We start from the raw sequence: 109,427 nt of genomic DNA, 5'->3' as shown, positions 1-109,427 counted from the left end.
TGGGGGGGTATGGAGAGGCGGCGGCCGGCGCAGCGCAATGCTGAGCCTTGGGGTCGGGGCAGCCGAACGGCGGCTTGCCTGCAACGGTTGTCTCGTTCGTCGCATGCTACGATTCGAGGAAGTATTGACTGGAATCTATATACTGGAAAACTTCAGACAAGTTAAAATATTGGTCGAAATATTATGAAAACGATTTTCATTAGAAATCGAAATTTCGAACGAAGGTCCATTAAATCGTTTAATTCAGTAGGCAATCACGCATAAGTAAGTAAAATTAGCTATTTTTCTGTGTATAAATACTTGAGAGGCGGGCGCCTGTGATACTCTCGGGCTCTGTGGTGCACCTGCGCTCGGGAGGCGTGGCGCCGGATTGCAGAGCGCCCGATGGCAGGGATCAGGCCAGGTCTTTCATGCCTTGTGCCATGCTCGCCAGGGCTTCACGCCGCGGCAGGCTGCGCAAGTGCTCGAACATGCCGCGATAGTGCGCATGGGGAATGTAGGTGGGCCCCTCGCGCAGGTTGTCGAGCGTGAGGCGGGCGACTTCCGCGGCGGGCTGCAGGTTGGTTATACCGTTTAGGTTTGCCGTCGCCTCGCTTTCGGTGGCGCCGGGGCATAGCGTAAGAACGTCTATGCCCGTGCCCTGCAGTTCCCCCCACAGGCCTTCGCCAAGCGAGACGACAAGCGCTTTCGAGGCCGAATAGGCGGTCGAATAGGGGCAGCCGATCAGCCCCTCGACCGAGGCCGTGAACACGATGCCGCCGCGGCCCCGCGCTTTCAGGCGAGGGATGAAGCCGTGGGCAAGCTGCATGGGCGCGTGGCAGTTGACGGTGAGCATCCTGGCCATGGCCGAGGCGTCCTTGGTCTCGAACGCACCCTTGATGTTGAAACCGGCATTGCTGATCACGAGGCCGATGTCGGTCCCTTCGGTTTCGGTCAGCAGGCGGGCCGGGGCATCGGGATCGGACAGATCGGCGCCGATCACCCGGGTGCGCACGCCGCACGAACTCAGCAGCCGCTGTGCAAGGGCTTCAAGCCGGTCGGTGCGCCGGGCGACCAGCACCAGATCGAAGCCTCGTGCCGCCAGCTCCTCTGCAAATGCCAGCCCGATTCCCGACGAGGCACCGGTCACGAGAGCGACCGGGCCGTAGGTGTTGCGAAATTCCTCGGGTTTCATGGCTCTCTCCGGACCGGCTCTGACGGCGATGGGAGAAAGGAAGCGCTGCCTTTGGCGATTGTCCAGACGAATGTCGGCAAGATCGCCGGGGCGCTTGGCTCAGGCCATGCCCAGGAACAGCCCCGCCAGCGCCGCGCTCATCAGGTTGGAGAGGCTGCCGGCGGCCAGTGCACGGATGCCCAGCCTTGCGATCGTCGGGCGCTGGTTGGGTGCGAGGCCGCCGGTCACGGCCATCTGGATCGCGATCGAGGAGAAGTTGGCGAAACCGCACAGCGCGAACGTGACGACGGCCACGGTGCGCTGCGACAGCATCGAATCCTTGCCCAGTTCGATGAACGAGACGAATTCGTTGAGCACGATCTTGGTGCCGAACAGGCCGCCCGCGTGCATCGCCTCTGTCCAGTCGGGCGCGGCGAGCAGGTAGAAGATCGGTGCGAAGACGTAGCCCAGTAGCGACTGGAACGTCACGTCCTGGAACCCGAACAGTCCTGCCGCCCAGCCGACGATGCCGTTGGCGAGCGCGATCAGGGCGACGAAAGCCAGGACCATGGCGCCGACAGCCACGGCCAGCTTGACGCCGGTCTGCGCGCCTTGCGAGGCTGCCATGATGAGGTTGGCGGGTTTTTCCTCGTCGTGTTCGACGGGTTCGGGCTCTTCGACGTGGACGCCGGGCTGGTGTGTCACGTCCTCGCGGTTGAGCGCGGCGGCGGCCATGCCGGCGGGGGGTGAGGAGCCTTCGTGGACGTTGCTTTCGTCCGGGTGGGGCCCGCGCGGGTCGGGCATGATCATCTTGGCCATGAAGATGCCGCCGGGCGCCGACATGAAGGCGGCGGCGACGAGATAGTCGATGCGGATGCCCATGCTCGCATAGGCGGCCAGGATCGTGCCGGCGACACCGGCCAGACCGACCGTCATCACGCAGAACAGCTGCGAGGGATTGAGGCTGGCCAGGTAGGGCCGGATCACCAGCGGGCTCTCGCTCTGGCCAACGAAGATGTTGGAGGCCGCGCACAGGCTTTCCACCTTGCTGATCCCGGTCACCTTCTCCAGCGCGCCGCCGATCCAGTGGATCACCAGCGGCATGATCTTCAGGTAGTAGAGGATCGAGATCAGCGAGGCGAAGAAGATGATGACCGGCAGCGCCGAAATCGCGAAGCTGGTGCCGCCGATCTCGGCCGAGGCGATCGGGCCGAACAGGAAGTCGATCCCGGCATGAGCATAGCCGAGCAGGCTCTCCACGCCCGAGGCCGCCCCACGCAGGACGCGGTTGCCGAAGGGAACGTAGAGGACGAGAGCGGCAAGGCCCGCCTGCAGCGCGAAGGCCGCGCCCACCACCCGCAGGCGGATCGCCTTGCGGTCGGTGGAAAGCAGGAAGGCTGCCGCCATGATGAGAACGATGCCGAGCAGGCTGTAGGCGACATGCATCGAGGCGCGGATCTTTCGTGAAATGCGAGAGGAATCGGAGGAACCTATCGAGGCGGGTGCAAGACGGCTAGTGCATTTGTCTCGGGCCGGTTAGAGCATGGTCATGAATCAGGCTTCAGCTCCCGCACCCGTCATTTCCCGCTCGCTGTTCGTCTTCTCGCTGCTCTATGGGGGGCTGGTCGTGCTGGCTGGCGTGCTGGGCACCAAGCTCGCGTCGCTCGGCCACTGGCCGATGCTGGGCGATCTCGCCGTCGAGTCCGGGATATTCGCGTTCCTGCTTCTGGTCGTACTGTCGAGCGCGGTTGCCGAGCTGCACGGAAAGAACGCGGCAAACCGGTTGGTGCGTTTCGGCTTCATCCCGCTGATCGTCTCGATGCTGCTGCTGACTTTCGTGATCCGCGTGGTTCCGCCCGCGCCGTTCTGGAACGATCAGGAGGCATTCGCCCGCCTGCTGGGGCAGGGCGCGCGGATGCAGTTCGCCGGTCTGGTCTCCTACGGCGTCTCGCAGACGCTCAACGTCTACCTGTTCTCGAAACTGGCGGGAGAGAAGCTGGGGGACGAACGTAGCGGCCTGCTACTGTTGCGCGCATGGGTCGCCAGCCTGTTGTCTCAGGTTGTCGATACGGTGCTGTTCATCACCATATCCTTCGTCGGGCAGGACCTGCCGATCGTCTCGATCATGGAAGGTCAGATCATTTCCAAGCTCGTGCTTTCCACGATCATGGTTCCGCCGTTCATCTGGTTCTTCGTGAAGCTCGGACGGCGGCTCGACGCCTAGGACGGATCGACATTCAGAAGATGGCGAGCCGAAAATGGTGTTTTTACGGGATCCGGAGCGCAGCGTACTTTTAGTACGTGAGCACCGGAAGCGCGGAAAAGCGCCATTTGCAGGCCGTCAGGGCTGAATGTCGATCCGTCCTAGGCCATCCTCTGGCGAGGACGCGCTATGCAGGCGCGCCCCCCGCCTTCACGAAGTTGCCTTCGGCCCATCGACACTGAAGGTCTGCATGGCAGCCGCGGCATGGGGATCCGTGCCGATGCCGCCGGTCATCGGACCGACGGTGCAGGTGGCCGGATCGAATGGCCCCGCCGCGTACATCATCTGCGCGTGTCCGTCCGGTGCGCTGGAGCGGAAGCGCAGCACGGCCTCCATGCCCTTGCCGTCATCGGCCACGGCGCGGGCATCGAAGTCCTCGAAATCGAACCCCGTGCTGCCCGGCGGCAGCGCGGCGCTGATGCGCAGGATCAGGTTCTGCAGGAACGTGGAATCCCTCGTCCGGCAGATGTCGCCGGGCTCGGTGCGATAGAGATCGGCCTTCCGGATCAGGTAGCTTGTCGGTGGCGCCGAGGGCGGGCTGTCCGCCTGTTTGCCGCACCCTGCGAGCATCAATGCCGCCACCGCGATCCGCCACTTCATATCCCCGCTCCTTCGAAATCCGGTTGTCGTCCGGGGCGCTTCGGCCTGCGCCCCCGGGTTCCGCCTGGGTATGGACTTGTGCCGGGCCCCGGGGGAAGTCGGAAAAACTCCCCGAAAACCTCTTCAAATCCGCGCCGAGGGGTCTAAAGCGCAGAGCATGCCGAATCCGCACGATCCCGCTCTTCTCGCCAAGGCCGAAACTCTCGTCGATGCGCTGCCCTACATGCAGCGATACGCGGGCAGCACTTTCGTGGTGAAGTACGGCGGCCACGCGATGGGCGATCCCGAACTGGCGCATGATTTTGCCGAGGACGTCGTGCTGCTGAAAGCGGTCGGCATCAACCCGGTCGTGGTCCACGGCGGCGGGCCGCAGATCGGGGCCATGCTCAAGAAGGCCGGGATCGAAAGCCAGTTCGTCGACGGGCTGCGCGTCACCGACAAGGCGACGGCGGAAGTGGCCGAGATGGTCCTGTCCGGCGCGATCAACAAGGAGATCGTCGGCTGGATTGCCAAGGCTGGCGGCAAGGCCATGGGCATTTCGGGCAAGGACGGCGGCATGGTCACTGCCCGCAAGGTCCAGCGCACCAAGAAAGACCCGGACAGCCTGATCGAGCAGGTCGTCGACCTCGGCTTCGTCGGCGAGCCCGACAAGATCGATACCTCGGTGATCGAAACCATTTCGGCCGCCGGCATGATCCCGGTGATCGCCCCCATCGCGCCGGGCGCGGATGGAGAGACCTACAACGTCAATGCCGATACCATGGCCGGCGCCATCGCCGCGGCGCTTGGCGCGGCGCGCCTGTTTCTGCTGACCGACGTTCACGGGGTGCTCGACAAGCAGGGCAACCTGCTGACCGATCTCAGGCCTGCCGACATCGGGCGGCTCAGGCAGGACGGCACGATCTCGGGTGGCATGATCCCCAAGCTGGATACCTGCATCCACGCGGTCGAGGCCGGGTGCGAGGCGGCCGTTGTGCTTGACGGACGGGTATCGCATGCCATGTTGCTGGAAATATTCACGCAGGAAGGCGCCGGCACGTTGATCCGCGCAGGCCAGACATCCATGTGAGAGGACCCACGAGCTGAAAGGTATCTCAAGTCACATGCGCATCAATGCTGCCATCAGGGCCATGCTCGCGACCACGCTTTCCGGCAGCGTGCTGCTGCTTGCGGCATGTGACCAGAATCCGCCGGCTCCTGAAATGACCGGCGAAGCGAGCGGGGAGGCGACCGAAGCGGTTGTGTCCGAACCCGCGCCGCTGCCCACGGTCGATGCCTCGGCGGCGGCCAGCGCCGGGATCGCCGCGGGGCTGGACATGGCTGCGCTGGTCGAGCGCCGCGATCCCGAACGGTTGCTGCGCTACTACACCAATGCCCTGCGCGTCGGCGACTGGATTGATGCGGCCAGGGCCTGGAGCCTCGATGCACAGATGACGCCGGAAAAGCTGCAGGCCGAATTCGGCGGCCAGGCCAGCCCGAAGATCGCGGTGGGCAAGGGCGATACCGAAGGCGCGGCGGGCTCGCTCTATTACGAGGCGCCGATCGTGGTCGACTTCGCGGATGGCCGCCCGTCGAAGCGTGGCACCATCGTCCTGCGGCGCGTCAACGACGTGCCCGGCGCCAGCGAGGAACAGCTCAACTGGCGGATCGAGCGAACCTCCACGCTCATCCCGCAATAGTCTTCGTCGAAGCCTGTCGGCCGACTGTGGAGCGCACCCTTGCCGGGGCGGCGCCTGCTCGGCTATCAGCGCGGCCAACATCGGCCTGAGGTCGGCCGCCATCAGGAAAGGAGCAGGTCTTGCTGTTCGCCACCCTCTACGAGATCGTCCAGTACCTGATCAACATCATCGTCTTCGTGGTGATCGTGCAGTTCGTGCTGGGCCTGCTCATCGCATTCAACGTGGTCAACATGCACAACCAGTTCGTGGCGGCGGTCTGGCATGCGCTGAATGCCATTCTCGATCCGATGCTGCGGCCGATCCGGCGTATGATGCCCAATACCGGTGCGATCGACTTTTCGCCGATGGTGCTGATCATCGGACTGACGATCCTGGGCATCATCCTGCGCAATCTGGCGATAGCCTTCTACTGATGGTGGACACGATGACGAAAGCAGACATCATCGACGGCAAGGCCTTCGCGCAGGATCTGCGCGCGCGCGTTGCCGAAGTGGCTGCGGATTTCGAGGCCATGGCCGGGCGCAAGGCCGGGCTGGCCGTGGTGCTGGTGGGCGAGGACCCGGCAAGCCAGGTCTATGTGCGCAACAAGGGCAAGCAGACCGTTGCCTGCGGCATGGAAAGCTTCGAGCACAAGCTGCCCGCCGATACCAACGAGGCAGACCTGCTGGCGCTGGTCGAGCGGCTCAATGCTGATCCGGCGGTCGACGGCATTCTCGTCCAGCTTCCGCTGCCGTCGCACATGAACGAGCAGAAGGTGATCGCGACGATCGACCCGGACAAGGACGTCGACGGCTTCCATGTCGTCAATGTCGGGCGCCTCGCGACGGGTCTGCCGGGCTTCGTGCCCTGCACGCCGCTGGGCTGCGTGATGCTGCTCAAGGACAAGCTGGGTTCGCTGTCGGGCCTCGATGCCGTGGTGATCGGTCGCTCGAACATCGTCGGCAAGCCGATGGCGCAGCTTCTCATTGCCGAAAGCTGCACGGTGACCGTGGCGCACAGCCGCACCAAGGACCTGCCCGCCGTCGTGCGCCGCGCCGACATCGTGGTGGCCGCGGTCGGCCGGCCCGAGATGGTCAAGGGCGACTGGCTCAAGCCGGGCGCGACCGTGATCGACGTCGGCATCAACCGCGTGCCCGCTGCCGAGGAAGGCAAGACGAAGCTGGTGGGCGATGTCGATTTTGCGTCCGCGGCCGAGGTCGCCGGTGCGATTACCCCGGTGCCCGGTGGTGTCGGGCCGATGACCATCGCGGTTCTGCTGCGCAACACCGTCGTCGCCGCGCACCGCAATGCCGGGATCGCGCTGGAGGAGGGCGCGCTTTGAAGCGTCTGGGGGCGGTCCTGCTGATGGCTGCTGCCGCAGCGTCGCTTGCCGCGCCGGCGGACGCGGAAAGGCGTGGTCGCCGTCCGGGTGTCGGCACGGCCAATCCCAGCGCCCTGATCGCCGCCGAAATCGCCTTTGCCCGCGAGGCGAAGGAAAAGGGGCAGTGGACGGCCTTTCGCGACTACGCGGACGATGAAGCCGTCATGTTCGCGCCCGGTCCTGTCATGGCCAGGGAATGGCTCAGGGGCCGCAAGGACCCGCCCGTCTCGGTGGAGTGGGAGCCGTACCAGGTCTGGATGAGCTGCGACGGCACGCTCGGCGTGACCAAGGGGGCGTGGCAGCGGCCGGACGGCACGTTCGGGTACTTCACCACGATCTGGCGCCAGCAGAAGAAAGGCGACTACCGCTGGGTGCTCGATCAGGGGGATGCACTGAGCGAGCCGCTGGAGCAGCCCGACATGCTTTCCGCCTCGGTTGCCGATTGCCCCGCGCGGGGTGCGGGCCCGCGTCCGGAAAAGCCCGAGGCGAACAGGGAAAGGCGCCGCGAGGCAGGCATGGACGGTGGCGGCCGGTCCGACGACGACACCCTGAACTGGACCTACCATGTGGAGGCGAACAACGCGCGCACGCTTTCGGTGTCGCTGCGCAAGGGTGGCGAAATGACCGAAGTGTTGTCGCTGTCGGTCGCCGGACAGGCAGAATAGCGGCGCGATGCTCAGTCTCTATCTTTCCGCATTCATCACCCTGTTCGTGGTGATCGACCCGCCGGGATGCGCGCCGATCTACGCCGGGCTTTCGGCAGAGGCGAGCCGGCGCCAGGCCGTCATCATGGCCGCGCGAGCCTGTGTGATCGCGGCCATGATCCTCGTGGTCTTCGCGTTGTTCGGCAAGCAGTTGCTCGGTGCGCTGCATGTCGAACTGGATGCCTTCCGCATTGCCGGCGGCATCATGCTGTTCATGATCGCCGTCGAGATGGTCTTCGAGAAGCGCACCCAGCGCCGCGAGGAACGCGCCGAGAAGATCATCGCGCAGCACGCGGAAACGCCGGAAGTGGAGGATGTCTCGATCTTCCCGATGGCCATGCCGATGCTGGCCGGCCCCGGTTCGATCGCAACGATCATGCTCTTGATGAGCCGCGCCCGCGGCTTCGAGCAGACCGTTGTTGTGCTGGCGGCGATGCTGTCGGTCATGGTGCTGAGCTTCCTCGCCCTGGCAGCGGCCGGGCCGCTGATGAAAGTGCTGGGCGACAAGGTCGAGGCGGTCATCACCCGGCTGCTGGGCGTGCTGCTGGCCGCGCTCGCAGCGCAATACGTCATCGATGGCGTGAAGGCATCGTTGCTGGGCTAGGTCCTGACGCGATGCGATCAGGAAAAGGCCCTTTCCCGGAATGAACCCGGGAAAGGGCAGGCGTCAGCCGCCCATGCGGGCGCGTCTTGCGAAACGGGTGACCGGAGCGGCTTTGGGACAGGCGCGGTTGGCGCCGCTCCGGCCATGCGGCGGGGATATGGCCGCAATGGGATATTCCTGTTCGGTGCCGGGCGGTCAGTCCCTCGGGATGACCCAGCGGATCATTCCCGAATAGCTGCCGGCCACTCTCTCTCCGGCCTCGTTGGTCGCGGCTTCGAAGCGGGCGCGCTTCGTCACGTTGCGGCAGGTGGCGTCGTCGAGCCCGGCATAGCCGCTCGACTTGATGATGGTGCAGTCGGTCACCCGGCCGCTGGCGTCGATGGCGAGGCGGAAGCCGACGGCACCGGTGTGTCCGGCGCGAATGTCGCGCGTGGGATAATCGTCGGTCGTGACCCACTGCGCCATGTCGCCTCGCGGTTTTGCCGATTGCGGTGCGAAACGGGCTGGCGGTTCGGCAGGGGCAACCGGCGGGATGAAGGTGAAGTCCGTCAGGTCTCCGGCCGACAGCGATTGCTGCCGCTGGGCGATCTCGATCGGCGGTGTGCTCGGTGTCGGGATCGGGGGCACCGGTGTGTCGATGAAGGTATCCTTCGCCACGGGCTGTTCCGGCTGGACCGTGGGCTCCTCGCTCGGCTGCGGCACTGGCGGAAGCGGGATGTTCACGCCTACGGGCGGCGCCGGTCGCTCTTCCTTGATGAAGTGGACGGCGAACCCGTTGATGAGCGCCAGGGCAAGTCCGGCCTGTATCAGCGCAACGGTGCCGCCGGTCAGCACCTTGCGGCCGTTGCCGGTATTCCCATCGATATAAGACATGGGCATCCTCTCCACTGTTGGCCGTTTCCCTGCGGTTTGCCGCAGGCCCAGCTCGGTTCATGGCAGGAAGCGTAACACAATCATTTTGGTTGGGAATAAATTTTTACTAAGGAAAACAAGGATATGGACGGACATGGTTATAATAACCATGCTTAATTTCGTGATGACTCGTGGAATTGCGCCGGACGCGTTCCGGCGGCTGAATCAATGCTGAATGCAAATTCAGCGTGCCGCGGCGAGGGCTTTCTGCCGGCGGCGCTGTACGGAACTGCCCAGACCGATCGCTTCACGATACTTGGCGACGGTCCTGCGCGCGAGTTCGAAGCCCTTGCCCTTGAGCAGTTCGACCAGCGCGTCGTCCGACAGGATCGCCTTGGGGTCCTCGGCATCGATGAGCTGCTTGATCGCTGCCTTGACGGCTTCGGCGGAAGCACCGCCTTCGCCGCTGGCCGATGCCACGCCTGAGCTGAAGAAATATTTCAGCTCGTAGGTGCCGCGCGGACAATTGAGGAACTTGTTCGAGGTGACGCGGCTGACCGTCGATTCGTGCATGCCGATCGCTTCGGCCACGGCGCGCAGCGTCAGCGGCTTCAGATGCGAGACGCCGTGGCGGAAGAAGCCGTCCTGTTGCTTTACCAGCTCGGTTGCGACCTTGAGGATGGTCTTCTGCCGCTGGTCGAGAGCCTTGATCAGCCAGTTGGCGTCCGCGAGCTTTTCCGAGAGCCACGCGCGCGAGGCCTTGTCGTCGCACGTGCCCTTGACCTCGACATAGTAGCCGCGGTTGACGATCAGGCGCGGCAGTGTGGCCTGGTTGAGGGTGATGTCCCAGCCCCCGTCGGCGCGCGGCGTCACCAGGATGTCGGGGGTCACCGCGCCGCTCGGCTCGCCGCCGTAGCGCAGGCCGGGCTTGGGATCGTATCCGCGCAGTTCGGAAAGCATGTCGGCGAAGTCTTCGTCGTCGACGCCGCACATGCGCTTGAGCCGCGCAAGATCGCCGCGACCGATCAGGTCGAGATTGTCGATCAGCTTCGCCATGCAAGGGTCATAGCGGTCGGCCTCTTTCGCCTGCAGGGCGATGCATTCGGACAGGGTGCGCGCGCCAACCCCCGTGGGTTCGAGCGACTGGACTACGGCAAGGCCCTGTTCCACCTCGTCGACCTCGATGCCCAGATCCTCTGCCAGTTCGTCCAGCGTGGCCGGGAGATAGCCGGATTCGTCGAGCTGGCCGATGATGTAGCGGGCAATCCCGGCGATCCGGATGTCGCCGGTCACCGCGCCGACCTGTGCATCCAGGTGCTCTGCCAGCGTTTCGCTGCCGCCGGGGCGTTCGTCGATTCCCGGACCTTCCTCGCCGCCGCCCCCGCGCAGGTCGGAGCCCCAGGCCGCATCGTCGGTCGCGCGCTGGCCATCGCCGGTGTCGCGTTCGATGTCGAGCGCATTGCGATCGATGTCGAGCGGCCGGTCGTCGGAGGCACGGCCCTCGCCGATCAGCTGGTCGACGGGGGAGCCTTCCAGCGTGGTGCGGCGGGCCTCTTCAGGCATGTCCGCCGTTTCGGCCACTGTCTCGGGGGGCTTTGCATCGACGTCCAGCAGCGGATTGGCTTCGAGCGATTCACCGATGAAGGCTTCGATCTCGAGGTTGGACAGCGCCAGCAGCTTGATCGCCTGCTGGAGCTGCGGCGTCATGACCAGCGACTGGCTTTGCCTGAGATCTAGGCGAGGCCCGAGCGCCATCGGTCAGTCCGTCCGTCCGCACCGGCCCTTCGGCGGGAAGGGCAGGCCGCCGTGCCGGGCGCAGGCCGGGTACGCGGCTTGCGCAGGGCCCGATGCACCGGAATGAAGCCCCCCCCTCGCGAGAATCACAACGTGAAGCCCTCGCCGAGATAGAGGCGGCGTACGTTCTCGTCGGCGACAAGCGCTTCGGGGCCACCGGAAAAGAGCACCTGGCCACCGTAGATGATGCAGGCGCGGTCGACGATGTCGAGCGTTTCGCGCACGTTGTGATCGGTGATCAGCACGCCGATGCCGCGGTTCTTGAGGTCGCGCACGAGGTCGCGAATGTCGGCGATGGACAGCGGGTCGATGCCGGCGAACGGCTCGTCGAGCAGCATGATCGAAGGTTTAGCGGCCAGCGCGCGCGCGATTTCGCAGCGGCGGCGTTCACCGCCCGAAAGGGCCATCGCCGGACTGGAGCGCAGGCGCGTAAGCCCGAATTCGTCGAGCAGCCGTTCCAGCTCGCCCTGGCGCACCTGCGTGTCCGGTTCGTTGAGTTCGAGGACCGCGTTGATGTTCTGCTCGACGGTCATGCCCCGGAAGATCGAGGTCTCCTGCGGCAGGTAGCCCAGCCCCAGGATCGCGCGGCGGTACATCGGCAGGCGGGTGACATCGATGCCGTCCATCAGGATACGGCCCGAGTCCGGGCGCACCAGGCCCATGATCGAATAGAAGCAGGTTGTCTTGCCGGCGCCGTTGGGGCCCAGCAGGCCCAGCACTTCGCCCTTGGCCACCGACAGCGAGATGTCGGTGAGCACGGCGCGCTTGTCATAGCTCTTGGCGATCGAAATGACTTCGAGTCCGCCACGTTCGGCAACCAGCGAGGCACCCGCGACCGCGTCGCTTCGTTCCTGCATGAGATCAGTCGTTCCCGTCATCCCTGTGAGGTTTACGCAGCCGGCGGGGCGACGGCAAGCCGGCAATCCGTCTGGCCGGGTAATTTGGCAGGTTTCGTGCATGAGTCGGGCGCAAGAGGTGTTAATCTCTTCTTCGCACTTGCAGAAAATCGAACCCAGCTTGATCGAATCGCATTTAGGTGGTTTAGTTCCGCCCTGTCGGACGAGGGAGAGTCGCCTGATGAGCAACAATACCAACCATGGCACGATGCGTCGGGGCGCGGTACTGGATGGCATGAAGACGGACTGGCGCCGAAAGATGAGCGATCACATCGCTTACGCGCTGCTGGTCTATACGGCCTTGCAGATCTTCGTAACCATTGGCGCGCTCAAGGCCCACGGCGGATCGTTGCTCCCCTATCTTGCCCTCGTGATCCTCGTCATTGCCATCATTCCGGCCTGTCGCCGTTTCGAATCGCGCTGGAACCGGCTTACCGACGATCAGGCCCACGATCCCGGGCTCGCCCCCTACTACAAGCGCGACCGGCTGTTCCTGTGGGGGCTTGCGATCGGGTTGCCGTTTGCGCTGACGGCCCTGTTCAAGGGGCTCGCGCTCGCCTTTACCTGATTTTCGGGGAAGGTCGTTCGGCGCAACGGTCGAAGACCAATCCTTGCAACTGGCATTTGCCCTTCGTGCATGTGGCGATTAGGGCATTCCGATTGCATGCCCGGGTCTTGCGGGGCGTGGTGATCAGGGAGTTGCGTTTCACATGCTCAGTCCGGAACAGGCCAGCGATCGCGCGCAGGACCTGATCGAGCGCGCGCGCCGCGTGGGCGCCGATGCGGCCGATGCCGTCTATGGGGCCAATTCGTCCGAAGGTATCCAGATCCGGCTCGGCAAGCTGGAGGACGTGGAGCGTTCCGAAAGCGAGCACATGGCGCTGCGCGTCTTCGCCGGGCGCCGTTCGGCGAGCATCGGCTCTTCCGACCTTTCGCCGCAGGCGCTCGACGAGCTGGCGGCGCGAGCCATCGACATGGCGCGCGCCGCGCCCGAGGACGCCTATGCCGGCCTTGCCCCGCAGGAGCTTCTGGTCAGCGGCCACTGGCCCGTTCTCGATCTCGTCGATGCCTCCGAACCCAGCCCGCAGACGCTGCGGGCCATGGCCGAGGAAGCGGAAGACGCCGCGCGCGCCATCGCTGGCGTCACCAATTCGGATGGCTCGTCGGCCAGTGCCGGTACGGGCGTTTTCGCGCTTGCCACCAGCCACGGTTTCGCGGGCGGCTATGGCTCGACCAGCCACTCGCTGAGCGTGTCGATCGTGGGCGGCGAGGGATCGGACAAGCAGCGCGACAGCGCATGGCGATCGGCCCATCACAAGGCGGACCTGCCGCCGGCGGCGGAGATCGGTACGCTTGCCGGTGAACGCGCGGTGGCCCGCATCGGTTCGGGCCGGATGAAGAGCGGCGCCATGCCGGTGGTGTTCGACCCGCGCGTTGCCGGTACGCTGCTGGGCCACCTGATCGGTGCCATGTCCGGCAGCGCAATCGCCCGTCGGTCGAGCTTCCTGCTCGACAAGCTGGAAGATCAGATCTTCGCGCCGGGCATCGCCATCGTCGAGGAGCCGCACAGGCCGCGCGGCCTGCGTTCGCGTCCGTTCGACGGCGAGGGTCTTCCCACCGTCGCGCGCAATCTGGTCGAGGATGGGCGCATCACCGGCTGGCTGCTTGATTCGGCTTCGGCCCGCCAGCTCGGCATGCAGCCTACCGGTCACGCCGCGCGTAGCGGCGGCGGCGCGCCCAGTGTCTCGGTCGGCAACGTGCACCTGGCCGCGGGTGCCCTGTCGCCCGCCGAACTGATGGCCGACATCAAGGATGGCGTCTACGTGACCGAACTCATCGGGCAAGGCGTCAACGGCGTGACCGGAGACTACAGCCGGGGCGCGACGGGCTTACGCATCGTCGACGGCGAACTGGCGGGACCGATTTCCGAATTCACCGTGGCGGGCAACCTGCTGTCCATGTTCGCGCAGCTTACCCCGGCGAACGATCTGGAATGGTATCGCGCGATCAATGTCCCGACCGTCCGCGTCGATGGGATGACCATCGCGGGCGACTGAGCCGTTCGTGCGCTCGCGCTTAGCTGCCTTTGCGGTGGGCGTATCCCTCGGCCATCAGCCGGCGCAGTTCTGGGCGATTGGTGGTCTGCAGGTGGCGCCCGGATTCGACCTCGATGTAGTCGCCCATGGGCAGCGTTTCGGCTGAGACGCAGTTGGCTTTCATCAGGCGCAATGCCAGCGGATCGCGCGCGGCGAGCTGTTCGGCCAGCGCGCGCGTTCGCGCGTGCAGGACGTCGGGCTCGTAGAGACGGTTGACCAGCCCCACGGCAAGCGCGTCCCTGCCGTCGAAGCGGTCCGGGAAGAACAGCAGTTCGCGCGCCTTGGCGCCGCCGACGAGGCGGGCGAGGTTCCATGCCAGCCCCATGTCGCCCGAGACGCCGACGTTGAGGAACGCCGTTGAGAACCGTGCCCGGGCCGTGGCGAAGCGCAGGTCGCAGGCGGTGGCCCAGCCCATGCCGGCACCGGCGCATCCACCGTCGATCGCGGCGATGGTTACCTGCGGCATCGTGTGGAGCAGGGTCGAGGCATGATAGATCGCACCCATGTCGCCGGGGGTTGCGGTGCCCGGCTCTGTGGGCGGGGCGTTCTCTTCGGGCGATGCCGCGATGTCGGCACCGACGCAGAAGTCGTCCCCGGCACCGCGCAGCACCAGCACGCGGGCATCGCTCCCGGCGATCCGCGACACGGCCTCGTGAAATGCGAAGCACATGGCCACCGTCACGCCGTTGCGGCGTTCCGGGCGGTTGAGCGTGACCTGCGCGATCGCCCCCTGCCGCTCGACGAGGACGGTGGGCCCTCCGCTCATTGCGGGTTGGACCAGACCGGCGCGCGTTTTTCGAACAGCGCCTTGCCGCCTTCGCGCGCATCGGGCCCGGTGAACATGGCGCACACTTCGGGCAGGGCGAACATCTCCCGGTTGGAGGCTTCCATGCCCAGGTCGTAGTAGGACTGCATCACGGCCTTGGTGGCGATGATCGAGGCTGGTGAGCAGGCGGCGATCTCATCTGCCCAGCGCCGGGCGCAGGCCATGAGTTCGGCATCCGGCACGACTTCCGCGACCATGCCCCATTCCTGCGCCTGCGCGGCGGGCACCTTGCGCGCGGTCAGCAGCATGGCGTGGGCGCGCTTGGGGCCGAGTTCCTGCACGATGCGCTGGATACCGCCGCCGAGCGCGGCAAGGCCCACTTTCGGTTCGGTCAGCCCGAAGCTGGCGCTTTCGGCCGCGACGATCACGTCGCAGGCGAGCGCTGCCTCGAACCCGCCGCCCAGGGCAAAGCCATTGACGGCGGCGATCACCGGCTTGCGGCGGTTGAAACGCCAGACGAGCCCGGCAAATCCCGTCTCGGGCACCGGCATGCCCTTGTAGGCGCGCGGATCGTCCTTGTCGGAGGGCGTGCGCAGGTCGGCGCCGGCGGAAAAGGCCTTGTCGCCCGCTCCGGTCAGGATCGCCACCCACAATTGCGGATCGGCCTCGAAATGGTCGAACACCTCGCCCAGTTCGAAGTTCGCCTCGCCGTGAAGGGCGTTGCGCATCTCCGGACGGTCGATCGTCACGGTCATCACGTGGCCGTCGATCTCCACCTTGCAGAACCGGGTTTCCATGCGCGTTTCTCCTCTCGTTGTTCTGCTGCCTGTTGAAACCTGTGCGGGCAGGGATCAAGATCGGCGGGCCATGAGACAAGTGTCTACCATCCTTTCCTTCGAGACTCCGGGGCGTGGCTTCACCGATATCACACGAGCGATGGCAGATTGGCTCGGCGGGACGGGCCTGGCGGAAGGTTTGCTGACGCTGCTGTGCCGGCATACCTCGGCATCTCTGCTGATTCAGGAGAACGCGGCCAGGGAAGTGCGGACGGACCTTGCCGCATGGCTGAACCGCCTGGCGCCCGAGGGCGGGCACTATGCGCACGACGATGAAGGGCCCGACGACATGCCCGCCCATCTCAAGGCGACGCTGACGGGCGTGAACCTGCAGATCCCGGTGATCGGCGGACGGATGGCGCTGGGCACCTGGCAGGGGATTTACCTTGCCGAGCACCGGGCAATGCCGCACCGTCGGCAGATCGCTGTCCACCTGATCGGCGAATAGAACCGGGACACGGCTGTAACCGCTGGCGATCCCGGAACGAACGACACGGGAATGAAGGAGCGGATATGACTTTGGCAACCGCGGCATTTGATCCGGGTTTCGACATCGCGGCGCGCGAGGCGCATGTCGTGGGCGACCGGCCGCGCATCGATGCGGTCGCGCAGGACGACATAGACGAAGCCTCGCGCGAGCTGGTCCACGCGGTTCGCGCCGGCGCGGGCGCGCCGCGGATAGACGAGGTGCCCGAATACATGTGCACCGTGCTCAAGCATCCCGACCTCTTCCGCTGCCAGATGCAAATGGGCACGGTGCTGTTCAGCGGCCGCATCCCCGCGCGCGAGCGCGAACTGGCGGTGCTGCGGATCGGCTGGCTGTGCCGTGCGCCGTATGAATGGGGCCAGCACGTCAACATCGCCTATCGTGTCGGGCTGGACAACGATACCATCGCGCGCACCCGCATCGGCGCGACGGCGCCCGGCTGGACCACGCATGAAGCGGCGATCCTGCGCGGGGTGGAGGAATTGCTGGAGGACAAGGTGCTTTCGGATGCGACCTGGACTGTGCTCGCGCAGAGCTGGGATGAGGCGCAGCTCATCGAATTTCCGATGATGGTCGGCCAGTACGTCGCCACCGCCTATGTGCAGAATACGCTGCGCATCCGGCTGGAAGGCGGCAATCCGGGGCTGACCCACGAATGAGCGGGGCGGCGGTCCCGGCAGTGCGTTCCGGAGGGGGCGAAGTGGTCAGGCGCCACCGCCTCTCCACGCGCCTGTGGCACTGGATCAATGCCGGGACCCTGCTCGTCATGCTGATGAGCGGCTTGATGATCTTCAACGCGCACCCACGCCTCTACTGGGGTGAATACGGGGCGAATTACGACGCACCCTGGCTGAAGATCAGCTCGGCGCGGGCGGCGGGCAAGGAGTTCGGCTATCTGCAGATCGGCAATGCCCGGATCGAAACGACCGGTGTGCTCGGGCTCTGGGAGGATCAGGACGGGCGCATGCAGCGCCGCGCGGTCCCCTACTGGGCGACGATCCCCTCGCGCTACAGTCTTGCCGGTGCGCGTATCTGGCATCTGGCCTTTGCCTGGGTGCTGGCGGTGGGGCTGCTGCTCTATCTGCTGTGGTCGCTGGTCAACCGGCATATTCAGCGCGACATCCACATTACCCGTGCCGAATGGCGGCCGTCGCATATCTGGCACGACATCGAGGCGCACGCGCGCCTGCGTTTCCCCACCGGGCCGGCGGCGCTGAAGTACAACGTTCTGCAGAAGCTGGCCTATGCCGGCGTGCTGTTCGGCCTGCTGCCGCTGATGATCCTGACCGGGCTGGCGATGTCTCCAGGCACCGACGCATGGTTTCCGCTGGCGGCGGAAGTGTTCGGCGGCCGCCAGTCCGCGCGTTCGGTGCATTTCATCTGCGCCTTTCTGCTGGTGCTGTTCTTTCTCGTCCACATGGCGATGGTCGTGCTGGCCGGGCCCTTGAACGAGGTGCGTTCGATGATCACCGGCCGTTATCGATTGCCCGCTGAAAAGCCGGCACCCGCAGGACAGATGCCGGAGCAAGCCGTATGAGCCGCCTGATCCTCTCGCGCCGCACCCTGATTCGCGTCGGGGCCGCCGGGGCGGGCAGCCTTCTGCTGTCCGGCTGCGACAGGCTGTTCGAGAATCCCGCCTTCCGCCATACCCTGGAAGGCGCCGAAGACCTGCATATGGCCACCCAGCGCGCACTCGGCCGCAATGCCCTGGCGCGCGAGTTCACCGAGGCGGACATGTCGCCCGTGTTTCGCGCCAATGGCAGCCGCGAAGTGGCCGATCCCGTCTATCGCCGGCATCTGGCGCAGGGCTTTGCGCAATGGGCATTGCGGGTGGAGGGGCTGGTGGAAAAGCCGCTGACGCTGCCGCTCGATACGCTCAGGTCCATGCCCCAGCGCACCCAGATCACCCGGCACGACTGCGTCGAGGGCTGGAGCGCGATCGGCCAGTGGACGGGCCCTCGCCTCGGGCCGCTGCTCGATCTCGCCGGGCTCAAGCCTCAGGCGAAGTACGTCGTGTTCCACTGCGCCGATCTCTATCACGGGCGGCCCTATTATGAATCGATCGATCTGGTGGATGCCTTTCACCCGCAGACGATCCTTGCCTGGGCCATGAACGGCAAGCCGCTGGAACAGGCCCACGGCGCTCCGCTGCGCCTGCGGGTCGAGCGCCAGCTCGGCTACAAGCACGCCAAGTTCGTTACCCGCATCGAGGCAGTGGCCTCTCTCGACGGCATTTACGGCGGGAAGGGCGGCTACTGGGAGGATAACGGCGCCTATGCGTGGTACGCCGGGATCTAGCGTGACGGGACCGCGGGAGAGGATGACGCCCCGCCACCCGTCTCGAATTTGATCTGGGACAAGGAAATGATCCACCTCGCCTCGCTATGAGAACAATGTTCTCGGAGCCGTCAACGAATCAGGCCCGGGATGCAGAGTCTGAGAGGATCGAACAATGGGCAGCGCGTTTTGGGATGGACTGGTAGCGGGCTACCAGTGGCAATTGTCGCTTTACACGGCGCTTGGAATCATGGCCGTGACCTTGGTGGGAAAGCTGCTGGTGCGGCTGGTGCCCACGTTCCGCGAGGCCAATCGTCTCAATCATGAGACCTACCGCCAGAAAATGGAGAACCCGCGCTATGCGGCGAACCAGCGCTGGAACCGCAAGTGGGGCCTCTTTTTCTGGGTGGCAATCTTCGCGGGCGTGCTGCCGTTCTGCCTGACGACCGCCCCTCAGCCGGTCTGGCAGGTTCTGCTCGACTGCTTCGTCATCCTGATGGTCTATGATTTCTTCTACTATCTGGTGCACCGCTTCCTGTTCCACGATGCCGGCTTCCTGGGCGGCCCGCTGATCTGGGTCCACGCCGTGCACCATCGCCAGCACAACCCGTGCCGCGAGGACTCGAGCTATATCCACCCGCTCGAAGTCGCGATGGGGCTGGGGCTCTATGTTGCCTGCATCTTCGTGCTGTCGCGCTTCATGGGAGACTTCCACGTCGTCACCATCGTCGTGACCTGGGTCGCCTTCTCGCAGATCAACCTGCACAACCACGACCTGTGGACGGTGGACCGCTTCCCCTTCAGGTACCTCAACACGATGTCGGTGATGCACCACAACCACCATGCGCGCTTCACCGGCGGCAACTTCGCGACGATCTCGCTGCTCTACGACTGGATGTTTGGCACGCTGGACTATGGCGAAGGCTACAAGGGCGCCGAGTACAAGCCCAAGGCGAAGAAGGTGCCCGGAGGCGCCAGCGCAGTCTGAACGATCTGTCACGCGGGAAATGGAGAATCCGGGGCCGTCTGGCCCCGGATTTTTTTGTGCGCGAGGGAGCCGATCAGGCCAGCTTGATGTGCAGGTTCGCCAGTCCGCGAATGATGTAGCTCGGCTCGTATTCGATCGTGCGTGTGCCGGCCGGGCCGTGATGTGCCTCGTCGAGCGTGATCGACGTGGTGTGATCGAGGAAGCGCTCGAGGATCACGGCCACTTCCGCGCGGGCGAGCGGCGCGCCGGCACACGTATGAGCGCCGCGCCCGAAGGCGAGGTGTTCCTTGATCCTGGGGCGGCCGATGCGGAAGGTGCCCGGATCGTCCCATCGGCGCGGATCGCGGTTCGCGGCAGAGAGCGAAACGACCACCCGCTTGCCCGCCGGGATCTCGACGTCGCCGATCCGGGTCTTGCACGAGGCAATGCGGAAGGTGGCCTTGGTCGATCCTTCAAGGCGCAGCACTTCCTCCAGGAACGGACCGATCAGCGTGCGATCTTCGCGAAGCTGCTGCTGCAGCACCTGGTCTTCCGCCAGCCGACGCATCGAGTTGCCGATCAGCTTGGCGCTGGTGTCCTGCCCGGCGGCGAACAGGAACATGGCCGACTTCACGACTTCCATGGCGTCGGGCGTCGATCCGTCGGGATATTTCGCCAGTGCCATCTCGGTCATCACGTCGTCTCGCGGCTGCGCGCGCCGTTCGGCCACATAGCGGGTGAAATACCCGGCCATGACCATCAGTGGATGGATGACGTCGTCGCTGCCCGGGGCATCCATGTTGCCCGGCGGCGGGGCGGCGTCGATGACTTCGCGGAACGCCTCGCGATCCTCCGCCGGAACGCCGAGCAGGTCGGCGATGACCATGGTGACGAAGGGTGTGGCCACCTTGTTGACCAGCTCGCAGCCGCCTGCCGCCACGACCTTGCGCACCATGTCCTCGGCATAGGCGCGCATGAACGCCTCGTTGGCCTTGAGGCGTGAAGGCGTGAACAGCGGGTTGAGCAGCGACCGGGCCGCGGCATGGCGGTCCCCGTCGTAGGAGACCATGAGTTCCATGGGACTGCTGGGCACGCTGGCCAGCTGAGCGGCGATGTCGTCCCCTTCCACCTCGAAGGGCAGCGCCACCAGCGGATCGGGGTTCAGCCAGGACGAGAAGTCGCGGGTATTGAGCAGGACCTCGAGCGCCTCCGCAAAGCCGGTGACGACAACCACGTCGCGGCTGCGCATCTGGTAGACCGGCCCGTGGGCGCGGATGGACTCGAAGTAGTCGTAGGGATCGAGAAGCACTGAATGGTCGGTGAAATAATCCTTTTCGACGAGTTGTGCGGCACTTGCCATTTCTGCTCTCCCATCCTGCGCGCCATTGTTCCAGCTGACGCATCAATGATACATTGTGTATCATAAGTGGATCGCGCAGGAGCGTCAAGCAAGGACCGCTCTTTACGTGGACGCAAACCTGCCCCACATGCAGGGGCCATGAGCACTGCCCCCCAGACTACGCCCGCCATTTCGATCCGCGATCTCGTCAAGCGCTATGCGCCAGCCGGCACCGACGAGGGCAAGCTGGCGCTCAAGGGCGTGTCCTTCGATGTGCCCGAAGGCGGCATTTTCGGCCTGCTTGGGCCCAATGGCGCGGGCAAGTCCACGTTGATCAACATTCTTGCGGGCCTTGTGCGCAAGACCTCGGGCACGGCGGAGATCTGGGGTTTCGACATCGATCGCAACCAGCGCAACGCCAAGCGCTCGATCGGTATCGTCCCGCAGGAAATCGTCTTCGATCCCTTTTTCACCCCGTTCGAGGTGCTCGAGAACCAGGCCGGGCTCTATGGCATTGCCAGGCATCTGCGCCGGTCCGAAGAACTGCTTCGCGCCGTGCATCTGGAGGACAAGCGCAACGCCTATGCGCGCACGCTGTCGGGCGGCATGAAGCGGCGCCTGCTGATCGCCAAGGCTCTGGTGCACCAGCCCCCTGTGCTGGTGCTTGACGAACCCACCGCGGGCGTCGACGTGGAATTGCGTCGCCAGCTCTGGGAACTGGTTACGGAGATGAACCGCGAAGGCGTGACGATCGTGCTTACCACGCACTACCTCGAAGAGGCCGAGGAACTGTGCGACCGCATCGCCATCATCAACCACGGTGAGGTGATCGCCAACAAGCCGACCCGTGAACTGGTCGGCATGGCGCGCGAGAAGATCCTGGTCCTGACGTTCGATCGCGACGTGGCGGAGCTGCCCGACTACCCCGGTGTCATCAAGTGCGAGAAAACGGGCGAGCGTACTGTCGAAGTCACGTACGACAAGGATCGCAGCAATGCCGGTGAGATCCTCTCCGCGGTTCAGGCGCAAGGGTTCGCCATCGTCGATGTGACGACGCGCGAAGCCGATCTCGAGGACGTTTTCGTTACTCTCACAAGCCAGGCGCGCGCGGCTGCCTGAGCGGTCATGTGGCGATGGCAAGGGGCCGTCGTACACTGGCGGCAGAATGTAAGCGTTTGCACATCAATCCGATTCGCGCGGGAAAATCCGGGATTGCGTTCGAATTGTCTTTCGGTGCCGTTAGCCGCAGTTGCTGACGCGCGGTAAACAGCGCCTCGTATCCGAAGGTCGTGCAGCATCCCGCCGTGCGAAGCCGCTGCGGTGCACAAATCTGCAAGTTTTACCGAAAGTTCTACGCACGTTCCTCGTCGATTTTCCACACGTTGTGCTTTTCGCGCCTAATGTCCTTGCCGCAATTTTTGCAAGTACCAATATAATTGGCTCCATCCCATCGGACGTTGGAGCGAATAGGGGTGTGTCTGTTGGCTATACACAGGGGGAAGAAGTTAGCCACGTTGTCAACCTCTATATGCTGGATTCTGTTTGACCGGATCAAACCATTCAGGGGGGTGGCCACATCGGTGGCAGTATTGATGGTTTCCAGTACTTTCCGTATTTTATAGGTAGTTTTGTGGCACTGCAACATAACGGTGGCATCATCGCAAATTCTTGCAGAGACCGTCATACCTCGGCAATGAAGCGCGATGGAATCGCATGCAAACCACGCCAGAACTTTCGATGTCGTCGTGATCGGGTCGGGGGCGGCGGGCCTGACCGCTGCTCTTGCACTGGCAAAGGACCTCAAGGTGGCCGTGCTCGCGAAAGGCAATCTGGCCGGTGGATCGACCGCGTCGGCGCAGGGCGGGATCGCCGCGGTGCTCGACGAAGGCGATACGTTCGAAGAGCACGTGCGCGATACCATGATTGCCGGGGCCGGTCTTAACCGGCGCGATACGGTCGAATTCGTGATCGAGCGCGCCCCGCGTGCGATCGGGCGTCTCATCGACCTGGGCGTCCCGTTCAACATGGATGGCAACGCGCTCCATCTGACGCGCGAGGGTGGCCACTCCCATCGCCGCATCGTCCATGTCAACGACGCCACCGGCTGGGCGGTCCAGCAAGCACTCCTGCGGGCGGCGGAGGCCAATCCGAACATCACGCTGCTGCCCGGCCGTTCGTGCATCGATTTCATCACCGGCCGGCACGAGGTGCGTTATTCCGCGTCGGGCCGTGTCTGGGGCGTCTATGCGCTCAATGAAGAGACGGGCCATGTCGAGGCCTTCACCGCCCGCGCCACGGTGCTGGCGACCGGCGGGGCGGGGCGTGTCTATCAGTTCAGCACGGCGCCGCGCGGGGCTACTGGCGATGGCATCTCCATGGCCTGGCGTGCGGGCGCACGCGTTTCCAACATGGAGATGATGCAGTTCCACCCGACCTGCCTGTACAACCTCGAGGTCAAGAACTTCCTGATTACCGAGGCGGTGCGCGGCGAGGGTGGCCATCTCAAGCACCCGGATACCGGCCATCGCTTCATGCCGGACTACGACGAGCGCGCCGAACTCGCGCCGCGCGACATCGTTGCCCGCGCGATCGACGAGCAGATCAAGCGCTACGGTCTCGATTACGTCCATCTCGATATTAGCCACAAGCCGGCCGAATTCGTGATGGAGCATTTCCCGACCATCTACGAGAAGCTGCTGACGCTGGGCATCGACATGACCCGGGAACCGATCCCGGTGGTTCCGGCGCAGCACTATACCTGCGGCGGGGTGCTGATCGATCTCGATGGCCGGACCGACCTGCCCGGGCTCTATGCCGCCGGGGAATGCACTGAGAGCGGTCTTCACGGGGCCAATCGCCTGGCGTCCAACTCGCTGCTCGAATGCTTCGTGTTCGGCGATGCCGCGGCCAGCGACATTCTCGCGCGATGGGACAGCTTCGATGTTCCGCCGCCGGTCATGCCCTGGGACGAAAGCCGGGTGACCGATTCCGACGAGGAAGTGGTCATCAAGCAGAACTGGACGGAGATCCGCCGCTTCATGTGGAACTACGTGGGCATCGTGCGCACCACCAAGCGGCTCGAGCGCGCGATGCACCGCATCCAGCTGCTCAACACCGAGATCGAGGAATACTATCGCCACTTCCGCGTTTCGACCGACCTGATCGAGCTGCGCAACCTGCTGCAGTCGGCCGAGCTGATCGTGCAGTCCGCGCTCAAGCGGCACGAGAGCCGGGGCCTGCACTATACGCTCGATTATCCCGAAACCGACGAGACGCCAGTGGACACCGTTCTGGTTCCCTGACCCGCATCGCTCCCGCGAAGCCGGGCCGCGCCTGCTCGACAGCGCCCCATGCCTGACGCACTCTTCCGCCATAGACGGGAGAGGACTGCATCATGACCAAGACGGCATTCGTGACGGGTTCGTCGCAAGGCATCGGCGCTGCGACGGCGCGGACGCTGGCGGCGGAGGGTTACCGCGTCATTGTCCATTACGGCGGCAATCGCGACAAGGCCGAGGCGGTCGTGCGCGACATCGAGATGGCTGGCGGTGCCGCGCAGCTGGTCGGCGGCGATCTGTCCGACCGGCAGACCCCGGCCCGGCTCGCGGCCGAAGTCGCGGCGCTGTGCCCGGACGGGCTGCAGGCGCTCGTGCTTAACGCCGCAGTCATGCCGCCCTCGGACATCGCGACCTGCGACGAGGAGACATTCGACCGTATCTTCACGGTCAACCTGCGTGCGCCCTTCTTCCTGCTGCAGGCGCTCTCGCCCACGCTGGTTGAGGGGGCGAGCGTGGTCTTCGTCTCCTCGCTCACGGCGCGGCGGGTGACGGGCGGGGTCGCCGGCTATGCGACGATGAAGGGCGGCGTCGAGACGCTGGTGCGCCGCGCTGCGCACGAGTTCGGCCCGCGCTGGATCCGCGTCAACGCCGTGGCGCCGGGAACGACGGCCACCGGGCCGATCGCCGCCTGGGCCGAGACGCCGCAGGGCTTCGAGATGACCACGCGCGATCAGGCGCTCAAGCGCATTGCCCAGCCCGACGACATTGCCGGGCCCATCGCCTTCCTGTGCAGCGATGCCGCGCGCTGGATTACCGGCACGGTGATCCCCGTCGATGGCGGGGCGCTGCTGTGACGCGGCGGCAAGGGCGGTCTGGCCACCGACATGCCCTTGGAAACCGTCGATGCCGTCCTCGCGCTCAATCTGCGTTCGACGATCCTTGCCGCATCGGAGTTCGCGCGGCTGACCTCGCAGCGAGGCCGGGCGGGTGGTCTTCATCTCCTCGGGCATGGCCACGCACCCGGCGCCGGGCGTGTCGATCGGCGCGGCGGCGAAGGCCGGGGCAGAGGCGTTCATGCGCAGTCTGGCGCAGGAGTTGGGCCCGCGCGGGATAACCTGCAACTCTGTCGCGCCGGGCTGTACGCGCACCGAAATGATCGCCGGGCAGTCCTGGCCCGATCAGGTCGTGCCCTGGACGGCGCTGCGTCGCCTCGGCGAGCCGGAGGACATTGCCGATGTCGTTGGCTTCCTCGCCTCGCACGAGGCGCGCTGGCTGACCGGACTGACGATTGCGGCGAACGGCGGTCTCGTCACCACCGCCGCCAATATCCTCGCGCGGGCGAAATAGGCCTCAGCCGCCGACGCCCAGTGCGCGGCCGATGAAGATCAGCGCCATCGCGCCCAGGATCGAGGCGAGGCAGCCGGCCTGGCTGAATTCGCGCTGGCCGCGGCTGGTGATGAGGCCGGCGGCGAGCGAGCCGCCGATGCCGAGCAGGATCGTCGCGACCCAGCCCATGTCGACGTCGCCGGGATAGAAATAGCGCGCCAGCACGCCGATGATCAGGCCGCTGATGATGGCGCCGATGATGTTGAACATGGGGGCTTGTCCCTTGCCACGGAATGGAATGTTCGGTCGGGCCCGATTGGGGCCCGCATTCCTACGGTTGCATGTCAGAGGCGGTTTTGCATCCCCGCTTCGTCAAGCGGCATAGCGCGCTCGACGGATGCTTGTCCCGGATGGTCCGCAAGATGGCTGCGTCGCTGCCTGTAGTGTCGTCGGGTAGGGGGATCGCCCAACATTTAGGTGTCCGGGTGCTTGACAGCGGGCGAAAGTGGACTCGGCTCGTCGCAAGCACGATTCGACTCGTCGGCAATTTATGTGGAAAAATTTTTGCGCGCATTGCCGATTTTGACTCTTGCACCGGCAACGGGGTCAGGACTTTCCACGCGTCGCGCAGTGCCGGGTGCCTTCGGTCGCTTCCCGTTAACTGCGACTTCACCCTCTTGCGCCCGTTTCCAGAAAGCGCACTATGGGTTGTGGCGCGTCGCTCGTCGGGCCTCAACACCTAGGAAAGTCACATGGATCATGCATCGCGTGTGACCGTGTCCCCGGGGTGGGCAAAGGTCTTGCGGGGCGGCGTGGCAAGGGTTGGGCGGGAACTTCATCGTTCTCTTTTTGTACCGGTTGTGCTAGACGGGAAGCTTGCCTCCCGCCGACTCGCGCCGGTCGCTGGACCACTGCCTTAGGCTGTGACGCCGCCTCGGGGCGGTTTGATGACATTTTTGAGGGCTGCGGGGGCGACAAGTGGATTTCAGAAACGGAAACGAGGGTCATGTGGCCAGCCACGATGTGAGCCACGACGACGGGGAGCAGACCGAGATGGGCGTACTCGACACTCCGCGCGAAGCCGCCACGAAACAGAAGGAGACGGGCGAGAGCCCGGCAATCGTCATGGACAAGACCGATACCGCGACCGCAGATCTGGTTGAGGCGCCGGCGCCGAAGAAGGCTGCCAAGGCCGCCGGGAAAAGCGATTCCAAGGTCATCCACGATCGCCGCTTCAACGTCGTCACCGACGAGAGCCGCAACGCGCTCCTGACCGATTTCGGCAAGGAAACGCTCGACGACCGTTATCTGCTGCCCGGCGAGAAGTATCAGGACATCTTCGCGCGCGTCGCGGATGCCTATGCCGACGATGCCGAGCACGCCCAGCGGCTCTACGACTACATCTCGAAGCTGTGGTTCATGCCGGCAACGCCCGTGCTTTCGAACGGTGGCACCGGACGCGGCCTGCCGATCTCGTGCTACCTCAACTCGGTCGACGACAGCCTCGAAGGCATCGTCGCGACCTGGAACGAGAACGTCTGGCTGGCCTCGCGCGGCGGCGGCATCGGCACGTACTGGGGCTCGGTGCGCGGCATCGGCGAGCCGGTTGGCCTCAACGGCAAGACGAGCGGCATCATTCCCTTCGTGCGCGTGATGGACAGCCTCACGCTGGCGATTTCGCAGGGCTCGCTGCGTCGCGGCTCGGCTGCCTGCTACATCGACGTCTCGCACCCGGAAATCGAAGAGTTCCTCGAGATCCGCAAGCCCTCGGGCGACTTCAACCGCAAGGCACTCAACCTGCACCACGGCGTACTGCTCACCGACGAGTTCATGGAAGCCGTGCGCGACGGTGCCGAGTTCGAACTGCGCAGCCCGAAAGATGGTTCGGTGCGCAATACGGTCGATGCGCGCTCGCTGTTCCAGAAGCTGGTGGAGATCCGCCTGCAGACGGGTGAGCCCTACATCGTCTTCTCCGATACCGTGAACCGCATGATGCCCAAGCATCACCGCGATCTCGGCCTCAAGGTCTCGACCTCGAACCTGTGCTCGGAAATTACCCTGCCGACCGGCCGCGACCACCTTGGCAACGATCGCACGGCGGTGTGTTGCCTCTCCTCGCTCAACCTCGAAACCTGGGAAGAGTGGAAGGGCGAGAAGCGCTTCATCGAGGACGTGCTGCGCTTCCTCGACAACGTGCTGCAGGACTACATCGACCGCGCGCCCGACGAGATGGCCCGCGCCAAGTATTCGGCTATGCGCGAGCGTTCGGTCGGCATGGGCGTGATGGGTTTCCACTCGTACCTGCAGAAGAAGGGCATCGCTTTCGAGAGCGCGATGGCCAAGGCGCTCAACCTGCAGATCTTCCAGTACATCAACCAGAAGGCCAACGAGGCCTCGATGATGCTGGCGAACGAGCGCGGGCCCTGCCCCGACGCGGCCGACCAGGGCGTGATGGAGCGTTTCAGCTGCAAGATGGCGATCGCGCCCACGGCCTCGATTTCGATCATCTGCGGCGGCACCAGCGCCTGCATCGAGCCGATCCCGGCCAACATCTATACCCACAAGACACTTTCGGGCTCCTTCGTGGTGAAGAACCCCTACCTGCAGAAGCTGCTGGCCTCGAAGTCCAAGGATTCCACCAATGTGTGGAACACGATCCTTGAGAACGGCGGCTCGGTCCAGCACCTCGATTTCCTCTCGCCGGAGGAAAAGGCGGTTTACAAGACGAGCTTCGAGATCGACCAGCGCTGGCTGCTCGAATTCGCCGCCGACCGCACGCCCTACATCGACCAGGCGCAGTCGCTGAACCTGTTCATCCCCGCCGATGTCGACAAGTGGGACCTGATGATGCTGCACTTCCAGGCGTGGGAAAAGGGCATCAAGTCGCTCTACTACCTGCGCTCCAAGTCGGTGCAGCGCGCGGGCTTCGCCGGCGGCGTGGAGGCGGACAACACTTCCGAAGCGCCCAAGTTCGAGATCGGCGAGAGCACCGACTACGACGAATGTCTCGCTTGCCAGTAAGGCGGTTGGTCAGGCGATGAAGGCGGCCTCCGGGGGAACCTCGGAGGCCGCATCGTTTGTGGGAAGCGGGCGCTTCACGCCCGCCGCCACAAGCGGGAAATCAGCTTTCCGAATAGCGATAGCGGATCGTGTAACCGATGTGGTCGGAAAGCATCGATCCGTCGGCTTCGGTTCCGAAAGGAATGTCGGCGCCGACGGGGGTCAGGCGGACCCTCTCGCCGGCAATGGCGAATTGCATGTCGCGCGCGCGCCGGACGATCGTTCCGGCATCGGCGGCGGGCAGCACCGGCTGCCGCTCGCCGGTCATGTAGGTGCGCAGAGCGTCGTCCTGCGGGGCGCCTGCAAGGCGGGCCATGGCGGTCTGCAGTACGGCGGTCCGGCCGGGACGTTGACCGCGGTTGAAATCCCCCGCGACGATCAGCGGCATGTCCTTGCCCCGGTTCGCGGTGATGAAGCCCGCCAGGAAATCGGCCTCGCGCCGATAGGCGTCGAAGGTCCGGGCCACCGGCGCTTTCGAGGCGCCGCGGCTGTTGAAATGGGTGGTCGCGACCATGACCTTGCGGTTGTCGGGAAGCTGCAGGGTCACCAGCACAACGCCCTTGGCGGCCAGGCAGTCGTATCCGGCGCAGGCGCCTTCGGGGAATGCGGCCCTGCGCACGTCGAGCACGGGCAGGTCCGAAAGGACCATCAGGCCGCTGTCGATCGGCGTGCCTGCGGTTTCGCCCAGCATCCAGTTGCGTTCCACGCCCTCTGGCGCCGTTCCCGTGCGCAGGTAGGGGCCCTCGACGATGAAGGGATAGCCCGCGCGCGTGCCGATCGCCTTGGCCTCGCGGCTGAAGGCTTCCTGCAGCACGACGACGTGCGGGGCGCAGCGCTCGGCGCGCATTCCGGCCAGGCGCGTCGCGATCAAGCGCAGCGCGCCCGGTCCCTTCTTCGCGAGGGGCCAGGGCAGGCCGGCGACATTGTAGGTCATCACCGAAAGGTCGCCCCGATCGCACGCCGACGGCGTCTTGCCCGGACCGAAGGACAGTGCCGGCGCCGTGTCGGGCGTGGGGAGCGGATCGGCGAACGACGTGCCCGCGACCAGCGCCACGGCGCCGAGCAGGAAGCGGAAGCGGTAGAGGCGCGGGCGGATCACGGGGCGACACTGATGCGGCTGGCGACCACGGTGTTCGATGCGCGGTCTATCGACCACAGCAGCGCGGGTTCGCGCGGGTCGAAATCTATCGCCTGCCCATGCGTGACGACCGGAATCGTTGCCTTGTGGACCAGAACCGAGCCGGCATCGGGAAGGTCGAGCACGTAGAGTTCGGGAAGGTCGTGGCCGCTGACGTAGAGATGTCCGTCCGCGCCCCAGCTTGCGCCCGATGCGCTCCTGGGGGCGAAGCGCGCGAGCACGTCGTCCGGGAAGGCCCAGCCGCGCACGATGCGGAATTCCTCGTCGAGCCGGGCAAACAGCGTGTAGCGGTGATCGCGTCCCGGTTCGCCGCCCTTGCCGTCGTAGTTGGCTAAGACCGCCCACCAGTGCCCGTCATGCCGGTCGAGGACCGTCAGCGAGCCGGGCATCATGCCCAGGCTGACCGAGCGCAGGTGATGCAGCGTTTCGGGAGCGAAGATCTCGATGGTGCTGAGTTGCGGCACGCCGGGGTAGTTCGACGCGGCGCAGACCAGTTCGGCCTGGGCGATCGTGCAGCTGTTGATGTGCGGGTAGCGCGCCGGGTCCCCGTGCCATTCGGCAACCTTGCGTCCGTCGGCGATCCGGTATCGGGCAATGGCCGTATTATCGATGGCATAGACATGCGTGCCATCGGAGGCGACGCCCTGCCGCGCTTCCGGCGCGGCGATCTGGTGGACGACCGGTGCCGGTTGCGGATCCTGCGCTGCAACCGGCGCGGCGGCAAGCACGGCCGCGACAAGCGCCGGTATCGCCCTTACCCAACCACGGGCACCCTCGCCCCCGCGCGGTGCTTCGAAACGTTTCGACGCCATTTTGCCCCTTCCGCGAAACTTGGGGGCGCCCCTACGCGCGGGTCGTTACAGCGTTTGGTCAGTTTGGTGACCGCTCTGTCATAGAGCCGGCCATGCCAGCGGGCGCATTCGTCAGGAAGGGTTCGTCTCGATCAGGCGGCGTATGGTTTCGGGCAAGGTCAGGTCGCCGACGGGCTTTTCAATGACCTGTGCGTAACCGGCTGCATAGGCTGCGTTTTCGAGTTCGGGGGAGGGGTATCCCGTGACCAGCAGCGCCTGCCCCTGCCAGCCGCGTTCGCGCAACTGGTTCAGCAGTTCGACACCGTCCAGATCGGCAAGGCGATAGTCGGCCACGAGGCAGGTTGCGCTGTCCGCCTGGGGGTCGTCCAGCATCGATCTCGCCGAGCTGTAAGCGCGGACGTCCCAACCCCGGCCATGAAGGAGCAACAGCAACGAGCGCCGGACTGCAACATTATCTTCGACAACGATAATTCGCGGCTTTGCATCCGGCGAAGGCAAGTGGGTCATGTATCATCTTGGGCCTGCCGGCGAACCATTTCGCCGGTCTTGCCAAGTTGCACGGTTCCGTACGAACCGCATTACGTAATTGCCCGGTGAGGGCTTACCCCAGTCCGGCCGCGAAGGCGATGCGCAGGGCTTCCGAAAAGCTGCGCACGTCGAGCTTGGTCATGACGTTGGCGCGATAGACCTCGACCGTGCGGGGCGAGATGCCCAGATCGTAGGCAATGGTCTTGTTCGGAAATCCCTTGGCAAGGCCGTCGAGCACTTCCCTTTCGCGCGCGGTCAGAGCGGCGAGGCGCACTTCGGCCTGCTCGGTCAGCCTGGCGGCTTCTGCACGCCCTTCGAGCTTTTCGAGCGCGCGTTCCAGCGCGCCGATGAGCTGCTCCTTCTCGACCGGCTTCTCGATGAAATCGACCGCCCCGGCCTTCATGGCCCGCACGGCAAGGTTGACGTCCCCGTGCCCGGTGAGGATCACCACAGGCAGCAGCGCACCATGCGCCGCTATCTCGGCCTGAACCTCGAGCCCGTCCATGTCCGGCATGCGCACGTCCAGCAGGACGGCGCCTTCCTCGACATCCTTTATATTCTTGAGGAAGGCGACGCCGGATTCCCAGGTTTCCACCTGGTACCCGGCGACCTTGAGCATGAAGCTGGTCGACTTGCGGATCGCCTCTTCATCGTCGATGATATGGACAAGCTTGGCCGCCAACTTTCTATCCTTTGGCCTTGATCAGTGTGAAATGGAACTGCGCCCCGCCATCCGGCCCCGGTTCCATCCAGATCCGCCCGCCATTGGCTTCGACGATGGTCCGGCAGATCGACAGGCCGAGGCCCATGCCCTCCGCCTTGGTCGTGGTGAATGCGGTGAAGAGCTGATCGCGCAGGTCGGGCGCGATGCCGGGGCCGGTATCGGCCACGGTGACGCGCACCATCTCGTCGGTCTCGCTGCGCGTGGTCACGACGAGGCGGCGCGTGGTGGATTGGGCCATGGCTTCGACGGCGTTGCGCATCAGGTTGAGCAGGACCTGCTGGATCTGGATGCGATCGATGAGCACCGGCGAGGCCAGGGGATCGAGGTCGAAAGTCACGTCGATGTTCTGCTGGCGTGCATCGAGCGTGGCGAACCCGCCGGTCTCGCTGACAAGCGAGGGCAGCGATTCGATCGTCTTCTCGCTCTCGCCACGGGCAACGAAGGCTCGCAGCCTCCGGACGATCTGGCCCGCGCGCAAGGCCTCGTTGTAGGTCGCGGCTAGGGCATCCACGACCATGTCGCTGGTCTCGGGGTCGAGCGTGCCACTGGTCATGAGCGTGCGGACGCCCTCGACGTAGTTGGCGATCGCCGTGAGCGGCTGGTTGAGTTCATGCGCGAGCGTGGAGGCCATGGTGCCCATGGCGCTCACCCGGGTCACGTGGATCAGCTCGTCCCGCAGCTCTTCGAGCTGGTGCTGGGTACGCTGCCGTTCGGTCAGATCCCGAATGAAGCCCGTGAAGACGCGCTGTTTCTCGCCATGGGCTTCACCCACGGAGAGTTCCATCGGGAAAGTCGTCCCGTCCCGCCGCTCGCCGAGCACCACGCGCCCGATGCCGATGATGCGCCGGTCGTCGGTCTGCAGATAGCGGGCAATATAGCCATCGTGCCGCTCGCGGTCCGGCGACGGCATGAGCATGCTCACGTTCCTGCCGGCGACTTCCGTTTCGGTATAGCCGAACAGCTTTTCCGCGGCAGCGCTGAACGAGATGATCCGGCCCTGTTCGTCGATCACGATCATCGCGTCGGGCACGGTCGAGAGGATCGAGCGCAAGTGATTGGCGCTCGCCTTCAGCGCCTCTTCGGTCGCATGCTGCTCGGTGATGTCCCGCAGGAGGTGCGCATAGCCGACGATCGCGCCATCATCGCCGTGCAGGGCCGTGATCGAGACATGGGCGAGGAACTCGGTCGCGTCGGACCGTATCCGCCAGGCCGCTTCCTCCATCCGGTCGTGCGTACGGGCCGCGGTGAGATCGTGCACCGGCTTGTCGGCCTCGATCGCATCCTCGGGATAGACGCATGCCCCGTCCAGGCCGATGGCGTTTTCCGCCGCCAGTCCCAGCAGATCGGCGGCGCCCCGGTTCCAGACGACGATCCTGTTGTCGGGGCCCACGACATAGAACGCGCAATCGGACACCTCGCGAAAAGCACGCGCAAGCAGGTCCAGGGTCCGCTTCGACGTTGCGGATGTATCGTGCGTAAGCGAGGTCATGACTGCTGGCAGTTGAACCGATTGACCGGAGCCGGTCCCGCCAGTCTTTGTTAAAACGTCATGCAAGTCAATAGCATAACAGTGCCGCCAGCGTGCCGATGGCCGAGGACGAGGGCAAGGCCGAGGGTGAGCACCACGTCAGCGGCCGCACGGGGGGCATCGGTCTCGGCCAGGCCTTGGGAAGAGCTTGTCGGGCAGGCGGCATCGGATGAGGGGCCGTCCCGACCGGGCCGCTGTCTTGTGCCATTGCCGACTCCGGTCCGCGTCGGTGAGACGTTGTGCCGCTCCGGGCACTCCCCGATAAAGCGCAGGAATATCGATGGTTGCCTATCGCAACGAGGAAACATCGCCGCTGCATGGCCGCCTTGCCTGTCGGAAGGCCTTTCGTGTTGTCTCGCTCCCGACGGGCCTCGGGCGTCGAAGGGCGCCTGGCAGGGGCCGGTCCGGCGTGAAAGCGCTTCCCCGGCAGGGTCAATCGGCATGCCCCTTGAGGCGGAAGTGCGGCTCGAACGAGGCGATGAGATCGAGCCAGTCCTCCATCAGCCGGGTCATGAGAAAGCGGGTGCGCACGGTTTCGCGTGCCGCCTTGCCCATCGTCTTGCGGAGGGCGGGGTCCTTCAGGACACGGACGATCTGTTCCGCCGCGTCCTCTACGCTATCGACGAGGATGCCGTTCACGTCGTCCTCGATCTGGTGCTTGATACCGCCGACGTTGCCGCCGATGACGACCGCGCCCTTCCACATCGCCTCGGTCACGGTCAAACCGAAGCCTTCCTTGAGCGACTTTTGCATGACGACGGCGGCGCGCCGCTGCAGGGCGTTGACCAGCGCGGAGTCCTGGACGGACAGGACGCGGATCCGCTCTTCCCGGCAGCCGCACAGGGCCTCGAAAATATCCTGCCCTTCCGGATCGTCGGTCGCGATATTGCCGACCAGCACCAGCGTCGCGTCCACTTCCTTGCTGGCGATGCGAAAGGCATCGATCACGCCCTGCGGGTCCTTCCACTTGTCGAAACGCGAGATCTGCACGACCAGCGGGAGGTCCGTGGGAATGTCGTAGTGGCTCAGCCGTTCGTCGATTTCCTTGTCGGTCAGTTCCTTGTTGGTCGTCGAGAAGGGATTGATGGCCGGCATGATGAACCGCTGCGGCGTCGACAGGTTCTGCGCATATTCCGGCAGGGACAGGACCACCGCGTCATACTGTTCGATGAAGCCGGAAAGATAGGACAGGAGTTCGGGGTCGGGATGCGAGAGATCGACGTGGCAGCGCCAGATCCAGGGGGCCTTCTTGCGAAAGTGGTTGATCAGCGGCAGCGGCTGGGGATCGTGCACGATGATGACATCGTGGTCGATGTGCATGCGCGCGGCGTTTTCGAAGACGACTTCCTCGTAGATGTCCTGCTTCAGGTCGTTGAAGTGGATCTCCCCGCCTTGCAGGGCGTTATGCATCTTCTTGGTAATGCTGAAGAAATCGGGTCGTCCCTGCAATACCCGCCAGCCCGTGCGGATGCCTGCGCCATTCATCAGCAACGTCAGCGAGGAGAGGATCTCGGCCACGCCGCCGCCGTAGTAGGTGGAATTCACGTTGATGATGTGCAGGTCGCTGAGCCGTTGAGCCTTGGCCTGGATGCGCTGCGCCGCTTCACTTCCGATCAGGGGAAGGTAGTCCTGGATCGTCGGCAGGCGAAGGCCGTTCGGGGTGTGTGACTGCATATCCACGGGTGCATTTCTCCGTTCGGCTTGCGGCAGTCCGGAAAGGACTATCCTATCGAAAGACTGGCGTGAACCTCCAGGGCAACGCCCGGTGCCGTGGCATTGTTTCGCCGGAAGGTCGTTGCGGCAGCGCAACTTGCGCGCGGATGAGAGCGTCCGGGCGTTTCGGCATGACATTGCGGGATGGCTGTTGGTCAGTTGGCGCGGAATAGATTATAGGAGGATTCCCAATACGGTACGCCGGGGGATTGCGGTAGGCCGTTGCACGATAGCGCCGATCAGGACCGGGACCGAGGTATGCAACGCGACAGTGCGGACACGGCAGGCTTGGTGATCGACCCGCTCGGTCTGCAAGCTCTGATCGAACGGCTTGCCAGTATGGGGTTCCGCGTCGTGGGGCCGGCCTTGCGCGACGATGCGGTCGTCTATGACGATATAACCGGCATCGGGGACCTGCCCCAGGGCTGGACGGACCGTCAGGAGCCGGGGCGCTACAGGCTCGAACGGCGGCAGGACGACGCTCTATTCGGCTATGCCGTTGGTCCGCATTCGTGGAAGAAGTTCCTGTTTCCGCCGGTCGAGACGCTGTGGAGTGCGCGGTGGGACGACAAAGGCGGCATGGCGATTTCGCCGCCCGAAACGTCGCAGGACAAATTCGCCTTCATCGGCGTTCGCGGCTGCGAGCTTCATGCCATGGCGATTCAGGACCGCGTCCTTGCCGAAGGCGACCATGCCAATGCGACATATGCCGCACGGCGGCAGGAGGCTTTCATCGTCGCGGTCAATTGCGGGCAGGCGGGCGGCACCTGCTTCTGCGTGTCGATGGAAACCGGCCCGAAAGTTGAAAGCGGCTTCGATCTGGCTCTGACCGAATTGCTCGACGGTGGCGAGCACCGCTTCCTTGTTGAGATCGGCAGCGACGCAGGCGCGCAAGTGATGGAGGAGGTGCCTTCCGCGCCTGCTTCCGCGGTGCAGATCGAGGCAGCCGCCGCGGTCGTGGAACGCACCGCCGGGCAGATGGGGCGCAGTCTCGATACCAACGGCATCAAGGAACTGCTGCAGGGCAACCTCGAACATCCGCGCTGGGACGAGGTGGCGGAGCGCTGCCTCACTTGCGCGAACTGCACTATGGTCTGCCCTACCTGTTTCTGCACCACGGTGGAGGATCATAGCGACCTCACCAACCAGAGCGCCGAGCGCGTGCGCAAGTGGGATTCCTGCTTCACGATGGACTTTTCCTATGTCCACGGCGGCAGCGTCCGATCCTCGACGCGCTCGCGCTATCGCCAGTGGATGACGCACAAGCTGGCCAACTGGATCGACCAGTTCGGCACCTCGGGCTGCGTCGGCTGCGGGCGCTGCGTGACATGGTGCCCGGTAGGGATCGACATTACCGAGGAAGCGGCGGCCATCAGGGCGACTCCCGGCGGGAAAGGAGAGGCGTGACCATGGAAACCATGGACCAGCTTATGGCGAAGCATCCCTTCTTCGCGGGGCTTGCTCCGGAATATCTTGAGCTGCTGGCTGGTTGCGCGCGCAACTACCGCTTCGACGCGGGCGAATATCTCATCCGCGAAGGCGATCCCGCCGATACCTTCTACCTGATCCGGCACGGGCGGGTCACGCTGGAGATCGCCGCGCCGGGAAGCGCGCCGGTGGTCATCTCGACGCTGGGCGAAAGCGAGATCGTCGGCGCATCGTGGATCGTGCCGCCCTACCGCGCCGAGTTCGATGCGCGCGCCATGGACCTTACCCGCGCCATCGGTATCGACGCGAAATGCCTGCGCGGGAAATGCGATGCCGATCACCATCTGGGCTACGAGATGATGCAGCGCTTCCTGCCGATCATCGTCAAGCGGCTCCATGCGACGCGCCTGCAGATACTGGACGTCTACGGATCGAAATGATGCAGGCCGTCATGCCCCCGCGCGATCCCATGGTGCCCGACGTCTATCGCGTCAGCCGCGCGCAGAGCGAACTGGCCGGTGTCGTCACGCTGGAAGTGGAGCCGGTGTCCGGCAACCGCCCGGCAGGGCTCCCGGGCCAGTTCAACATGCTCTATGCCATGGGGATCGGCGAAGTGGCGATCAGCATCAGCGGGGAAACGCCGCGCGGCTTCGTCCATACGATCCGCGCGGTCGGCGCCGTCAGCGGCGCGCTTGCGGGCATGGAAGAAGGCGCGGTGCTGGGCCTGCGCGGGCCCTACGGCACGGGCTGGCCGGTGGCCGAGGCGGAAGGCTCGGACGTCGTGTTCGTCGCCGGCGGGCTCGGTCTCGCGCCGCTGCGCCCGGCCATCGAGGCGGTGCTGGCGGCGCGCGAGCGCTATGGCCGGGTGACGATCCTCGCCGGATGCCGCAGCCCGCGCGAAATCCTCTTTCGCCACCAGCTCGAACACTGGCGGCAGCGGCTGGACGTGGAAGTGCAGGTCACCGTCGATCATGCCGATACCGAGTGGCGCGGGAATGTCGGCGTCGTCCCCTCGCTGATCCGCCGGGCGGCCTTTGATCCGGACGATACTTATGCCTTCATCTGCGGGCCCGAAGTGATGATGCGCTTTTCCGCCACGGCCCTGCAGGAAGCGAACCTGCCCGCCGAACGCACGTTCCTTTCGATGGAGCGCAACATGAAATGCGCCATCGGCCTGTGCGGCCATTGCCAGTTCGGCCCCTCGTTCATCTGCAAGGACGGCCCGGTGATGGCGCTGGACCGCATCGCCGGCATCCTTGCCATGCGGGAGATCTGAGCATGCCCTCGCTGCAGCGCCCCCGCCTCGCCGTCTGGAAATTCGCCTCGTGCGACGGCTGCCAGCTCTCGATCCTCGATTGCGAGGACGAACTGCTGGCGCTGGCCGGTGCGGTCGAGATCGCCAACTTCCCCGAAGCCTCCAGCGCGATTTCCGAGGGTCCCTACGACCTCTCGCTGGTGGAGGGCTCGATCACGACCCCGCACGATGCCCGGCGCATCCAGGACGTGCGCGAACAGTCGAAGTTCCTCGTCACCATCGGGGCCTGTGCGACGGCGGGCGGCATCCAGGCGCTGCGCAATTTCGCCGACGTCGATGAGTTCGTCTCCACCGTCTATGCCTCGCCCCGCTATATCGAGACGCTGGCGACATCGACGCCGATCTCGGACCATGTCGCGGTCGACTACGAACTCCACGGCTGCCCGATCAACAAGATGCAGCTGCTCGAAGTGATCTCGGCCTATCTTGCCGGACGCAAGCCCGCGATTGCCGCGCACAGCGTCTGCGTCGAGTGCAAGCAGCGCGGCAATGTCTGCGTCATGGTTCAGGGCACGCCGTGCCTCGGCCCCGTGACCCATGCCGGGTGCGGCGCGCTCTGCCCGGCCTACCGGCGCGGCTGCTATGGATGCTACGGGCCGATGGAAACGCCCAACATGAAGTCACTGGCCGGCGAATGGCAGGCTCTGGGCGCGCAGCCGCGCGACATCCAGCGGGCCCTGCGCACGTTCAATGCCTGGGCCGAACCGTTCCGCGAGGAAAGCGAAGCGCATGACGACTAAGACGATCAAGGTCGATTACCTCGCCCGCGTCGAGGGCGAGGGCGCGCTCGATCTGCATATCGAGGACGGCGCGGTGAAGGCGGCGAACCTGCGCATCTTCGAACCGCCGCGCTTCTTCGAGGCGTTCCTGCGCGGGCGTGGCTACATGGAGCTGCCCGACATCGTCGCGCGCATCTGCGGGATCTGCCCGGTTGCCTACCAGATGGGCGCGGTGCAGGCGGTGGAACGGGCTTTCGGTATCGAGGTCGGCGGCCAGCTTCGCACGCTGCGGCGGCTGCTCTATTGCGGCGAATGGATCGAAAGCCACGCGCTGCACGTGGTCATGCTGCATGCCCCCGATTTCCTCGGCTATCCCGACGCGATCCGCATGGCCGAAAAGCACGGCGACGTCGTGCGCAGCGGGCTCGCGGTCAAGAAGGCGGGCAATGCGCTGATGTGCCTGCTGGGCGGACGCGAGATTCACCCGGTCAATGTCCGGCCGGGCGGGTTCTACCGCTTGCCCACGAAGGCCGAACTTGCGCCCATGGGCGAGGAACTGAAGCGCGCGCGCGATCAGGCCTTCGATCTGGTACGCTGGACTTCCACCCTGCCGATCCCCGATTTCGAGCAGGACTACGAATTCGTCGCCATGCGGCACGAGAGCGAATATCCGATCACCGGCGGCAGGCTGGTCTCCAGCCGCGGGATCGACATCGACATTGGCGATTTCGAAAACGAATTCGAGGAACGCCACGTCCCCCATTCCACCGCGCTTCATGCCATGGTGAAGCAGCGCGGGGCCTATCTGGTCGGGCCGCTGGCGCGCTATGCGCTCAATTCGCAGCTCTTGCCCGAGACGATCCAGTCGCTTGCGCGCGAGGCGGGGCTGGGGCCGGTCTGCAACAATCCCTTCCGCAGCATCGTCGTGCGCGCGCTCGAAGTCGCCTTTGCCTGCGAAGAGGCCGTGCGGCTCATTGGCGAGTACGAACTGCCCGAGGCAGCGACCGTGCCCTTCGAACCGCGCGCCGGCACCGGCTTCGGCTGCACCGAGGCGCCGCGCGGCATCTGCTGGCACCGCTACGATTTCGAGGAGGACGGCACCATCCGCGCCGCGCGCATCGTGCCGCCGACATCGCAGAACCAGCCCAGCATCGAGGCCGATCTGGCAGCTGTCGCCGGATCGCTGGTCGAGGCCGACGATGACGTGATCCGCGACCGCTGCGAACAGACCATCCGCAATTACGATCCGTGCATTTCCTGCTCGGCCCACTTCCTCAAGCTCTCGGTGCATCGCTCGTGAGCGGGCCGCCGTGCGTGCTGGTGCTGTGCCTCGGCAATCCCGACCGGGGCGATGACGGTGTCGGCGCCGCCGTTGCCGCGCTGCTGGAAGAGCACCTGCCGCCGGGCGTCACGCTGATGGCGCGCAGCGGCGACATGCTGGCGCTGATAGAGGACTGGGCCCAATTCGACGCCATCGTGTGCGTCGATGCCGCAGCGCCGATGGGCGAGCCCGGCCGCATTCACCGCATCGACCTCGCCCACGAAGAGCTGCCGCGCGACATGGCTTTCCTGTCGAGCCACGCCTTCGGGCTGGGCGAGGCGGTTGCGTTGGCCCGTACGCTCGATCTCGCGCCGAGGGACATCGTCGTCTACGCGATCGAGGGGGCCTGCTTCGACGGCGGGGCGCCGCTGTCGGCGCAAGTTGCTGCCGCCGCCGCGCCCGCAGCGGAGAGGGTGAGGGCCGAAGCGGCCAGACTTCAGGAGCAAGAAAACCATGCATGAAACGGGCATTGTCCGCGATCTCGTCCGCCATCTCGAAACGCTCGCAGGCGATGCCAATGCCAAGGCCATATCGCGCGTCGATGTCTGGCTGGGCGCGCTCAGCCAGTTCTCGCCCGAGCATTTCCGCGAGCACTACGTCGACGAGGCCAAGGGCACGATTGCCGAAGGCGCGGAGCTGGATATCGTCGCATCCGACGACGCCACCGATCCCAATGCCCTCCACGTCATGATCCGCGGCGCCACGATGGAAGTGCCCGAGACGGAGGACTGAGCCGCCATGGAGCCCGGCACCGGCCTGCTTGCCGATGACGCGCAGCGCCAGCGTGTCAGGCTGACCATCGCCGGGGCCGTGCAGGGCGTGGGCTTCCGTCCGTTCGCCTACCGGCTGGCAGTGAGCGAGGGGCTGGGCGGTTTCGTGCGCAACACAGGTTCGGGCGTTGCCCTCGAGGTCGAGGGGGAGGGAGAGGCGGTTGAGCGTTTCCTCGCACGGCTGGAACGCGAAGTCCGGCCTCCGGCTGTCATTGACAGGATCGCGCCGGAGACGATTGCCCTGACCGGGCAGCGGGATTTCTCCATCGCACCGAGCAGCACCGGCGAGGCGCCCGGCGTCGTCGTCCAGCCCGATCTCGCCATGTGCGAGGATTGCCGGGCGGAGATGAACGATCCCGCGAACCGGCGCTATCGCTACCCCTTCACGAGTTGCATGCATTGCGGCCCGCGCTTCAGCATTATCGAGGCCGTGCCCTATGACCGCGCGCGCACGGCCATGCGCCATTTCGCGATGTGCAATGCCTGCCGAGCGGAATATCACGATCCCGCCTCGCGCCGCTTCCATGCTGAGATCAACGCCTGCCCCGATTGCGGACCGCGCCTGACGCTCCGGTCTGCCGATGGCGCAACGCTGGCCGAGCAGGGAGCGGCGCTCGAACAGGCCGCACAGGCGCTGCGCGATGGACAGATACTGGCGCTGAAAGGGCTGGGCGGATTCCAGCTCCTCGTTGATGCGCGAAACGAGGCGGCAGTAACCCGGTTACGGCAGCGCAAGCACCGGCCGGCCAAGCCCTTTGCGGTCATGGCGGGATCGATCGCCCAAGCCCATGCCCTCGCGTATGTTTCCAGGGCGGAGCGCCAATGGCTGGAATCCCCCGTCGCGCCCATCGTCCTGCTGCACTCCCGCACGGACGCGTCCCCGTCGCTGGCTCCGAATGTCGCGTCTGCCAATCCGAACATCGGCCTGATGCTGCCCTATACGCCGCTCCATCACCTGCTCATGGACATGCTCGGCTTCCCCGTCGTTGCGACCAGCGGCAACCGCAGCGGAGAACCACTTGCCGCGAACGACGAGGAGGCCCTGTCGCGCCTCTCTGGCATCGCCGATCTTTTCCTCACCCATGACCGCCCGATCCTGCATCCGGTCGACGATTCCGTGCTGCGCGTGATCGCGGGTAAGGCCACGGTCCTGCGCAGCGCCCGGGGCTTCGCACCGCTCGTACTCACCGACCCGCACCAGACCGCGCCGGTTCTGGCCCTCGGCGGTCATATGAAGAGCAGCGTGGCCGTGGGGCAGGCCGAGACGATCGTGCTCGGTCCGCATGTGGGCGACCTCGACAGCGTCGAGACGCGTGCCGCTTTTTCCAGCTCCATCGCGAGCATGACGGCGCTTTACGGGCTTGAACCCGCGCGCGTCGCCTGTGATGCGCATCCGGGCTATCACAGCACCCATGTGGCGCAGGCCATGGGGCGGGACGTGTGCAAGGCCCCGCATCACCTCGCCCACGTGCTGAGCGCCATGATCGACAACGATCTGTCCGGCCCGGTGCTGGGCGTGGCCTGGGACGGGACCGGCCATGGCTCGGACGGCACGATCTGGGGCGGCGAGTTCCTGGCTCTCGGCGAGGACACGTATCGCCGCGCGGCGCATCTGTTGCCGTTCCGTTTGCCCGGGGGCGATGCGGCCATCCGCGAACCGCGCCGCGCCGCTCTGGGCGCGCTCCATGCGCTTTACGGCGATGCCTTGTGGGACATGGAGTGCGAACCCCTTGCCGCTTTCACTGGGCAGGAGCGCGGCGTTCTTCGTACCATGCTGGAACGCGGGACCAACGCGCCGCTGACATCGAGTGCCGGACGGCTGTTCGATGCCGTCGCGTCGATACTCGGCCTGTGCCAGCGTGCCTCGTTCGAAGGCGAAGCGGCGATGGCGGTGGAATTCGCTTCCGACAGGGCCTCGGCCGCCTTTGCGCTGCCGCCGCCTCTGGTCAGCGAGGAGGAAGGCGTTCTCCGGATCGACTGGCGTTCGATGCTCGGGACGCTGATGGAGGCTTTGCAAGCCGGCACCGACGCGGACGATCTCGCCGCCGGATTTCACGACTGGTTGGTCTGCGCCATCGTCGATGTTTCGCGGCGGATCGGGATCGAGCGGGTTGTGCTGACCGGCGGTTGTTTCCAGAATGCCCGCCTGACCGAACAGGCGGAGGCGCAGTTGCGGGCGGCGGGTTTCCAGCCCTTCCGCCATCTGCGGGTGCCGACGGGTGACGGCGGGCTCGCCGTGGGGCAGGCCGCCTTTGCCGCCCGGATGCTGACCGAGGAGAAACGCTGATGTGCCTTGCCGTCCCCGGCGAACTCCTGAGCATCGAGGGTGACGACCCGCTCACCCGCGAAGGGCGCATTGCCTTTGCCGGCATCGTCAAGCGCGCGAACCTTGCCTATGTGCCCGAGGCCCGGGTGGGCGACTATGTACTCGTCCACGCCGGGTTCGCCATTTCGGTGATCGACGAGGAAAAGGCGCGCGCGACGCTGGCCCTGCTCGCGGAAATCGAGTTCGGGGACGAGGCATGAAGCACGTCGACGAGTATCGCGATGCCGCCGCGGCGCGGGCCTGTGCCGAGGCCATCGCGGCCATCGTGACGCGGCCATGGTCGATCATGGAGATCTGCGGGGGGCAGACCCATGCCATCGTCCGCCACGGCATAGACCGGATGCTGCCAGAGGGTATCACGCTGCTGCACGGGCCGGGCTGCCCCGTCTGCGTGACGCCGCCGGGCATGATCGATGCCGCGATCGCCATGGCCGAAAGGCCGGAAGTGATCTTCTGCTCCTTCGGCGACATGCTGCGCGTGCCGGGCGACAACGGAAGCCTGTTCTCGGCCCGGGGGCGCGGCGCGGATGTGCGCATGGTCTATTCGCCGCTCGATGCCCTGGCGATCGCGCGCGAGAACCCGGAGCGCGAAGTGGTGTTCTTCGCCATCGGTTTCGAGACGACGGCGCCCGCCACGGCCATGGCCGTGCTGCAGGCCGCGCGCGAGGGGCTGGGCAACTTCTCGCTGCTGGTCAGCCATGTGCTGGTGCCGCCGGCGATGGATGCCTTGCTCGCCGATCCGGCCTGCGACGTTCACGGTTTCCTTGCCGCCGGGCATGTCTGCACGATCACCGGATACCGCGACTACCTGCCCATCGCGGCCCGCCATCACATCCCCATCGTCGTCACCGGCTTCGAGCCGCTCGACCTGCTGCAGGGCCTTTACCTGTGCATCCGCCAGCTCGAGGAAGGGCGCGCCGAGGTCGAGAACCAGTACGACCGCCTCGTCCGGCCCGAGGGCAATCCGGCCGCGCGCGCGGCTGTGGACCGGGTCTTCACGGTGCAGGCGCAGGACTGGCGCGGGATGGGGCCGATTACGCAGAGCGGGCTCGGGCTCTCCCCCGAATATGCCCGTTTCGATGCACTGGGCCGCTTTTCCGAAATCGCCGTGGGCCGCGAGCGTCCCGGCCTGTGCATCAGCGGCGAAGTGCTGCGCGGCGCGCGCAAGCCCGGCGATTGCCCCGCCTTCGGCAAGGCCTGCACGCCCGAACACCCGCTGGGCGCGACCATGGTATCCTCCGAAGGGGCCTGCGCGGCCTACTATCGCTACCGCCGCTCCCCGGCGCAAACAGGCAAGGCCGCATGAGCGACAGCCCGACTTTCTCCCTGAACTGCCCTCTGCCCGAAACCGACCGCGATCACGTCGAGATGGGCCACGGCAGCGGCGGGCTCCTGACCCATCGCCTGATCGAGGACATCTTCCGGCCTGCTTTCGCCGAGGCTCCCGAGGATCTGGAACATGACGGCGCCTGTATCGAGATCGGCGGGGCGCGGATCGCGTTCACGACCGACAGTTACGTCGTGCGGCCGCTGTTCTTCGAAGGCGGTGATATCGGCACGCTCGCCGTCAACGGCACGGTCAACGATCTGGCGATGTGCGGCGCGCGCCCGATCGCGCTCAGTGCCGGTTTCGTGATCGAGGAAGGCTTTCCCACCAGCGATCTTGCTCGCATCGCCCAGTCCATGCGCGAGGCCGCGCAGGCGGCGGGCGTGCGCCTCGTCACCGGCGACACCAAGGTGGTGGAGCGCGGCAAGGGGGACGGCCTCTACATCAACAGCTCCGGGATCGGAGAGGTCATGACGCCGCAGCTTGTCTCGCCCCGGCGGGTGCGCCCGGGCGATGCCATTGTCCTGAGCGGCGACATCGGCCGCCACGGCATGGCCGTGATGGCGGCGCGCGAGGGGCTCGGCTTCGAACCGCCGATCGCCAGCGACTGCGCCCCGCTCGCCGCCTGTGTGGCGAAGCTGGTGGAACAGGGCATAGACCTCCACTGCCTGCGCGACCTCACGCGCGGCGGACTGGCAACCGCCCTCGTCGAGATCGCGCAGACGGCGGGCGTGGCCATGCGTCTGGAACAGGCGGCCATCCCGGTGTCCGAGCCGGTACGCGGGGCCTGCGAGATACTCGGGCTCGATCCGCTCTATGTCGCCAACGAAGGCCGCTTCGCCGCGCTAGTTCCGGCGCAGGAGGCGGAACGCACGCTGGCCGTCCTGCGTGAGTTTGACGCAGCCGCCGCGATCATCGGCACCGTTGCCGAGGGCGCGGGTAGCGTTGCGTTGCAGACGCTCGGCGGCAGCTACGCGCTTGATCTCATGGCCGGTGAGCAACTGCCGCGCATATGCTGAGCGCTGTGAATGCTGGGCTGCGTGGACAAATGGGGGCGGGTTCCCATGGCAGCTATCCGCGATTCTTGCGCTAGAGTGGTCGTTCAGGACACACCGACAAAGCTGTCATCGCGCATATGGCAAATACGCGCCCAAGGTCGCCGTTCTCTAACTCTGCAACATCCCAAAACCGCCCATCCGTGCACGTCACAGTGATTGTGCCGCTAGCATTTACAGGTGACGCAATACTACAATCCGAGTTAGAAGCCCGGTTCTTCATCGATTGGTCGGAGGAACATGATTGCGACCGTCTGAACGTTTGAAGCTGATTGAGGCTGTTGCGGTGGAACTCCAGAAACGATGGACGTTCGTCGAAATCGACCATTACTTCGACGCATGCCAAGTCGATCATCGCGCACACCCCCACGGCAACTATGGAAGCAAGCGCGTCTACGCACAATCGGTTCTATCGTCAGTGTCCAACAATCGCATTCAGACGATCGCTGCTGATCTCGGCATCATCCAGGATGGTGCGACGGTGGGGCCGGTGGAACAGCCACAGAACTGGCGGGACACCAAGCGTTTCCGGCTTTTCATCTCGCACATTTCGGCAGACAAGCTAATCGCCACACGTCTTAAAGATGCACTCGCTATCCATGAGATAGCTGGTTTCGTAGCTCACGAGGATATCCAGCCTACCTTGGCGTGGCAGGATGAAATTGAGCGAGGGCTGCGCACGATGGACGCGATGGTAGCGGTGCACACCAAGGGTTTCAGCGCCTCGTTCTGGACGCAACAAGAGATCGGCTTTGCGCTAGGACGTGGTGTGAAGGTGATCTCGTTCAAATACGGTGAGGATCCCACAGGTTTTATTGGCAAGCATCAAGCTCTACCTCGGTTGCGGAGATCTGCGGAAGAAATCGCGGCCGAGATTGATCGGCTCTTAGCTGCCGACCCTCGGACGGCTGGCAGGCTCAAAGAAGCGAAATCCGCGAAGTCTTTTGCAAGCTTTGATCTTGATGAGGATGTGCCATTCTAGCGCCATCTTCCAGACGATCGTGCCAAGCGTAGTTACTCGCGGGCGACAACATTAGACAGGAGGACGTCTCCAAGAGGCCGGATTGAGGGCGGGTGTCTTGGTCAGCGAGTCCCGAACCAGCCTGTTCGCAACCGGCCAAAGACGATAGCCGGACAAGGAAGCGGGCCCCCCGCCTGCGCGGGGGCGACGGGAGGTTTGTGGCGAGAGTGGCTGGCGTTCCAGTCGGTTACCGCCTGGCGCATGATCACTTTTGAATGAACTGTTCGTCATTGCGAGCGAAGCGAAGCAATCCAGGGCGGGGTCACGACGCTCTGGATTGCCGCGGCCCTGCGGGCCTCGCAATGACGATTCAGGGTAGAACGGTCACTGTCTATCGCCTCACGATGCCTTTTCCGCCTCGGCAATGCTGCCGATGGTCCGCACGAAGCTGTCCGGGTTGAGCGAGATCGTGTCGATCCCTTCTTCGACGAGGAAGGCGGCGAACTCGGGGTAGTTGCTGGGGGCCTGGCCGCAGATGCCGATCTTGATGCCGCCTGCGTGGGCCTTTTCGATGGCCTGCGCGATCATGCGTTCGACCGCCTCGTTCCGCTCGTCGAACAGGCCGGCGAGAATGTCGGAATCGCGGTCGATGCCGAGGGTTAGCTGGGTGAGGTCGTTCGAGCCGATCGAGAAACCGTCGAAGCGCTTGGCGAATTCCTCGCCGAGGACGACGTTCGCCGGGATCTCGCACATCATGTAGATCTGCAACCCGTTCTCGCCGCGTTTCAACCCGTATTCGGCCATGGTTTCGAGCACGCGGTCGGCTTCGGCGGTGGTGCGGCAGAAGGGCACCATGATCACCACGTTGGTAAAGCCCAGTTCCTCGCGCACGCGTTTCAGCGCGCGGCATTCGAGCGCGAAGCCTTCGCGGTAGCGTTCGTCGTAATAGCGCGAGGCGCCGCGGAACCCGATCATCGGGTTTTCCTCTTCGGGCTCGAAGGCGCTGCCGCCGATGAGGTGGGCATATTCGTTGGTCTTGAAGTCGCTGAGGCGCACGATGGCGGGGTGCGGATGATAGGGCGTCGCCAGCTTGGCGATGCCGCGCGCCAGCGTCTCGACGAAGAAGTCCGCGGGCGAGGCATAGCCCTGCGCCAGATCGCGGATCACCTTGCGCTCTTCCGGGTCGATCCGCTCGGGGTGGAGCAGCGCCATCGGGTGGACCTTGATCAGGTTGTTGATGATGAATTCCATGCGGGCGAGCCCCACGCCCTTGGCGGGCAGGCGCCACCACTGGAACGCGGCGGAGGGATCGGCGATGTTCACCATCACGCCGGTGCGGGTCTCGGGCAGCGTGTCGAGATTGATCTCCTCGCTCTCGAAATCGAGCAGCCCGTCGTAGATCAGCCCGGTCTCGCTGCCCGCGCAGGACAGGGTGATGTCCTCCCCGTCTTTCAGCACCTCGGTCGCCGTGCCGGTGCCGACGACGGCGGGCACGCCCAGTTCGCGGCTGACGATGGCGGCGTGGCTGGTGTTGCCGCCGTGATCGGTGACGATCCCGGCCGCGCGCTTCATCACCGGCACCCAGTCGGGGTCGGTATTGCCGGTGACGAGGATCGCGCCGTCGACGAAATTGCCGATGTCGGCCACGTCGCGGATCACGCAGGCCCGGCCCGAGGCAATCGCGCTGCCGATCGCCGCGCCGGTAAGGATCGGGGTTCCCTTTTCCTTCAGGCGGTAAGTGCGGAAGCTGGTGCGGCTGCTGCCAGACTGCACCGTCTCCGGGCGCGCCTGCACCAGATAGAGCAGGCCGGTCTCGCCGTCCTTGGCCCATTCGAGATCCATCGGGCGGCCATAGTGCTGCTCGACGATCACGGCCCAGCGGCCGAGTTCGAGGACATCGTCATCGGGCAGGACGAAGGCGCGCTGTTCGGCCTGCGTGGTCTCGACAAGCTGGGTGCGCTTGGAGCCGCCCTCGGCATAGATCATCTTGGTCGCCTTGGCGCCGCAGGCCTTTTCGATGATCGGCTGCGTGCTCCTGTCATCCAGCAGCGGCTTGAAGACGACGTACTTGTCGGGATCGACCATGCCCTGCACGACCGTTTCGCCGAGGCCCCATGCGGCGCTGATCACGGCGACATCGGGAAAGCCGGTTTCGGTATCGAGCGTGAAGATCACGCCCGATCCGGCAAGGTCGGAGCGGACCATCTGCTGGATGCCGATCGACAGCGCGACCTCGAAATGGTCGAAGCCCTTGGCCTCGCGGTAGCTGATCGCGCGGTCGGTGAAGAGCGAGGCGAAGCAGCGCGTGCAAGCATCGAGCAGGGCGCGGTGACCGCGCACGTTGAGGAAGGTTTCCTGCTGGCCGGCGAAGCTGGCGTCGGGCAGGTCCTCGGCGGTCGCGCTGCTGCGTACGGCCACAGCCGGGTCCTGCACGCCGAGGCGCTGCGAGAGCGTGTCGTAGGCGGCGCGGATCTCGTTCGCGAGGGCATCGTGGATCCGGCTTGCCAGAATGCGCTCGCGCACGGCGCTTCCGGCTTCCTGCAGAGTGGCCTCGCCGGCCTTGTAGCGGCGGATGTCCTCGCGGATATCGGGCTCGATGCCGTTTTCGGCGATGAAGTTGCGGTAGGCGGCGGAGGTGGTCGCAAAGCCGGTGGGAACGCGCACGCCCTTGCTGCCCAGTTCGCGGACCATTTCGCCCAGCGATGCATTCTTGCCGCCGACGATCGGAACGTCGGCGATGGCGATGTCTTCGAACCAGAGAACGGAAGGGGAAGTCTTGGTCATGGGTTTCGTCCGTATTTGCCGTCAGGCTGGGGGGAGAGAAGGAGCGAACGCGGTCTGGAAAGGGGGCTTGCCGTTGGCAGCGGCACGATGGGATTATGCAGTCTTTGCAGTCAGATAGGCAACCACGTCCTGCAGGCTGGAAAGTTGGGCATAGTCGGCCTCGGGAATGTCGGCCCCGGTGGCTTTGTGCAGACCGGTGATGAAGTTGAGGAAATCCATCGAATCGAGATCGAGCGCCTCGCGCAGTTCCTCGTCGTCTTCGAGCATGTCGAAGTCCGCTTCGGGGGCAATGCCGCCGAGGATGTCGATCGCGAGCTTGCGGATTTCATCTTTGGTCACAGCGTCTCTGGTTCCTGCAGCAATTGTTCGATGGTGGAGAGCAAGAGGCCCCCGGTGTGGCCGTCGCTGGCCCGGTGATCGGCGGCCAGTGTCACGTCGACGAGCGGGCGCGCCGCGACCTTGCCATCGACGATCCAAGGCCGCTCGCGGATGCGGCCGAAGCCGACGATCGCGACTTGCGGCGGATAGATGATGGCCGCGACATTGTCGGCGCCGCGCTCGCCCAGGCTGGTGATGGTGACGGTGGCGTCCATCAGTTCCGAACTGCGGAGGCCCCCGCTGCGCGCTCGCGCGACCAGATCGCGCAGTTTGTCCATCAGGTCGGGCAGGGCGAGCGTGTCCGCATCGTGGATTGCAGGCGAGACCAGCCCGCCGCCGCGCAGCGAAATGGCCCAGCCGATGTGCACGCCCGCGCCGGGCTGGAAGGCATCGTCCTGCCAGAAGCCGTTGAGCTGCGGATGCTTGCGCAGGGCCAGCGCGGTCGCCTTGATCAGGGGCACGGCGGCCAGCATGCGCTCGGTCGGCGGGCGGGCTTCGTTGAAGCGGGCAAGCCAGTCGAGCGTGGGGCCCATGTCGACCGTGCTGGACAGGTAGTAGTGCGGGATCTCCCGCTTGGAACGCGCCATGGCAAGGGCAATGCCGCGGCGCATCTCGACCGGGTCGAAGCCGCGCTTGCGGGCGGCTTTGGCCGCGGGGGCGGGCTTCGCCGCGCTCGCACGGGCAAGTTCGACATCGGCAAGTGAGACCGAGCCGTCGACGCCCGTTCCGGTCAATGTCTCGGGATCAATGCCGATCTGCGCGGCAAGGCGCCGCGCGGCGGGAGAGACCTTGGTGCGGCCGGTGCGCGTGATGGTGAAGGTCGGTTCGGGCGCCGCTTTGGCTGCAGCCGGGGCAGGTTCCGGCTTGGTGGCTGGCAGTAACGGTGCAGCCTTTCCGCCCTCGGCTTCGAGCCGCGCGAGCAGGCCGCCCACGGGCACGGTCTCGCCTTCATGGGCGCAGATTTCGGAGACAGTGGCGTCCTCGAATATCTCGACGTCGATGGCGCCCTTGTGCGTTTCGACCACGGCGATGATGTCACCACTGCGCACCTTGCTACCGGGCTTCACCAGCCATTCGACCAGCGTGCCGCGCTCCATGTCGGCGCCCAGCGACGGCATGGTGAAATCGCTCATTGCGGCTTCGCCAGCCTGCGCGCGGCGGTGACAATGTCGGCCACTTGCGGCAGAGCCTCTGCTTCAAGGTGCGCCGCGTAGGGAACCGGAACCTCGCGCGTGCACACGCGCCGGACCGGGGCATCGAGCTCGAAGAACAGTTCGTCGGCCAGCCGCGCGGCGATCTCCGCGGAGAGCGAGCCGCTGCGCCAGCCTTCATCGACGATGACGCAGCGCCGCGTCCGCATGACCGATGCGAAGATCGTCGCATCGTCGAGCGGGCGCAGCACGCGCAAGTCGACCACTTCGGCCGCGATGCCGTCCCTGGCCAGTTCTTCGGCGGCTTCCAGCGCCTTGGGCAGCGAGCCTCCGTAGGTCAGGATCGTCACGTCCTTGCCGTCCCGGCGCACCTTGGCCGAGGAGATGTCGACCGCATCCACCGCCGGATCGAGATCGCCTTCCTCGTTGTAGAGCATGACGTGTTCGAAGATCAGCACCGGGTTCGGATCGGCGAGCGCGGCGGCCAGCATGTGCCGCGCGTCCTCGACCGTGCCGGGGGCGAGCACCTTGATCCCGGGGATGTGCGCGTACCAGCCTTCGAGGCTGTGCGAATGCTGCGCGGCAAGCTGGCGGCCGCCGCCGGTTGCCATGCGGATCACCACCGGCACGGCGAACTGCCCGCCCGACATGTGCGGGATGCTGGCGGCATTGTTGACGATCTGGTCGAGCGCCAGCAGGCTGAAATTGCAGGTCATGATCTCGACGATCGGACGCATGCCGCCGATCGCCGCGCCGATCCCGGCCCCGGCGATGACGCTTTCGGCCAGCGGCGTGTCGCGGATCCGTTCGAGTCCGAATTCTTCCAGCAGGCCCTTGGTCACGGCGTAGCAGCCGCCGTAGCGGCCGACGTCCTCGCCCATCACGAAGCAGTTGGGATCGGCGTTGAGCGCATCGCGGATCGCCTGTTTGCAGGCCTCGCGATAGGTCATGCGGGTGGGGGCCGGATCGCTCATTGTGGCACCTCGTCCATCGTCACGAAGCGTTCGAGATCCTCCACGCTTTCCCATGTTCCGGCCTCGGCGAAGGCGACCGCTTTTTCGATCTCCTCATCCACCTGCGCCTCGATCGCCGCCAGTTCCTCGGCCGTCATCAGGTGCGCGTCGGTGAGCCATTGCTGCATGTGGGAGAGGGGATCGCGCTCCTTCCACTGCTCGATTTCCTCGCGCGTGCGGTATTGCTGGGAATCGAACATCGAATGGGCGCGGAAACGGTAGGTTCGGCATTCGAGGAAATAGGGGCCCTTGCCCGCCCGGATCGCCTCGGCGGCGCGCTGCGCGGCGATCTCCACGGCGACCGGGTTCATGCCGTCGACCTGTTCGCCCTCGATCCCGTAGGCCTTGGCCTTGTGAAAGATCTCGGTATCGGCCTCGGCCACTTCGAGCGGGACGCCCATGGCATAGAGATTGTTCTCGCACACGAAGAGCACGGGCAGCTTCCACAAGGCGGCAAGGTTCATGCTCTCGTGAAATTCGCCTTCGCCCGCCGCGCCCTCGCCGAAGAAGCAGGTGGTGATCGCGCCGGGGCGCAGGCTCTTGTCGGCGAGCGCCGTGCCCACGGCCAGCGGCAGCCCGCCGCCGACAATGGCGTTGCCGCCGAGGAACCGGGTCGCGCGGTCGAACAAGTGCATCGAACCGCCTCGGCCCCGGCTGCAGCCTTCCACCTTGCCGAACATCTCGGCCATGATGGGCTCCATCGCGATCCCGCGCGCCAGGGCATGGCCATGCTCGCGGTAGGTGGCAACGACGGCGTCCTCGGGTTGCAGTGCCTGCATCACGCCCACGGCCACGGCCTCCTCGCCATCGTAGAGATGGAGAAAGCCCCTGATCTTTTCGGCCTGATAGAGCTGCGCGCATTTCGATTCGAAACGCCGGATGCGCAGCATCTCGCGGAACAGACGCTGCCCGTGTTCCTTTCCGATCTTGAGCTTTCCGGTCATTTCTCGTCGCTCTCCAGAGTCGAGATGTCGCCTTCGGGCAGGCCGAGTTCGCGGGCCTTGAGCAGGCGGCGCATGATCTTGCCCGAGCGGGTCTTGGGCAGGTTCTCGCGGAAGTCGATTTCCTTGGGCGCGACCGCCGCGCCCAGTTTCTTGCGGGCATGGCCGATCAGCTCGCGGCGCATGGCCTCGCTGGCTTCATGGCCGGGGCGCAGCGTGACGAAGGCCTTGACCATTTCGCCGAGCGTCGGGTCGGGCTTGCCGATCACGGCAGCCTCGGCGACGGCCGGATGCTCGATCAGCGCGCTTTCGACTTCGAAGGGGCCGATCAGGTGGCCGGCAGACTTGATGACGTCGTCCGCCCTGCCGACGAACCAGAAGTACCCGTCGCTGTCGCGCTGCGCGAGGTCGCCGGTGAGATACCAGTCCCCGGCGAAGCTTTTGCGGTAGCGTTCCTCCTCGTGCAGGTAGCCGCGCATCATCGAGGGCCAGCCGCGCCGCAGCGCCAGTTCGCCCTCGACCATCGGTTCGTCGATCACTTCGACATCACCGCTGTCCAGTTTGCGCACGATGGCCGCCTCTATGCCCGGCATCGGCCGGCCCATCGAGCCCGGCCTGATGTCGAGCGCGGCATAATTGGCAATCATGATGCCGCCGGTCTCGGTCTGCCACCAGTTGTCGTGGAAGGGCATGCCGAAGGCTTCCTGCCCCCAGACCACGGCTTCCGGGTTCAGCGGCTCGCCGACGCTGGCCATGAAGCGCAGCGCGGACAAGTCGCGCCCTTTCGCCACATCGGTTCCTATCCGCATCATCATGCGGATCGCGGTCGGCGCGGTGTACCAGACCGACACTTTCTCTTGCTCGAGAATGTCGAACCAGGTTTCGGCATCGAATTCGGCTTCGGCGACAATGCTGGTGACGCCGTTGGTAAGCGGGGCGATGATCCCATAGCTGGTGCCCGTCACCCACCCGGGATCGGCAGTGCACCAGAACACGTCGTCCTCGTGCAGGTCGAGTGCGTAACGTCCGGTGACGTGATGCGCGACGACCGCCTGATGGACGTGGATCGCGCCCTTGGGCCGGCCGGTGGTTCCGCTGGTGAAGTGCAGCAGCGCCATGTCCTCGGGATCGGTCGGGCGTATCGTGAATTGGGGAGAGGCTGCCTCGACGGTACGGTCCCAGCGGTGGAGTCCGTCTCCCTCAACCTCGCCTTCGCCCACCAGCAGGACATGGGCAAGGCCCGGCACCTGATCGCGGATGCCCGCCACCTTGCGCTTGTAGAGCCGGGGCGTGGTGACCAGCACGCGCCCGTCACCGAGCTGCATGCGCACCGCGATCGGCTCGGGACCGAAGGCCGAAAACAGCGGCGAGGCCACACACCCGGCCTTCAGCGCGCCGAGCATGGCGATGTAGAGTTCGGGCAGCCGCCCCATCATGACGTAGACGCGCTCGCCGGGTTCGACACCCAGGCACTTCAGCGCATTGGCGAAGCGGCTCGTTTCCTCCGAGAGTTCGCGATAGGTGATGTCGCGCCGCTCGCCCGCCTTGCCCAGCCAGCGCAAGGCGGCCTTGTCGCCCTTCGCTCCGGAGGCATGGCGGTCCACCGCTTCGTATGCGATGTTGAGGCCCTGGCCATCGGGCAACCCGTCGAGCAGCGCTCTTGCCTTGTCCCACGAAAAGGCGGCGCATTCGCTCTCGTAGTCGAACAGGTTGGGGCGCGGGCGCAGGGCCTCGCGATCCTTCCGGATCGGCGGATAGACGGAAGGGCGGGAATCGCTCAGGGCCTCTTCGCTCATCCTTCTCCCTCTCTCGCGGCAGTGCGTGACGAAACGCGTCGACATGGCAGCGGTTGCAGGACCGCACCGTCTTCTGCGGACGGCTAGGCCGGTTTCCGACTCCGTCCATTGCGGCGAGTCAATGAAGAGCCTAGCGGCGCCGCAAAACCCGCCGAATAAGGAATGTACCGGAGGCCGCGGCGCTTAGCGTGCAGCAGACGTCCGGGCGCGGCGCTGATCGAGGGCGCGTGAGATCATCAGCTCTTCCATCAGGTTTTCCCAGGTGATGTACCCCAGGCAGCGGCCATGGTCGTCGACGACGCCGACGGCGGGCGCGCCTTCGGTCAGGAGCGACACGATGTCGTCCATGAGCGTCCAGCGGCTGACGGCGGCGATGTCCCGGCGCATGACGTCGGCGATCGGGCTTTCCGGCCCCTTGGTCACGAGTGCCTGCACGATCCCGTCGCGTGTGAGCAGCCCTTCGAGACGGCCCTGGTCGTCGACCACCGGAAATTCGCGCTGCTCGGTGTGGATCAGCGCATTCGCGGCCTCGCGCACGGGATCGTTGGCCTGCAGCGAAACGAAGCTCGAAATCATCGATGCGCTGGCGGGCTTGCCGCTGGTGATGCCGTGCAATTGCGCGATGCCGTTCTCGGAGCCGGCGGCGAGATAGATGAACACCGCCACCAGAACGAGGATCATGTTCCCGCCGAACAGGCCCGCAAGCCCGAGCAGGAATGCCGCGGCCTGGCCGATTTGCGCGGCGACGCGCGTGCCGCGGGTATGTCCGAGCGTGGCGGCAAGCCCGGCCCGCAGGACGCGGCCACCGTCGAGCGGGAAGGCCGGGATCAGGTTGAAGACGAACAGCACCAGATTGGCGAAGGCCAGCTGCACGATCAGTCCGTGGAGCGTGAAGTCCTGCGCGACGGCTTCGGGAGCCGGCAGTCCGCCCAGTGCCAGGATCAGCACAAGCGCGATGACCAGCGTGACTGCGGGACCCGCTATGGCGATGACGAATTCGGCCTGCGGCTCCTCCGGAATCCGCTCCATGCGTGAAACGCCGCCGATCGGCAGTAGAACCACTTCCGGCGTGCGCACACCGAACCGGCGGGCGGCGAAAATGTGCCCGAACTCGTGCAGGACCACGCAAAGGAACAGCAGCGCGAAGAAGGTGAGCGTATGGAGCGCGGCTGTCGGTCCCGACGCGGCCCATCCCGCCACCCCGATCCAGGCGAACAGGATGAGGAAGGTGTAGTGGATGCGAATGACCGTGCCCGCGATCGTCCCGATCGGGAACGACCAGCGGCGCCCCATGGCGGTCGGCGCATGCCTTGTGATGTTGCTGGAAAGCGGCGGCATTTCGCCATGCTGCCGCGTCCCGCCGGCTCCGGGTGTTCCTGTCGATCTGGTCATGGCAGGAGGATTAAGCGCGAACCGCCCGGCGGCAAGTCCGGAATGATCGGTATCGCGCCATCCCTCAGACCGATTTCTTGATGCGTTCGTAGGCCTGCTTCAGTTCGTCGCCGAGAACCTCGATCGCGGAGCGGATGCCTTCGCCGCTCTTCGCCAGTTCCGCCTTCCGGGCGAATTCGTGCCACTTGTCTTCCAGTTCGGCCCATTGGTCCTGGGCATCCTTGGAAGCCAGATGGGCCTGAACCCTCGCCTCGTCCCGAAAACGCTCGACGTCGGCTTTCAGCTCGTCCCAGTCCGTCATGGTCATTGTCTTTCCTCGTCGTCTGTCTGGTCGGTAGTTCGTCGGCCGGGTCAATCGGCCTTGCGCGGCGCGCCGGGCAGGCGCAGCACGAACACGCTGCCTCTGGCGGGCGTGCTCCTGAACGAGAAACGCCCGCCCAGCTGCGCGGTGAAGCGCTTGGCCTGCATCAATCCCAGGCCGATGTCCCTTTCCGGTCTCGTCGTGTAGAACGGGCACATGGCCTGTTCGCGCCCCTGGCGTCGCATGCCGATGCCGTCGTCGGCCACCGCGATGAGCGCGTCCCCCCGCGAGGGTCTGGCATCGATCGTCAGGGTGCCGCCGTCAGGCATTGCCTCGATGGCATTGTCGACCAGATGGAGCAGTACCGCCTCGCATTCTTCAGGGGCGGCGAGGATCGGCGGAACGCCTTGCCATGTCCTGATGCTCAGCGAGATGTTGTCCGGGAGAAAGGGCCTGACGCGCGTGGAGAGGTGGTCCAGTGCCTCGCGCAGGTCGATCACGGTTCGTGCGTGGGCTTCCTGCTCGGCGAGGAGTTGCGAAGCAAGCTGCTGGGAGACCGCTGCAGCCTCTCGCATGCCTTTCCAGATCGAGGATGCCCTGGCTTCGCGGGGCCGGTTTTCCAGCAGGTGGAAGCCGGTTGCAATGGCCGAGAGAACGTTGCGCAGCTCATGTATGGTCGCGGTCTGGTCAAACAGGGGGGCGTGCGGCTGCATGGATGCATGCGCCGGCAGAGACGTGCCTCGTATTGTGCTTGGCGTCGGGTTGTCGTCGATCATCCGGGCGTGAATCATGGCCGCGGCTCCACCTGCTCTCCAGCGCGAGAATGGGCCGTAAGTGCTGCTGCGGCACTCCGGTATTGTACGAGGTTGGAGGCGGGCCGGAGAGGGGAGGCCGGGCAGAGGTAATCGCATTGACCGCCCTAAGTGCCGATTTTCATGGCCTTTGCACTGCTCCGCGACAGCCCCATCCGGTACTTTGCGGATAGCGGCCCCGTCCCGGCATGATCGATAGGGGTGCCATGAATTTGATCCAGTTCATGGACAGGGAACTCATGACCCGCCGGCTGCATGTCCAGATGGTAATTGCAGCATCGCCGTTGCGGCGGCCGGAGGGGTGTGGGGACGCGTTCACGGGCCTGGATCGCGGAAGCCCCCCCAGCCTCTTTTGAAGGATGTCCGAATCATGGATGCTTGTGCACAGTGCGCCGTCCGCGAAAGCGCGATCTGCCATTCGCTGACCGATGACAAGATTGCCGAGCTCAGCCGGCATGGCCATCGCCGCAGCGTCCGCCGCGGCCAGACCCTGGTCTGGGAAGGCGATGAATCGTTGCTCGTCGGCAACGTCATAGAAGGCGTTCTCAAGCTGTCCGCCTCGACTTGGGACGGCCGCGACCAGACGCTCGGCATCGCCTATCCCAGCGACTTCATCGGCAGGCCCTTCGGCACGAAGAGCCGGCAATCGGTGGTCGCCCTGACCGATGCCGAAGTCTGCACGTTCACGCGCTCGGACTTCGATGCCGTCGCGCAGAACAATCCGCCGCTCGAGCACAAGCTGCTGCAGCGCACGCTGATGGATCTGGATCATGCGCGCCAGTGGATGTTCCTGCTCGGCCAGAAAAGTGCGGTGGAGCGCGTGGCGACCTTCCTGCTCGACATGGCGGACCGCCTCGGCGCACCGGCCGACGAAGACGGCGTGATCGCGTTCGACCTGCCGTTTGGACGGCAGGAGATGGCCGAGGTGCTCGGCCTGACCATCGAGACGGTGAGCCGCCAGATCACCAAGCTGCGCACCAGCGGGCTGATCGATGCGCCGTCCCGCCGCACCGTCGTGATTCTCGACCGCGACGGACTGGAGGAAGCCGCCGGCTACTGACCGGCGCACCTTCACGCCTTGCGCGGGCGCTCACCGAGGAAGGCCCCGGAGGGTCTTTCCCAAGTCTCTGCGATGTCTGGAAAACTGGAGCGGGCGAAGGGATTCGAACCCTCGACCCCAACCTTGGCAAGGTTGTGCTCTACCCCTGAGCTACGCCCGCTCTGGCGTTTCGGAAGCCTGCTGCGAGAGCGGCAGGTCCGGGGTGGAGGCGCGCCACTAGCAGGGGGTTTCGGATGCGGCAAGAGGGGAATCGCAAATTTTTTACCGGCAGGTCCACAACGGCGCCATGGTGATGGCTCGCGCGCGCTTTAACCCTTCACAAATGGCCGCATAAATCCGATCTAGGGGGCCAGCCGCAAGGAAATGGGAGCAAGTACCTTGGCCAGCATGGGTCTCAATCTCGACGAACAGAAGGCAGTCGACAGGTTCCGCAAGGAGGTTGCCGAACCTTCGATGACCCAGTTGGTCATCCTCGATTTCTGGGCGGAATGGTGCGGGCCGTGCAAGGCGCTGGCGCCCGTGCTGGAGAAGGTCGCCGCCGAATATGCGGACAAGGGCGTGGTCCTGGCCAAGATCAACGTCGACGAGGAACAGTTCATCGCCTCGCAGTTTCAGGTGCGCTCGATCCCCACGGTCTATGCGATCTTCCAGGGGCAGCCGGTGGCCGACCTGACGAACGCGCGCAGCGAATCGCAGTTGAAGCAGACGCTGGACCAGCTGCTGGAGAAGCTGCCAGTCCAGCCCGGCGGTGCCGCGCCCAAGGCGGATATCGCCCCGCTGGTCGCCATGGGCGAGGAAGCGCTGGCCGCGAACGACGGGGAGCGCGCCGCGAGCATCTTCATGCAGATCCTGGAGATGGAGCCCGACAATGCCGAAGTGCTGTCCGGCCTGATTCGCGGTTTCGTCGTCGCCGGGCGGCTGGAGGAAGCCGAGCAGGTGCTGGGCAGTCTCGATCCGGCGGTGGCCGCCGATCCGCATCTCGAACGCGCTCGTACCGCGCTCGAACTGGCGAAGGACAAGCCGGAAGACAGCGAACTGGCCGCGTTGCGCACTGCCGCCGAAGAGCGTCCGGGCGACATGGATGCCCAGCTCGCATTCGCCAATGCCGCTTTCGCCGCCGGTGAGCGCGACGAGGCCGCCGACACGCTGCTGCGCATGGTTGCCGCCGATCGCGCGTGGAACGAAGGCGCGGCGCGTGCCAAGCTGCTGCAGATTTTCGAGGCGATCGGCCTGGAGGACCCGTGGGTCGCGGCGACGCGCCGCAAGCTTTCGACTGTCCTGTTCGGCTGACGCGTGCCGCGCATTACCATCTTTCCCCTGTCGGGTGCGGTCCTCTACCCCGGGCTGCAGCTTCCCCTGCACATCTTCGAGCCGCGCTACCGGGCGATGATCAGCGATGCGCTCGCGCGCGACCGGCGGATCGGCATGATCCAGCCGCAGAGTCCTCTGGAAGGCGCGCCGCTGTTTTCGGTGGGCTGCGTGGGGCGCATCGACGATGTCGAGGCGCTGGATGATGGCTGCTTCAACATCGTGCTCGAAGGCGAGCAGCGCTTCCGCATCCTGCGCGAGCTCGATGTGACTACGCCTTTCCGTCAGGTCGATGCCGAGCTGATCGCGGATGACGAGCACGAGGTACTCGCGCCGATCGAGCGTGCCGGTTTCGAACGTGAAGCACGCCGCTTCGCCGATGCGCAGGGCTATGCGCTCGACTGGGATCAGGTCGGGCGGCTCGATGACGTGGCGTTGATCAACGGCGTCTCACAGATCGCGCCGTTCGATCCCGCCGCCAAGCAGGCGCTGCTGGAAGCCTCGGGGCTTTCCGCACGCTGCGAGTTGCTGATCCAGCTCATGCAGTTCTTCGGCCGCGCCGGTGACGGCGACGAGGACGGGGTGACGCTGCAGTAAGCTGACGCACCGGCGCCTCGCTTCCGGGGCTCTATCTCGTCTCGGTGCTCAAAGCGGCTGGCCGCAGGCCTGTGCCGGCAGGGCGAAACGCGGGTCGGTGAGGAAGTCGCGGTCGGTCAGCGTGTCCAGAAAGACGGCCAGCGCATCGAGGTCGGCCTCGGGGAGCGTCGCGAAGTCATCGTGTGCCCGGATGGCATCCGCAACCGACTCGGCCGAGCCATCGTGCAGATAGGGTGCCGTTACACCGAGGTTGCGCAGGCCCGGCGTGCGGAACTTGTGGTCGTCCGCGCTGTTTCCGGTGACTTCGGAGAGTCCGGCATCGTTCCCCGAGGCCCCGTGTGCTGGCACGATCCGGTGATAGGCCGTGTCGGTCAGGTCGGGGCCGGCATGGCAGGACGCGCACGTGTTTCGGAAGATCGTCAGGCCGGTGCGGGCGTTCGGAGAAATGACCTCGGCGTCTCCGCCAACGAACCTGTCGTAGGGCGCATTGCGCGAGACGAGCGAGCGTTCGAATGCGGCGATCGCTCTGGCCACGTTGTCGTAGCTGATCCGGCCGTCGCCTTCCGGGAAGGCCTGGCGGAACATGCGGACATAACAGGCATCGTGGCCGAGTCGGGCTGGGATGTCCGCTTCGTGGCCCTTCATGCCCATCTCCACCGGATGTTCGCCGAAGACAGGAACCGCAATCTGCGCTTCCAGGCTGGTGAGGGCGGGGTCGGCCCAGGTCAGGCGCGCAAACCGGCCGACATTGGCGAGGCCGGGCACATTGCGCCGTCCCGGATCGTCCAGTGCGCCGGGATGCGTGCGGTTGCCGTCGGCGAATCCATGCTTCTGTTCATGGCAGGTCGCGCAGGACATGGTGCCGTTGATCGACAGGTCCGCCTCGTAGAACAGCCGCCGGCCCAGTTCGATCCGGGAGGCAACGGCGGGGTCGCTCTCGCGGCTTCCGGCTGCGGTGGATATTCCGCAGATCGCGGCGGCGAGCCCGGCAAGCGCCGGAAACAGGCGCTTCATGTGCGGGTCACGGCACGCGAACCGCGAGCAGCGGCATCCGCGGCGAGGCGTTCGCGGAGATCTGCAGCAGGTAGCTGCCGGGGGTCAGGGAAAACGCCACGACCTTGCGGATGCCCGTGCATTCGGGGCCATGGCCGTGGGCGGTCGAGACAAGCGCCTCGCCGTCGCGAAGCAGGTCTATCCAGGCGGCCGATCCCAGCGCGATGCGGTAAGTCCCCGCCGTCTTGATCTCGAGCGCATAGAGGCCACCGAAGCTGACCGAGCCGCCCGGCTTTTCGGGCCGGCGTGCGTAACGCACCGCCGGGGTGGAAGCGAGCACGGCGTCGATGGCCTGGCCGGGTTCGAGCTGCGCGTCCGCGAGGTGGGCAGGATCGGTCGCGGCGTTCATCGCGGTGCGCTGTGACCATCCGGCGTAGGGCGCCGGCAGGACCGCCGCTTCGGCCGGACAAGCCGGTTGGGGCTGGCTTTCCTGTGCCATCGCGCTTGTCGCACCGGGCTGCAAGGCAAGAGCGGCAAGAGCGATGCCGAATGGAGTTCGCACGAAGGGCCCCTTTTCTGTCTCGACCATATCCATATTTCGTACGATACTATATTCCATAAAATATAGTGATTCGCCAGTCCCGGCGAGGCACGTTTCCAGGGGAAAGCTCATGCGTCATTCCGCCGCCCTTGCGGCCAGTTTTTCGTGTCTTCTTGCAATGCCGGCCACCGCGTGGGCCGATGCCCCCGTGGAGGGCGGGGGAGAGAGCGATGCGTTCACGCTCGGGCAGATCATCGTGGCCGCGCCGTCGCCCCAGGCGCCGACGATCAGTTCATCGACACTCGATGCGGAGGCGATCCGGCAATTCGAGCGCTACACGCTGGACGATGCGGTGAACCTGATGCCCGGTGTCTCGTCGTCCAACAGCGGCGGTTCGCGTAACGAGCGGCTGATCTTCGTGCGAGGGTTCGACCGCTATCAGGTGCCGCTCTCGATCGATGGCATCCGTGTCTACCTGCCGGCCGACGGGCGGCTCGACTATGGCCGCTTCCTGACCGGGGACATCGCGCAGGTACAGGTCGCCAAGGGCTATGCCTCGTTGCTCGACGGCCCCGGCGCCATGGGCGGTGCCGTCAATCTGGTGACGCGAAAGCCCGCGAAGGCCCTGGAAGCGGAAGCGCGTGGCACGCTGAACCTGGATCGCGACGCCGATTATGCCGGATACAATGTTTTCGCGCTGCTCGGTACGCGGCAGGACATGTGGTATGCGCAGGCGAGCTACACGCGCAATTTCCAGGATCACTGGGACCTGCCCGGGGATTATTCTCCCGTCGAGGGTTCGGCTGAGGATGGCGGCGAGCGCGGCCTGTCGCGCAGCACCGACTGGCGCCTCAACGCCAAGGTCGGCTTTACGCCCAACGATACCGACGAATATTCGCTGAGCTATACGCGGCAGGAAGGATCGAAGAACGCGCCGCTCCACGTGACCGATCCGGTTTCGAGCCAGCGCAACTGGACCTGGCCTTACTGGAACATCGACAGCATCTATTTCCTGTCGACCACCGCGCTCGGTGATCGCGCCACGCTGCGTACCCGTGTCTATCGCAACGGCTTCGACAATCTCCTGAGTGCGTACGACGATGCGACGCAGACGACCCAGAGCCTGCGCCGGGCCTTCAACAGCTGGTACGCCGACACGGCCTGGGGCGGATCGGCGCAGCTGGACGTGACCATCTCCGAGGCGGACCAGCTGAGCCTTGCCGCCCACTACCGGCGAGACAAGCACGTCGAGTGGCAGCAGAGCTTTCCTGCCGGCACGACCGAGCCCCGGCAGAGCAGCATCGAGGAAACCTACAGCATCGCCGCCGAAAACCGGCTGACGCTGATGCCGGACTGGACCTTCGTTGCCGGTGTCAGCTTCGACTGGCGCGACCTGAAGCGCGCGGAGGACTACGCCAGCGATGCGCTGATCGAATACCCGCTGCACAATGCCAGCGCGGTCAATGCGCAGGGCCGGCTGTCGTGGACGCCGGACGCGCAGACCGCGCTGCACGCCAGCATTTCTTCGCGCGCACGCTTTCCCACGCTGTTCGAGCGTTTCAGTTCGCGCTTCGGCGGCGCGGTCTCCAATCCCAACCTCAAGGCGGAGCGCGCCACCAACTTCGAGATCGGCGCCGCGCGCACGTTCGGCCCGGTCCACGCCGAGGTTTCGGTGTTCTATTCGAAACTCGACGATGCGATCGTCTCGTTCCCCTTCATCTACGAGGGGCAGTCGGTCAGCCAGAGCCGCAATCTGGGTAGCGGGGAATACTATGGCGCCGAAGTTTCCATCACCGCCCGGCTCGACGACATGATCAGCCTGGGCGGCAATTACACCTACACGCATCGTGACCTGACCGATCCCTCCGACAGCGCCTTCAGGCCGACGGGCGTGCCGGCGCACAAGGGCTTCGTCTGGGTCGACTGGGCGCCGGTCAGCGGCCTGCACATCCTTCCGAACGCGGACTTTGCATCCAATCGCTGGACCGTGAATACGGCAGGCACCTCGTACTACCGAACGGGCGATTACGTCCTGGCTAACCTGACGGTGTCCTATGCGCTGGCCGAAGGCATCGAGATCGGGGCCGGCGCGCGCAACCTGTTCGACGAGTACTACGTCCTGACCAACGGGTTCCCGCAACCGGGCCGGAGCTATTTCCTGAGCCTCGGATACCGCTACTGAGCCTTCGATATGCTGCCCGGCGCAACCGGGCCGGGCAGCATATCGCGTGGCCAAAGCCGGGAACGGCATGGCTGGGGGCGTACGTTCGGGTTATTCTCTTGTTCTGAAACGATGATTCGGGAGGGGCGATACGCGCTTCGACAAGTTGCGGCGGCCTGCTTCCCAGTCCTTCGATCGAGCGTCGGGAAAACAGCTTTGACTTGTTGCGTTTGGTTTCTTGTCGAACGTCCGGCGCTTTCGTTGAAGCGAATTCTGCGCCCGGGCGGAATGTATTCGGGAGACCGTGTTGTCCATGCCGAACCCGATGTGATCAGGCTGCCTGCAGATCAGGGCATCCGATTGTGATTTGGCGAGAGCGACGGCGATGTACCACGTGTACAGGTTCGATTTGAATAAAATGGCTTCGGGCATCCGATGCTCATTATTGCTTTACACTATTTGTATATGCCGCTTTCGATCAAAGGAGGGCGGCGATGGACGAACGCGATTACGAACGCTTGATCGTGGACAAGGGGATTGAGTGCTTTGTTGGCGAACGTCGATACGAGGTCTTTCTTTACGACCTCTCGTCGGGCGGTTGCATGATCGAGGCCCCTCGCGCGCTGCTCAGGGTTGGCATGGCCATTCATCTGAGGCTGGACGAGCCCATCGAGGCGAGTGGACAGGTCGTCTGGATGGTCGGGGGCAATGCAGGCGTCCGTTTCAGTCAGTTACTCCATGAGGCGGTAGTCAGGCATCTGGGCTTCACGCCGAGTGACCTGCCGTTTGAAGAGATGGTGCCAAGCGACAGGTTCGGCCGCCCGCTTCCGGCGTTGCCGCCGTTCTGAGGCGACTGTTCTCTTATATCGTCATTCATCGCTCGGTTGGTGTTGGCGGGATCGGGGCTGTTGGACTTCATCCAACGCAGTCGCGGGTTTGATCGACGTTTGACGAGATAAACTCTGTCTATTGCCGACCAACCCGGATCACTCACTCCATTTCATGTTCCCGGAGCCAGGTGGCAAGTTTCACCGGATCGCTGATCCGGATGTGGCGGTAGCCCGTTGCGATGAAACCGTGTCGCGTCAGTTGCCGCAGTGCCTTGGCAAGCGTTACTGTCGATATCCCGAGCATCCCGGCAAACTCCTCCTGGAGGAAATCGAGCCGATCGCTACCGTCGGCAGCCTGATGCATACGGATGATCAGCCTGCCCAGCCGCACTTCGGGAGCCAGGGTGCGCATGTCGTCGAGCAGCGCCAGCGACACTGACAGGCGGAAAGACGCGACAACGTAAAAGGCGCGGGCAATGGCGGCATTGCCGAGCAACCGATTGAAGGCTGCGCTTTCCAGATGATCGATGACGGTTTCGCCAATCGCCACTGCCCGATGCTGCCGGGACTGGTCATGCAGCAGCGCGGCATCGCCATAGTTCTGACCGGTGTGTATCAGTCCGGAAAAGACCTCGAGGCCATCGCTGCGCGGGTTGATGAGCTTGACCCGGCCGGTGATGACGATGCCGATGGTCTGGTCTCGATCGCCGCGTTCGTGGATGATTTCCCCATCTCGATATTTACGGCGAATGGCCAGCGATTCGACGAGTGACCATTCAGCCGGAGCCAGGAGTTCGGTCAGTCTTGGAACACTCGAAACGGACACTTTTCAGGCCTCAATTCTTAAATTCTTCATATTCTGAATGCCGTTGGTGAAATATCCACGGAGCATATCCCAGCCAATACTGAAAGGGATTGCTAGGCTACCGCACACAAGTTGCAAGGCCTCGAGCCATTCGGGTCGCACGAATGGCAATTCGTTCATGGCAACCGACAGATCGGGCCATTCAGGCTTGTCGGGGCGTCACAATGACACGGCGCCCCGACATTCCGCCATCCGGAGTTCGCTTTGCCTGTGCCATTCCGGTCGGTCGTTGTTCGATTGGATCCCATCAACGTACGGCAAGTTTCGGCGCGCCGATCTGGGCTGTTGAACGACGGCTATGCTGGCGGATGTCGCACTTGGCTGAAAACGGGTCTGGCTCAGGAAGGCCTCAAACCCCTGCCCGAAACGCCCCGGACAGGATCCCAGTCAGCTCCAAAGGCGAACGGTCTTTCGCCGCCAACGAGCGGTCTTCCTTGTCAAAGCATCTTCAGGGAAATGGTGCCGCAGAAGGGACTCGAACCCCCGACCCCAACATTACGAATGTCGTGCTCTACCAGCTGAGCTACTGCGGCGTGCCAGGCGTTGTCCGGGTGTATCCGGAGCGTCGGCAGGGGGCGCCTTTACCGAGGCGCGGGGGCTCGTGCAAGGGGCTTTGCAGAACGCATGTGCCGTTGTGGCTTGTGCACGGGCGCCTCGTGGGTGTGTTGCTGGACAAGTGTCTAATAACATGACGAGGGGAAAGATGCCGGAATCCGTTGCCGGGCCACCGCCCGCCTTCATGCAGATCCGCTATGAAATGGCGGCGTCCGCCGTGGCGCGGATCGTCCTGGCGCGGCCGGAAAAGCGCAACGCGCAGGGTACGCGCATGACCTACGAGATCGACGCGGCGATGCGGCTTGTCTGCGATGACGAGGCGGTCAGCGTGGTCGTGATTGCGGCCGACGATGCCCGGTTCCGCGACAACACCGGTTCGGACATGGGGGTGCCCGGCGTGGAGTTCTTCGCCCATCCTTTCGAGCTGGGCGTGCGGCGCGCCAAGCAGATGCTGTTCACCGGCGGCTGGCTTTCGGCGCAGGTGGCCGCGGCGGCGGGCATGGTCAACGAGGTTGTCCCGCGCGCGCAGCTTCAGGAGCGGGCGCTGGAACTTGCGAGGGAGATCGCGCGGACCGACCGTTTCGCGCTCAAGCTAATGAAAGCCTCGGTCAACGCCGCGCCGGTACGAGCGGAGAGGACAGGTCCTATCACTACCTGGAGGCGGATTCCCGGCGACTGCCCGACGGCTTCGAGAGTTTCGGCGACTACGGCTGGGTCGATGCCGACGGCTATCTCTACATCGCGGACCGGCGCACGGATCTTGTCATTTCGGGGGGACGGAACCTCTATCCGGCCGAGATCGAGGCCGCGCTGCTTGCCCATCCCGACGTGGCGGAGGCCATCGTCATCGGGCTGCCCGACGATGACCTGGGCGCGCGGGTCCATGCGATCGTGCGCGCTGGAGGAGGCGGTGAAGCCTGATGCCGGGGGACTGCTGGACTTCGTGCGAGGGAGGCTGGTTGCCTACAAGGTGCCGCGCAGTATCGAGTTCATCGATAGCGCCTTGCGGGACGAGGCTGGAAAGGCGCGGCGCGACGCGCTCAGGGCCGAGCGCGTCGCGGCGGCGGGCGATACCGCCTGACGGCCTGTGGAAGCCGCGCCGGAGCCTGAGACCCCGGCGCACCGTCCCGGATCAGGATACGAATTCGACGCCGGGCAGGTCAGGGCTCTTGCGCCACTTGGTCAGCATGTCGAGGAACGAGTCCCAGCCGGCGACATAGCCCTTGAAGAGAGCCCACTTTGGGTTCTTCTCGCCTTCGTTGTTGAAGTAGCTGGGCGTGCAGTCGTTCTGGAACTCGGACATGTCGACCTCGTTCTCGCGGCAGTGCTGGACGTAGGTCTCGACGCCTTCCCGGGTCGCGGCGACGGTCTGTGCGCCGCGGCGACCGGCTTCACCGATCATGAAGGCGATGTGCTCGGCCTGGCGGCCGAACTGCTCGGTCGTGCTCGAGTTCGTCGCACCCTGGATGTAGCCCATGTAGAACATGCCGGGGAACTTGTCGGTGATGACGCCGTGCATGGTGCTGGGGCCTTCGCTCCAGTGGTCGTAGATCGATTCGCCGCCTTCGCCCGTGACAGTGTCGATGCCCCAGCGGCGCTTGAGGTCCGAGGTCACCTCGAAGCCCGAGGCGAAGACCATCAGGTCGACTTCGTATTCCACCCCATCGGCAACGAAGCCCTTCTCGGTCATGCCCTCCACGCCCTGCGTCGGCGAGACGTCGATCAGCTTGACGTTCGGGCGGTTGAAGGTGGGATAGAACTCGTTGTTCGAAAGCGGCCGCTTGCACATGAAGCGGAACCACGGCTTGAGGATCTCGGCGGTCTTCTTGTCCTCCACCAGCGCGTCGACGCGGCGGCGCAGGCGTTCCATCACCTGGAAGTCGATCACTTCGCGTCGTGCCATCATCTCCTCGATGGAGATCTGCGGGAAGCCTTCGGCTTCCAGCTCGATGTTGAGGTTGCGGTTGACCTCGGTCCAGATGTCGCAGATGAGATCGGGCTCGCCGGGATTGAACACCACTTGCGCGCCGCGGTGGAAGTTCGCCATGCGCTCCTGCTGCCAGCCGGGCTTGAGCGAGGCGGCCCAGTCAGGGTCCGTCGGCGGATTGGGGCGCTCGTCGATGTTCGAAGGCGTGCGCTGCAGGACGTAGAGCTGCTTGGCGTACTTGCCGAGGAACGGCACCGCCTGCACCGAGGTGGCGCCGGTGCCGACGATGGCGACACGCTTGTCGGCCAGCTTGTCGAGCACGGGGTTGTCCCAGGACCCGCCGGAATAGTCGTGTTCCCAGCGGCTGGTGTGGAACATCTTGCCCTTGTATTCATGAATGCCGGGGATGCCGGGCAGCTTGGGCATGTTCATCACGCCGCCAGCCATGATCACGAAGCGGGCCTTGATGTCGTCGCCCCGGTTGGTCTTCACGTGCCAGCGCTTGATCGTTTCGTCCCAGACGATGCTTTCGACCAGGGTATGAAACAGCGCCTTGTCGGCAAGGTCGAAGTCCTCGGCCATCTTCTGGCAGTAGGCCTGGATTTCCCAGCCGTCGGAGAACTTCTTTGAGGGCATGAAGCCCGTTTCCTCGAGCAGCGGCAGGTAGCAGTAGGCATCGTTGTCGCACTGCACGCCGGGATAGCGGTTCCAGTACCACACGCCGCCGAAGCCGCCCGCGTGGTCGATGTTGCGCACGTTGGAGATGCCCTGCTTGTGCAGATGATAACCGGCGAGGATGCCCGAGAAACCTGCCCCGAGGATGGCCACGTCGATCTCCTCGTCGAGCGCATCGCGCGGAGCGATGGGGGTGAAGGGGTCGTGGGCATAGTTGTCGGAAAGATCGTCGGTCGGGCGCACGTACTGCTCGCCGCCCTCGCGGCGCAGGCGCTTGTCGCGCTCGGCGCGGTACTTCGCCTTGAGGGCCGGAATATCGAGTTCTGCGGCCGGCGGCACGTTGGTCTTCTGGCAGGTCATGTCCGTTCCCACTTCTCCGGTTGGCAGCTCTTTCAGAATGGCCGCCATGTTTGCGCTGTGATCTAGACTTGCGCGATTAATTGTCAACAGTGTTGTTCATTATAGCAAGGTCATCGGCCCTCGCGCGCCATCGCGAAACTGTAGCCGATGTGGTCGACATGGCCGTGAAGCCCGAAGTCGAGGACCTGCGGATTGTCCGCCCCCTTGTCGTGGAAGCCCTCGCAGGCAGCGGCGACATCCTCGATGGTCCACGAGGGGCGGTAGACGCCCTTGGTCTCCGCAATGAACATGCGCGAGATGCGTCCGGCGATCGAGGCGATCATCTCGCCGGAGACCGGGCAGGCCTCGTGCGCCAGCCAGGCGACGACGGGGGCAACAAGCTCGGGGTCCATCGGCGGGTACTGCGAAATGTCGATGCCTTCGGCCATGCGCGTCACGGCACTGGGTACGATGACATTGGACTTGACGTTGAATTCTTCGCCCTCGAGCGCGGCGACGCTGTTGAGGCCGATCATGCCCGCCTTCGACATGCCGTAGTTCACGCAGCGGTTGTTGCCATAGACGCCGCCGATCGAGCTGGTCAGCACGATGCGCCCGAAGTTCGCGTCGCACATGGGGCCGAACGCGGCCTGAACGACATGGAAGGCGCCCATCAGGTGGACGTCGACGACGGACTTGAAGTCGTCGTAGCTGATCTCGCGGATGGTGCCGTAGCGAACGTTGCCGGCGTTGTGGATCAGTGAGTCGATCCGCCCCCAGGTGTCGAACGCGCTCTGGATGATCGCCTTGCCGCCTTCGGGGGTGGCCACCGAATCGCCGTTGGCGATCGCCTCGCCGCCTGCCGCGACGATTTCATCGACCACAGTCTGCGCCACGCTTGTATCCGGTCGGTCGCCGTTGATCGCGCCGCCGAGGTCGTTGACGATGACCTTGCATCCGCGGGAGGCGAGCAGCAGGGCATAGGCGCGGCCAAGACCGCGGCCGGCCCCGGTCACGACCGCGACGCGGCCGTCGAAGCGCATTTCGGGGGTGGGCATGCTCAGGTCATCCTCTTGGGTGGGCGGCGGGCTAGATGCCCGGAAACGGCGACTTGCGCGGCGCCGCACCTGTCCGCCATGAAGGGTGTGGGATTGTTATCGGTGCACCCGACGAATATCCGCACGCACGCACCCTTGGCAATGGCCGATGCCGACCGATTGGCACGCCCCGGCGATGGGCGAAGGGGCGCCGTCGGCCACGTTGCGTGGGGCGGCAGCGGGCGATAGGACTTGGCTAAAGACTCGGCGCGAGGCCGGGGGAGAAGGATGTATACATGCTGAAACCTGCTGGCCGAAACCGCGACACCGTAGCCGCCAAAGCCGCCGAAGGCTGGACACTCGACCGGGCGACGTCGTCGAGCCGGCTGAACGGTGCAAACGGTCTTCGCACCGGTGCCGACGGGCGCATCTATGTGGCGCAGGTTGCGGGCAGCAAGGTCAGTGCCATCGATGTCGATACCGGCGCGATCGAGACGATCAGTCCGATGGGCGGCGGCATCGTCGGTCCGGACGATCTCGCCTTCGACAGCGCGGGCAATCTCTACTGCACCGAAATCACCGAGGGGCGCGTCTCGATGATGACGCCCAAGGGCGAGTACAAGGTTATCGAGGGCGACATGCCGGTGGCCAATCCGATCACCTGCTATCAGGACCGCATCATTGCCGGCGAGCTGCGCATGGGGGCGCGGATCATGGAACTGGACAAGAACGGCGGGGCGCCGCGCGTCATCGTCAAGGGGCTGCCAATGGTCAACGCCTTCGAAGTCGGTCCCGACGGCAAGCTCTATTTCCCGGCTCAGGGCGCCAACGAAATCTGGCGCGTCAGCCTCGACGGGGGCGAGCCCGAAGTGGTCGCCAAGGATCTCGGCGTGCCGGACTCGGTCAAGTTCCACCCCGATGGTTACATCGTCTCGACCCAGGTCTATTCGGGGCAGGTGCTCAAGATCGACCCGCGCACCGGCGAAAAGGAAGTGCTCGCGGACATCGGTCCGGGCCTCGACAACGTCGCTTTCGTCGGTGGCCGTACCTTCGTTTCGCATATTACCGGCTCGATCCACGAGATCACCGCGCCGGGCGTGGCGAAACCGCTGGTCGACAAGGGCCTGCAATGGCCGATCGGCCTTGCGGTCGGCGCTGACGGCACGCTCTTCGTGGCGGACGGCGGGTTTACCTACACACTGGCGCCGGGCGGTGAACTGCAGCTCGCGGGCATGCTCTTCTCGCCCGGTTTCCCCGGCTGGGTGCGTGACGTCACGGCTGCGGGGGCCGGTGAGTGGGTCGTGACGACGGCTAACGGCGATGTCGCGCGTTTCCGTCCGGCCGCGCAGGAAAGCGAAGTGCTGGCCAGTGGCCTTGACCTGCCCATGGGCGTGGATGGCCTTCCCGGCGGCGGCTTTGCGGTCGCCGAGTTCGGGACCGGTAAGGTTCTGATGGTCGTCGATGGCCGCAAGGAGGAGCTGGCGAGCGGTCTCGACCGGCCGGTCGGCGTTGCCGTCGCGGGTGACGGCACTGTCTATGTGGCCGAGAGCGGCGCGGGCCGCGTGGTCAAGCTGGCCGGCGGGCGCAAGAAGACGGTGCTCGACGGTCTCGCCCGTCCCGAAGGCATCGCGATTGTCGGCGGCACGCTTTACGTCGCCGATCCCGGTGCCGGCGAAGTCGTTGTTAGCGACTTGTCGGGCGGTGCGCGCGAGGTTGCTGCCAGAGACCTGCCGATCGGCGCGCCCGGCGGAGCGAAGCCAGTGCAGCTGGGCGGTGTGGGCGACATGTGCGGGCCGATGAACACCTTCACCGGCATCGCTGCTGCGAGCGACGGGACCGTCTATCTTTCGGCCGATGCCGAAGGCAGCGTTCTGGCACTGCGACGGGCCTGACATGGCGACATCGACGCTCAGCGCGCGAGAGGAGTGGCGCGCCCATGCCATGGTGCCGGTCGCGGCGGGGCTCGGCTATGCCACCAGCGTGATCCACATCTATGGCATCGGCCCCTATTTCGGGCCGATCGCGCAGGAGTTCGGCTGGAGCCGGACCGAAGTCACCTTCGGCCTTACCATAGCGACGCTGGTGCAGGCGGTGGGCGGCGTGTTCATCGGCCTTGCCGTGGACCGGTTCGGCCCGCGCCGGTTCGGCGTTGTCGGGCTGCTGATGATCGGTGCGGCCTTTGCCTTGCTGGGCACGGCCGACGGTTCGCTGGTGCAGTGGTATCTGCTGTGGTCGCTCATCGCGCTCGCGGCGCTGCCGGTGCAGGCTTCGGTCTGGACCAGCGCGGTGGCCTCGCTCTTCCATGTCTCGCGGGGGATGGCCTTTGCCGTAACGTTGTGCGGCGCCTCGATCGCGGCCGGCGTCTTCCCGCTGGTGGCGACTTACGCCATTTCCGAGTTTGGCTGGCGGGCGGCCTTTTCGGCCCATGCCGGGGTCTGGCTGCTGGCGGCGTTTCCCGTGATCTTCCTGTTCTTCCATGGCCGGTTCGACCGGGGGCGCAAGGCGCCGCAGAAGGAAGAGGGCAGCAAGGGCGGCATGGGCGACATGCCGGGGGTGAGCCTTTCCGAAGGCCTGCGCTCCAGCATCTACCACCGGCTCTTCGTCGCCAGCCTGCTCTTCACCTTCACGATCATTGCCATCGTCGTGCATTTCACCGCGATCCTCGGCGATCAGGGGGCGGACCCGCTGACGGCGGCGGCGATCGCATCCTTCGTCGGCTGGTTCTCGCTGGCGGGCCGGCTTGGTACCGGGCTGCTGCTCGATCGCTTCCCGGCCTCGCTGGTCGGCGCGGCGGTGTTCATGCTGCCGGTCGCGGGGTGCCTGCTGCTGCTGTTCTTCGGAACCACTTATGTCGGGATGGTGATGGCATCCGCGCTGATCGGGCTCACGCTCGGTGCGGAGATCGACGTCGTGGTCTTCCTGCTGACCCGCCACTTCGGCCTCAAGAACTTCGGCGGGCTCTATGGCGGCGTGCTGGCGGCGCTGTCGGTCGGTACGGCGGTGGGCCCGCTCGCGGCAGCCCGCATCTTCGACGTCACCGGCAGCTACACGGGTTTCCTGTGGCTGGCGCTGGCCTCCATGACCGGCAGCAGCCTTGCCATCGGCACCCTGCCGCGCCGCAATGAGGCCTTTGCCGGGCACTGAACGGGACTGGCCGGAACCGCTCGGGCGATTTGCGCGAATGTGCCAATAATGAGATAACGAACGCAAATCGGCACAAACTTCAAGACCACGAGGATCGCATGGGTGAGATAGGCAAGATCGTGCAGGCGCCGGATGAACTGGTGGCTCCGGTCAACGTACCGGCCGAGGCCTACGTGTCCCCGGAATATGCCAGGGCAGAGCGCGACAAGCTGTGGCGCAAGGTCTGGCTGCAGGCCGGGCGGCTCGAGGACATCCCCGAGGTCGGCAACTACATCACGTACGACATCATCGACGATTCGGTGATCGTGGTGCGCTCGTCGGAAACCGAAATCCGCGCCTTCCACAATGTCTGTCCGCACCGCGGCCGCAAGCTGGTGGATACGCCCAAGGGCATGCGCAACGCGCGCGGTTCGCGCCCCAACTTTATCTGCGGCTATCACGGCTGGACCTTCGATCTGGAAGGGACCAACACCTACATCGAGCATCAGGAAGACTGGCAGGGGCACTTGTGCGGCGGACTGGCCGATCTCGGCAAGGCTCAGGTCGATACCTGGGGCGGCTGGATCTGGATCAACCTCGATCCCGAGTGCATGCCGCTCGCCGAATACCTCCATCCCGCAGCGACCATGCTCGATCCCTATGGCCTTGAAAACATGCGTCCGCGCTGGCGCAAGTGGGTGGTGTTCGAATGCAACTGGAAGGTCGCGATGGAGGCCTTCTGCGAGACCTACCACGTCTCCACCACGCACCCCGAATTCATGGAATTCGGCCAGTTCCGCGGCTGGGCGCGCAATCAGGGCCTGCACTCCAACATCGGCTACGATGCGCCCAAGGGGCAGGAAGAGGATTCGGGCAAGCTGCGCCTCGGCGCGGGTGAGGATCCGCGCCTGACCACGGCGGAGATGCAGAACTTCACCTGGGAAAACGCCAATACCAACACCACGCGCACGCTGGTGGACGTGGCCAACCGTCTGAAGGACGAACTGCCCGAAGGCACGCCGGCCGCCAAAGTCTCGGCCTACTGGATCACCACCGCGCGCAAGGAAGATGCCGAGCGCGGCGTCGTTTGGCCGACGGTGGATCCGCAGCACACCGCGCAGGCCGGAACCGCCTGGCAGATCTTCCCCAACTTCCAGATCGGTCACGCCGTCAACAACATGCTGTGCTATCAGGCGCGGCCCTACGGCACCGATCCCGACAAGTGCATCTTCGAGGCGGCTGTCTATGAGCTGTGGCCCGAAGGCGAGGCGCCCGAGACCGAGTGGGAATACACCCAGCCGCACGAATGGCCGCCGGTGCTACAGCAGGACTTCGACAACATGGCTGCCGTCCAGCAGGGCATGAAGAACGTGGGCTATCGCGGTGCGCAGCCCAATCCCTACATGGAGCGTTCGGTGGCGTCGCTGCACATGAACCTTGCGAAGTTCATGGGCACGGGAGCCCCCAAGACCTATTGATCGGATACTGCCGGGGCGAGGGGATCTGCTCCTTGCCCAGGCCTGCCCCGCGAAAGCGGGCAACAGGTGTGGTCGGGACCGAAAACGGACAGGGACCAGAAGAGAGAGGGGCCGATTCATGCAATTCCCGCTCGTTCACGTCAGCTGGGCGATTGCCGACAATGCCGACAGGCCTGCCTGCGATGTCTTCTTCCAGGACGTGTTCGGCGCCGAGCCGGTCTATGAGATCCTCGTGACGCCCGAGACCGAGAAGATGGGGCTCGACCGCGAGGAAACGCTGATGATGATCGGCGATACCATGGTCATTCCCATAGCCCCTGCCGGACGCGGTGCGCAGGAAGGCGCGCCCACCGGCGACATGCTGCGCCGTTCCGCCGCGCCGATGCGCTGGCTGGGCCTCGCGCTCAAGGTCAGGGATCTTGCCGAGGCCGATGCGTGGTTCGCGGCACGCGGGTTCAAGCGCCATTACGATCCGGGCATGGAAGCGCACTATTTCCTCGTCCCGCGCGGACAGGCGATGGGTGTCCGGCTCGAAATCGTGAAGCAGGACATGCCCAACGAGCCGCGCACCAGACCGGACTGGTCGATCGCCAGGTGGCGCGATTCGCATCCGCTCGGGATCGAGGGGCTGCAGGCGGTCGGCGTCAGCGCGCCGTCGCTGGCCGAGGCTCGCGAGCTGTTCGGTGGCAAGCTGGAATGGCCCGAAATCGGATCGCGAGACACCGCTACCGACGGGTGGTGCGGCGCGACCTGCGCAGCCTTTGCCATGGGGGATACGGTGCTCGAGGCGCTTGTCGGCAATGGCGACGCCGGCGGCGCGGCAATGAGCGGGAAATGCCCGGTCTCCGCGCATGCCCGCGATGTGAAGGGCATCTATCACCTCGTCTTCAAGGTAAAGGATGCCGCGTCCGCGGTTTCCTATCTGCGCGGCAAGGGGCTGACCGTGATCGGCAATTCGGCCGACCGCTTCGCCATCCATCCCGAGCAGGCGCACGGACGGCTGATCTGGTTTACCGAGACGACGCCGGAGGGATATCCCGAAGTGGGATCGAAGCTGGACGCCCTGGCCGCGTTCTAGTGCGGGGCCCGATCGCTGCCGCGCTCGTCGGCGCTCAGGAAGAACAGGCTTCCGATGTCGGCCCGAAAGCGTTTCAGGCGGAGCGTTGTCAGCAGCGATTCGACATTCGCCAGCACGCCGATGCCCAGCACGGCGAGAAACAGTCCGCGCGAGTAGCCAATCGCATAGAGCCAGACGACAAAGGCTCCGGAGCCGAATGCGGCGGTCTTCGACGTATAGAGATGATAGGCGGGAAGTCCGCCGAACTTCGCAAGACATGTGGCCGCCGCCGCGGCATAGCTGGCCAGGAACACGATGATCCACGGCAGCTCGGGCCGCAGTGTGTTCGCCTCGAAGAGGTAGAGCCCGAGCAGCCCGGCGAGCACCGTGCATGCGTCGGCAATGGTGTCCATCCTCGCCCCGTTCTCGGAAACCTGGCCGAGCCGGCGGGCAATCGGGCCATCGATGAGATCGCTGACCAGGCTGATGATGATGAGAATGAAGAAGGCGTCGCGATGTCCTGCCAGCGCCATCCCCGCCGCGACGGGCGCGGCGGCAAGCCGGTAGATGGTCAACAGATCCGCGAACCTGGGAATGGGTACACCTTCGCCATTTCGGCGCCTACGCCACGGGTAGGAGGGATCTACGCAGGCCACCTGTTCCCCGGCAAGCGAAAACGGCCTGCAGGCGGCGGAGGGGTGTTCCGGCGTTACCTGGCCTCGCCGATCAGTTTCAGCGCTTCGGGTGAGGTCCAGTCGTTGCCGCCGGTAAAGCGCCAGACTTCCTTCCCCTCGCTGTCGAACAGCACGGTCACGGGCAGGTTCCCGCCGTACTGGAAGCCGAGGTCGCCCTTTTCGTCGATCCAGGGCTGGATGTTGTCGAGCTTGCGGCGGCGCAGGATCTCGACGACCTTGTCGGGCTGGCCCATGTCCTGCGAGATCGGCAGGACGGTGACGCCAAGGTCCTTTTCCTGACCGATCAGGGTATCGAGCGTGGGCATCTCGGCAATGCACGGCGCGCACCATGTGGCCCACAGGTTGATCAGCAGGGGCTTGCCCCTGAGCGAGGAGAGGTCGAGCGTTTCGCCGGTATCGTCGACCAGCGTGATGTCCGGCAGCCGATCGCCCTTGTGCGAGCGGTCGAGCTTCTCGGCCGGTTTCTCCGCCACGGCACCGTTGCTCTCCGGAGCGGCCTGCGAAGCCTGCGGTTGCGTGTCCCCGCTGCTTTGCTTATCGCAGCCGCCGGCCAGCAGGGCGGCTGCCCCGGCGATGGAACACAGGACAAGCGACTTGAGCGATTTGGAAGACGGCAAGACGGGCGGCTCCAACCAGATGTGGGGCGGACGGTTCGCGGAAGGACCGTCGGCGATCATGCGCGAGATAAACGCCTCGATTCCCTTCGACAAGGCGCTGTGGCGGCAGGATATCGCGGCGAGCAAGGCACACGTCGCGATGCTGGGGGCCTGCGGCGTCGTTTCGGATTCCGACGCGGTGACGATCCGCGATGGTCTCGACAAGGTCGCCGCCGAATACGAGGCCAATGGCGTGCCCGAGGACTGGGACCTCGAGGACATCCACATGACCACCGAATCGCGCCTGGCCGAGCTGATCGGCCCGGCGGCGGGGCGCTTGCACACCGCGCGCTCGCGCAACGATCAGGTGGCGACCGATTTTCGCCTCTGGGTGCGCGATGCCATGGATCAGGCCGATGCCGGGCTGCGGGCGCTGCAAGTGGCGCTGGTCACGCGCGCGGGCGAACACGCCGACAGCATCATGCCGGGTTTCACGCACCTGCAGACCGCGCAGCCGGTCACGCTCGGCCATCACCTGATGGCCTACTACGAGATGATCGCGCGCGACCGCTCGCGTTTTGCCGATGCGCGCAAGCGCATGAACCGCAGCCCGCTCGGTTCGGCGGCGCTTGCCGGCACCGGCTTCCCCATCGACCGTACGATGACCGCGCAGGCGCTCGGCTTCGACGCGCCGACCGACAACAGCCTCGATTCGGTCTCCGACCGCGACTTTGCGCTCGATTATCTGATGGCCGCCAGCCAGTGCTCGTTGCACCTCTCGCGCCTGGCAGAGGAATTCATCATCTGGGCGAGCCAGCCCTTCGGCTTCGTCGCGCTGCCCGATGCGCTCTCCACCGGCAGCTCGATCATGCCGCAGAAGAAGAACCCGGACGCCGCCGAGCTGGTGCGCGGCCATGCCGGGCGCATCTCCGGCTGCCTCACCGCGCTGATGATGACGATGAAGGGCCTGCCGCTCGCCTATTCGAAGGACATGCAGGACGACAAACCGCCGGTCTTCGAAGCCGCCAGCCTGCTGGCGCTGTCGATCGCGGCGATGACGGGCATGGTCGCCGACACGAAGTTCCGCACCGACCGCATGCGCGGGGCTGCCGAACTGGGCTTCGCCACCGCCACTGACCTTGCCGACTGGCTGGTGCGCGAGGGCGACATTCCCTTCCGCGAGGCGCATCACATCACCGGCGCTGCGGTGAAGCTTGCCGAGACGCGCGGCGTGGCGCTCGACCAGTTGCCGCTGGATGATCTCAAGGCCATCGACAGCCGTATCGACGAGCGCGTATTCAAGGCGCTCTCGGTCGAGGCTTCGGTCGCTGCGCGCAAGAGCCACGGCGGCACCGCGCCCGAGCAGGTGCGCCTGCGCGTGGCCGAAGCACGCGCCGCGCTCGGCCTGGAGTAACGGAAATGCGCAAGGTTCTCGCTTTCGTCCTGCTTGCCGCGCTCGCAGCCTGCGGGCAGCGTTCGGGGCTGGGCGTGAAACCGGGCAAGGAGCTTCCCCCGGCGCCCTACGGCCGCGCCGAAAGGCCCAATGCGTCGGAGTTGCTCGAACCCCCGACCACGGCGATTCCCGAACGCAGCGTGGAATTGCGCACCCGCTCCGAAGAGCGGGAGGACGATCCCTTCGATCTGCCGCCGCCCGAAGCGCCCCAGCCCGATTAAGTCTTACAGGACACCCATGGACCATTTCGAACTCAGGAACGGCGAGCTTCATGCCGAGGATGTGTCGCTGGCTGCCATTGCCCGCGACGTCGGTACGCCCGTCTACGTCTATTCGCGCGCCACGCTCACCCGCCATGCGAAAGTGTTCCGCGAGGCGCTGTCGGCGCTGCCGAAGGTACACATCGCCTTTGCCGTGAAGTCCAACCCCAACCTTGCCGTGCTGCGCCTGCTGGCCAGTCAGGGCTATGGTGCGGACGTCGTCTCGGAAGGTGAGATGAACCGTGCGCTGGCTGCCGGCATTCCGGCGGAGGACGTGGTCTTCTCCGGCGTCGGCAAGACCCATGCGGAACTGACGGCGGCGGTGCGCGCCGGGATCGGCCAGTTCAACCTCGAAAGCGAGGAAGAGGGCGTCGAACTGGCGGAAATCGCGGCCTCGCTCGGCAAGACCGCGACGTGCGCGCTGCGCGTCAATCCCAATGTCGATGCCAAGACGCACGCCAAGATCTCGACCGGCAAGGCAGAGAACAAGTTCGGTGTCGCCTATGATCTTGCCGCCGACATCTACGAACGCCTTTCGGCGCTGCCGGGGCTGCATATGCGCGGGCTGGCTGTCCACATCGGCAGCCAGATCAGTGATCTGGAACCCTCGCGGCAGGCCTTCGGCAAGATGGGCGTGCTGATGGCGGCGATCCGCGAACGCGGTCTGAGCGTCACGCACATGGACCTCGGCGGCGGTCTCGGCGTGCCTTACAAGGCGGGCGAACAGCTTCCCACGCCAGCCGATTACGGCGCGATGGTGGCCGAAGCGACGAAGGGCTGGGACGTCACGCTGATGTTCGAGCCGGGCCGCGTCATTACCGGCAATTCCGGCGTGCTCGTCACCGAGGTGGTGCGCGTCAAGCAGGGCGTGGGCCATCCCTGGGTAGTGGTCGATGCGGCGATGAACGACCTGGCGCGGCCCGCGATGTACGATGCCTGGCACGATTTCGCGGCGGTGAAGCCGACTGGGGAGACCATGGTCGCCAACATTGTCGGTCCGATCTGCGAAAGCTCCGACACCTTCGCCATGGCGCGCGAGATCGATGCGGTGAAGGCCGGCGACCTTGCCGCGTTCCGCACTGCCGGCGCCTATGGCGCGACGATGGCCAACACCTACAACTCGCGCGCGCTGGTGCCCGAGGTGATGGTGGATGGCGACAGATGGGCGGTTGTCGCCAACCGCATCGAGCCGGCCGCGATCCTGGCCGCCGAGCAGGTGCCGGAGTGGCTTGATTGACGTCGGGGTGCTAGCCTGACGCCATGATCGAAACGCTGCCCCTCTTCCACCGCATCGCCGGCCAGCCGGTCGTGGTGCTGGGCATGGGGGAAGCGGCCGGGGCCAAGCGGCGTCTGGTGGAACGGGCGGGCGGGATCGTCGTCGACGACTTGCAGGAAGGCATCGACAAGGGGGCACGGTTGGCTTTCATCGCCCACGAGGACGATGTCGCCGCCGAAGCGGATGCGATCCGTGCACGCTGCGCCGGGCTTCTCGTCAATGCCACCGACCGGCCCGCGCTGTGCGATTTCACGGTGCCGTCCATTCTCGACCGCTCGCCGGTTCTTGTCGCCATCGGTACCGGGGGCGCATCGGCGGGACTGGCCAAGCAGCTCCGGCTGCGGCTCGAGCGGATCCTGCCGCAATCGCTGGGCGCGCTGGCTGCGTCGCTCGGCAAGGCACGCGGTGCCCTGCGCTTGCGCTTCCCCGACGCCGGAGATCGCCGCCGCGCGCTCGACGGTGCGCTGGGGGACGGGGGGGCGCTCGATGTCCTGATCGAAGGGGGCGAGGATCGTGTGGACGCATGGCTCGCCGGTGCGGCGGCCCCCGCGGCGGACAGGGTCGAAATCGTCCTGCGCAGCGGCGATCCGGAGGATCTGACCTTGCGCGAGGCGCGTTTGCTGGGATCGGCCGATGTCATTGCCTTCGAGGCGGGTGTTCCGGTGCAAGTCCTCGACCAAGCGCGGGCCGATGCCCAACGCATGGCCATCGCAGGGAGCGCCGTTCCGGCGACCGGCATCGGCCTGACGGTGGTGCTGCGGGCGCCTACTTGAGATTGCGTTGCTTCGGAAGGTTTCGATGCCGCCGAACCATGCCGTGATCTTTTCGCAATGCCGCGTGCGGCTCTGGTATTGTCCATCGTGTTCTTGTTCTTGGAAGACGTTTCCGCGAACAGCCATGGCTTTTCCCGCCATTACAATCTTTTAATTAATAACATGATCTTCGTTAATGCAGGTTTCATCCCTATAAGGGCAGTTCGTGTACTGTGATTGGGGGCGTGACCGTGTCCGAAAACGAACCGTTTATTCTGCCCGGGATCGATCGTGCTGCATTGCCGGACCTCGATGTTCTGACCGGGGTATTTGGAAGCTGGGCCGACTGGTCGCGTATCGATGCCGAAGACGACAACCATGCAGAACTCATGACGTGCCTGTTTCCCTTTGCTGCGATTGATTGATGTTGCCCCAATGCAGACAGGAAGCGCGCAGGACCCGCTGAGCGGGGATCAGGACCAATGGAAGAAGGGGCAGGCGGCTCTTGCGGAAAGGCTCGCCGGCTGGCGGGCCGAGCCCGAGGTCGCCTCGGTTCTGGCCGGGGTTGAGCGTTTCGGAGCGGGCCGCGTGCTGGAACATTGCGGGTCGCTGGCGGACCTGTTCAGCCCGGGAAGTCCGCGTGCGCATGCATTCGCGAGCGGGTTCGTGGCTGTCGGGGTAGGCGGGCTCGGTGACTATCCGCTTGGCCAGTTGCCGCTGATGCATGGCAAGCGCGATGCCGTTCCCACGCTGGTGCTGGCGAGTGCCGGCCGCGCGAGCCTGGCGCTCGCTGCCTATGACGGGGTTGCGCTGGAAGGTCTGACCGCGCCCAAGACCGCGAAATTCGCACCGCAGGAGACCTGGATTCACGTCCTTTCCGGTTCGGGCGAGGCGGACCTTGTCCTTCGCCGCGACGGAGAGGGCGGGCGGGCGGTCCTGCGATCGGGCCGGCTCGATCTGATGCCCGGAATGGCCTACTACCGCTATGGCCTGCGAGAGGCCCTGCACGTGCGGCGCGTTACGGGCAGTCTCGTGCTGTTGCGCCTGCAGCGCCAGCTCGTCGATCCCGAGCCGACGCGGGAGTACAGCCTGCCCGACGGCGCTCTCGTGCATCAGGCAGCGGCACGCCTCAAGGATTCGCGCCGTGAGCTGGCGATGGCGCTGCTCGGCCGGATGGGGCGCAAGGATGCAGTGACGCAAATGGCGCGGATCGCATCGGGAGAAGCCGACCCGGAAGCGGGAGAGGGGTTTCGCTGGCAAGCGCTGCGCGAGGTTCTCGCGCTCGACTCCGCTGCCGGGTTCCAGTTGCTTGCGCGGATTTCTGCGCGCGAGGACGATCCGCTGGCGAAGCCGGCGGCGTCGCTGCAGGCCTCGCTGCTGGAGGCCTGGCCGAACCTGGGGAAGGCCGTTGAATGGCCACGGTGATTGCCGTACGCGATCCGACGCCGGCCTCGCTGGAGGAATGCGTCGAGGCGCTTGTGACCTGGGGGTTCGACCCCGGCGAGGAGGAAAGCCTCTCGCATGCGGCGAACTGGCTGAAGCGGCTGGGCAATGACCCGCACTTCCTGGGCGATGCCCTCGTCGACATGATGGCCGGGCTGGGCGGGGATGCGATGGATCTCCCCGCGACCCAGGGCGCGGGCATCAATCACATCGTGCTGGTCCCGCCAGAGCGCGGCAATTTCACGATCAGTGCCCATATCTGGCCCTCCCTTGCGGACCATGCCTTGCGCGCGAGCGCGCCGGAGGCGCTGGGCTATGGCATCGTGCGCGATCACAATTACGACTTTCTCGACCTGGGATACTTCGGGCCGGGCTGCGAAATCGACGATTACGAATGCGATCCTGAAACGATGGCGGGCTGGCAGGGTGAGCCGGTCATGCTGACCCCACTCGGCCGTTCGCGGATGGAGACCGGGAGCATCGTGCATTACCGCGCCGGCCGCGATTTCCGCTGCCTGCATCCGCCCGAATCGCTTTCCGTGACACTGACGCTTTCGCACGCGCATCCATCTCATTGCTGGCGCGATCATTATGTTCTGGAGCGCCGGAGAGGGCGTGCCGGGGCATTCCGCATTGCCCGGGTGCTCGGGCACGGGCCGAGCGAGACCTTTCTGCGGATCGCCGTGGCCCTTGGCGGTGAGGAGGCGCAGGATCTCGCCCGGCGCCTGGGCACGAGCCATCCGAGCGATCGCATGCGCATCGCCGCCTGGCGCGCACTGGCGAGTTCCGCACGGGATCGCGAGGCGCGCGATGCGGTCTGGCGCGAGGCGGAGGGCGCCGGCAACCGGGTTGTCGCGATGGTCGCCAGGCGGCAGCGGAGCTAGAACATCCCTCCCGCCAGCGCATCGATGGCGCCTTGCAGGATGACCGCCGCAGCAGCCGAATCGATGCGCGTGGCGCGTTTCGCGCGGCTCATGTCCTGTTCGATCAGCCCGCGCTCGGCGCCGGTGGTGGACCAGCGTTCGTCCCACAGCAGGATCGGCAGGCCGAGCGCGGCGAGATTGCGGGCATAGGCGCGGCTCGACTGGGCGCGCGGGCCTTCCGAGCCGTCCATGTTGAGCGGCAGGCCGATGACGATGCCCTTGACCGAACGCTCGCGAATCAGCGCTTCGAGCACGGCCTTGTCGGCCCCGAACTTGCCGCGTTTCAGCGTCTTGCCGGGCGAGGCGAAACGCCAGCCGGCATCGCAGAATGCCGTGCCGATCGTCTGGGTGCCGAGGTCGAGGCCGAGCAGCGCGCCGGCATCGGGCAGCGCGTCGCGGAATTCGAGCGCGCCGGTGGTGATCACGGCGCCCATCTCAGCGGTGCGCCTCGTGCCATGCCGCGGTACGTCTGGCGAAATCGGATCGCAGGTTGGCCCAGAACAGCGTCAGGTCGTAGACGTGGTAGTTGTTGCCTGGCAGCACGAAGGCGGCGAGATCGAGCTTGGGCGGCGGGCCGATGTGCAGGAAGTGATCCTGCTCGCAGGCCGCAGGCACGACCTTCTCGACAAGTTCCCCGCCGCCGTTCTTGAAATCGGGCACGAGCGTCCCGGTATTCGGCGCGGCATCCGAGGACCCGTCGCGCGTGCCGGTCAGCGGATTGGTGCACAGGAAGTCGCTGCCGCGCACCGGCTGTCCGTCGAGGCCCGTCTGGCGGTCGTAGGCTTTCATCAGCATGCTCGTGTCGGCAGGATCGGCAACCGTCAGCCAGCTCATGACGCATCCCGATTCCGCGGCCGTTTCGCAGGCGGGCAGGCCCATCGCCGGCAGGTCGTGCCGGGCCGAGACCTGCCAGCCGACCACATAGGCGGCGGCGATCCGCCCGGCGAGCGGGGTTCCGGCCACGCGGTCGCGCATCAGCCGGCGCAGCAGCAGGGCCCCCTGGCTGTGACCGGCCAGAACGATCGGCTGGTCCTGCGGGACGTTGCGGATGAAGACGTCGAAAGCGGCGAGAACGTCGCGGTAGGCAAGGTCGATTGCCTTGCCGGCCTCCGGCCTGTCGGTGAAGAATGCGCCGATGGCGGCCTGACGGTATCGCGGCGCCCAGACGGCATCGGCCGCGTTGAACGGGCTGGCCATCGTCTGGACGTAGATCCGTGCACGTTCGCGCGACGCCGCATCGTCGAGGCTGGCGTTCCAGTCGTCCTTTTCCATGTAGCTGGTGGGATGGATGAAGAAGACGGAGACCTTTGCCGCGCCGGTCCGGCCTTGCGCGTGGGCCGGCAGCCATTGGGCGGGATCGTCTTTCTTCTTCATGCCCGGCCGGGCGATCCACATCTTCGGATCGTCGTAGGCACCGGCGGCCAGTGCCGGGCGCTCGCGGAACGGACCATCGGGCACGAAGGCCATTTCCGTCAGGTCTTCGGCGTAGAAGATCAGCGCCAGCCTGGCGAGGATGAAGAGCACGACGCACACGGCGACGACGTAGAGGAACTTGCGGGCCATGCACCGCGTCTCGCCCGAGCCGGCGCCCGGGTCAAGCGCGGGGGCTTACGCGCGGGGCATCATGGCTTCAGCGCGATGCCGCCTCGCTCTTCGCGTAGGCCTCGGCAACGGCGGGGTCGATCTGCGGCCGCAGGCTCTTGAGGGCGCGGCCGGGACGCAGGGCGTCCCACCAGGTCAGCGGGTTCCAGGTCTGGGTCCCGTCGAGCGAGAAGGTGACGAACTCGGCGCGCCCGCCGATGTTGGACAACGGTACCGGACCGCCCAGGCCGCCGCCGGGGCGGCCCATGAAGTCGGTATCGAACGGCGCCCGGCTGTCGGCCGAGCGGTCGCGGTCGTCGCCCATGAGGAAGACGTGGCCTTCGGGGACCGTGATCTCGGGGTAGTTGTCGAGCTGCTGGTCGATGTAGTCGATCACGTCGTAGGTCGCGCCGTTGGGGAGCGTTTCACGATAGGTCGGCAGTTCGTAGACATCGTGCCCGTTGGGCAGGCGCGTGCGGTACTGTTCGAAGCCGTCGTAGCAGTGGCCCGGTAATTGCCCGTCGCACTGGAGGGAATCGTCCGCCGCGATCTGCACCGCCGGCTCGACCTCGCGCCTGATGAACTTGCCGTCGAGCCGGATGCGCCCGTCGATGACGGCAATCCGGTCGCCCGGCAGCGCAACGACGCGCTTGATCAGGTCTTCCTTGCGGTTGCCCGGCACGACGATGACGATGTCGCCGTATTGCGGGGTCTGCCCCAGCAGGCGCCAGGTGCTGCGCGGCAGCAGGTGAAAGCTCAGCGAGGACCAGTTCCAGCCATAGGGGTATTTGGAAACCACCAGCCGGTCGCCCACCAGCAGGCTGGGCATCATCGAGATCGAGGGGATGTAGAACGGCTTGGCGACGAAGGAGTGAAACGCCAGCACGCCCAGCAGCATCAGCGTCAGCCCGCGCAGCTCGTGCCACCAGTTGACCTTTTCGGAGTGCCTCTTCCGGGCCTTGGTATCGGGAACGGTGGAGGCGGTGGAATCGGTCATGATGGGAGGCAACTCGGGTCCTGTTCGGCGGGAAGGGGGCGAGCTTCGATGACGACGAAGGCCTGCGCCCATGGATGATCGTCTGTTAGCGTAAGGTGAACCACGGCTTCATGACCGTCGGGCGTCAGCACGTCGAGCCGCGCGCGCGCGCCGCCGGTCAGGGCCAGGGTGGGCGCACCCGAACTGGCGTTCACCACGCCGATGTCCTTCATGAACACCCCGGCCCTGAAGCCCGTGCCAACGGCCTTCGAAAAGGCCTCCTTGGCCGCGAAGCGCTTGGCCAGCGTACCCGCCTTCGTGAACGGCCGCCGGCCCGCCTTGGCCCGCTCGACGTCCGTGAAGACGCGATTCTCGAAGCGTTCGCCGAAACGGTCGAGCGAATTCTGGATCCGGTCTATGTTGCATAGGTCGGAGCCCATTCCGATGATCACGACGGTCTCCCCGGATCGTCGCCCCGATGAGGGGCGGGATGACGGTTGTGGTTCGATCTCACCGCACTTCGTCCATCAGTGCGCGCATTTTCCTCACGCTGGCTTCCAGCCCGCAGAAGATCGCCTCGCCGATCAGGTAGTGCCCGATGTTGAGTTCCGCCAGCTGGGGGATGGCCGCGATCGGCTGCACGTTCTCGTAGGTGAGGCCGTGTCCGGCGTGCGGTTCGATCCCGTTCTTGGCCGCGAGCGCGGCCATGTCGGCAATGCGCTTCAGTTCCACGGCAACGTCGGCGCCGGTGGCATGGGCATATTCGCCGGTGTGGAGTTCGACCACCGCCGCCCCCAGCTTCATGGCCGCTTCGATCTGGCGCGGTTCCGGGGCGATGAACAGGCTTACGCGGATGCCTGCGTCGGTCAGGCGCGCGACGATCGGCGCGAGCTGGTTGTGCAGCCCTGCCGCGTCGAGCCCGCCTTCGGTCGTGCGTTCCTCGCGCTTTTCCGGAACGATGCAGGCCGCGTGCGGTTTGTGCCGCAGCGCGATTTCCAGCATCTCGTCGGTCGCGGCCATTTCCAGGTTGATTGGCAGCCCGGTGGCGTCCGCTACACGCTGCAGGTCGGCATCGACGATATGGCGCCGGTCCTCGCGCAAGTGCACGGTGATGCCGTCACCGCCCGCCTGGGCCACGATCTGTGCGGCGCGCGCGGGATCGGGGTGCTCGCCGCCGCGTGCATTGCGAATCGTCGCGACGTGATCGATGTTGACGCCGAGGCGCAGCCTGGCGGGATTGAGGACGTTGGTCACGGTCCCGGGTCTCCTCAGGGCTGCGCGCGGCTGCCGGGTTTCACGGCCGGGGTTCCGGCCAGTTCGGGCGGCAGCTCTTCCGGATCGTAAGTCGGGAAGTTGATCGCCACCAGCGGGAAATAGGGGACGCCAAGATCGACGGTGCCGGCCGAACGGTCGACCAGCGAGGCTGCCGCGATCACCTTGCCGCCGGCTTCCTCGATCGCCTTGATCGCCTCGCGCGAGGATTTTCCGGTGGTGACCACGTCCTCGACCATCAGGACCTTGTCGCCCGGTTCGAGCGCGAAGCCGCGGCGCAGTTCGAACGTACCGGTCGGGCGTTCGACGAACATCGCGTCGACCTGCAGCGCGCGGCCCATCTCCTGGCCGATGATGACACCGCCCATCGCCGGCGAGACGACCTTGTCGATCTGCTTGCGGATGTCGTGCGGCAGTGTCGCCGCGAGCGCCACGGCCAGCCGCGCGGCGCGGTCCGGGTTCATCAGGACGCGGGCGCATTGCAGGTAGTGCGCGCTGTGCCTGCCGGAGGAAAGCAGGAAGTGTCCTTCCAGCAAAGCCTTGCTGGCACGGAACTCGGCGAGGACCTCTTCTTCGGTCATTTCGGACAATACCCCTGGTGCGATTTGCATTGATCTGGCGCATGTTTGACGCGCCTTCGGTCAAAAATTCCCCTAGAGGCGCTTGAGACACGCGGCAAGCGCGCGTATAGGCGCGGGCGGAAGGGGGGCTTTCGCCTCCGCATCAGGGGTGCGTGCAGGCGGGGCGACTCGGTTGCGCGTGATAAGGAAAACGGAAGCGCAACAACGATGAAATTCGGCAAAAACGCCAGCGCCGTTAGCCAGTCCGTAAAGGCTGCCGGTCTTTCTCTCGCCAGTGTCCTTGCCGTCGCGGCCATGCCCGCCATCGCGCAGGATGCCGCCGCTTCCGCCGTCGAGACTGCGGCAGCCGGCAGCTACACGCCGATGAAGCCGACCGAGGGCGTGGGCATGCCCGTTCCCGAAGGTCTCGGCCTTCAGACCCAGTATTCGAAGCTGGGCGAATACGGCGCGTGGATCCACAACGACGTGCTGCTGCCGATCATCACCGTCATCACGCTGCTGGTGCTGGTGCTGCTGATCGTCGTCATGGTGCGCTACAATCGTCGCGCCAATCCGGTTCCTTCCAAGACCAGCCACAACACGCTGATCGAAGTGATCTGGACACTCGTCCCCGTGCTGATCCTGATCGGCATCGCGGTTCCCTCGATCGACCTCATTGCCAAGCAGTACAAGCCGGCCCCCAAGGGCTCGCTGACCATCAAGGTCACCGGCAACCAGTGGTTCTGGACCTACGGCTATCCCGACAACGGTGATTTCGAAGTCGTATCCAACATGCTGAACGTGCCGGGCCAGCCGACCATCAACAACGGCGTGCGCGAAGTCGGTTCCGAGCCTTGGGACGGTCCTTCGCACCTCGAGGTCGACAACCGCATGGTCGTCCCCGTCGGGGAACCGATCCGTCTGCAGATCACCGCTTCCGACGTCATCCACTCGTTCGCCGTGCCGTCGCTCTGGTTCAAGCTCGACGCCGTGCCCGGTCGCATCAACGAGAAGGTCATGATGATCGACAAGCCCGGCGTGTACTACGGCCAGTGCTCCGAGCTGTGCGGCGCCAAGCATGGCTACATGCCGATCGCGATCGAGGCGCTTCCGCGCGACAAGTACGACGCCTGGGTGCTGACGCACGCCGGCGGCACGATCGACAACCCCAAGGCATCGGGCACCGAGACCGACTACCTGCCGGGTGAAGAACCCGCCGGCGCGGCGCCTGCCGCCGACGCATCCGCGGCCCCTGCCGCTGCAGCAGCCGAATAAGCGCGTATTCAAGGATAGGGTCACCAGAACATGGCAACCACCGCTGAACACTTCCAGGGCCACGCGGAAGAACACCACCACGAACACAAGCCGGCGTTCTTCGCCCGCTGGTTCATGTCGACCAACCACAAGGACATCGGCACGATGTACCTGATCTTCGCGATCATCGCGGGGATCATCGGCGGCGCCTTCTCGGGCATGATGCGCATTGAGCTGGCCCAGCCGGGCATCCAGTACCTCGACATCTTCGCCAAGTGGTTCGGCGCGGTGAACCCGGACTTCAACTCGACGCTGCATGTCTGGAACGTCCTGATCACCGCCCACGGCCTGATCATGGTGTTCTTCATGGTCATGCCGGCGATCATCGGCGGTTTCGGCAACTGGTTCGTCCCGATCATGATCGGCGCGCCGGACATGGCCTTCCCGCGCATGAACAACATTTCGTTCTGGCTGACCGTGGCGGGCTTCTGCTCGCTGATGATCTCGGCCTTCGTGCCCGGCGGCACGGGCCTGGGTGCCGGCACCGGCTGGACCGTCTACGCTCCGCTGTCGACCACCGGCTCGCCCGGTCCCGCCGTCGACTTCGGCATCTTCGCGCTGCACCTCGCCGGTGCCGGCTCGATCATGGGCGCGATCAACTTCATCACCACCATCTTCAACATGCGCGCGCCTGGCATGACCATGCACAAGATGCCGCTGTTCGTGTGGTCGGTGCTGGTCACCGCGTTCCTGCTGCTGCTTTCGCTGCCGGTTCTCGCCGCCGCGATCACCATGCTGCTGACCGACCGTAACTTCGGCACCACCTTCTTCGATCCTTCGGGCGGTGGCGATCCGGTCCTGTACCAGCACCTGTTCTGGTTCTTCGGTCACCCCGAAGTCTACATCATGATCCTGCCGGGCTTCGGCATCATCTCGCAGATCATCTCGACCTTCTCGAAGAAGCCGGTGTTCGGCTACCTCGGCATGGCCTACGCCATGGTCGCGATCGGCGTCGTCGGCTTCATCGTGTGGGCCCACCACATGTACGCCACGGGCCTTTCGGTGAACACCAAGATGTACTTCACCGCGGCCACCATGGTCATCGCGGTTCCGACCGGCATCAAGATCTTCTCGTGGATCGCGACGATGTGGGGCGGCAGCCTCGAGTTCAAGTCGCCGATGGTCTGGGCGATCGGCTTCATCTTCCTGTTCACCGTGGGCGGCGTCACCGGCGTCGTGCTGGCGAACGGCGGCGTGGACGACGTGCTGCACGACACTTACTACGTCGTGGCGCACTTCCACTACGTGCTTTCGCTCGGTGCGGTGACGGCTCTCTTTGCGGGCTTCTACTACTGGTTCCCGAAGATGAGCGGCAAGATGCACTCCGAGTTCCTCGCGCACCTGCACTTCTGGGTGTTCTTCGTGGGCGTGAACATGATCTTCTTCCCGATGCACTTCCTCGGGCTGCAGGGCATGCCGCGCCGTTATCCGGACTATGCCGAGGCCTATGCCTACTGGAACCACTTCGCGACCGTCGGCTACATGATCATGGCCGCCAGCCTCGGGATCTGGTTCGTCAACATCATCTATGCCTTCGCCGCTGGCCGTAAGGCGGAGGACAACTACTGGGGCGAAGGCGCGACCACGCTCGAGTGGACGCTCACCAGCCCGCCGCCCTACCACCAGTTCGAGACGCTTCCCGTGATCGGGGAAACGGCTCACCACTGATCCGGAACAGTGCTCGCGATGACGAGCCGAAAGAAGCAATCCAGGGCCTCTAGAGCGCGCTGGATTGCTTCTCCGTATCAGGCGCCTCGCCATGACACGGCATTCGGGTGTATGAACCAGACGCCATGAACCCTACGATTCCTGCCTCCACGCCGCTGCCGGCCGACTGGCGCGACCTGCTCGCGCTGACGAAGCCGCGCGTGATGAGTCTGGTGATCTTCACCGGGCTGTGCGGCCTGATCGCCGCGCCCGAGCGCATCCACCCGGTGCTCGCCTTTACCGCGATCCTGTGCATCGCGATGGGGGCAGGCGGGGCTGCCGCCCTGAACCAGTGGTGGGAGGCCGATCTCGACGCGGGCATGAAGCGCACGTCCAAGCGGCCGCTGCCGCAGGGCAGGCTCGATCGCACCACCGCGCGCGATTTTGCCGGCGTGCTCTGCGCTGCTTCGGTGTTCCTGATGGGTTTCGCGGTGGGCTGGCTGGCGGCCGCCATCCTTGCCATCTCGATCATCTACTATGCCGTCGTCTACACGATCTGGCTCAAGCCGCGCACGCCGCAGAACATCGTCATCGGCGGCGGCGCCGGCGCGTTCCCGCCGCTGATCGGCTGGGTCGCGGCGACCGGGCACGTATCGCTGATGCCGGTCATCCTGTTCGCCATCATCTTTTTCTGGACGCCGCCGCACTTCTGGGCGCTCGCGCTCTTCGTGAAGAGCGACTATGCCAAGGTCGGCATTCCGATGATGCCGGTCGTCGCGGGCGAGAAGTCCACCCGGCGCCAGATCCTCGTCTATGCGGTGCTGCTGCTGCCGCTCAGCGTGCTGCCCTGGTGGATCGGCGGAACCGGCGCCGTCTACGGCGTTTCGGCAATCGTGCTGTCCAGCCTGTTCCTCGCCTTGTCGGCCCGCGTGGCCTTGCGCGAGCGCACGGGCGAGGACGATGCCATGAAGCCGGAAAAGCAGCTTTTCGCTTATTCTGTGATCTACCTCTTCGCGCTGTTCGCGGCGCTGGTGGTCGATCGTTTCGTGGTTATTTGAGGCGCGCGATGGAAGACCAAGGCAAGGATAGCCCCAACATCGAGCAGATCCGCAAGAGCCGCAATCGCGTGCTCGCGCTCAGCCTCGCGGCTTTCGTCATTCTCGTGTTCTTCATTTCCATCGCCAAGATGAGCTGAACGCGATGGCCGAGGCGATCAATCCGGTGGACCGCGCCAGGCAGAGCAACCGCAAGGTAGCGATGGTTGCCCTGTCGATGGCTCTGGGCATGCTGGGCCTGGGTTATGCCTCGGTGCCGCTCTATCGCATTTTCTGCCAGGTCACCGGCTACGGCGGCACGACCAAGCGGGTCGATGCGGCGCAGGCCGCGGGCATCGTGGATTCGGGGCGCACCATATCGGTGCGTTTCGATGCCAATGTCGCGCGCGACATGCCGTGGGACTTCAAGCCGCTGCAGCGCACCGACACGGTTTCGATCGGGGCACGCGACATGGCGCTGTTCTGGGCCAGGAACGAATCGGACCAGACGGTGACCGGCACGGCCAGTTTCAACGTCGAACCCGAGCAGGCCGCGAAGTACTTCAACAAGATCCAGTGCTTCTGTTTCACGGAGCAGACGCTGAAGCCGGGCGAAGCCGTGCGCATGCCGGTGCTCTACTACATCGATCCGGCGATCCTTGACGATCCGGACAACAAGGACGTGGAAGAGATCACGCTGAGCTATACGTTCCACGTGACGTCCGTCGGCGACGCAAAGGCACTGGACCAGAGCAAGACGGGCGGTTAAGGGCCCAATTGGGAAACAATTGCGGCGCCTTGGGGGAGCCGCAGGGAAAAGACAGTTTCGAAAACGGGGAAGAAGGCACCATGGCCGGTACCAAGAACCACGACTACCATATCCTTCCGCCGGATATCGCGCCGCTGGCAACGACGATTGGCGCCTTCACGTTCACGTCGGGCATGGTGCTGTTCATGCACGATCTGCCGGGTGGGCACTTCGTTCCGTGGGCCGGCATGGCGCTGCTGCTGGCATCCATGTTCATGTGGTTCTCCAAGATCGTGAAGGAAGCCCACGCCGGCGATCACACGCCGGTGGTGCAGCTTCACCAGCGCTACGGCATGATCCTGTTCATCGCTTCGGAAGTGATGTTCTTCGTCGGCTGGTTCTGGGCCTTCTTCGATTTCTCGCTGTTCCCCTCGACCATTGCCGAGGTGATCGGTGGCCAGTGGCCACCCAAGGCGATCGAAGCGGTCATGGACCCCTTCGCGCTGCCGCTGCTCAACACGCTGATCCTGCTGTGCTCGGGCACGACCGTCACCTGGGCGCACCACTCGCTGATCCACGGTGACCGCGAGGGCCTGAAGAAGGGCCTCTGGGCGACCGTGCTGCTCGGCATGCTGTTCACCTCGATCCAGGCTTACGAATATCTGCACGCGCCGTTCGGCTTCGGTGGCAACACCTACAGCTCGGCCTTCTACATGGCGACCGGCTTCCACGGCTTCCACGTGATCGTCGGCACCATCATGCTGATCGTCTGCCTCGTGCGTTCCTACCAGGGCGACTTCACGCCGCGTCAGCACTTCGGTTTCGAGGCTTCGGCCTGGTACTGGCACTTCGTCGACGTCGTATGGCTGTTCCTGTTCGTCGCAGTCTATATCTGGGGCGGATGGGGCTATCCGACGCACTGATGTCGTCTGAGCACGATCCGAATTCCAAGGGGCAGCCGGACACCGCTTCGGCTGCCCTTTTCGGTCTCTGCCCGCGCTGCGGCGGGAAGACGCTGTTCGGAGGCGCCATCCAGTTCGCCCCCCGCTGCAGGGCCTGCGGGCTCGACTATACCCAGTTCAACGTCGGTGATGGCCCCGCGGCCTTCCTGACGCTCATCGTCGGCGCGGTGATCGCGATATTGGCGATCTGGGTGCAGCTCTCGTTCGAGCCGCCGTTCTGGGTTCATGCGGTGCTGTGGATTCCGCTCACGACGGCGATGGTGATCGGCGGGCTGCGGATCGCCAAGGCGTGGCTGCTGGGCGCCGAATACCGCCGCCGTGCCGGAGAGGGGCGGCTCAAGGACGAATGATACGCCGCATTCCCGTTTTCCCGACGCTGGTCGTACTGGTCGCGGCGGGTATCATGATCTCGCTGGGCTTCTGGCAGCTGCGCCGGTTGCACGAGAAGGAAGCGCTGCTCGCGCATTATGCCGCCGCGCGGGACATGTCCGAGGAGATCGACTGGACGTCCGGCGGCGTAGGTGAGGACGTGCTCTATCACCGCGCGCATATGATCTGCGCCGGGGTCAAGAGCCGCAGCAGCATGGCGGGCAAGAATGCCGACGGCGAATCGGGGCTGGCCCAGACGGCGCAATGCGTGCTGCCCGGCGGGGGTGAGGCGCTGGTCGTGCTGGGCTGGTCGCTCGAACCCAATGCCGGGCTGGAATGGCAGGGCGGGACGGTGCGCGGCATCATCGCGCCGGGACCGCGTCTGGTCGCGGATCCGCCTGTCGCCGGCCTTCAGGCCAACGCCGAGCCCGATCCCGCGGACATTCCCAACAATCACCTGTCCTATGCGATCCAGTGGTTCCTGTTCGCCGCGACGGCGCTGGTGATCTATGCGATCGCGCTGCGCAAGCGCCTCAAGCAAGGCTGAAGCGCAAGCCAAGGCTTCCATTTCTGTCCGCTCCCGGCTAACCGCGCCCGGAAACCACAGGGATGGCCATGGACTACATCAGCACCCGCGGCAGCGCTCCGGCGCTCGATTTCGAAGGCGCGACGCTCGCCGGGCTCGCGTCGGACGGCGGTCTTTACGTACCGCGCGAATGGCCGCGTTTCTCCAGCGAAGAGATCGCCGCGATGGCGGGCCTGCCCTATGCGGAGCTGGCCGCCAGGATCATGGCGCCCTTCGTCGGCGACAGCCTCGCGCCCGAGCGGCTGCTGGAATTGACCACGCAGGCTTACGGTCGCTTCGCGCACAAGGCGGTGACGCCGCTCAAGCAGCTCGACGAACAGCAGTGGATGCTTGAACTGTTCCACGGCCCGACGCTGGCATTCAAGGACGTGGCGCTGCAGCTGCTCGGCCTGCTCTTCGAGGAATTCCTCTCCCGCTCAGACCGCAACCTGACGATCGTCGGCGCGACCTCTGGCGATACCGGCTCGGCCGCGATCGATGCCGTGGCCGGGCGCGAGAAGGTGGATATCTTCATGCTCCACCCGCAGGGCCGCGTCTCCGACGTGCAGCGCCGGCAGATGACAACGGTGCTCGCGCCCAACGTCCACAACATCGCCATCGAGGGCTCGTTCGACGATGCCCAGGCGATGGTGAAGCGCATGTTCAACGACACCGCCATGACCGACCGCTTCGCCATCGGCGCGGTGAACTCGATCAACTGGGCGCGTCTGATGGCGCAGGTGGTCTACTACTTCGCCGCCGGCCTGCAGCTCGGCGCGCCGCACCGCGAAGTCGCCTTCTCGGTACCGACCGGAAACTTCGGCGATGTTTTCGCCGGCTACGTCGCGGCGCAGATGGGCCTTCCCGTCGCCAAGCTGATCGTGGCCACCAATGTCAACGACATCCTCTACCGTGCGCTCACCACCGGCGACTATTCGCAAGGCACGGTGACGCCGACCGCAGCGCCTTCGATGGACATACAGGTCTCCTCGAACTTCGAGCGCCTGCTGTTCGACCTCGGCGGCCGCGACGGCAAGGCGATGGCCGAGCAGATGGCCGGCTTCGAAGCGACCAAGGCGATGCAGCTCACCAATGCGCAGCGCGAAGGCGCGGCCGCTCTGTTCCGGTCGGCCCGCGCCGATGCCGACGACATGTCGACGACGATCCGCTGGGCCTGGGAGAATTGCAGCGAACTGATCGATCCGCACACCGCCTGCGGCCTTTTCGCCGCGCGCACGGCGGGAATCGATGCAGCGGTTCCGGTGGTGACGCTCGCCACCGCGCACCCGGCCAAGTTCCGCGATGCCGTCGAACGTGCCACCGGCCACCGCCCGAGCCTTCCCGCGCGCGTGGGCGACCTGTTCGACCGCGAGGAGAAGTGCGTCGAGCTTCCGGGCGACTACGCAACGGTTTGCGAGTTCGTGGCGAACATCGCTTCGCCCAAGGCCTGATGGCGGACCTCGTCACCCAACCTGTCGTCCTGGTCGGCGAGGGCTGGGACGATTACGGCCTCGTCGATTCGGGACATGGCCGCAAGCTGGAACGCTACGGCGACTACCGGTTCATCCGCCCCGAACCGCAGGCGATGTGGACGCCGCGCCAGTCGGACTGGGATGCGCACGGCGAATTCGTGCCGGGCTCCGACGAGGATGGCGGCGGCCGCTGGCGTTTCGATCGTCAGGTCCCGCGCGAGGGCTGGTCGCTCGCCTGGAACGAGGTCGCGTTCACCGCGCAGTGCACGCCGTTCCGCCACCTCGGCTTCTTCCCAGACATGGCGCCGGTCTGGGACTGGATGCGGCGCATGCTCGCGGGGTGCGACGATGCCAATACGCTTAACCTGTTCGGCTATACCGGCGTGGGCACTCTGGCGCTTTCGGCGCACGGGCAGGTGACGCATGTCGATGCCTCGAAGAAATCGGTGGCGCAGGCGCGCGAGAATGCCGCGCTCGCCGGGCTGGAGGACCGCCCGGTGCGCTGGCTGGTGGACGATGCGGCGAAGTTCGCCGCGCGCGAGGTGCGCCGGGGCAAGCGCTACGACGGCATCATCCTCGATCCGCCCAAGTTCGGCCGCGGGCCGGGCGGCGAGACATGGCGGCTCGAGGAAGGGCTGCCGGGCCTGCTTGGCGATTGCCGCCAGCTGCTCGATGCCGAGAGCCGGTTCCTGTTCCTCACGGTCTATGCCGTGCGCATGTCCTCGCTGGCGCTGGCCGGGCTGATGGACGAACTCTTCGCCGGCCTGCCCGGCACGATCGAGCACGGCGACCTTGCGGTGCGCGAGGATGCCCTCCGACAGGCTCAGGATGAGCGGCAGGGCCGCCTGCTTCCCACCGCGATATTCGCGCGCTGGTCCAATCCCGGCTAAAGGGCGCCATGGCCGATTCGCTGATCCTTGAAGTTGCCGATTTCGAACAGGATGTCCTCACGGGCATCTACTCGGAAGAGACGGGCAAGCCGCAACCGCTGCGCTTTTCGATCGCGGTGCGCCTGAAAGTGGCGGACCATTACGCGCCCGACACCCCGCTCAGCGCCAGCAAGAACTACATGGATCTCAAGTTCGCGGCGTCCGAGGCGCTGCCGCAGGGCGTCCATTTCAAGCTGATCGAGGCGGTCGGGGATCATATCTGCGAGACGCTGTTCCTGCAGGACGACCGGGTGGAGGCGGTTACCGTCAAGATCGTCAAGCTGGCGATCAGCGAGAACGGCGAAAAGATCGGCATGACGCTCACGCGCGAAAGGCGCTGAAAGGGCGGTGCCGATGGAGCTGCTTCACATCGGGCCCCTGGCTGACGATCCGCTCGAAGCATCGGCGGACTTTCATGCACGGCTGCTGTCTGGTGTGGAGACGACGCTGGGCGCCGGAGCCGATCCGCTGACGCTGGTTTTCCTGCCCGCCCGACACGAGCATCGCGCATGGCGGCTCGCCGTGGTGCAGGGCCTTGCGCGCCGTTTTGCGCCCTCGCGGGTCAATGCGCTGGAATGCGACGACAGCGTCGCGTGCGCGGCGGCAGCGCGCTGGCTCGATGGCGCGGGCGGCGTGACGGGGCAGCTTTTGCCGCTCGATGGAAACGGGGCGGGTCCGGTGCTATATCCGCAAGGATGAACAGTCCCGCGCCTCTCGTTGACCAGTTTCAGCGCCGCATAAGCTACCTGCGGCTTTCGGTTACTGACCGCTGCGACCTGCGGTGCTCCTATTGTATGCCCGAGCGGATGACCTTCCTGCCGCGCAAGGATGTGCTGAGCCTGGAGGAACTGCACGATCTCGCGCTCGGCTTCATTGCCCGGGGCATTACCAAGATCCGCCTGACCGGTGGCGAACCGCTGGTGCGGCGTGACATGATCGAACTGGTGCGGGCGCTCGGCCGCAAGATCGGGGACGGCCTCGAGGAACTGACCCTCACTACCAACGGCACGCGCCTTGCCGAGTTCGCGGAAGACCTGTTCGCGGCGGGCATGCGGCGCATCAATGTCTCGCTCGATACACTCGATCGGGAGACATTCACGCGCCTCTCGCGCCGCGATTCGCTGCCGCAGGTGCTCGAAGGGCTGGCCGCGGCGAAAGCGGCGGGGCTCAAGGTCAAGCTGAACACGGTCGCGCTCAAGGGCGTGAACGAGCAGGAGATCCCCGACATCGTCGCCTGGGCGCACGGGCAGGGTTTCGATGCCACGCTGATCGAGGTCATGCCGCTGGGCGAGGTCGAGGAAGACCGTATCGATCACTACCTGCCGCTCGTTGCGGTGCAGGAGGATCTGGCCCGGCGCTGGACGATGACGCCGAGCGACCATCGCACCGGCGGCCCTGCGCGCTACTGGGATGTGGCGGAAACGGGTGGCCGGCTTGGCCTGATCACGCCGCTCACCAACAATTTCTGCGAAGGCTGCAACCGCATCCGCGTGACCGCGACGGGCCAGCTCTATGCCTGCCTCGGCGGCAACGAGCGGGTGGACTTGCGTGCGGCGCTGCGCAGCGAGGACCCCGAGGTCCAGTTGTCCGAGGCGCTCGATACCGCGATGCGCATCAAGCCCGAGCGCCATCATTTCGCCATCGACAAGCCGGGCGCCGCGCCCGCGCTTGCCCGCCACATGTCGATGACGGGAGGGTGATGGGCGTGGGCACTGGAATGGACCTGCCTTCCTCCGAAAGGGAAAGCGCGTCGCGCATCACGCTGGTGTTTCTCGGGCGTCTGGAGGATCTGGCCGGCGGCGGCAGTCGCGCGGTCGCGGCCGCATCCAGCATCGATGCCGTGATCGATGCGCTCGAACCGCAGCTTGCCCGGGCGCTGCGCGAACCGCGCGTGAAGCTCGCGGTCAACGGCATCCTGCTGCAGGACAACGATGCGCCGGTCCTCAGGCATGGCGACGAGATTGCCTTCCTGCCTCCGGTTTCGGGCGGCTGACATGGCAGAGGCGACCACCGACGTCCGCCTCGCGACCGGGCCTTTCGATCCTGCGCACGAGCTGGAGGCGTTCACCGCCGCCCATCCCGAGGCGGGTGGCATCGTCAGCTTCCTCGGCCAGGTACGGGCCGGCGGCGGCGTCGAGGCACTGGAACTGCAGCATTACGAACCGCTCACGCTTCCGGCGATGAAGGCGCTGGCGGCGCGCGTGCGCGAGCGCTGGGAACTCGACGGCCTGCTGTTGATCCACCGCAGCGGCGTGATGGAGCCGGGCGCGCCGATCGTCCTTGTCGCCGCGGCGGCACGCCATCGCCGCGATGCCTTTGCTGCCGCCGATTTCGCGATGGATCACCTCAAGAGCGAATCGTGGTTCTGGAAGCGCGAGAAGGCCGGCGGGGAATGGCGCTGGATCGAACCGCGCGATCAGGACTTCGAGGATATCGCCCGCTGGGGCTGAACGGCGAAAAAAGCGTCGTGCGTTTGATACCGGTCAATTCGCTGCGGGGCCAGTTGCGTCATTCCTGATCACTGAGGGAGATCAGGACCATGTCGAAGTATCTTAGCCAGGAAGACCTCCAGGACATTGCCGTCGTTACCGATACGCCCGCGCGGACCGGTATTGATCGCAATTTCGGCCTTCCCGGCGGCCTCTACGTCGCGACCGTGGGGCTCTATCTCGGGTTCATCGGCTTGATGGCTGCGCTGTTCCTGAATCCCGAACTGGCGATACCGATGGTCCTCTTCGCCGGTTTTGTCGTCTTTGCTTTCGGCCTCGCGGGTTACTGGGCGAAGATGAAGCCAGACAATGATAGCGCGCCGATGAGCTGGGGCCAGCTTGCCGCGCGCGGTATCGATACTCTGAGCGGAAGGTTGACGGCCGGTGAAGCGGCCATTCAGGTTCTCACGCTGCCCGTGCTGATCCTGGGCTGGGGCCTGGCGGTCGCGGCTGTCGTAGCTTTCACCTGACCCATCCGTCCGGGCCGGGGGGCTTTCGGGCGGGCGAGTCAGGCGTTCGGAGGGCCCCTCCCCCACCGGGGAGGGGCTTTTCGCGTTTTCGGGTGTGGCGTGAATCAGCCTGGAAGGCGCGCGGCGAGGCCCTCTATCACCTTGTCCTGTGCGGCGACCAGACCGTCGACCTGATCGCGCGCCGCGGCGATCGCCTTGGCGCTCGGAGTTTCCTCCAGTGGAGCGGCCGTCCGGGCATCGACGTAGAGCGCGTCGAGGTCGGCCAGGGCCTCCATGGCGCTGGACCGGCTCGATTCGAGGCGCGCCAGGGCGACGCTGGCACTGCTCCACGAATCGCTGGCGATCCCGCCCGCCGCAGCCACTGCGCGTTCGGCGGCGGGCCGGTTGGTCTGGAATTGCAGGTCCGCGTCGCGCGCGACGGCGACGAGACCATCGAGCCGGGTGACGAGATCGGCGCTTGCAGGGGGCAAGGGCGGGGCGGGCAGCTCTGCCACTCCCGCGACCGGCGTGGCGCTTCCGTCGATTCGCTCGAAGTCGCGCAGTCCAAGTGAGGGATAGGAGCCTGCGGTCGAGCAGGCGGCCGCCATCATCGGCAGCAGGGCGGGCAGCAATCGGGCTTTCGCGCGGAACATGACGCTGCCATAGCATGGCGCGGGAACGAAGGGAGAGGCTTTCGCGTTGCCTTCGCGTTATAAACAGGACGGCAATGCCAGCGAATCCCGAGTCCTTGGTTGACACGACTCGGGCGTTGCACTAACGGCACCCACTCTTTCCGGCACCTCGCCCAATGCGGGGTGTCCGGCGCGTCGCCCGCAAGGCTCTACTCTTCTTCGGTGGAGTGCAGCGGCCGGGGCAAGGTTGTTTCGGCTCGTTTCGGGCACATTGAGATTAGGTAAGGGCACCATGTTCGCAGTAGTGCGCACGGGCGGCAAGCAGTACCGGGTTGCCGCCGGAGACAAGATCGCGGTCGAGAAGCTGGCTGGTGAAGCCGGTGAGACCATCACCCTGGGCGACGTTCTGCTCGCGGGCAACGACGGTGAAATCGCCGACGCCTCGAAGGTCAAGGTTTCGGCCGAGATCATCGCGCAGGCCAAGAGCGAAAAGGTCGTGGTGTTCAAGAAGCGCCGCCGCCACAACTATCGCCGCAAGAACGGCCACCGCCAGCAGATGACCCTGCTGCGCATCGTGTCGGTCGGCTAAGCCTCGCGCATTCGGAGTAACAGGAAATGGCACATAAGAAAGCAGGCGGCTCTTCGCGCAACGGTCGCGACTCAGCGGGCCGCCGCCTTGGTGTGAAGAAGTTCGGCGGACAGGAAGTCGTCGGCGGCAACATCATCATCCGTCAGCGCGGCACCAAGGTGTACCCGGGCGTGAACGTCGGCATGGGCAAGGATCACACCCTGTTCGCGCTGGCCGAAGGCCGCGTGCGCTTCCATGATGGCAAACTCGGCCGCAAGTATGTGTCGGTCGACGCCATGGCAGAAGCCGCCGAATAACCGGATGGTCGGTAAAAGGGCCATCCTGACGGGATGGCCCCGCCGGACACCATAGTCCGGCTCGAAAGAGGGAGAGGGCCACCGCCCGTCTCCCTTTTTGCTTTTCTCCCTCAACTCGCCGCACGCCGGTCTCGCCGTGACCTGCGGTTGACGCTTTTGAACAATGCGTCAGCCGGCGCCTCGGCTTCACGCCCGCGTGCGTAATCGCAGTGTCACGCCGTCCGGATAAGGGAGCGGCGAGGCGAATGAGTGGAGAATCAAGATGTTCATTCGCAGCGAACGCCTGTTCCTGCGCCCTGGCTGGCCCGAGGACTGGGAAGACCTGCAGAGGTTGATCGGCGACGAGCAGGTCGTGCGCAATCTCGCCAGCGTTCCCTGGCCCTATACCGGCGCACATGCGCGCTCGTTCGTCAATTTGCAGCGGGAACGCCTCTGTCCGGGTTTCATGATCACGCTTCCGGGCGCGGCAGGTGCGCGGCTGATCGGCGGTGTCGGCTTCCAAAAGACCGATGCCGGCGTGGCGCTCGGCTACTGGATCGCCCGCGATCACTGGGGGCGGGGCTATGCGAGCGAAGCTGCGCGCGCGGCGCTGAGCCTGGCGTGCACGCTTGGCCATGAGCGGATCGTTGCCACCCATTTCCTCGACAACCCGGCCTCAGGCCGCGTGCTCGACAAGCTCGGTTTCCGTCGGACGGGACGGATCGTCGAACGGTTCAGCGAGGGGCGGGGGATGGTCTATCCCGCGCGCGAATATGAACTCGTTTTCGATTCGCCGGGCGGCTGCGCCGATGGGGATGACGACGTGCCGCACAGGCGCGCGGCCTGATTCGGTTGCCTGTCCACCGGGGGCAGGCAATTGTTAACCGGGTGATGTCAGAGAGTTGGTGCCGTAGAACGTCCGCCTTGTGGAACTTTCGTGCAATCGCGGGCGTTCGGGTGCATAATAACGACGCGGAAATGGGACAACGGAGAACCGTGGCATGTTTGTCCGCACGGAGAGGTTATTTCTAAGACCCGGTTGGCCGGAGGATCTGGACGATCTGCTAGAGACGTTCAGGGAAGACGCCTTCCAGCGTACAGTTGCGGTATCGGCGATGCCGCGCACCCGCGAGGCTGCGCGCGCGTATCTTGATCGACCCCGCGATCCGCGCTTTCCGCATTTCTTCATGTACCGGCGAGGCACCCAGGGTGCGAAGCTCGTCGGTGGCGTGGGGCTTGGCCCGCATGGTGACGAGGTCGAGGTGGGCTACTGGATCGCCGCGGCCTTTCGCGGGCAGGGCTATGCGCTCGAAGCCTTGCGCGCGGTGGTCGAGCAGGCCCGCACGCTGGGCCATCGGCGGCTGGTCGCGAAGCATTTCACCGACAACGATGCCTCGGTGCGTGTGCTCGAAGCGGCCGGCTTCCATGATACCGGCGATGCGCACCTGCGCTACAGCGCGGGGCGCGGGGAAGAGGCGCTGGCGCACGTCTATGCCATCGATCTCGAGCGGCGCAGGTGGCCGCACATGGAAAGCCCGGACGAAATGCTCAGCGCCTGAGCGGAACGCTCAGGATGGATCCGGTGCGGGCAGCCAGGCCGGCCAGAGGTCGGGCGGCACGTCGCTGGTCCGAAGGTGGTCGACGGCCAGATCCAGTTCCGGATAGGCCATGCGGCGGCGTTTCTCGTCCGAACGTGCGAGCGGCACCACGATCAGGCGGCGGTTGACCTTCTGCCGCCAGTTCATGCGTGCGGTGTTTTCCTGACCGACGAAGCAGCCCTTGGTGAAGCTCACGCCGTTGAGTTCGGCGGCATTGCATTCCAGCCACAGCGTTTCGCCGTCGCCCAGTTCGGCCCGACCCTCGGTGACGCCCAGGGCGAGGCGGTGGACGCGCCAGGCGGCGTCCGCGCCGGTTTCGGTCTCTTCGGGATCGGCGGGGCCGATCGCGGCGATCCAGCGTTCGCCCAGTGCGGGCAGCCGCGGGTCCGCCGCGGCCGCATCGCCCACGTGCGGGCGCCAGTGAACCGCGAGACCATCGTCGCGAACGATGTCGATCGCCTTGCGCAGCCGGTACATCGACAGCCGCTTCAGCAGCGCGTCGGCCGCGGAAGCCTCGCAATCGATGAGCAGGCCGTCGCCGGCCGGCCAGATCACGAAATCGAACAGTGCCTTGCCTTGCGGCGAAAGCAGCCCGGCCCAGACCGGCAGCTGTTTGGTCACGTCGGCGGTGACGAGGCCCTGGAGGAAATCGGCGACGTTTTCCTCCGAATCCGCGCGGGGCGAGAGGCGGATCAGGGCGCGGTCGAACAGGCGGGTTGCAGTCATGCCCGGCAAGGTGGGGCCAGGCGCGGGGCGCTGCAAGAGCTTACGGGCACTTTGCCAGCCGTTCGCGCATTTCGTCGAGCACCCAGACCGCCGCCGGCCCGGGCGGGGAGTCCTTTCGCCACAGGGCGACGAGGGCATAGTCCTTCGATGACCATTCGGGCAGGATCAGCTCGACCAGCGCACCGCTATCGAGGTCTTCCTGCACGCGGTGTCGCGGCATGGACCCCCAGCCGATACCTTCCTTAAGCAGCGCGTGCTTGGCGCCGAGGTCGGCAAGCCGCCACGAGCGCGGACTGAGCACCGAGAAGTCGCGGCCCGCGGTGAGCGGAGATCGGTCGGTCAGGACCAGTTGCAGGTGCTTGCGCGTCTCGCCCGGCGCGATGTGTTTTGCACTGGCCAAGGGATGGCCGGGGGCGGCGACGGCGACGAGTTCGACGCTGCCGATCGTCTCGCGTTCGATCTCGGGCAGGTCGAGGATGTCCGGTCCGGCCACGGCAAGCGTGGCCCGGCCTTCCTGAACGAGCGCGGCGACGGCGCCCAGCGCCTCGACGTGGAGCCGCAGCGCCACGCTGGGGAAGCGCGCCTGGAAATCGCGCAGCAACCGGGCCAGGACATTGCCGGGGACCATCACGTCGACCGCGAACGACAGTTCGGCCTCCAGCCCCTGCCGCAGGCTGCGCACCTTGGCGAGCAGCGCATCGACGTCGTCCGCGATCGTGTGCGCTTCGGAGACGAGCGCACGTCCCTGTTCGGTCAGCTGCGGCTTGCGTGACCCCTCGCGATCGAACAGGCGCACATCGAGCTGGGCTTCGAGCTGGGCGATGGCGTAGCTGACCACCGAGATCGCGCGCCCCAGCTTGCGTGCGGCGGCATTGAAGCTGCCTTCCTCGACGACGACAAGAAACGTGCGCAGATGGTCAAGACTGGGTGGGGCAATTTCAGGCATTCAACTTATCCGAACATTTGAGACGAATTTATCCCAATTTTCTGATTGGAAGCCAAGCCCTATCTGGGGGGCATCGGGTCGCATGACCCACTCGGATCAACCTTTTTCAGGAGTGCCCCCTATGATCGAACTCCGCCCCTTCGAAGGTCTCGGTGCCGCCAACCATGGCTGGCTCGATGCCCATCACCATTTCTCGTTTGCCGACTATCATGAGCCTGCGCGCACCAACTGGGGCCGCCTGCGTGTCTGGAACGACGACACCATCGCGCCCCGGACCGGGTTCCCCACCCATCCGCACCGCGACATGGAAATCGTCACCTACGTCCGCAAGGGCGCCATCACCCACCAGGACAGCCTGGGCAACACCGGTCGTACCGAGGCCGGAGACGTTCAGGTGATGAGCGCGGGAACCGGGATCCGCCATTCCGAGTACAACCTCGAGGATGAGGAAACGACGCTGTTCCAGATCTGGATCATTCCCGACCGGCGCGGCGAGAAGCCGGGCTGGGGTGCGCGCCCGTTCCCCAAGGATGACCGGGCCGGCCGCTTCATCACGCTGGCCAGTGGCCGCGAAGGCGATGGCGACGCTTTGCCGATCAACGCCGATGCCCGCGTGCTCGGCGCCACGGTCAAGGCGGGCGACACGGTGACCTACGCCACCGAGCCGGGCCGCCATGCCTATCTGGTTCCCGCCACCGGCCGCGTGCAGGTCGGCGAGGTGGAGGCGAAGGCCCGCGACGGCCTTGCCATCACCGGCATCGATACCATCACTGTAACCGCGCTCGAGGATGCCGAACTGGTTCTCGTCGACGCAGCTTGACTTTGCGCGGCGGAACAAAACATTCCGCCGCCAATTCCCTCTCACTCTCTTTCTCTCTCCCAACCGAAAGGACCTTTCCATGACCGGACGTATCGCCAATCCCAAGATCGAGAAACTCATCGTCGAGCGTTGGAGCCCGCGCGCCTTCGAGGCCGCCGAGATACCGCAGGAAGACCTCGACGTGATCTTCGAAGCCGCCGGCTGGGCGCCGTCGGCTTACAACGTCCAGCCCTGGACCTTCCTCTATGCGAAGAAGGGCGACGCCAACTGGGACTTGCTGCTGTCGCAGCTCATCGATTTCAACCAGAGCTGGGCCAAGGAGGCTTCGGCGCTCGTCTTTGTCGTTTCGGCGAAGAACTCGACCGGTCCCGACGGCAAGATCTCGCCCAACCACAGCCACAGCTTCGACGCCGGTGCGGCGTGGGTCCTGGCGGCGATCCAGGCGCAGGCGATGGGCTACCACACCCACGGCATGACCGGCATCAAGTTCGGCGAAGCCGAAAAGGCGCTGGGCATTCCCGACGACTATCGCCTCGAAGCGGCCTTCGTGATCGGCAAGCTCGGACCGAAGGAATCGCTGCCGGACTTCCTGCAGGAGCGCGAGGTCGCCGCCGGCCGCAAGCCGGTCTCCGAGATCTCCAAGGCCGGCAAGTTCGCCTGATCCCTTAACGGTCCCGCTCAGGAGCGTTCTCGCAGCCCCCTCCGGCCTGAACGCTTCGATCGGCCCGGTCTGCCGTACAGGCAGACCGGGCTTTTTCATGCATGTGCTTTCAGCGCGCCGTCAGCGCGGATGCGAAGGGCGCGGCGGTGCCGTCGTTGGCGCGGGGTGGCAGGGAGAGCAGCCGCATGACGAGCGGATAGACGTCGACATTGTCGAAGACGTCGAGAACGACGCCGCGCCGGAAGTCGGGGCCGGCGGCCACGAATGTCGCCAGCATGGCTGCGTCCATGTTGTCGTAGCCATGGGCGCCGCCCCGGACCGGCTCCTTCGTCTTGCCGCCAAGGATCGACCATCCGGTTTCGGCAATGCAGATGAAGGCGGGAACGCGCGGATTGTGGCCGTATTCCAGCCGCGCGGGCAAGTCGCCCCGGCGCCGGCAGGTCATGTGCGGATGCGGTGCGAGCAGGGCCCTTGCCAGTTCGTCGTCGTGCCCGGGCAGCGGGTCTATCCCAGCATAGGGGCCGTCGGCCACGACCTCGGCGCTGCCGGGAGGAACAATCCCGGCGATGCGGATGACGCGATCTTCGCTGACCGGCGCCATGCCGTGGTCCGACACGACGATCAGGTCTGCGGCGACATGCCGCGCGGCGAGGCCCCGGCGCAGGCGACCGATCACCGTGTCGATCGCGGCAACGGCAGCGGCCGTTTCCGGGGCGGCAGGCCCCCAGGTGTGTCCGGCATGGTCGATCTGGTCGAAATAGAGCGTCACGAAACGCGGCCGTTCTGCCTCGGGCCGGTCGAACCAGCCCAGCACCGTGTCGACGCGTTCATCGGGGGTGACGGTCTGGTCGAAGGCCCGCCAGTCGCGCGGGTGCACGCCGTGGATGGCGACGGCGGAGCCGGGCCAGAACATCGAAGCGGTGCGCATGCCCGCTTTTTCGGCCGTGAGCCAGATCGGCTCGGCCTCGTCCCACCAGCGCGGATCGTTCGCGACCGGCTTGTTCGATGTCTCGAACGTCACGCCGGGCATCCTCGCGTCCTTCATGACATTGCCGACCAGCCCGTGGTGGTCGGGGCGCAGGCCGGTGACGAGCGTATAGTGGTTGGGAAAGGTCTTGGTCGGGAAGCTCGGCCGCATGCCCTTCGCGCGCACGCCATCGGCCGCCAGTGCGTCGAGATGGGGCGTCGATCCGCGGCCGAGATAGTCGGGCCGGAAACCGTCGATCGAGATCAGGATCACCGGCGGGGCCGGCGAATGCCCGGAAGCGGCGGCTTGCGGTATCTGCCGGGGGGTGGTGCAGCCGCCGAGCAGGGCCAGGACGACGATGCAGAAGTGAATGATTTTCAAAGCGATACCCGATTTGCGTGATTGCAGGTTCTGATAGGCTCGTGGCGCATTTTCATGACGCTGTGGAGGCAGGACCGGCAGCTTGCCGGAGGCGGCAGGGTCAGAATTTCATTTTGACCCCGACCATCACGCGATTGCTTACGGTACCGTCCGGCATTTGCGCCGCGTCGACGTGGACGTCGAGGCTGACGCCGTCGCCGAGGCTCCACCGGGCGGGGGGCAGCGCCGGCTCCTCGACGTAGGTGTCGGGGAGCGCGCGCAGGCGCTCCCTTTCGGGGTCGGGGGCACAGACGACGATCTCGCCTGGCCTGCCGGCGGCGGCATCGCACCTTTTCTGGACGGCGCTGAAATCGGGCGGCGCATCGGGGCTTCGCATGTCGGCAAGGTCGAAGGCGGAGAGCGAGCGTTCTTCCGCCGGCGGAACCGGCGATTGGAGGGCGTCCGTCGCGGGCATGATGCAAACCTCGGGGGCGGTTGGCAGAAGGGTCCATCATGCGGCACGATCAAGGCGATTTCGCGGCACCGTCCTGCGGCGGGCGGTTCGTGGCGGAAGGGGCCGATGCACGCCGCTCCCGTTCTTGCGCGATCTTTCATGGACGCCTAGGTCCTGCTTGAGCAGCGGCCCGGGACCTAGGTTCCGGACTGTGCAGACAGTGTCAACTTCGTCAATCATGAGGCCCGCCCGATGACAGCCAGCGCCCCCGAACTCGTCCTTGCCGGTGGCACGGTTCACACGCCCTCGGGCGCGGGGATCGCCGATGTCGCGGTCCGCGACGGGAAGATCCTCGGCGTCGGCAGCTATCCCGATGCCGCGCGGCGCATCGACTGCACCGGGCTCGACGTGCTGCCCGGCGTGATCGACAGCCAGGTCCATTTCCGCGAGCCGGGGCTGGAGCAGAAGGAAGACCTGGAAAGCGGCGGTCGGGCGGCGGTGATGGGCGGTGTCACGGCAGTGTTCGAGATGCCCAACACCAATCCCAACACCGACACGATCATGCGGGTGCACGACAAGCTCGAGCGCGCGCATCATCGCATGTACTGCGACCATGCCTTCTACGTCGGCGCCACTGCGGAAAATGCCGAGGAACTGGGCGAGCTGGAACGCATCCCCGGCACGGCGGGCGTCAAGATCTTCATGGGCGCATCGACCGGCAGCCTGCTGGTGGCCGAGGACGAGCAGCTTGCCCGCGTGCTGGCCCACGGCCGCCGCCGCGTCGCCATCCACGCCGAGGACGAGGCGCGGATGAATGCGCGCAAGGGCGAGCGGGTCGAAGGCGATCCCTCCAGCCACCCGGTCTGGCGCGACGACGAGAGCGCGATGCTGGCCACCCGGCGCATTCTGCGCCTCGCCCGCGAGGCGAAGCGGCCGATACACATCCTGCACGTCACCACGCCCGCCGAACTGGAACTGATCGCGCAGCATCGCGACGTGGCGACTTGCGAAGTGACGCCTCAGCACCTCACGCTGGAGGCCGAGGACGCCTATCCGCGTCTGGGCACTTATGCGCAGATGAACCCGCCGATCCGCTCGGCCGCGCACGTCGCCGGGCTGTGGCACTGGCTGCGTCAGGGCGTGCCCGACGTGCTCGGATCGGATCACGCGCCGCATACCAGGGAGGAAAAGGCCAGGCCCTATCCCTCAAGCCCCTCGGGCATGCCCGGCGTGCAGACGCTGCTGCCGCTGATGCTGGATCACGTGGCCAAGGGGCACATGACGCTGGAGCGGCTGATCGACATGACTTCCGCCGGCGTGCAGCGCGTGTTCGGCCTTGTCGGCAAGGGACGGATCGCGACCGGCTATGATGCCGACTTCACGATCGTCGATCGCAAGGGCCGCTTCACCGTGACCGAGGGCTGGCTCGAGAGCCGCTGTGGCTGGTCACCCTTCACCGGCATGGAGCTGGACGGGCGCGTCATGGGCACGATCGTGCGCGGCCACATGGCGATGTGGGAAGGCCAGCTCGCCAACCAGGCGCTGGGCGAACCCCTACGCTTTGCCGGGGCGCTGTGAGCGTCCGCGCTTCGACAGAAGGTCCCAGCAGAACAGGGCGATGGCGACCCAGATGAACAGGAAGCATACGAGCTGAACGGGCCTGAACGGTTCGCCGAAGACGAACAGGCTCTGCAGGAACAGGCCCGTGGGGGTCACGAACTGGATGAAGCCCAGGACTGAAAAGTCGAGGCGTCGTGCTGCGCTGGCGAAGAGAAGCAGCGGAATGCCGGTGAGAATGCCGGCGCAGGCCAGCAGTACGCTCAACCCGGGAGTCGTGCCCATCATCAGGCCTTCCGGGCTGGATGCCTGCCAGCCGAGCAGGCCGATCGCGGGAACGAGGAGCACCAGCGTCTCGACGGTGAGCCCGGGCAGCGAATTGACCGGCGCCAGCTTGCGCGTCAGCCCATATCCCGCGAACGAGAGCGCCAGCGCCATGCTGATCCACAGCGTCGGCAAGGCATCGTGGGCCAGGATGGCAACGCCGATGGCCGCGAGCCCCACGGCCGCCCATTGCAGCCGGGAGAGCTTTTCGTGCAGCACGACCGCGCCGATGAACACGTTGACGAGTGGATTGATGTAGTAGCCGAGGCTCGTCGCCAGGACATGGCCGTGCATCACGGCGATGACATAGACCAGCCAGTTTGTTCCGATCAGCAGCCCGCTCAGCGCCAGCGCACCGAGGATGCGCGGCGTCAGCAGAGCCTGACGCAACTCGCCCCCCTGGCGCAGGACCGCAACCATGATCAGGCAGAACGGCAGCGTACAGAGCATTCGCCAGGCCACCACCTCGAACGGAGAGACCGTGCTCAGAAGCGCGAAATAGAACGGAAACAGCGTCCAGATCAGATAGGCGCCGAAGGCCGGGGCCAGACCGCCCAGGCGGATGGGAGTTTTAGACGACATCGGAAATACTCTGGGGGATGAGGACTGACCCGGGACCTGCCGATTAGGGCGCGCC

At 65.5% G+C, this 109,427-nt stretch carries 114 protein-coding genes, 2 tRNA genes and 2 pseudogenes; 72 read left to right on the top strand and 46 right to left on the bottom strand.

The features are described 5' to 3' along the window. Positions 1 to 394: 394 nt before the first annotated feature. Positions 395 to 1,174 (bottom strand): SDR family NAD(P)-dependent oxidoreductase, encoded by a 780-nt coding sequence (locus NZK81_RS02330; RefSeq protein WP_260043508.1) that lies wholly within the window; start codon positions 1,172 to 1,174, stop codon positions 395 to 397. A 99-nt stretch (positions 1,175 to 1,273) separates the two neighbouring features. Then, on the bottom strand, positions 1,274 to 2,599 hold the full coding sequence (locus NZK81_RS02325) for a NupC/NupG family nucleoside CNT transporter (protein ID WP_260043507.1): 1,326 nt from the start codon (positions 2,597 to 2,599) through the stop codon (positions 1,274 to 1,276). Between the two features lie 103 nt (positions 2,600 to 2,702). Here NZK81_RS02325 and NZK81_RS02320 point away from each other — a divergent pair, with 103 nt between their 5' ends. Then, a complete protein-coding gene (locus NZK81_RS02320; RefSeq protein WP_260043506.1) occupies positions 2,703 to 3,377 on the top strand; it encodes a queuosine precursor transporter in 675 nt (224 codons plus the stop codon). Positions 3,378 to 3,566: 189 nt separating this feature from the next. Here NZK81_RS02320 and NZK81_RS02315 read toward each other — a convergent pair whose 3' ends face one another. Continuing rightward, positions 3,567 to 4,016: a hypothetical protein gene (locus tag NZK81_RS02315; RefSeq protein ID WP_260043504.1), complete on the bottom strand. Its 450-nt coding sequence runs from the start codon at positions 4,014 to 4,016 to the stop codon at positions 3,567 to 3,569. Positions 4,017 to 4,173: 157 nt separating this feature from the next. Between NZK81_RS02315 and argB the strand changes: the two genes are divergently transcribed. The 6 genes from argB to NZK81_RS02285 all read left to right on the top strand — a co-directional run bounded on the left by argB (position 4,174) and on the right by NZK81_RS02285 (position 8,363). Continuing rightward, on the top strand, positions 4,174 to 5,085 hold the full coding sequence (argB, locus tag NZK81_RS02310) for an acetylglutamate kinase (protein WP_260043502.1): 912 nt from the start codon (positions 4,174 to 4,176) through the stop codon (positions 5,083 to 5,085). 34 nt (positions 5,086 to 5,119) lie between these two features. Beyond that, positions 5,120 to 5,695, top strand: coding sequence for a hypothetical protein (locus tag NZK81_RS02305; RefSeq protein WP_260043500.1), 576 nt, complete (start codon positions 5,120 to 5,122; stop codon positions 5,693 to 5,695). Positions 5,696 to 5,814: 119 nt separating this feature from the next. Continuing rightward, positions 5,815 to 6,108 (top strand): YggT family protein, encoded by a 294-nt coding sequence (locus tag NZK81_RS02300; protein WP_260043498.1) that lies wholly within the window; start codon positions 5,815 to 5,817, stop codon positions 6,106 to 6,108. 11 nt (positions 6,109 to 6,119) lie between these two features. Further along, on the top strand, positions 6,120 to 7,016 hold the full coding sequence (gene folD, locus NZK81_RS02295) for a bifunctional methylenetetrahydrofolate dehydrogenase/methenyltetrahydrofolate cyclohydrolase FolD (protein WP_260043496.1): 897 nt from the start codon (positions 6,120 to 6,122) through the stop codon (positions 7,014 to 7,016). Then, the gene (locus NZK81_RS02290; protein WP_260043494.1) at positions 7,013 to 7,720 is read left to right on the top strand and encodes a hypothetical protein; all 708 of its coding nucleotides are present in this window, start codon (positions 7,013 to 7,015) and stop codon (positions 7,718 to 7,720) included. The genes folD and NZK81_RS02290 overlap by 4 nt, the downstream gene beginning before the upstream one ends. Positions 7,721 to 7,727: 7 nt before the next feature. Beyond that, positions 7,728 to 8,363 carry a MarC family protein gene (locus tag NZK81_RS02285; RefSeq protein WP_260043492.1) on the top strand — a complete coding sequence of 212 codons (636 nt, stop codon included), beginning with the start codon at positions 7,728 to 7,730 and terminating at the stop codon, positions 8,361 to 8,363. A 195-nt stretch (positions 8,364 to 8,558) separates the two neighbouring features. On the opposite strand, the gene NZK81_RS02280 is transcribed toward NZK81_RS02285, so the two are convergent. The 3 genes from NZK81_RS02280 to lptB form a co-directional block, all read right to left on the bottom strand. Next, on the bottom strand, positions 8,559 to 9,236 hold the full coding sequence (locus NZK81_RS02280; RefSeq protein ID WP_260043491.1) for an energy transducer TonB: 678 nt from the start codon (positions 9,234 to 9,236) through the stop codon (positions 8,559 to 8,561). A gap of 222 nt (positions 9,237 to 9,458) precedes the next feature. Next, positions 9,459 to 10,970 (bottom strand): RNA polymerase factor sigma-54, encoded by a 1,512-nt coding sequence (gene rpoN, locus NZK81_RS02275; protein WP_260043490.1) that lies wholly within the window; start codon positions 10,968 to 10,970, stop codon positions 9,459 to 9,461. A 125-nt stretch (positions 10,971 to 11,095) separates the two neighbouring features. After that, complete coding sequence (gene lptB / locus NZK81_RS02270) at positions 11,096 to 11,866, bottom strand: LPS export ABC transporter ATP-binding protein (RefSeq protein ID WP_260043489.1); 771 nt, start codon at positions 11,864 to 11,866, stop codon at positions 11,096 to 11,098. Between the two features lie 220 nt (positions 11,867 to 12,086). Here lptB and NZK81_RS02265 point away from each other — a divergent pair, with 220 nt between their 5' ends. Continuing rightward, positions 12,087 to 12,473, top strand: a complete 387-nt coding sequence (locus NZK81_RS02265) for a hypothetical protein (RefSeq protein ID WP_260043488.1) — start codon at positions 12,087 to 12,089, stop codon at positions 12,471 to 12,473. Between the two features lie 142 nt (positions 12,474 to 12,615). After that, on the top strand, positions 12,616 to 13,962 hold the full coding sequence (locus NZK81_RS02260; protein ID WP_260043487.1) for a TldD/PmbA family protein: 1,347 nt from the start codon (positions 12,616 to 12,618) through the stop codon (positions 13,960 to 13,962). A 19-nt stretch (positions 13,963 to 13,981) separates the two neighbouring features. Here NZK81_RS02260 and NZK81_RS02255 read toward each other — a convergent pair whose 3' ends face one another. Together NZK81_RS02255 and NZK81_RS02250 are read right to left on the bottom strand one after the other, a co-directional pair. Then, positions 13,982 to 14,767 (bottom strand): enoyl-CoA hydratase/isomerase family protein, encoded by a 786-nt coding sequence (locus tag NZK81_RS02255; RefSeq protein WP_260043486.1) that lies wholly within the window; start codon positions 14,765 to 14,767, stop codon positions 13,982 to 13,984. Further along, positions 14,764 to 15,564, bottom strand: coding sequence for an enoyl-CoA hydratase-related protein (locus NZK81_RS02250; RefSeq protein ID WP_260043485.1), 801 nt, complete (start codon positions 15,562 to 15,564; stop codon positions 14,764 to 14,766). Before NZK81_RS02250 ends, NZK81_RS02255 begins: the two co-directional genes overlap by 4 nt. A 70-nt stretch (positions 15,565 to 15,634) precedes the next feature. Here NZK81_RS02250 and NZK81_RS02245 point away from each other — a divergent pair, with 70 nt between their 5' ends. From NZK81_RS02245 to NZK81_RS02225, 5 genes are all read left to right on the top strand, one after another. Further along, positions 15,635 to 16,051, top strand: a complete 417-nt coding sequence (locus NZK81_RS02245) for a secondary thiamine-phosphate synthase enzyme YjbQ (protein WP_260043484.1) — start codon at positions 15,635 to 15,637, stop codon at positions 16,049 to 16,051. Positions 16,052 to 16,116: 65 nt separating this feature from the next. Then, the gene (locus tag NZK81_RS02240; protein ID WP_260043482.1) at positions 16,117 to 16,749 is read left to right on the top strand and encodes a carboxymuconolactone decarboxylase family protein; all 633 of its coding nucleotides are present in this window, start codon (positions 16,117 to 16,119) and stop codon (positions 16,747 to 16,749) included. Further along, complete coding sequence (locus NZK81_RS02235; protein ID WP_260043481.1) at positions 16,746 to 17,627, top strand: cytochrome b/b6 domain-containing protein; 882 nt, start codon at positions 16,746 to 16,748, stop codon at positions 17,625 to 17,627. Before NZK81_RS02240 ends, NZK81_RS02235 begins: the two co-directional genes overlap by 4 nt. Further along, the gene (locus NZK81_RS02230; protein WP_260043480.1) at positions 17,624 to 18,388 is read left to right on the top strand and encodes a molybdopterin-dependent oxidoreductase; all 765 of its coding nucleotides are present in this window, start codon (positions 17,624 to 17,626) and stop codon (positions 18,386 to 18,388) included. Before NZK81_RS02235 ends, NZK81_RS02230 begins: the two co-directional genes overlap by 4 nt. A gap of 154 nt (positions 18,389 to 18,542) precedes the next feature. Beyond that, the gene (locus NZK81_RS02225; protein WP_260043479.1) at positions 18,543 to 19,355 is read left to right on the top strand and encodes a sterol desaturase family protein; all 813 of its coding nucleotides are present in this window, start codon (positions 18,543 to 18,545) and stop codon (positions 19,353 to 19,355) included. A 73-nt stretch (positions 19,356 to 19,428) separates the two neighbouring features. Here the strand turns inward: NZK81_RS02225 and NZK81_RS02220 are convergent, their stop codons facing one another. Continuing rightward, a complete protein-coding gene (locus NZK81_RS02220) occupies positions 19,429 to 20,694 on the bottom strand; it encodes a cytochrome P450 (RefSeq protein ID WP_260043478.1) in 1,266 nt (421 codons plus the stop codon). A 138-nt stretch (positions 20,695 to 20,832) separates the two neighbouring features. Between NZK81_RS02220 and NZK81_RS02215 the strand changes: the two genes are divergently transcribed. The 4 genes and pseudogenes from NZK81_RS02215 to NZK81_RS02200 form a co-directional block, all read left to right on the top strand. Further along, entirely contained in the window at positions 20,833 to 21,792 is a 960-nt protein-coding gene (locus tag NZK81_RS02215; RefSeq protein WP_260043477.1) for an ABC transporter ATP-binding protein, read from the top strand. 584 nt (positions 21,793 to 22,376) lie between these two features. Then, positions 22,377 to 23,975 carry an L-aspartate oxidase gene (nadB, locus tag NZK81_RS02210; RefSeq protein WP_260043476.1) on the top strand — a complete coding sequence of 533 codons (1,599 nt, stop codon included), beginning with the start codon at positions 22,377 to 22,379 and terminating at the stop codon, positions 23,973 to 23,975. A gap of 92 nt (positions 23,976 to 24,067) precedes the next feature. After that, positions 24,068 to 24,805, top strand: coding sequence for an SDR family NAD(P)-dependent oxidoreductase (locus tag NZK81_RS02205; protein WP_260043474.1), 738 nt, complete (start codon positions 24,068 to 24,070; stop codon positions 24,803 to 24,805). Positions 24,806 to 24,935: 130 nt separating this feature from the next. Beyond that, positions 24,936 to 25,298, top strand: a pseudogene (locus tag NZK81_RS02200) (SDR family oxidoreductase); the annotation flags it as partial. Positions 25,299 to 25,301: 3 nt separating this feature from the next. On the opposite strand, the gene NZK81_RS02195 reads toward NZK81_RS02200, so the two are convergent. Then, positions 25,302 to 25,547: a GlsB/YeaQ/YmgE family stress response membrane protein gene (locus tag NZK81_RS02195; RefSeq protein WP_260043473.1), complete on the bottom strand. Its 246-nt coding sequence runs from the start codon at positions 25,545 to 25,547 to the stop codon at positions 25,302 to 25,304. An 855-nt stretch (positions 25,548 to 26,402) separates the two neighbouring features. Here NZK81_RS02195 and NZK81_RS02190 point away from each other — a divergent pair. Next, positions 26,403 to 28,298 carry a ribonucleoside-diphosphate reductase subunit alpha gene (locus tag NZK81_RS02190; RefSeq protein WP_419181646.1) on the top strand — a complete coding sequence of 632 codons (1,896 nt, stop codon included), beginning with the start codon at positions 26,403 to 26,405 and terminating at the stop codon, positions 28,296 to 28,298. 100 nt (positions 28,299 to 28,398) lie between these two features. Here the strand turns inward: NZK81_RS02190 and NZK81_RS02185 are convergent, their stop codons facing one another. The 6 genes from NZK81_RS02185 to NZK81_RS02160 all read right to left on the bottom strand — a co-directional run bounded on the left by NZK81_RS02185 (position 28,399) and on the right by NZK81_RS02160 (position 34,741). Further along, a complete protein-coding gene (locus tag NZK81_RS02185; RefSeq protein WP_260043470.1) occupies positions 28,399 to 29,436 on the bottom strand; it encodes an endonuclease/exonuclease/phosphatase family protein in 1,038 nt (345 codons plus the stop codon). After that, complete coding sequence (locus NZK81_RS02180; protein WP_260043468.1) at positions 29,433 to 30,287, bottom strand: hypothetical protein; 855 nt, start codon at positions 30,285 to 30,287, stop codon at positions 29,433 to 29,435. Before NZK81_RS02180 ends, NZK81_RS02185 begins: the two co-directional genes overlap by 4 nt. Positions 30,288 to 30,398: 111 nt before the next feature. Further along, a complete protein-coding gene (locus NZK81_RS02175; RefSeq protein WP_260043466.1) occupies positions 30,399 to 30,794 on the bottom strand; it encodes a response regulator in 396 nt (131 codons plus the stop codon). A gap of 94 nt (positions 30,795 to 30,888) precedes the next feature. Next, positions 30,889 to 31,434 (bottom strand): response regulator transcription factor, encoded by a 546-nt coding sequence (locus tag NZK81_RS02170; RefSeq protein WP_419181645.1) that lies wholly within the window; start codon positions 31,432 to 31,434, stop codon positions 30,889 to 30,891. Between the two features lie 67 nt (positions 31,435 to 31,501). Continuing rightward, the gene (locus NZK81_RS02165) at positions 31,502 to 33,028 is read right to left on the bottom strand and encodes a PAS domain-containing sensor histidine kinase (protein ID WP_260043462.1); all 1,527 of its coding nucleotides are present in this window, start codon (positions 33,026 to 33,028) and stop codon (positions 31,502 to 31,504) included. A gap of 471 nt (positions 33,029 to 33,499) precedes the next feature. Then, positions 33,500 to 34,741, bottom strand: a complete 1,242-nt coding sequence (locus tag NZK81_RS02160; RefSeq protein WP_260043924.1) for a glycosyltransferase — start codon at positions 34,739 to 34,741, stop codon at positions 33,500 to 33,502. 297 nt (positions 34,742 to 35,038) lie between these two features. On the opposite strand from NZK81_RS02160, the gene NZK81_RS02155 reads away from it, so the two are divergent. The 12 genes from NZK81_RS02155 to NZK81_RS02100 all read left to right on the top strand — a co-directional run bounded on the left by NZK81_RS02155 (position 35,039) and on the right by NZK81_RS02100 (position 46,023). Continuing rightward, positions 35,039 to 36,187, top strand: a complete 1,149-nt coding sequence (locus tag NZK81_RS02155; protein ID WP_260043460.1) for a 4Fe-4S dicluster domain-containing protein — start codon at positions 35,039 to 35,041, stop codon at positions 36,185 to 36,187. Between the two features lie 2 nt (positions 36,188 to 36,189). Continuing rightward, positions 36,190 to 36,648, top strand: a complete 459-nt coding sequence (locus NZK81_RS02150; protein ID WP_260043922.1) for a cyclic nucleotide-binding domain-containing protein — start codon at positions 36,190 to 36,192, stop codon at positions 36,646 to 36,648. Further along, positions 36,645 to 37,484, top strand: a complete 840-nt coding sequence (locus tag NZK81_RS02145; RefSeq protein WP_260043458.1) for an FAD/NAD(P)-binding protein — start codon at positions 36,645 to 36,647, stop codon at positions 37,482 to 37,484. The genes NZK81_RS02150 and NZK81_RS02145 overlap by 4 nt, the downstream gene beginning before the upstream one ends. Before the next feature lie 2 nt (positions 37,485 to 37,486). Continuing rightward, a complete protein-coding gene (locus tag NZK81_RS02140; RefSeq protein ID WP_260043456.1) occupies positions 37,487 to 38,263 on the top strand; it encodes an NADH-quinone oxidoreductase subunit B family protein in 777 nt (258 codons plus the stop codon). Then, positions 38,253 to 39,542, top strand: a complete 1,290-nt coding sequence (locus NZK81_RS02135; protein WP_260043454.1) for a Ni/Fe hydrogenase subunit alpha — start codon at positions 38,253 to 38,255, stop codon at positions 39,540 to 39,542. Before NZK81_RS02140 ends, NZK81_RS02135 begins: the two co-directional genes overlap by 11 nt. Then, on the top strand, positions 39,539 to 40,024 hold the full coding sequence (locus NZK81_RS02130; RefSeq protein ID WP_260043453.1) for a hydrogenase maturation protease: 486 nt from the start codon (positions 39,539 to 39,541) through the stop codon (positions 40,022 to 40,024). The genes NZK81_RS02135 and NZK81_RS02130 overlap by 4 nt, the downstream gene beginning before the upstream one ends. Then, on the top strand, positions 40,017 to 40,295 hold the full coding sequence (locus NZK81_RS02125; protein ID WP_260043452.1) for a hydrogenase maturation nickel metallochaperone HypA: 279 nt from the start codon (positions 40,017 to 40,019) through the stop codon (positions 40,293 to 40,295). Before NZK81_RS02130 ends, NZK81_RS02125 begins: the two co-directional genes overlap by 8 nt. A 6-nt stretch (positions 40,296 to 40,301) precedes the next feature. Next, positions 40,302 to 42,620, top strand: coding sequence for a carbamoyltransferase HypF (gene hypF, locus NZK81_RS02120; protein ID WP_260043451.1), 2,319 nt, complete (start codon positions 40,302 to 40,304; stop codon positions 42,618 to 42,620). Continuing rightward, positions 42,620 to 42,859, top strand: a complete 240-nt coding sequence (locus NZK81_RS02115; RefSeq protein WP_260043450.1) for a HypC/HybG/HupF family hydrogenase formation chaperone — start codon at positions 42,620 to 42,622, stop codon at positions 42,857 to 42,859. Before hypF ends, NZK81_RS02115 begins: the two co-directional genes overlap by 1 nt. Beyond that, on the top strand, positions 42,856 to 43,965 hold the full coding sequence (gene hypD, locus NZK81_RS02110; RefSeq protein ID WP_260043449.1) for a hydrogenase formation protein HypD: 1,110 nt from the start codon (positions 42,856 to 42,858) through the stop codon (positions 43,963 to 43,965). Before NZK81_RS02115 ends, hypD begins: the two co-directional genes overlap by 4 nt. Then, complete coding sequence (hypE, locus tag NZK81_RS02105; protein WP_260043448.1) at positions 43,962 to 45,005, top strand: hydrogenase expression/formation protein HypE; 1,044 nt, start codon at positions 43,962 to 43,964, stop codon at positions 45,003 to 45,005. The genes hypD and hypE overlap by 4 nt, the downstream gene beginning before the upstream one ends. A gap of 280 nt (positions 45,006 to 45,285) precedes the next feature. Next, positions 45,286 to 46,023 carry a toll/interleukin-1 receptor domain-containing protein gene (locus tag NZK81_RS02100; protein ID WP_260043447.1) on the top strand — a complete coding sequence of 246 codons (738 nt, stop codon included), beginning with the start codon at positions 45,286 to 45,288 and terminating at the stop codon, positions 46,021 to 46,023. Positions 46,024 to 46,401: 378 nt separating this feature from the next. Here NZK81_RS02100 and ppsA read toward each other — a convergent pair whose 3' ends face one another. The 9 genes from ppsA to NZK81_RS02055 all read right to left on the bottom strand — a co-directional run bounded on the left by ppsA (position 46,402) and on the right by NZK81_RS02055 (position 56,471). After that, on the bottom strand, positions 46,402 to 48,786 hold the full coding sequence (gene ppsA, locus NZK81_RS02095) for a phosphoenolpyruvate synthase (protein ID WP_260043445.1): 2,385 nt from the start codon (positions 48,784 to 48,786) through the stop codon (positions 46,402 to 46,404). 93 nt (positions 48,787 to 48,879) lie between these two features. Then, the gene (locus NZK81_RS02090) at positions 48,880 to 49,125 is read right to left on the bottom strand and encodes an acyl carrier protein (protein WP_260043444.1); all 246 of its coding nucleotides are present in this window, start codon (positions 49,123 to 49,125) and stop codon (positions 48,880 to 48,882) included. Continuing rightward, positions 49,122 to 50,297 (bottom strand): dihydrolipoamide acetyltransferase family protein, encoded by a 1,176-nt coding sequence (locus tag NZK81_RS02085; protein WP_260043443.1) that lies wholly within the window; start codon positions 50,295 to 50,297, stop codon positions 49,122 to 49,124. The genes NZK81_RS02090 and NZK81_RS02085 overlap by 4 nt, the downstream gene beginning before the upstream one ends. Continuing rightward, a complete protein-coding gene (locus tag NZK81_RS02080) occupies positions 50,294 to 51,289 on the bottom strand; it encodes an alpha-ketoacid dehydrogenase subunit beta (protein WP_260043442.1) in 996 nt (331 codons plus the stop codon). Before NZK81_RS02080 ends, NZK81_RS02085 begins: the two co-directional genes overlap by 4 nt. Then, on the bottom strand, positions 51,286 to 52,272 hold the full coding sequence (pdhA, locus tag NZK81_RS02075; RefSeq protein WP_260043441.1) for a pyruvate dehydrogenase (acetyl-transferring) E1 component subunit alpha: 987 nt from the start codon (positions 52,270 to 52,272) through the stop codon (positions 51,286 to 51,288). The genes NZK81_RS02080 and pdhA overlap by 4 nt, the downstream gene beginning before the upstream one ends. Next, a complete protein-coding gene (gene acsA / locus NZK81_RS02070) occupies positions 52,269 to 54,065 on the bottom strand; it encodes an acetate--CoA ligase (RefSeq protein WP_260043440.1) in 1,797 nt (598 codons plus the stop codon). The genes pdhA and acsA overlap by 4 nt, the downstream gene beginning before the upstream one ends. Before the next feature lie 183 nt (positions 54,066 to 54,248). Continuing rightward, positions 54,249 to 55,403, bottom strand: coding sequence for a site-2 protease family protein (locus NZK81_RS02065; protein WP_260043439.1), 1,155 nt, complete (start codon positions 55,401 to 55,403; stop codon positions 54,249 to 54,251). Positions 55,404 to 55,521: 118 nt separating this feature from the next. After that, positions 55,522 to 55,764 (bottom strand): hypothetical protein, encoded by a 243-nt coding sequence (locus tag NZK81_RS02060; protein WP_260043438.1) that lies wholly within the window; start codon positions 55,762 to 55,764, stop codon positions 55,522 to 55,524. A 44-nt stretch (positions 55,765 to 55,808) separates the two neighbouring features. Then, positions 55,809 to 56,471 (bottom strand): sensor histidine kinase, encoded by a 663-nt coding sequence (locus NZK81_RS02055; protein WP_260043436.1) that lies wholly within the window; start codon positions 56,469 to 56,471, stop codon positions 55,809 to 55,811. A gap of 469 nt (positions 56,472 to 56,940) precedes the next feature. On the opposite strand from NZK81_RS02055, the gene NZK81_RS02050 reads away from it, so the two are divergent. Then, positions 56,941 to 57,630 carry a Crp/Fnr family transcriptional regulator gene (locus NZK81_RS02050; protein ID WP_260043435.1) on the top strand — a complete coding sequence of 230 codons (690 nt, stop codon included), beginning with the start codon at positions 56,941 to 56,943 and terminating at the stop codon, positions 57,628 to 57,630. An 85-nt stretch (positions 57,631 to 57,715) separates the two neighbouring features. Here the strand turns inward: NZK81_RS02050 and NZK81_RS02045 are convergent. Then, positions 57,716 to 57,790 (bottom strand) — tRNA-Gly (locus NZK81_RS02045). Between the two features lie 227 nt (positions 57,791 to 58,017). Here NZK81_RS02045 and trxA point away from each other — a divergent pair. Next, entirely contained in the window at positions 58,018 to 58,920 is a 903-nt protein-coding gene (gene trxA, locus NZK81_RS02040; RefSeq protein WP_260043920.1) for a thioredoxin, read from the top strand. Between the two features lie 3 nt (positions 58,921 to 58,923). Next, positions 58,924 to 59,535: an LON peptidase substrate-binding domain-containing protein gene (locus NZK81_RS02035; protein WP_260043434.1), complete on the top strand. Its 612-nt coding sequence runs from the start codon at positions 58,924 to 58,926 to the stop codon at positions 59,533 to 59,535. Between the two features lie 48 nt (positions 59,536 to 59,583). On the opposite strand, the gene NZK81_RS02030 is transcribed toward NZK81_RS02035, so the two are convergent. After that, complete coding sequence (locus NZK81_RS02030) at positions 59,584 to 60,549, bottom strand: cytochrome-c peroxidase (protein ID WP_260043433.1); 966 nt, start codon at positions 60,547 to 60,549, stop codon at positions 59,584 to 59,586. A 7-nt stretch (positions 60,550 to 60,556) separates the two neighbouring features. Next, the gene (locus NZK81_RS02025; protein WP_260043432.1) at positions 60,557 to 61,117 is read right to left on the bottom strand and encodes a hypothetical protein; all 561 of its coding nucleotides are present in this window, start codon (positions 61,115 to 61,117) and stop codon (positions 60,557 to 60,559) included. 82 nt (positions 61,118 to 61,199) lie between these two features. On the opposite strand from NZK81_RS02025, the gene NZK81_RS02020 reads away from it, so the two are divergent. Together NZK81_RS02020 and NZK81_RS02015 are read left to right on the top strand one after the other, a co-directional pair. Continuing rightward, positions 61,200 to 63,251 carry a TonB-dependent receptor plug domain-containing protein gene (locus NZK81_RS02020; protein ID WP_260043431.1) on the top strand — a complete coding sequence of 684 codons (2,052 nt, stop codon included), beginning with the start codon at positions 61,200 to 61,202 and terminating at the stop codon, positions 63,249 to 63,251. Between the two features lie 473 nt (positions 63,252 to 63,724). Further along, positions 63,725 to 64,078 carry a PilZ domain-containing protein gene (locus tag NZK81_RS02015; protein ID WP_260043430.1) on the top strand — a complete coding sequence of 118 codons (354 nt, stop codon included), beginning with the start codon at positions 63,725 to 63,727 and terminating at the stop codon, positions 64,076 to 64,078. 142 nt (positions 64,079 to 64,220) lie between these two features. On the opposite strand, the gene NZK81_RS02010 is transcribed toward NZK81_RS02015, so the two are convergent. Further along, complete coding sequence (locus NZK81_RS02010) at positions 64,221 to 64,886, bottom strand: Crp/Fnr family transcriptional regulator (RefSeq protein WP_260043429.1); 666 nt, start codon at positions 64,884 to 64,886, stop codon at positions 64,221 to 64,223. 496 nt (positions 64,887 to 65,382) lie between these two features. Then, positions 65,383 to 65,458, bottom strand: a tRNA-Thr gene (locus NZK81_RS02005). A 155-nt stretch (positions 65,459 to 65,613) separates the two neighbouring features. Here NZK81_RS02005 and NZK81_RS21710 point away from each other — a divergent pair. Then, positions 65,614 to 66,090 (top strand): annotated as a pseudogene (locus NZK81_RS21710) (enoyl-CoA hydratase-related protein); the annotation flags it as partial. 218 nt (positions 66,091 to 66,308) lie between these two features. Further along, entirely contained in the window at positions 66,309 to 66,401 is a 93-nt protein-coding gene (locus tag NZK81_RS21705; RefSeq protein WP_419181644.1) for a hypothetical protein, read from the top strand. 211 nt (positions 66,402 to 66,612) lie between these two features. On the opposite strand, the gene NZK81_RS01995 is transcribed toward NZK81_RS21705, so the two are convergent. Beyond that, entirely contained in the window at positions 66,613 to 68,442 is a 1,830-nt protein-coding gene (locus NZK81_RS01995; RefSeq protein ID WP_260043426.1) for a flavin-containing monooxygenase, read from the bottom strand. Positions 68,443 to 68,552: 110 nt separating this feature from the next. Continuing rightward, positions 68,553 to 69,479: an SDR family NAD(P)-dependent oxidoreductase gene (locus tag NZK81_RS01990; RefSeq protein WP_260043424.1), complete on the bottom strand. Its 927-nt coding sequence runs from the start codon at positions 69,477 to 69,479 to the stop codon at positions 68,553 to 68,555. 275 nt (positions 69,480 to 69,754) lie between these two features. Between NZK81_RS01990 and NZK81_RS01985 the strand changes: the two genes are divergently transcribed. From NZK81_RS01985 to NZK81_RS01970, 4 genes are all read left to right on the top strand, one after another. Continuing rightward, positions 69,755 to 71,350, top strand: a complete 1,596-nt coding sequence (locus NZK81_RS01985) for an NHL repeat-containing protein (protein ID WP_260043423.1) — start codon at positions 69,755 to 69,757, stop codon at positions 71,348 to 71,350. A gap of 1 nt (position 71,351) precedes the next feature. Then, positions 71,352 to 72,602 (top strand): MFS transporter, encoded by a 1,251-nt coding sequence (locus NZK81_RS01980; protein WP_260043422.1) that lies wholly within the window; start codon positions 71,352 to 71,354, stop codon positions 72,600 to 72,602. Between the two features lie 98 nt (positions 72,603 to 72,700). Further along, the gene (locus NZK81_RS01975) at positions 72,701 to 74,059 is read left to right on the top strand and encodes an aromatic ring-hydroxylating oxygenase subunit alpha (protein WP_260043419.1); all 1,359 of its coding nucleotides are present in this window, start codon (positions 72,701 to 72,703) and stop codon (positions 74,057 to 74,059) included. Between the two features lie 118 nt (positions 74,060 to 74,177). Then, positions 74,178 to 75,137 carry a VOC family protein gene (locus tag NZK81_RS01970; RefSeq protein WP_260043417.1) on the top strand — a complete coding sequence of 320 codons (960 nt, stop codon included), beginning with the start codon at positions 74,178 to 74,180 and terminating at the stop codon, positions 75,135 to 75,137. Here the strand turns inward: NZK81_RS01970 and NZK81_RS01965 are convergent. Continuing rightward, a complete protein-coding gene (locus NZK81_RS01965) occupies positions 75,134 to 75,691 on the bottom strand; it encodes a CDP-alcohol phosphatidyltransferase family protein (protein WP_260043415.1) in 558 nt (185 codons plus the stop codon). The two genes, NZK81_RS01970 and NZK81_RS01965, sit on opposite strands and share 4 nt — an antisense overlap. A gap of 134 nt (positions 75,692 to 75,825) precedes the next feature. After that, on the bottom strand, positions 75,826 to 76,428 hold the full coding sequence (locus NZK81_RS01960) for a TlpA family protein disulfide reductase (protein ID WP_260043413.1): 603 nt from the start codon (positions 76,426 to 76,428) through the stop codon (positions 75,826 to 75,828). 19 nt (positions 76,429 to 76,447) lie between these two features. On the opposite strand from NZK81_RS01960, the gene argH reads away from it, so the two are divergent. The 7 genes from argH to NZK81_RS01925 all read left to right on the top strand — a co-directional run bounded on the left by argH (position 76,448) and on the right by NZK81_RS01925 (position 82,475). Next, positions 76,448 to 77,821, top strand: coding sequence for an argininosuccinate lyase (gene argH, locus NZK81_RS01955; RefSeq protein WP_260043918.1), 1,374 nt, complete (start codon positions 76,448 to 76,450; stop codon positions 77,819 to 77,821). Positions 77,822 to 77,826: 5 nt separating this feature from the next. Beyond that, positions 77,827 to 78,081 carry a hypothetical protein gene (locus NZK81_RS01950; protein ID WP_260043411.1) on the top strand — a complete coding sequence of 85 codons (255 nt, stop codon included), beginning with the start codon at positions 77,827 to 77,829 and terminating at the stop codon, positions 78,079 to 78,081. A 16-nt stretch (positions 78,082 to 78,097) separates the two neighbouring features. Beyond that, positions 78,098 to 79,357 carry a diaminopimelate decarboxylase gene (lysA, locus tag NZK81_RS01945; protein ID WP_260043410.1) on the top strand — a complete coding sequence of 420 codons (1,260 nt, stop codon included), beginning with the start codon at positions 78,098 to 78,100 and terminating at the stop codon, positions 79,355 to 79,357. Positions 79,358 to 79,380: 23 nt separating this feature from the next. Beyond that, entirely contained in the window at positions 79,381 to 80,169 is a 789-nt protein-coding gene (locus NZK81_RS01940; protein WP_260043409.1) for a precorrin-2 dehydrogenase/sirohydrochlorin ferrochelatase family protein, read from the top strand. 224 nt (positions 80,170 to 80,393) lie between these two features. Beyond that, positions 80,394 to 80,573 carry a hypothetical protein gene (locus NZK81_RS01935; protein WP_260043408.1) on the top strand — a complete coding sequence of 60 codons (180 nt, stop codon included), beginning with the start codon at positions 80,394 to 80,396 and terminating at the stop codon, positions 80,571 to 80,573. Positions 80,574 to 80,583: 10 nt separating this feature from the next. Continuing rightward, entirely contained in the window at positions 80,584 to 81,573 is a 990-nt protein-coding gene (locus tag NZK81_RS01930) for a hypothetical protein (RefSeq protein ID WP_260043407.1), read from the top strand. Then, positions 81,561 to 82,475, top strand: a complete 915-nt coding sequence (locus tag NZK81_RS01925) for a transposase (RefSeq protein ID WP_260043406.1) — start codon at positions 81,561 to 81,563, stop codon at positions 82,473 to 82,475. The genes NZK81_RS01930 and NZK81_RS01925 overlap by 13 nt, the downstream gene beginning before the upstream one ends. On the opposite strand, the gene ruvX is transcribed toward NZK81_RS01925, so the two are convergent. The 6 genes from ruvX to pyrE all read right to left on the bottom strand — a co-directional run bounded on the left by ruvX (position 82,472) and on the right by pyrE (position 86,924). Next, positions 82,472 to 82,948, bottom strand: a complete 477-nt coding sequence (ruvX, locus tag NZK81_RS01920; protein ID WP_260043405.1) for a Holliday junction resolvase RuvX — start codon at positions 82,946 to 82,948, stop codon at positions 82,472 to 82,474. The genes NZK81_RS01925 and ruvX overlap by 4 nt on opposite strands. 1 nt (position 82,949) lies before the next feature. Beyond that, a complete protein-coding gene (locus NZK81_RS01915) occupies positions 82,950 to 84,077 on the bottom strand; it encodes a DUF3089 domain-containing protein (RefSeq protein ID WP_260043404.1) in 1,128 nt (375 codons plus the stop codon). A gap of 67 nt (positions 84,078 to 84,144) precedes the next feature. Then, entirely contained in the window at positions 84,145 to 85,092 is a 948-nt protein-coding gene (gene lepB / locus NZK81_RS01910) for a signal peptidase I (protein ID WP_260043403.1), read from the bottom strand. Then, positions 85,089 to 85,523 (bottom strand): holo-ACP synthase, encoded by a 435-nt coding sequence (gene acpS, locus NZK81_RS01905; protein WP_260043402.1) that lies wholly within the window; start codon positions 85,521 to 85,523, stop codon positions 85,089 to 85,091. The genes lepB and acpS overlap by 4 nt, the downstream gene beginning before the upstream one ends. Positions 85,524 to 85,581: 58 nt before the next feature. Next, on the bottom strand, positions 85,582 to 86,325 hold the full coding sequence (locus NZK81_RS01900; protein WP_260043400.1) for a pyridoxine 5'-phosphate synthase: 744 nt from the start codon (positions 86,323 to 86,325) through the stop codon (positions 85,582 to 85,584). A 14-nt stretch (positions 86,326 to 86,339) separates the two neighbouring features. Then, positions 86,340 to 86,924 carry an orotate phosphoribosyltransferase gene (gene pyrE / locus NZK81_RS01895; protein ID WP_260043398.1) on the bottom strand — a complete coding sequence of 195 codons (585 nt, stop codon included), beginning with the start codon at positions 86,922 to 86,924 and terminating at the stop codon, positions 86,340 to 86,342. Between the two features lie 207 nt (positions 86,925 to 87,131). Between pyrE and coxB the strand changes: the two genes are divergently transcribed. From coxB to NZK81_RS01815, 16 genes are all read left to right on the top strand, one after another. Beyond that, on the top strand, positions 87,132 to 88,178 hold the full coding sequence (coxB, locus tag NZK81_RS01890; RefSeq protein ID WP_260043397.1) for a cytochrome c oxidase subunit II: 1,047 nt from the start codon (positions 87,132 to 87,134) through the stop codon (positions 88,176 to 88,178). A gap of 30 nt (positions 88,179 to 88,208) precedes the next feature. Then, complete coding sequence (gene ctaD / locus NZK81_RS01885; RefSeq protein WP_260043396.1) at positions 88,209 to 89,885, top strand: cytochrome c oxidase subunit I; 1,677 nt, start codon at positions 88,209 to 88,211, stop codon at positions 89,883 to 89,885. Between the two features lie 125 nt (positions 89,886 to 90,010). Then, a complete protein-coding gene (locus NZK81_RS01880) occupies positions 90,011 to 90,922 on the top strand; it encodes a heme o synthase (protein WP_260043395.1) in 912 nt (303 codons plus the stop codon). An 8-nt stretch (positions 90,923 to 90,930) separates the two neighbouring features. After that, the gene (locus tag NZK81_RS01875; RefSeq protein ID WP_260043394.1) at positions 90,931 to 91,059 is read left to right on the top strand and encodes a hypothetical protein; all 129 of its coding nucleotides are present in this window, start codon (positions 90,931 to 90,933) and stop codon (positions 91,057 to 91,059) included. Between the two features lie 5 nt (positions 91,060 to 91,064). Further along, positions 91,065 to 91,667: a cytochrome c oxidase assembly protein gene (locus NZK81_RS01870; RefSeq protein WP_260043393.1), complete on the top strand. Its 603-nt coding sequence runs from the start codon at positions 91,065 to 91,067 to the stop codon at positions 91,665 to 91,667. 80 nt (positions 91,668 to 91,747) lie between these two features. Then, positions 91,748 to 92,569: a cytochrome c oxidase subunit 3 gene (locus NZK81_RS01865; RefSeq protein WP_260043392.1), complete on the top strand. Its 822-nt coding sequence runs from the start codon at positions 91,748 to 91,750 to the stop codon at positions 92,567 to 92,569. Continuing rightward, positions 92,569 to 92,958: a DUF983 domain-containing protein gene (locus NZK81_RS01860; RefSeq protein ID WP_260043391.1), complete on the top strand. Its 390-nt coding sequence runs from the start codon at positions 92,569 to 92,571 to the stop codon at positions 92,956 to 92,958. Before NZK81_RS01865 ends, NZK81_RS01860 begins: the two co-directional genes overlap by 1 nt. Further along, the gene (locus NZK81_RS01855; RefSeq protein ID WP_260043916.1) at positions 92,958 to 93,524 is read left to right on the top strand and encodes an SURF1 family cytochrome oxidase biogenesis protein; all 567 of its coding nucleotides are present in this window, start codon (positions 92,958 to 92,960) and stop codon (positions 93,522 to 93,524) included. Before NZK81_RS01860 ends, NZK81_RS01855 begins: the two co-directional genes overlap by 1 nt. A gap of 68 nt (positions 93,525 to 93,592) precedes the next feature. After that, positions 93,593 to 94,993 (top strand): threonine synthase, encoded by a 1,401-nt coding sequence (gene thrC, locus NZK81_RS01850; RefSeq protein ID WP_260043914.1) that lies wholly within the window; start codon positions 93,593 to 93,595, stop codon positions 94,991 to 94,993. Continuing rightward, the gene (locus NZK81_RS01845) at positions 94,993 to 95,904 is read left to right on the top strand and encodes a class I SAM-dependent methyltransferase (protein WP_260043390.1); all 912 of its coding nucleotides are present in this window, start codon (positions 94,993 to 94,995) and stop codon (positions 95,902 to 95,904) included. Before thrC ends, NZK81_RS01845 begins: the two co-directional genes overlap by 1 nt. Positions 95,905 to 95,912: 8 nt before the next feature. Further along, entirely contained in the window at positions 95,913 to 96,284 is a 372-nt protein-coding gene (locus tag NZK81_RS01840; RefSeq protein ID WP_260043389.1) for a dihydroneopterin aldolase, read from the top strand. Between the two features lie 13 nt (positions 96,285 to 96,297). Further along, complete coding sequence (locus tag NZK81_RS01835) at positions 96,298 to 96,642, top strand: Rossmann fold domain-containing protein (RefSeq protein ID WP_260043388.1); 345 nt, start codon at positions 96,298 to 96,300, stop codon at positions 96,640 to 96,642. Then, the gene (gene moaA, locus NZK81_RS01830) at positions 96,639 to 97,643 is read left to right on the top strand and encodes a GTP 3',8-cyclase MoaA (RefSeq protein ID WP_260043387.1); all 1,005 of its coding nucleotides are present in this window, start codon (positions 96,639 to 96,641) and stop codon (positions 97,641 to 97,643) included. Before NZK81_RS01835 ends, moaA begins: the two co-directional genes overlap by 4 nt. Before the next feature lie 5 nt (positions 97,644 to 97,648). Continuing rightward, on the top strand, positions 97,649 to 97,936 hold the full coding sequence (locus NZK81_RS01825; RefSeq protein ID WP_260043386.1) for a MoaD/ThiS family protein: 288 nt from the start codon (positions 97,649 to 97,651) through the stop codon (positions 97,934 to 97,936). A 1-nt stretch (position 97,937) separates the two neighbouring features. Then, a complete protein-coding gene (locus NZK81_RS01820) occupies positions 97,938 to 98,393 on the top strand; it encodes a molybdenum cofactor biosynthesis protein MoaE (protein WP_260043385.1) in 456 nt (151 codons plus the stop codon). Positions 98,394 to 98,482: 89 nt separating this feature from the next. Continuing rightward, a complete protein-coding gene (locus tag NZK81_RS01815; RefSeq protein ID WP_260043384.1) occupies positions 98,483 to 98,902 on the top strand; it encodes a hypothetical protein in 420 nt (139 codons plus the stop codon). A gap of 104 nt (positions 98,903 to 99,006) precedes the next feature. On the opposite strand, the gene NZK81_RS01810 is transcribed toward NZK81_RS01815, so the two are convergent. Next, entirely contained in the window at positions 99,007 to 99,534 is a 528-nt protein-coding gene (locus NZK81_RS01810; RefSeq protein WP_260043382.1) for a hypothetical protein, read from the bottom strand. Positions 99,535 to 99,805: 271 nt separating this feature from the next. Between NZK81_RS01810 and rplU the strand changes: the two genes are divergently transcribed. The 4 genes from rplU to NZK81_RS01790 all read left to right on the top strand — a co-directional run bounded on the left by rplU (position 99,806) and on the right by NZK81_RS01790 (position 101,936). Then, the gene (gene rplU / locus NZK81_RS01805; protein ID WP_260043381.1) at positions 99,806 to 100,102 is read left to right on the top strand and encodes a 50S ribosomal protein L21; all 297 of its coding nucleotides are present in this window, start codon (positions 99,806 to 99,808) and stop codon (positions 100,100 to 100,102) included. Positions 100,103 to 100,128: 26 nt separating this feature from the next. Beyond that, positions 100,129 to 100,398 carry a 50S ribosomal protein L27 gene (gene rpmA / locus NZK81_RS01800; protein ID WP_260043380.1) on the top strand — a complete coding sequence of 90 codons (270 nt, stop codon included), beginning with the start codon at positions 100,129 to 100,131 and terminating at the stop codon, positions 100,396 to 100,398. A 262-nt stretch (positions 100,399 to 100,660) separates the two neighbouring features. Then, positions 100,661 to 101,224, top strand: coding sequence for a GNAT family N-acetyltransferase (locus NZK81_RS01795; protein WP_260043379.1), 564 nt, complete (start codon positions 100,661 to 100,663; stop codon positions 101,222 to 101,224). A 154-nt stretch (positions 101,225 to 101,378) separates the two neighbouring features. After that, entirely contained in the window at positions 101,379 to 101,936 is a 558-nt protein-coding gene (locus NZK81_RS01790; protein WP_260043378.1) for a GNAT family N-acetyltransferase, read from the top strand. Between the two features lie 9 nt (positions 101,937 to 101,945). Here NZK81_RS01790 and ygfZ read toward each other — a convergent pair whose 3' ends face one another. Together ygfZ and NZK81_RS01780 are read right to left on the bottom strand one after the other, a co-directional pair. Then, the gene (ygfZ, locus tag NZK81_RS01785) at positions 101,946 to 102,701 is read right to left on the bottom strand and encodes a CAF17-like 4Fe-4S cluster assembly/insertion protein YgfZ (protein WP_260043377.1); all 756 of its coding nucleotides are present in this window, start codon (positions 102,699 to 102,701) and stop codon (positions 101,946 to 101,948) included. 40 nt (positions 102,702 to 102,741) lie between these two features. Continuing rightward, the gene (locus NZK81_RS01780) at positions 102,742 to 103,647 is read right to left on the bottom strand and encodes a LysR family transcriptional regulator (protein WP_260043376.1); all 906 of its coding nucleotides are present in this window, start codon (positions 103,645 to 103,647) and stop codon (positions 102,742 to 102,744) included. 121 nt (positions 103,648 to 103,768) lie between these two features. Here NZK81_RS01780 and NZK81_RS01775 point away from each other — a divergent pair, with 121 nt between their 5' ends. Further along, positions 103,769 to 104,467, top strand: a complete 699-nt coding sequence (locus NZK81_RS01775) for a pirin family protein (protein ID WP_260043375.1) — start codon at positions 103,769 to 103,771, stop codon at positions 104,465 to 104,467. 79 nt (positions 104,468 to 104,546) lie between these two features. Continuing rightward, entirely contained in the window at positions 104,547 to 105,128 is a 582-nt protein-coding gene (locus NZK81_RS01770; RefSeq protein ID WP_260043374.1) for a nitroreductase family protein, read from the top strand. Between the two features lie 109 nt (positions 105,129 to 105,237). Here NZK81_RS01770 and NZK81_RS01765 read toward each other — a convergent pair whose 3' ends face one another. Both NZK81_RS01765 and NZK81_RS01760 read right to left on the bottom strand, forming a co-directional pair. Next, entirely contained in the window at positions 105,238 to 106,476 is a 1,239-nt protein-coding gene (locus NZK81_RS01765; RefSeq protein ID WP_260043372.1) for an alkaline phosphatase family protein, read from the bottom strand. 100 nt (positions 106,477 to 106,576) lie between these two features. Continuing rightward, positions 106,577 to 106,930, bottom strand: coding sequence for a hypothetical protein (locus tag NZK81_RS01760; protein ID WP_260043371.1), 354 nt, complete (start codon positions 106,928 to 106,930; stop codon positions 106,577 to 106,579). A 231-nt stretch (positions 106,931 to 107,161) separates the two neighbouring features. Between NZK81_RS01760 and NZK81_RS01755 the strand changes: the two genes are divergently transcribed. Then, positions 107,162 to 108,487, top strand: a complete 1,326-nt coding sequence (locus tag NZK81_RS01755; protein ID WP_260043370.1) for a dihydroorotase — start codon at positions 107,162 to 107,164, stop codon at positions 108,485 to 108,487. On the opposite strand, the gene rarD is transcribed toward NZK81_RS01755, so the two are convergent. Continuing rightward, positions 108,464 to 109,372 carry an EamA family transporter RarD gene (gene rarD, locus NZK81_RS01750; RefSeq protein WP_260043369.1) on the bottom strand — a complete coding sequence of 303 codons (909 nt, stop codon included), beginning with the start codon at positions 109,370 to 109,372 and terminating at the stop codon, positions 108,464 to 108,466. The two genes, NZK81_RS01755 and rarD, sit on opposite strands and share 24 nt — an antisense overlap. Between the last annotated feature and the right edge of the window lie 55 nt (positions 109,373 to 109,427).

This window comes from Novosphingobium mangrovisedimenti (assembly GCF_025153475.1).
GTDB lineage: Bacteria > Pseudomonadota > Alphaproteobacteria > Sphingomonadales > Sphingomonadaceae > Novosphingobium > Novosphingobium mangrovi_A.
Note: the sequence above shows the minus strand (reverse complement) of the source record. Positions and strands in the feature narration are given on the sequence as shown.

What these genes read in the sequence shown, in the direction of transcription:
- NZK81_RS02330 (WP_260043508.1), bottom strand. Translation starts at nt 1,174, where the DNA reads ATGAAACCCGAGGAATTTCGCAACACCTACGGCCCGGTCGCTCTCGTG.
- NZK81_RS02325 (WP_260043507.1), bottom strand. Translation starts at nt 2,599, where the DNA reads ATGCATGTCGCCTACAGCCTGCTCGGCATCGTTCTCATCATGGCGGCA.
- NZK81_RS02320 (WP_260043506.1), top strand. Translation starts at nt 2,703, where the DNA reads ATGAATCAGGCTTCAGCTCCCGCACCCGTCATTTCCCGCTCGCTGTTC.
- NZK81_RS02315 (WP_260043504.1), bottom strand. Translation starts at nt 4,016, where the DNA reads ATGAAGTGGCGGATCGCGGTGGCGGCATTGATGCTCGCAGGGTGCGGC.
- argB (WP_260043502.1), top strand. Translation starts at nt 4,174, where the DNA reads ATGCCGAATCCGCACGATCCCGCTCTTCTCGCCAAGGCCGAAACTCTC.
- NZK81_RS02305 (WP_260043500.1), top strand. Translation starts at nt 5,120, where the DNA reads ATGCGCATCAATGCTGCCATCAGGGCCATGCTCGCGACCACGCTTTCC.
- folD (WP_260043496.1), top strand. Translation starts at nt 6,120, where the DNA reads ATGACGAAAGCAGACATCATCGACGGCAAGGCCTTCGCGCAGGATCTG.
- NZK81_RS02285 (WP_260043492.1), top strand. Translation starts at nt 7,728, where the DNA reads ATGCTCAGTCTCTATCTTTCCGCATTCATCACCCTGTTCGTGGTGATC.
- NZK81_RS02280 (WP_260043491.1), bottom strand. Translation starts at nt 9,236, where the DNA reads ATGTCTTATATCGATGGGAATACCGGCAACGGCCGCAAGGTGCTGACC.
- rpoN (WP_260043490.1), bottom strand. Translation starts at nt 10,970, where the DNA reads ATGGCGCTCGGGCCTCGCCTAGATCTCAGGCAAAGCCAGTCGCTGGTC.
- lptB (WP_260043489.1), bottom strand. Translation starts at nt 11,866, where the DNA reads ATGCAGGAACGAAGCGACGCGGTCGCGGGTGCCTCGCTGGTTGCCGAA.
- NZK81_RS02265 (WP_260043488.1), top strand. Translation starts at nt 12,087, where the DNA reads ATGAGCAACAATACCAACCATGGCACGATGCGTCGGGGCGCGGTACTG.
- NZK81_RS02260 (WP_260043487.1), top strand. Translation starts at nt 12,616, where the DNA reads ATGCTCAGTCCGGAACAGGCCAGCGATCGCGCGCAGGACCTGATCGAG.
- NZK81_RS02255 (WP_260043486.1), bottom strand. Translation starts at nt 14,767, where the DNA reads ATGAGCGGAGGGCCCACCGTCCTCGTCGAGCGGCAGGGGGCGATCGCG.
- NZK81_RS02250 (WP_260043485.1), bottom strand. Translation starts at nt 15,564, where the DNA reads ATGGAAACCCGGTTCTGCAAGGTGGAGATCGACGGCCACGTGATGACC.
- NZK81_RS02245 (WP_260043484.1), top strand. Translation starts at nt 15,635, where the DNA reads ATGAGACAAGTGTCTACCATCCTTTCCTTCGAGACTCCGGGGCGTGGC.
- NZK81_RS02240 (WP_260043482.1), top strand. Translation starts at nt 16,117, where the DNA reads ATGACTTTGGCAACCGCGGCATTTGATCCGGGTTTCGACATCGCGGCG.
- NZK81_RS02235 (WP_260043481.1), top strand. Translation starts at nt 16,746, where the DNA reads ATGAGCGGGGCGGCGGTCCCGGCAGTGCGTTCCGGAGGGGGCGAAGTG.
- NZK81_RS02230 (WP_260043480.1), top strand. Translation starts at nt 17,624, where the DNA reads ATGAGCCGCCTGATCCTCTCGCGCCGCACCCTGATTCGCGTCGGGGCC.
- NZK81_RS02225 (WP_260043479.1), top strand. Translation starts at nt 18,543, where the DNA reads ATGGGCAGCGCGTTTTGGGATGGACTGGTAGCGGGCTACCAGTGGCAA.
- NZK81_RS02220 (WP_260043478.1), bottom strand. Translation starts at nt 20,694, where the DNA reads ATGGCAAGTGCCGCACAACTCGTCGAAAAGGATTATTTCACCGACCAT.
- NZK81_RS02215 (WP_260043477.1), top strand. Translation starts at nt 20,833, where the DNA reads ATGAGCACTGCCCCCCAGACTACGCCCGCCATTTCGATCCGCGATCTC.
- nadB (WP_260043476.1), top strand. Translation starts at nt 22,377, where the DNA reads ATGGAATCGCATGCAAACCACGCCAGAACTTTCGATGTCGTCGTGATC.
- NZK81_RS02205 (WP_260043474.1), top strand. Translation starts at nt 24,068, where the DNA reads ATGACCAAGACGGCATTCGTGACGGGTTCGTCGCAAGGCATCGGCGCT.
- NZK81_RS02195 (WP_260043473.1), bottom strand. Translation starts at nt 25,547, where the DNA reads ATGTTCAACATCATCGGCGCCATCATCAGCGGCCTGATCATCGGCGTG.
- NZK81_RS02190 (WP_419181646.1), top strand. Translation starts at nt 26,403, where the DNA reads ATGGACAAGACCGATACCGCGACCGCAGATCTGGTTGAGGCGCCGGCG.
- NZK81_RS02180 (WP_260043468.1), bottom strand. Translation starts at nt 30,287, where the DNA reads ATGGCGTCGAAACGTTTCGAAGCACCGCGCGGGGGCGAGGGTGCCCGT.
- NZK81_RS02175 (WP_260043466.1), bottom strand. Translation starts at nt 30,794, where the DNA reads ATGACCCACTTGCCTTCGCCGGATGCAAAGCCGCGAATTATCGTTGTC.
- NZK81_RS02170 (WP_419181645.1), bottom strand. Translation starts at nt 31,434, where the DNA reads ATGCTCAAGGTCGCCGGGTACCAGGTGGAAACCTGGGAATCCGGCGTC.
- NZK81_RS02165 (WP_260043462.1), bottom strand. Translation starts at nt 33,028, where the DNA reads ATGACCTCGCTTACGCACGATACATCCGCAACGTCGAAGCGGACCCTG.
- NZK81_RS02160 (WP_260043924.1), bottom strand. Translation starts at nt 34,741, where the DNA reads ATGCAGTCACACACCCCGAACGGCCTTCGCCTGCCGACGATCCAGGAC.
- NZK81_RS02155 (WP_260043460.1), top strand. Translation starts at nt 35,039, where the DNA reads ATGCAACGCGACAGTGCGGACACGGCAGGCTTGGTGATCGACCCGCTC.
- NZK81_RS02150 (WP_260043922.1), top strand. Translation starts at nt 36,190, where the DNA reads ATGGAAACCATGGACCAGCTTATGGCGAAGCATCCCTTCTTCGCGGGG.
- NZK81_RS02145 (WP_260043458.1), top strand. Translation starts at nt 36,645, where the DNA reads ATGATGCAGGCCGTCATGCCCCCGCGCGATCCCATGGTGCCCGACGTC.
- NZK81_RS02140 (WP_260043456.1), top strand. Translation starts at nt 37,487, where the DNA reads ATGCCCTCGCTGCAGCGCCCCCGCCTCGCCGTCTGGAAATTCGCCTCG.
- NZK81_RS02135 (WP_260043454.1), top strand. Translation starts at nt 38,253, where the DNA reads ATGACGACTAAGACGATCAAGGTCGATTACCTCGCCCGCGTCGAGGGC.
- NZK81_RS02125 (WP_260043452.1), top strand. Translation starts at nt 40,017, where the DNA reads ATGCATGAAACGGGCATTGTCCGCGATCTCGTCCGCCATCTCGAAACG.
- hypF (WP_260043451.1), top strand. Translation starts at nt 40,302, where the DNA reads ATGGAGCCCGGCACCGGCCTGCTTGCCGATGACGCGCAGCGCCAGCGT.
- NZK81_RS02115 (WP_260043450.1), top strand. Translation starts at nt 42,620, where the DNA reads ATGTGCCTTGCCGTCCCCGGCGAACTCCTGAGCATCGAGGGTGACGAC.
- hypD (WP_260043449.1), top strand. Translation starts at nt 42,856, where the DNA reads ATGAAGCACGTCGACGAGTATCGCGATGCCGCCGCGGCGCGGGCCTGT.
- hypE (WP_260043448.1), top strand. Translation starts at nt 43,962, where the DNA reads ATGAGCGACAGCCCGACTTTCTCCCTGAACTGCCCTCTGCCCGAAACC.
- ppsA (WP_260043445.1), bottom strand. Translation starts at nt 48,786, where the DNA reads ATGACCAAGACTTCCCCTTCCGTTCTCTGGTTCGAAGACATCGCCATC.
- NZK81_RS02085 (WP_260043443.1), bottom strand. Translation starts at nt 50,297, where the DNA reads ATGAGCGATTTCACCATGCCGTCGCTGGGCGCCGACATGGAGCGCGGC.
- NZK81_RS02080 (WP_260043442.1), bottom strand. Translation starts at nt 51,289, where the DNA reads ATGAGCGATCCGGCCCCCACCCGCATGACCTATCGCGAGGCCTGCAAA.
- pdhA (WP_260043441.1), bottom strand. Translation starts at nt 52,272, where the DNA reads ATGACCGGAAAGCTCAAGATCGGAAAGGAACACGGGCAGCGTCTGTTC.
- acsA (WP_260043440.1), bottom strand. Translation starts at nt 54,065, where the DNA reads ATGAGCGAAGAGGCCCTGAGCGATTCCCGCCCTTCCGTCTATCCGCCG.
- NZK81_RS02065 (WP_260043439.1), bottom strand. Translation starts at nt 55,403, where the DNA reads ATGCCGCCGCTTTCCAGCAACATCACAAGGCATGCGCCGACCGCCATG.
- NZK81_RS02060 (WP_260043438.1), bottom strand. Translation starts at nt 55,764, where the DNA reads ATGACCATGACGGACTGGGACGAGCTGAAAGCCGACGTCGAGCGTTTT.
- NZK81_RS02055 (WP_260043436.1), bottom strand. Translation starts at nt 56,471, where the DNA reads ATGCAGCCGCACGCCCCCCTGTTTGACCAGACCGCGACCATACATGAG.
- NZK81_RS02050 (WP_260043435.1), top strand. Translation starts at nt 56,941, where the DNA reads ATGGATGCTTGTGCACAGTGCGCCGTCCGCGAAAGCGCGATCTGCCAT.
- trxA (WP_260043920.1), top strand. Translation starts at nt 58,018, where the DNA reads ATGGGTCTCAATCTCGACGAACAGAAGGCAGTCGACAGGTTCCGCAAG.
- NZK81_RS02030 (WP_260043433.1), bottom strand. Translation starts at nt 60,549, where the DNA reads ATGAAGCGCCTGTTTCCGGCGCTTGCCGGGCTCGCCGCCGCGATCTGC.
- NZK81_RS02025 (WP_260043432.1), bottom strand. Translation starts at nt 61,117, where the DNA reads ATGGTCGAGACAGAAAAGGGGCCCTTCGTGCGAACTCCATTCGGCATC.
- NZK81_RS02020 (WP_260043431.1), top strand. Translation starts at nt 61,200, where the DNA reads ATGCGTCATTCCGCCGCCCTTGCGGCCAGTTTTTCGTGTCTTCTTGCA.
- NZK81_RS02015 (WP_260043430.1), top strand. Translation starts at nt 63,725, where the DNA reads ATGGACGAACGCGATTACGAACGCTTGATCGTGGACAAGGGGATTGAG.
- NZK81_RS01995 (WP_260043426.1), bottom strand. Translation starts at nt 68,442, where the DNA reads ATGACCTGCCAGAAGACCAACGTGCCGCCGGCCGCAGAACTCGATATT.
- NZK81_RS01990 (WP_260043424.1), bottom strand. Translation starts at nt 69,479, where the DNA reads ATGCCCACCCCCGAAATGCGCTTCGACGGCCGCGTCGCGGTCGTGACC.
- NZK81_RS01985 (WP_260043423.1), top strand. Translation starts at nt 69,755, where the DNA reads ATGCTGAAACCTGCTGGCCGAAACCGCGACACCGTAGCCGCCAAAGCC.
- NZK81_RS01980 (WP_260043422.1), top strand. Translation starts at nt 71,352, where the DNA reads ATGGCGACATCGACGCTCAGCGCGCGAGAGGAGTGGCGCGCCCATGCC.
- NZK81_RS01975 (WP_260043419.1), top strand. Translation starts at nt 72,701, where the DNA reads ATGGGTGAGATAGGCAAGATCGTGCAGGCGCCGGATGAACTGGTGGCT.
- NZK81_RS01970 (WP_260043417.1), top strand. Translation starts at nt 74,178, where the DNA reads ATGCAATTCCCGCTCGTTCACGTCAGCTGGGCGATTGCCGACAATGCC.
- argH (WP_260043918.1), top strand. Translation starts at nt 76,448, where the DNA reads ATGTGGGGCGGACGGTTCGCGGAAGGACCGTCGGCGATCATGCGCGAG.
- NZK81_RS01950 (WP_260043411.1), top strand. Translation starts at nt 77,827, where the DNA reads ATGCGCAAGGTTCTCGCTTTCGTCCTGCTTGCCGCGCTCGCAGCCTGC.
- lysA (WP_260043410.1), top strand. Translation starts at nt 78,098, where the DNA reads ATGGACCATTTCGAACTCAGGAACGGCGAGCTTCATGCCGAGGATGTG.
- NZK81_RS01940 (WP_260043409.1), top strand. Translation starts at nt 79,381, where the DNA reads ATGATCGAAACGCTGCCCCTCTTCCACCGCATCGCCGGCCAGCCGGTC.
- NZK81_RS01930 (WP_260043407.1), top strand. Translation starts at nt 80,584, where the DNA reads ATGCAGACAGGAAGCGCGCAGGACCCGCTGAGCGGGGATCAGGACCAA.
- NZK81_RS01925 (WP_260043406.1), top strand. Translation starts at nt 81,561, where the DNA reads ATGGCCACGGTGATTGCCGTACGCGATCCGACGCCGGCCTCGCTGGAG.
- ruvX (WP_260043405.1), bottom strand. Translation starts at nt 82,948, where the DNA reads ATGGGCGCCGTGATCACCACCGGCGCGCTCGAATTCCGCGACGCGCTG.
- NZK81_RS01915 (WP_260043404.1), bottom strand. Translation starts at nt 84,077, where the DNA reads ATGGCCCGCAAGTTCCTCTACGTCGTCGCCGTGTGCGTCGTGCTCTTC.
- lepB (WP_260043403.1), bottom strand. Translation starts at nt 85,092, where the DNA reads ATGACCGATTCCACCGCCTCCACCGTTCCCGATACCAAGGCCCGGAAG.
- pyrE (WP_260043398.1), bottom strand. Translation starts at nt 86,924, where the DNA reads ATGACCGAAGAAGAGGTCCTCGCCGAGTTCCGTGCCAGCAAGGCTTTG.
- coxB (WP_260043397.1), top strand. Translation starts at nt 87,132, where the DNA reads ATGAAATTCGGCAAAAACGCCAGCGCCGTTAGCCAGTCCGTAAAGGCT.
- ctaD (WP_260043396.1), top strand. Translation starts at nt 88,209, where the DNA reads ATGGCAACCACCGCTGAACACTTCCAGGGCCACGCGGAAGAACACCAC.
- NZK81_RS01880 (WP_260043395.1), top strand. Translation starts at nt 90,011, where the DNA reads ATGAACCCTACGATTCCTGCCTCCACGCCGCTGCCGGCCGACTGGCGC.
- NZK81_RS01875 (WP_260043394.1), top strand. Translation starts at nt 90,931, where the DNA reads ATGGAAGACCAAGGCAAGGATAGCCCCAACATCGAGCAGATCCGCAAG.
- NZK81_RS01870 (WP_260043393.1), top strand. Translation starts at nt 91,065, where the DNA reads ATGGCCGAGGCGATCAATCCGGTGGACCGCGCCAGGCAGAGCAACCGC.
- NZK81_RS01865 (WP_260043392.1), top strand. Translation starts at nt 91,748, where the DNA reads ATGGCCGGTACCAAGAACCACGACTACCATATCCTTCCGCCGGATATC.
- NZK81_RS01860 (WP_260043391.1), top strand. Translation starts at nt 92,569, where the DNA reads ATGTCGTCTGAGCACGATCCGAATTCCAAGGGGCAGCCGGACACCGCT.
- thrC (WP_260043914.1), top strand. Translation starts at nt 93,593, where the DNA reads ATGGACTACATCAGCACCCGCGGCAGCGCTCCGGCGCTCGATTTCGAA.
- NZK81_RS01845 (WP_260043390.1), top strand. Translation starts at nt 94,993, where the DNA reads ATGGCGGACCTCGTCACCCAACCTGTCGTCCTGGTCGGCGAGGGCTGG.
- NZK81_RS01840 (WP_260043389.1), top strand. Translation starts at nt 95,913, where the DNA reads ATGGCCGATTCGCTGATCCTTGAAGTTGCCGATTTCGAACAGGATGTC.
- NZK81_RS01835 (WP_260043388.1), top strand. Translation starts at nt 96,298, where the DNA reads ATGGAGCTGCTTCACATCGGGCCCCTGGCTGACGATCCGCTCGAAGCA.
- moaA (WP_260043387.1), top strand. Translation starts at nt 96,639, where the DNA reads ATGAACAGTCCCGCGCCTCTCGTTGACCAGTTTCAGCGCCGCATAAGC.
- NZK81_RS01820 (WP_260043385.1), top strand. Translation starts at nt 97,938, where the DNA reads ATGGCAGAGGCGACCACCGACGTCCGCCTCGCGACCGGGCCTTTCGAT.
- NZK81_RS01815 (WP_260043384.1), top strand. Translation starts at nt 98,483, where the DNA reads ATGTCGAAGTATCTTAGCCAGGAAGACCTCCAGGACATTGCCGTCGTT.
- NZK81_RS01810 (WP_260043382.1), bottom strand. Translation starts at nt 99,534, where the DNA reads ATGTTCCGCGCGAAAGCCCGATTGCTGCCCGCCCTGCTGCCGATGATG.
- rplU (WP_260043381.1), top strand. Translation starts at nt 99,806, where the DNA reads ATGTTCGCAGTAGTGCGCACGGGCGGCAAGCAGTACCGGGTTGCCGCC.
- rpmA (WP_260043380.1), top strand. Translation starts at nt 100,129, where the DNA reads ATGGCACATAAGAAAGCAGGCGGCTCTTCGCGCAACGGTCGCGACTCA.
- NZK81_RS01795 (WP_260043379.1), top strand. Translation starts at nt 100,661, where the DNA reads ATGTTCATTCGCAGCGAACGCCTGTTCCTGCGCCCTGGCTGGCCCGAG.
- NZK81_RS01790 (WP_260043378.1), top strand. Translation starts at nt 101,379, where the DNA reads ATGTTTGTCCGCACGGAGAGGTTATTTCTAAGACCCGGTTGGCCGGAG.
- ygfZ (WP_260043377.1), bottom strand. Translation starts at nt 102,701, where the DNA reads ATGACTGCAACCCGCCTGTTCGACCGCGCCCTGATCCGCCTCTCGCCC.
- NZK81_RS01780 (WP_260043376.1), bottom strand. Translation starts at nt 103,647, where the DNA reads ATGCCTGAAATTGCCCCACCCAGTCTTGACCATCTGCGCACGTTTCTT.
- NZK81_RS01775 (WP_260043375.1), top strand. Translation starts at nt 103,769, where the DNA reads ATGATCGAACTCCGCCCCTTCGAAGGTCTCGGTGCCGCCAACCATGGC.
- NZK81_RS01770 (WP_260043374.1), top strand. Translation starts at nt 104,547, where the DNA reads ATGACCGGACGTATCGCCAATCCCAAGATCGAGAAACTCATCGTCGAG.
- NZK81_RS01760 (WP_260043371.1), bottom strand. Translation starts at nt 106,930, where the DNA reads ATGCCCGCGACGGACGCCCTCCAATCGCCGGTTCCGCCGGCGGAAGAA.
- NZK81_RS01755 (WP_260043370.1), top strand. Translation starts at nt 107,162, where the DNA reads ATGACAGCCAGCGCCCCCGAACTCGTCCTTGCCGGTGGCACGGTTCAC.
- rarD (WP_260043369.1), bottom strand. Translation starts at nt 109,372, where the DNA reads ATGTCGTCTAAAACTCCCATCCGCCTGGGCGGTCTGGCCCCGGCCTTC.